Annotated in this window: 87 protein-coding genes, 4 tRNA genes and 1 pseudogene (1 of these 92 running past the window's edge); 57 read left to right on the forward strand and 35 right to left on the reverse strand. The window is 68.2% G+C overall.

Annotation, left to right across the window (positions count from 1 at the left end; genetic code table 11):
• A protein-coding gene (locus ACFOWZ_RS33145; RefSeq protein WP_382377893.1) for a methionyl-tRNA formyltransferase crosses the window boundary here: on the reverse strand, positions 1-73 show its 5' portion. The gene continues 875 nt to the left of window position 1, outside the view; the window shows 73 of its 948 coding nt (coding positions 1-73); its start codon is at positions 71-73; the stop codon falls past the left edge of the window.
• Between the two features lie 93 nt (positions 74-166).
• Here ACFOWZ_RS33145 and ACFOWZ_RS33150 point away from each other — a divergent pair, with 93 nt between their 5' ends.
• Complete coding sequence (locus ACFOWZ_RS33150) at positions 167-1,417, forward strand: lysine N(6)-hydroxylase/L-ornithine N(5)-oxygenase family protein (RefSeq protein WP_382377894.1); 1,251 nt, start codon at positions 167-169, stop codon at positions 1,415-1,417.
• A 10-nt stretch (positions 1,418-1,427) separates the two neighbouring features.
• Positions 1,428-2,963: an amidohydrolase gene (locus tag ACFOWZ_RS33155; protein WP_382377895.1), complete on the forward strand. Its 1,536-nt coding sequence runs from the start codon at positions 1,428-1,430 to the stop codon at positions 2,961-2,963.
• A 73-nt stretch (positions 2,964-3,036) separates the two neighbouring features.
• Here the strand turns inward: ACFOWZ_RS33155 and ACFOWZ_RS33160 are convergent, their stop codons facing one another.
• Positions 3,037-3,987 (reverse strand): helix-turn-helix transcriptional regulator, encoded by a 951-nt coding sequence (locus ACFOWZ_RS33160; protein WP_382377896.1) that lies wholly within the window; start codon positions 3,985-3,987, stop codon positions 3,037-3,039.
• Between the two features lie 102 nt (positions 3,988-4,089).
• Between ACFOWZ_RS33160 and ACFOWZ_RS33165 the strand changes: the two genes are divergently transcribed.
• Positions 4,090-4,854: an alpha/beta hydrolase gene (locus ACFOWZ_RS33165; RefSeq protein WP_382377897.1), complete on the forward strand. Its 765-nt coding sequence runs from the start codon at positions 4,090-4,092 to the stop codon at positions 4,852-4,854.
• Positions 4,855-5,057: 203 nt separating this feature from the next.
• Here ACFOWZ_RS33165 and ACFOWZ_RS33170 read toward each other — a convergent pair whose 3' ends face one another.
• Genes ACFOWZ_RS33170 through ACFOWZ_RS33180 form a run of 3 tightly spaced genes read right to left on the reverse strand, consistent with a single transcriptional unit; the run spans position 5,058 to position 6,461 of the window.
• Positions 5,058-5,213, reverse strand: coding sequence for a hypothetical protein (locus ACFOWZ_RS33170; protein WP_382377898.1), 156 nt, complete (start codon positions 5,211-5,213; stop codon positions 5,058-5,060).
• A 52-nt stretch (positions 5,214-5,265) separates the two neighbouring features.
• Positions 5,266-5,616, reverse strand: coding sequence for an SRPBCC domain-containing protein (locus tag ACFOWZ_RS33175; protein WP_382377899.1), 351 nt, complete (start codon positions 5,614-5,616; stop codon positions 5,266-5,268).
• A 35-nt stretch (positions 5,617-5,651) separates the two neighbouring features.
• Positions 5,652-6,461 (reverse strand): hypothetical protein, encoded by an 810-nt coding sequence (locus ACFOWZ_RS33180; RefSeq protein WP_382377900.1) that lies wholly within the window; start codon positions 6,459-6,461, stop codon positions 5,652-5,654.
• 153 nt (positions 6,462-6,614) lie between these two features.
• Here ACFOWZ_RS33180 and ACFOWZ_RS33185 point away from each other — a divergent pair, with 153 nt between their 5' ends.
• Both ACFOWZ_RS33185 and ACFOWZ_RS33190 read left to right on the forward strand, forming a co-directional pair.
• Entirely contained in the window at positions 6,615-8,087 is a 1,473-nt protein-coding gene (locus ACFOWZ_RS33185) for a CYTH and CHAD domain-containing protein (protein WP_382377901.1), read from the forward strand.
• Positions 8,088-8,531: 444 nt separating this feature from the next.
• Entirely contained in the window at positions 8,532-10,031 is a 1,500-nt protein-coding gene (locus ACFOWZ_RS33190) for a beta-N-acetylhexosaminidase (protein WP_382378080.1), read from the forward strand.
• A gap of 3 nt (positions 10,032-10,034) precedes the next feature.
• Here ACFOWZ_RS33190 and ACFOWZ_RS33195 read toward each other — a convergent pair whose 3' ends face one another.
• Positions 10,035-11,372, reverse strand: coding sequence for an aldehyde dehydrogenase family protein (locus tag ACFOWZ_RS33195; protein WP_382377902.1), 1,338 nt, complete (start codon positions 11,370-11,372; stop codon positions 10,035-10,037).
• 196 nt (positions 11,373-11,568) lie between these two features.
• On the opposite strand from ACFOWZ_RS33195, the gene ACFOWZ_RS33200 reads away from it, so the two are divergent.
• From ACFOWZ_RS33200 to ACFOWZ_RS33240, 9 genes are all read left to right on the forward strand, one after another.
• Entirely contained in the window at positions 11,569-12,927 is a 1,359-nt protein-coding gene (locus tag ACFOWZ_RS33200) for a GAF domain-containing protein (RefSeq protein WP_382377903.1), read from the forward strand.
• Between the two features lie 85 nt (positions 12,928-13,012).
• The gene (locus ACFOWZ_RS33205) at positions 13,013-13,669 is read left to right on the forward strand and encodes a hypothetical protein (RefSeq protein WP_382377904.1); all 657 of its coding nucleotides are present in this window, start codon (positions 13,013-13,015) and stop codon (positions 13,667-13,669) included.
• Between the two features lie 68 nt (positions 13,670-13,737).
• Entirely contained in the window at positions 13,738-15,012 is a 1,275-nt protein-coding gene (locus ACFOWZ_RS33210) for an FAD-dependent oxidoreductase (protein WP_382377905.1), read from the forward strand.
• Positions 14,990-15,532 carry a DUF402 domain-containing protein gene (locus ACFOWZ_RS33215; RefSeq protein WP_382377906.1) on the forward strand — a complete coding sequence of 181 codons (543 nt, stop codon included), beginning with the start codon at positions 14,990-14,992 and terminating at the stop codon, positions 15,530-15,532. Before ACFOWZ_RS33210 ends, ACFOWZ_RS33215 begins: the two co-directional genes overlap by 23 nt.
• A complete protein-coding gene (locus tag ACFOWZ_RS33220) occupies positions 15,529-16,116 on the forward strand; it encodes a uridine kinase (RefSeq protein WP_382377907.1) in 588 nt (195 codons plus the stop codon). Before ACFOWZ_RS33215 ends, ACFOWZ_RS33220 begins: the two co-directional genes overlap by 4 nt.
• A gap of 46 nt (positions 16,117-16,162) precedes the next feature.
• Complete coding sequence (locus ACFOWZ_RS33225) at positions 16,163-16,708, forward strand: RNA polymerase sigma factor (RefSeq protein WP_382377908.1); 546 nt, start codon at positions 16,163-16,165, stop codon at positions 16,706-16,708.
• Positions 16,705-17,418 carry a hypothetical protein gene (locus tag ACFOWZ_RS33230; protein ID WP_382377909.1) on the forward strand — a complete coding sequence of 238 codons (714 nt, stop codon included), beginning with the start codon at positions 16,705-16,707 and terminating at the stop codon, positions 17,416-17,418. Before ACFOWZ_RS33225 ends, ACFOWZ_RS33230 begins: the two co-directional genes overlap by 4 nt.
• 10 nt (positions 17,419-17,428) lie before the next feature.
• Entirely contained in the window at positions 17,429-17,725 is a 297-nt protein-coding gene (locus ACFOWZ_RS33235) for a DUF6412 domain-containing protein (protein ID WP_382377910.1), read from the forward strand.
• A 39-nt stretch (positions 17,726-17,764) separates the two neighbouring features.
• Entirely contained in the window at positions 17,765-18,382 is a 618-nt protein-coding gene (locus tag ACFOWZ_RS33240) for a YidC/Oxa1 family membrane protein insertase (protein WP_382377911.1), read from the forward strand.
• Here the strand turns inward: ACFOWZ_RS33240 and ACFOWZ_RS33245 are convergent.
• Entirely contained in the window at positions 18,364-19,872 is a 1,509-nt protein-coding gene (locus ACFOWZ_RS33245; protein ID WP_382377912.1) for a PucR family transcriptional regulator, read from the reverse strand. The two genes, ACFOWZ_RS33240 and ACFOWZ_RS33245, sit on opposite strands and share 19 nt — an antisense overlap.
• Before the next feature lie 186 nt (positions 19,873-20,058).
• Between ACFOWZ_RS33245 and pruA the strand changes: the two genes are divergently transcribed.
• Entirely contained in the window at positions 20,059-21,687 is a 1,629-nt protein-coding gene (pruA, locus tag ACFOWZ_RS33250; RefSeq protein WP_382377913.1) for an L-glutamate gamma-semialdehyde dehydrogenase, read from the forward strand.
• Positions 21,687-22,610 (forward strand): proline dehydrogenase family protein, encoded by a 924-nt coding sequence (locus ACFOWZ_RS33255; protein WP_382377914.1) that lies wholly within the window; start codon positions 21,687-21,689, stop codon positions 22,608-22,610. Before pruA ends, ACFOWZ_RS33255 begins: the two co-directional genes overlap by 1 nt.
• On the opposite strand, the gene ACFOWZ_RS33260 is transcribed toward ACFOWZ_RS33255, so the two are convergent.
• The gene (locus ACFOWZ_RS33260; protein ID WP_382377915.1) at positions 22,597-24,996 is read right to left on the reverse strand and encodes a hypothetical protein; all 2,400 of its coding nucleotides are present in this window, start codon (positions 24,994-24,996) and stop codon (positions 22,597-22,599) included. The two genes, ACFOWZ_RS33255 and ACFOWZ_RS33260, sit on opposite strands and share 14 nt — an antisense overlap.
• 176 nt (positions 24,997-25,172) lie before the next feature.
• Here ACFOWZ_RS33260 and ACFOWZ_RS33265 point away from each other — a divergent pair, with 176 nt between their 5' ends.
• The 3 genes from ACFOWZ_RS33265 to ACFOWZ_RS33275 all read left to right on the forward strand — a co-directional run bounded on the left by ACFOWZ_RS33265 (position 25,173) and on the right by ACFOWZ_RS33275 (position 28,592).
• Complete coding sequence (locus ACFOWZ_RS33265; protein ID WP_382378081.1) at positions 25,173-26,813, forward strand: bifunctional 3'-5' exonuclease/DNA polymerase; 1,641 nt, start codon at positions 25,173-25,175, stop codon at positions 26,811-26,813.
• Between the two features lie 276 nt (positions 26,814-27,089).
• Complete coding sequence (locus tag ACFOWZ_RS33270; RefSeq protein ID WP_382377916.1) at positions 27,090-28,469, forward strand: carbohydrate-binding protein; 1,380 nt, start codon at positions 27,090-27,092, stop codon at positions 28,467-28,469.
• Between the two features lie 51 nt (positions 28,470-28,520).
• A tRNA-Val gene (locus ACFOWZ_RS33275) sits at positions 28,521-28,592 on the forward strand.
• A 53-nt stretch (positions 28,593-28,645) separates the two neighbouring features.
• On the opposite strand, the gene ACFOWZ_RS33280 is transcribed toward ACFOWZ_RS33275, so the two are convergent.
• Positions 28,646-28,882, reverse strand: a complete 237-nt coding sequence (locus ACFOWZ_RS33280) for a hypothetical protein (RefSeq protein ID WP_382377917.1) — start codon at positions 28,880-28,882, stop codon at positions 28,646-28,648.
• Positions 28,883-28,924: 42 nt separating this feature from the next.
• On the opposite strand from ACFOWZ_RS33280, the gene ACFOWZ_RS33285 reads away from it, so the two are divergent.
• Complete coding sequence (locus tag ACFOWZ_RS33285) at positions 28,925-29,581, forward strand: helix-turn-helix domain-containing protein (protein WP_382377918.1); 657 nt, start codon at positions 28,925-28,927, stop codon at positions 29,579-29,581.
• On the opposite strand, the gene ACFOWZ_RS33290 is transcribed toward ACFOWZ_RS33285, so the two are convergent.
• Complete coding sequence (locus tag ACFOWZ_RS33290; protein ID WP_382377919.1) at positions 29,563-30,390, reverse strand: hypothetical protein; 828 nt, start codon at positions 30,388-30,390, stop codon at positions 29,563-29,565. The genes ACFOWZ_RS33285 and ACFOWZ_RS33290 overlap by 19 nt on opposite strands.
• A gap of 150 nt (positions 30,391-30,540) precedes the next feature.
• Between ACFOWZ_RS33290 and ACFOWZ_RS33295 the strand changes: the two genes are divergently transcribed.
• Genes ACFOWZ_RS33295 through ACFOWZ_RS33310 form a run of 4 tightly spaced genes read left to right on the forward strand, consistent with a single transcriptional unit; the run spans position 30,541 to position 33,605 of the window.
• On the forward strand, positions 30,541-30,933 hold the full coding sequence (locus tag ACFOWZ_RS33295; RefSeq protein ID WP_382377920.1) for a hypothetical protein: 393 nt from the start codon (positions 30,541-30,543) through the stop codon (positions 30,931-30,933).
• 16 nt (positions 30,934-30,949) lie between these two features.
• Entirely contained in the window at positions 30,950-31,525 is a 576-nt protein-coding gene (locus ACFOWZ_RS33300; protein ID WP_382377921.1) for a DUF3558 domain-containing protein, read from the forward strand.
• A gap of 4 nt (positions 31,526-31,529) precedes the next feature.
• Positions 31,530-32,816, forward strand: a complete 1,287-nt coding sequence (locus tag ACFOWZ_RS33305; protein ID WP_382377922.1) for a PPE domain-containing protein — start codon at positions 31,530-31,532, stop codon at positions 32,814-32,816.
• A gap of 9 nt (positions 32,817-32,825) precedes the next feature.
• Positions 32,826-33,605: an ESX secretion-associated protein EspG gene (locus tag ACFOWZ_RS33310; RefSeq protein WP_382377923.1), complete on the forward strand. Its 780-nt coding sequence runs from the start codon at positions 32,826-32,828 to the stop codon at positions 33,603-33,605.
• A 10-nt stretch (positions 33,606-33,615) separates the two neighbouring features.
• Here ACFOWZ_RS33310 and ACFOWZ_RS33315 read toward each other — a convergent pair whose 3' ends face one another.
• The 6 genes from ACFOWZ_RS33315 to rox form a co-directional block, all read right to left on the reverse strand.
• On the reverse strand, positions 33,616-34,776 hold the full coding sequence (locus ACFOWZ_RS33315; protein ID WP_382377924.1) for a lactate 2-monooxygenase: 1,161 nt from the start codon (positions 34,774-34,776) through the stop codon (positions 33,616-33,618).
• A 13-nt stretch (positions 34,777-34,789) separates the two neighbouring features.
• On the reverse strand, positions 34,790-35,161 hold the full coding sequence (locus ACFOWZ_RS33320; RefSeq protein WP_382377925.1) for a VOC family protein: 372 nt from the start codon (positions 35,159-35,161) through the stop codon (positions 34,790-34,792).
• Positions 35,162-35,170: 9 nt separating this feature from the next.
• Positions 35,171-37,294, reverse strand: coding sequence for a protein translocase subunit SecD (gene secD / locus ACFOWZ_RS33325; RefSeq protein WP_382377926.1), 2,124 nt, complete (start codon positions 37,292-37,294; stop codon positions 35,171-35,173).
• Between the two features lie 74 nt (positions 37,295-37,368).
• Entirely contained in the window at positions 37,369-37,695 is a 327-nt protein-coding gene (locus tag ACFOWZ_RS33330) for a hypothetical protein (RefSeq protein WP_382377927.1), read from the reverse strand.
• Positions 37,695-38,645, reverse strand: coding sequence for a tetratricopeptide repeat protein (locus tag ACFOWZ_RS33335; RefSeq protein WP_382377928.1), 951 nt, complete (start codon positions 38,643-38,645; stop codon positions 37,695-37,697). The genes ACFOWZ_RS33330 and ACFOWZ_RS33335 overlap by 1 nt, the downstream gene beginning before the upstream one ends.
• 66 nt (positions 38,646-38,711) lie before the next feature.
• Positions 38,712-40,133, reverse strand: a complete 1,422-nt coding sequence (gene rox / locus ACFOWZ_RS33340; RefSeq protein ID WP_382377929.1) for a rifampin monooxygenase — start codon at positions 40,131-40,133, stop codon at positions 38,712-38,714.
• A 149-nt stretch (positions 40,134-40,282) separates the two neighbouring features.
• Between rox and ACFOWZ_RS33345 the strand changes: the two genes are divergently transcribed.
• Positions 40,283-41,404, forward strand: a complete 1,122-nt coding sequence (locus tag ACFOWZ_RS33345; RefSeq protein WP_382377930.1) for an MFS transporter — start codon at positions 40,283-40,285, stop codon at positions 41,402-41,404.
• A gap of 43 nt (positions 41,405-41,447) precedes the next feature.
• Here the strand turns inward: ACFOWZ_RS33345 and ACFOWZ_RS33350 are convergent, their stop codons facing one another.
• Together ACFOWZ_RS33350 and ACFOWZ_RS33355 are read right to left on the reverse strand one after the other, a co-directional pair.
• Positions 41,448-41,840 carry an NUDIX hydrolase gene (locus ACFOWZ_RS33350; protein ID WP_382377931.1) on the reverse strand — a complete coding sequence of 131 codons (393 nt, stop codon included), beginning with the start codon at positions 41,838-41,840 and terminating at the stop codon, positions 41,448-41,450.
• 10 nt (positions 41,841-41,850) lie between these two features.
• Positions 41,851-42,432 carry an FMN-dependent NADH-azoreductase gene (locus ACFOWZ_RS33355; RefSeq protein WP_382377932.1) on the reverse strand — a complete coding sequence of 194 codons (582 nt, stop codon included), beginning with the start codon at positions 42,430-42,432 and terminating at the stop codon, positions 41,851-41,853.
• Positions 42,433-42,514: 82 nt separating this feature from the next.
• Here ACFOWZ_RS33355 and ACFOWZ_RS33360 point away from each other — a divergent pair, with 82 nt between their 5' ends.
• A complete protein-coding gene (locus tag ACFOWZ_RS33360; RefSeq protein ID WP_382377933.1) occupies positions 42,515-42,988 on the forward strand; it encodes a MarR family winged helix-turn-helix transcriptional regulator in 474 nt (157 codons plus the stop codon).
• Between the two features lie 201 nt (positions 42,989-43,189).
• Here ACFOWZ_RS33360 and ACFOWZ_RS33365 read toward each other — a convergent pair whose 3' ends face one another.
• Complete coding sequence (locus tag ACFOWZ_RS33365; RefSeq protein WP_382377934.1) at positions 43,190-44,377, reverse strand: NAD(P)/FAD-dependent oxidoreductase; 1,188 nt, start codon at positions 44,375-44,377, stop codon at positions 43,190-43,192.
• Between the two features lie 188 nt (positions 44,378-44,565).
• On the opposite strand from ACFOWZ_RS33365, the gene ACFOWZ_RS33370 reads away from it, so the two are divergent.
• From ACFOWZ_RS33370 to ACFOWZ_RS33380, 3 genes are read left to right on the forward strand one after another with little or no spacing between them, the layout of a single operon-like run.
• Positions 44,566-44,766, forward strand: coding sequence for a hypothetical protein (locus ACFOWZ_RS33370; RefSeq protein ID WP_030468277.1), 201 nt, complete (start codon positions 44,566-44,568; stop codon positions 44,764-44,766).
• 53 nt (positions 44,767-44,819) lie between these two features.
• Positions 44,820-46,319, forward strand: coding sequence for an AMP-binding protein (locus ACFOWZ_RS33375; RefSeq protein WP_382377935.1), 1,500 nt, complete (start codon positions 44,820-44,822; stop codon positions 46,317-46,319).
• A 28-nt stretch (positions 46,320-46,347) separates the two neighbouring features.
• The gene (locus tag ACFOWZ_RS33380; RefSeq protein ID WP_382377936.1) at positions 46,348-47,676 is read left to right on the forward strand and encodes a response regulator transcription factor; all 1,329 of its coding nucleotides are present in this window, start codon (positions 46,348-46,350) and stop codon (positions 47,674-47,676) included.
• 222 nt (positions 47,677-47,898) lie between these two features.
• Here the strand turns inward: ACFOWZ_RS33380 and ACFOWZ_RS33385 are convergent, their stop codons facing one another.
• Entirely contained in the window at positions 47,899-49,137 is a 1,239-nt protein-coding gene (locus ACFOWZ_RS33385; RefSeq protein WP_382377937.1) for a helix-turn-helix domain-containing protein, read from the reverse strand.
• A gap of 29 nt (positions 49,138-49,166) precedes the next feature.
• Between ACFOWZ_RS33385 and ACFOWZ_RS33390 the strand changes: the two genes are divergently transcribed.
• The 3 genes from ACFOWZ_RS33390 (at position 49,167) to ACFOWZ_RS33400 (ending at position 51,439) form a co-directional block, all read left to right on the forward strand.
• Positions 49,167-49,298 (forward strand): hypothetical protein, encoded by a 132-nt coding sequence (locus ACFOWZ_RS33390; RefSeq protein WP_382377938.1) that lies wholly within the window; start codon positions 49,167-49,169, stop codon positions 49,296-49,298.
• A 117-nt stretch (positions 49,299-49,415) separates the two neighbouring features.
• Positions 49,416-49,904: a PH domain-containing protein gene (locus ACFOWZ_RS33395; protein WP_382377939.1), complete on the forward strand. Its 489-nt coding sequence runs from the start codon at positions 49,416-49,418 to the stop codon at positions 49,902-49,904.
• Positions 49,901-51,439 carry a PH domain-containing protein gene (locus tag ACFOWZ_RS33400; protein WP_382377940.1) on the forward strand — a complete coding sequence of 513 codons (1,539 nt, stop codon included), beginning with the start codon at positions 49,901-49,903 and terminating at the stop codon, positions 51,437-51,439. Before ACFOWZ_RS33395 ends, ACFOWZ_RS33400 begins: the two co-directional genes overlap by 4 nt.
• A 2-nt stretch (positions 51,440-51,441) precedes the next feature.
• Here ACFOWZ_RS33400 and ACFOWZ_RS33405 read toward each other — a convergent pair whose 3' ends face one another.
• The gene (locus ACFOWZ_RS33405; protein WP_382377941.1) at positions 51,442-52,377 is read right to left on the reverse strand and encodes a GlxA family transcriptional regulator; all 936 of its coding nucleotides are present in this window, start codon (positions 52,375-52,377) and stop codon (positions 51,442-51,444) included.
• A 71-nt stretch (positions 52,378-52,448) separates the two neighbouring features.
• On the opposite strand from ACFOWZ_RS33405, the gene ACFOWZ_RS33410 reads away from it, so the two are divergent.
• Entirely contained in the window at positions 52,449-53,714 is a 1,266-nt protein-coding gene (locus ACFOWZ_RS33410) for an MFS transporter (protein ID WP_382377942.1), read from the forward strand.
• Here the strand turns inward: ACFOWZ_RS33410 and ACFOWZ_RS33415 are convergent.
• On the reverse strand, positions 53,646-55,166 hold the full coding sequence (locus tag ACFOWZ_RS33415; protein ID WP_382377943.1) for a helicase HerA-like domain-containing protein: 1,521 nt from the start codon (positions 55,164-55,166) through the stop codon (positions 53,646-53,648). The genes ACFOWZ_RS33410 and ACFOWZ_RS33415 overlap by 69 nt on opposite strands.
• Positions 55,167-55,238: 72 nt before the next feature.
• Here ACFOWZ_RS33415 and orn point away from each other — a divergent pair, with 72 nt between their 5' ends.
• From orn to ACFOWZ_RS33430, 3 genes are all read left to right on the forward strand, one after another.
• Positions 55,239-55,844 (forward strand): oligoribonuclease, encoded by a 606-nt coding sequence (gene orn, locus ACFOWZ_RS33420; protein ID WP_382377944.1) that lies wholly within the window; start codon positions 55,239-55,241, stop codon positions 55,842-55,844.
• Positions 55,845-55,909: 65 nt separating this feature from the next.
• Positions 55,910-55,982 (forward strand) — tRNA-His (locus ACFOWZ_RS33425).
• Positions 55,983-56,145: 163 nt separating this feature from the next.
• Positions 56,146-57,771 (forward strand): ABC-F family ATP-binding cassette domain-containing protein, encoded by a 1,626-nt coding sequence (locus tag ACFOWZ_RS33430; RefSeq protein ID WP_382377945.1) that lies wholly within the window; start codon positions 56,146-56,148, stop codon positions 57,769-57,771.
• 4 nt (positions 57,772-57,775) lie between these two features.
• On the opposite strand, the gene ACFOWZ_RS33435 is transcribed toward ACFOWZ_RS33430, so the two are convergent.
• Complete coding sequence (locus ACFOWZ_RS33435) at positions 57,776-58,906, reverse strand: L,D-transpeptidase (RefSeq protein ID WP_382377946.1); 1,131 nt, start codon at positions 58,904-58,906, stop codon at positions 57,776-57,778.
• A 282-nt stretch (positions 58,907-59,188) separates the two neighbouring features.
• On the opposite strand from ACFOWZ_RS33435, the gene ACFOWZ_RS33440 reads away from it, so the two are divergent.
• Positions 59,189-59,262 (forward strand) — tRNA-Lys (locus ACFOWZ_RS33440).
• A 308-nt stretch (positions 59,263-59,570) separates the two neighbouring features.
• Here ACFOWZ_RS33440 and ACFOWZ_RS33445 read toward each other — a convergent pair.
• The 4 genes from ACFOWZ_RS33445 to ACFOWZ_RS33460 form a co-directional block, all read right to left on the reverse strand.
• Positions 59,571-60,080, reverse strand: a complete 510-nt coding sequence (locus tag ACFOWZ_RS33445; RefSeq protein WP_382377947.1) for a hypothetical protein — start codon at positions 60,078-60,080, stop codon at positions 59,571-59,573.
• On the reverse strand, positions 60,067-60,504 hold the full coding sequence (locus ACFOWZ_RS33450; RefSeq protein ID WP_382377948.1) for a MarR family winged helix-turn-helix transcriptional regulator: 438 nt from the start codon (positions 60,502-60,504) through the stop codon (positions 60,067-60,069). The genes ACFOWZ_RS33445 and ACFOWZ_RS33450 overlap by 14 nt, the downstream gene beginning before the upstream one ends.
• A 298-nt stretch (positions 60,505-60,802) precedes the next feature.
• A complete protein-coding gene (locus ACFOWZ_RS33455) occupies positions 60,803-61,591 on the reverse strand; it encodes a hypothetical protein (protein ID WP_382377949.1) in 789 nt (262 codons plus the stop codon).
• Positions 61,588-62,079 (reverse strand): SigE family RNA polymerase sigma factor, encoded by a 492-nt coding sequence (locus ACFOWZ_RS33460; protein WP_382377950.1) that lies wholly within the window; start codon positions 62,077-62,079, stop codon positions 61,588-61,590. The genes ACFOWZ_RS33455 and ACFOWZ_RS33460 overlap by 4 nt, the downstream gene beginning before the upstream one ends.
• 99 nt (positions 62,080-62,178) lie before the next feature.
• Here ACFOWZ_RS33460 and ACFOWZ_RS33465 point away from each other — a divergent pair, with 99 nt between their 5' ends.
• A complete protein-coding gene (locus ACFOWZ_RS33465) occupies positions 62,179-63,177 on the forward strand; it encodes a BtrH N-terminal domain-containing protein (protein ID WP_382377951.1) in 999 nt (332 codons plus the stop codon).
• A gap of 636 nt (positions 63,178-63,813) precedes the next feature.
• Here the strand turns inward: ACFOWZ_RS33465 and ACFOWZ_RS33470 are convergent.
• From ACFOWZ_RS33470 to ACFOWZ_RS33480, 3 genes are read right to left on the reverse strand one after another with little or no spacing between them, the layout of a single operon-like run.
• The gene (locus tag ACFOWZ_RS33470; RefSeq protein ID WP_382377952.1) at positions 63,814-64,305 is read right to left on the reverse strand and encodes a hypothetical protein; all 492 of its coding nucleotides are present in this window, start codon (positions 64,303-64,305) and stop codon (positions 63,814-63,816) included.
• A gap of 7 nt (positions 64,306-64,312) precedes the next feature.
• Entirely contained in the window at positions 64,313-70,987 is a 6,675-nt protein-coding gene (locus tag ACFOWZ_RS33475) for an RHS repeat-associated core domain-containing protein (RefSeq protein WP_382377953.1), read from the reverse strand.
• A gap of 30 nt (positions 70,988-71,017) precedes the next feature.
• Positions 71,018-74,296 carry a LamG-like jellyroll fold domain-containing protein gene (locus ACFOWZ_RS33480; protein ID WP_382377954.1) on the reverse strand — a complete coding sequence of 1,093 codons (3,279 nt, stop codon included), beginning with the start codon at positions 74,294-74,296 and terminating at the stop codon, positions 71,018-71,020.
• A gap of 583 nt (positions 74,297-74,879) precedes the next feature.
• Between ACFOWZ_RS33480 and ACFOWZ_RS33485 the strand changes: the two genes are divergently transcribed.
• Both ACFOWZ_RS33485 and ACFOWZ_RS33490 read left to right on the forward strand, forming a co-directional pair.
• Positions 74,880-75,668, forward strand: a complete 789-nt coding sequence (locus ACFOWZ_RS33485) for a hypothetical protein (RefSeq protein WP_382377955.1) — start codon at positions 74,880-74,882, stop codon at positions 75,666-75,668.
• A gap of 82 nt (positions 75,669-75,750) precedes the next feature.
• Positions 75,751-76,941, forward strand: a complete 1,191-nt coding sequence (locus ACFOWZ_RS33490) for an amidohydrolase (RefSeq protein WP_382377956.1) — start codon at positions 75,751-75,753, stop codon at positions 76,939-76,941.
• On the opposite strand, the gene ACFOWZ_RS33495 is transcribed toward ACFOWZ_RS33490, so the two are convergent.
• Positions 76,938-77,567: a TetR/AcrR family transcriptional regulator gene (locus tag ACFOWZ_RS33495; RefSeq protein ID WP_382377957.1), complete on the reverse strand. Its 630-nt coding sequence runs from the start codon at positions 77,565-77,567 to the stop codon at positions 76,938-76,940. The two genes, ACFOWZ_RS33490 and ACFOWZ_RS33495, sit on opposite strands and share 4 nt — an antisense overlap.
• Before the next feature lie 92 nt (positions 77,568-77,659).
• On the opposite strand from ACFOWZ_RS33495, the gene ACFOWZ_RS33500 reads away from it, so the two are divergent.
• The 3 genes and pseudogenes from ACFOWZ_RS33500 to ACFOWZ_RS33510 all read left to right on the forward strand — a co-directional run bounded on the left by ACFOWZ_RS33500 (position 77,660) and on the right by ACFOWZ_RS33510 (position 79,768).
• Complete coding sequence (locus ACFOWZ_RS33500) at positions 77,660-79,153, forward strand: flavin-containing monooxygenase (protein WP_382377958.1); 1,494 nt, start codon at positions 77,660-77,662, stop codon at positions 79,151-79,153.
• Positions 79,150-79,443 (forward strand): annotated as a pseudogene (locus ACFOWZ_RS33505) (patatin-like phospholipase family protein); the annotation flags it as partial. The gene ACFOWZ_RS33500 and the pseudogene ACFOWZ_RS33505, both read left to right, overlap by 4 nt.
• A gap of 79 nt (positions 79,444-79,522) precedes the next feature.
• Entirely contained in the window at positions 79,523-79,768 is a 246-nt protein-coding gene (locus ACFOWZ_RS33510; RefSeq protein WP_382378088.1) for a hypothetical protein, read from the forward strand.
• Here the strand turns inward: ACFOWZ_RS33510 and ACFOWZ_RS33515 are convergent.
• On the reverse strand, positions 79,746-80,144 hold the full coding sequence (locus ACFOWZ_RS33515; protein ID WP_382377959.1) for an SRPBCC family protein: 399 nt from the start codon (positions 80,142-80,144) through the stop codon (positions 79,746-79,748). The genes ACFOWZ_RS33510 and ACFOWZ_RS33515 overlap by 23 nt on opposite strands.
• Complete coding sequence (locus tag ACFOWZ_RS33520; protein WP_382377960.1) at positions 80,144-80,497, reverse strand: VOC family protein; 354 nt, start codon at positions 80,495-80,497, stop codon at positions 80,144-80,146. The genes ACFOWZ_RS33515 and ACFOWZ_RS33520 overlap by 1 nt, the downstream gene beginning before the upstream one ends.
• A 108-nt stretch (positions 80,498-80,605) precedes the next feature.
• On the opposite strand from ACFOWZ_RS33520, the gene ACFOWZ_RS33525 reads away from it, so the two are divergent.
• The 13 genes from ACFOWZ_RS33525 (at position 80,606) to ACFOWZ_RS33585 (ending at position 89,571) form a co-directional block, all read left to right on the forward strand.
• Positions 80,606-81,454, forward strand: a complete 849-nt coding sequence (locus ACFOWZ_RS33525; RefSeq protein ID WP_382377961.1) for a helix-turn-helix transcriptional regulator — start codon at positions 80,606-80,608, stop codon at positions 81,452-81,454.
• A gap of 119 nt (positions 81,455-81,573) precedes the next feature.
• Complete coding sequence (locus ACFOWZ_RS33530; RefSeq protein WP_382377962.1) at positions 81,574-81,741, forward strand: hypothetical protein; 168 nt, start codon at positions 81,574-81,576, stop codon at positions 81,739-81,741.
• Positions 81,742-81,776: 35 nt separating this feature from the next.
• The gene (locus ACFOWZ_RS33535) at positions 81,777-82,397 is read left to right on the forward strand and encodes a lysoplasmalogenase (protein WP_382377963.1); all 621 of its coding nucleotides are present in this window, start codon (positions 81,777-81,779) and stop codon (positions 82,395-82,397) included.
• Between the two features lie 58 nt (positions 82,398-82,455).
• Positions 82,456-82,529 (forward strand) — tRNA-Lys (locus ACFOWZ_RS33540).
• Between the two features lie 791 nt (positions 82,530-83,320).
• Positions 83,321-83,776 carry a DUF6292 family protein gene (locus tag ACFOWZ_RS33545; protein WP_382377964.1) on the forward strand — a complete coding sequence of 152 codons (456 nt, stop codon included), beginning with the start codon at positions 83,321-83,323 and terminating at the stop codon, positions 83,774-83,776.
• A 173-nt stretch (positions 83,777-83,949) separates the two neighbouring features.
• Positions 83,950-84,459 carry a DUF5994 family protein gene (locus ACFOWZ_RS33550; protein WP_382377965.1) on the forward strand — a complete coding sequence of 170 codons (510 nt, stop codon included), beginning with the start codon at positions 83,950-83,952 and terminating at the stop codon, positions 84,457-84,459.
• Positions 84,456-84,611, forward strand: a complete 156-nt coding sequence (locus ACFOWZ_RS33555) for a DUF6307 family protein (protein WP_382377966.1) — start codon at positions 84,456-84,458, stop codon at positions 84,609-84,611. The genes ACFOWZ_RS33550 and ACFOWZ_RS33555 overlap by 4 nt, the downstream gene beginning before the upstream one ends.
• A complete protein-coding gene (locus ACFOWZ_RS33560; RefSeq protein WP_382377967.1) occupies positions 84,608-85,477 on the forward strand; it encodes a transglutaminase-like domain-containing protein in 870 nt (289 codons plus the stop codon). Before ACFOWZ_RS33555 ends, ACFOWZ_RS33560 begins: the two co-directional genes overlap by 4 nt.
• 330 nt (positions 85,478-85,807) lie before the next feature.
• Positions 85,808-86,404 carry a GNAT family N-acetyltransferase gene (locus ACFOWZ_RS33565; RefSeq protein WP_382377968.1) on the forward strand — a complete coding sequence of 199 codons (597 nt, stop codon included), beginning with the start codon at positions 85,808-85,810 and terminating at the stop codon, positions 86,402-86,404.
• A gap of 410 nt (positions 86,405-86,814) precedes the next feature.
• Positions 86,815-87,018, forward strand: a complete 204-nt coding sequence (locus ACFOWZ_RS33570; protein WP_382377969.1) for a cold-shock protein — start codon at positions 86,815-86,817, stop codon at positions 87,016-87,018.
• Positions 87,019-87,252: 234 nt separating this feature from the next.
• Entirely contained in the window at positions 87,253-88,167 is a 915-nt protein-coding gene (locus ACFOWZ_RS33575) for an acyl-CoA desaturase (RefSeq protein ID WP_382378082.1), read from the forward strand.
• Positions 88,164-88,805, forward strand: coding sequence for a GAF and ANTAR domain-containing protein (locus tag ACFOWZ_RS33580; RefSeq protein WP_382377970.1), 642 nt, complete (start codon positions 88,164-88,166; stop codon positions 88,803-88,805). The genes ACFOWZ_RS33575 and ACFOWZ_RS33580 overlap by 4 nt, the downstream gene beginning before the upstream one ends.
• 31 nt (positions 88,806-88,836) lie before the next feature.
• Positions 88,837-89,571, forward strand: coding sequence for a GAF and ANTAR domain-containing protein (locus ACFOWZ_RS33585; protein ID WP_382377971.1), 735 nt, complete (start codon positions 88,837-88,839; stop codon positions 89,569-89,571).
• A 357-nt stretch (positions 89,572-89,928) separates the two neighbouring features.
• On the opposite strand, the gene ACFOWZ_RS33590 is transcribed toward ACFOWZ_RS33585, so the two are convergent.
• Positions 89,929-90,159, reverse strand: a complete 231-nt coding sequence (locus ACFOWZ_RS33590; protein ID WP_382377972.1) for a hypothetical protein — start codon at positions 90,157-90,159, stop codon at positions 89,929-89,931.
• Positions 90,160-90,200: 41 nt separating this feature from the next.
• Between ACFOWZ_RS33590 and ACFOWZ_RS33595 the strand changes: the two genes are divergently transcribed.
• Positions 90,201-90,701, forward strand: a complete 501-nt coding sequence (locus tag ACFOWZ_RS33595) for an ATP-binding protein (RefSeq protein WP_382378083.1) — start codon at positions 90,201-90,203, stop codon at positions 90,699-90,701.
• Here the strand turns inward: ACFOWZ_RS33595 and ACFOWZ_RS33600 are convergent.
• Positions 90,625-91,222 (reverse strand): ATP-binding protein (locus ACFOWZ_RS33600; protein WP_382377973.1); only part of this gene is annotated, 598 nt, incomplete at its 5' end. The genes ACFOWZ_RS33595 and ACFOWZ_RS33600 overlap by 77 nt on opposite strands.

The following is a 91,222-nucleotide window of genomic DNA, read 5'->3' on the forward strand; positions in this document are numbered from 1 at the left end:
CGTGCTCGGACGCCAAAAGTGCCTGCAGGGTGCGATGACCCCAGGTCTGGAACCCGAACATGACGACCCGCATGGGGGTGCCTCCCTCTACTCCGGTGCGATACGGTCAGGCTAACCTAACTGACGGCTTGCCAAGCAAGCTTAGGCTTCCCTAAGTTAAGTGCTCATGCATCCGATCTACGACATCGTCGGCATCGGGTTCGGTCCCTCGAACCTGGCGCTCGCCATCGCTCTCACCGAGCACAACGAGCAGGCCGAAACCCCTGTCACCGCGGTGTTCCTGGAACGTCAGCAGACGTTCGGCTGGCATCGGGGCATGCTGCTCGACGACGCCACCATGCAGGTGTCGTTCCTCAAGGACCTGGTCACGATGAGGAATCCGGCCAGCGGTTTCTCGTTCCTCTGCTACCTCAAGGACCGTGACCGGCTCATCGACTTCGTCAACCACAAGAACCTGTTCCCGCTGCGGGTCGAGTTCCACGACTACTTCGAGTGGGCCGCGGCACAGGTGGACGACCTGGTCGCCTACAACACCGAAGCCGTTGGCGTGGAAGCGATCCAGGACGACCTGTTCGAGGTGACCACGGCCACGGGTGACGTGTACCACGCACGCAACCTGGTCTTCGCCACCGGACTGCGCCCGGCTGTGCCCGAGGGCATCGCGTTGTCGGACCGCGTCTGGCACAACAGCCAGTTCCTGCACCGCATCGGCGAGCTCGACGACCCGAAGCGCTGCGTCGTCGTCGGCGCCGGCCAGAGCGCGGCCGAGGCCGTGGCGCACCTGCACCGCGAGTTCCCCGGTGCCGAGGTGTGCTCGGTGTTCTCCCGCTACGGCTACTCCCCCGCGGACGACAGCTCGTTCGCGAACCGGATCTTCGACCCCGAGGCCGTCGACCACTACTACGACGCCCCGGACGCCGTGAAGCAGCGGTTGATGGACTACCACCGCAACACGAACTACTCGGTCGTCGACGTCGACCTGATCGCGCAGCTCTACCGCACCGCGTACCAGGAGAAGGTCCTCGGCACCGAGCGCCTGAAGATGATGAACATGACGAGGCTCGTCGCGGTCGAGGAGTCCGCGGACGGCGCCCGCGCGGTGATCCAGTCGCTCGTCACCGGTGAGCAGGAGTTCGTCGACACCGATCTCGTGCTGCTCGCGACCGGCTACGACGAGGCCGCGCCCGCACTGGGCTCACTCGACGTGACGTGTGCACGCGACGATGCGGGCCGTCTGGTCGTGGGCCGCGACTACCGCGTGCAGTCGACATTGCGCGGTGGCATCTACCTGCAGGGCGGCACCGAACACTCGCACGGCATCACGTCGTCGCTGCTGTCCAACGTCGCGGTGCGTTCGGGCGAGATCCTGGCTTCCGTGCTGACCAACACTCCCGTGCCGGTCCTCGCGACTGCATGAGAATCATCGGGTGAGGCTGGATCTGAAACTGACGGGCTGCCGGGCCCTCACGATGGACCCGGCACGCCCCGCCGCGCACACGATCGGCATCTGGCAGGGCCGCATCGCCGGGCTGGACGAGCAGGTCGAGGACCTGCCGGCCACCGAGACCGTCGACCTCGGCAACGCCGTGGTGCTGCCCGGCTTCATCGACGCCCACACGCACCTCGCGTGGAACGGCCGCCGCACCATCGACGTGACGGGCCTGACGACCGTGGCCCAGGTGCTCGCCCGTCTCGCCGGCGCGCCCGGCGAGGGCTGGATCGAGGCGTCCGGCTACGACCGCCGGCTCATGGACTCCCCGCTCACCGCCGCCGACCTCGACCGGGTCAGCGGCGGCAGGCCGGTCTACGTCGCCGACATCTCCGGACACGCGTGCGTCGTGAACTCACCGGTGCTCGACCAGCTTCCCGGCATCACCAGCGACGGCTGGCTGACCGAGAACGAGCAGCTGACCGCCCGTTCGTTGCGACTGCCGTACTCGCTCGACGAGATCACCGCCGAGCTGCACACCAGTGCGCGGCAGGTCCTGTCCGAGGGCGTCACGATGTGCGCGGAGGCGGGCATCGGCGCGGGCCTGATCGCCAGCAGCCCGCTGGAAGCGGCCGCGTACCAACGTGCGCGGCTGCCGATCCGCGTGCAGCTCATGGTCTCCGCGCACGTCCTGCACGAGGTTGCAGCCGATCCTGCGGACGGCATTCCCCGCGCGATCGACCTGGGCCTGCACACCGGGTTCGGCGACGACATGCTGTCGCTGGGCGCCATGAAGCTGTGGACCGACGGCGGCATGATCGCGCGCACGGCCGCGTTGACCGAGCCCTACGCAGGCACCGCGAACACCGGTCAGCTCGCCGAGTCCGAGGAGTTCATGCGGGCGGCGATCGTCGACGGGCACCACGCCGGGTGGCAGCTCGCGATCCACGCGATCGGCGACCGCGCGATCGACTTCACGCTGGACGCGGTGGCGGAAGCCCAGCGGCAACGACCGCGCGCCGACGCCCGGCACCGCATCGAGCACTGCGGCCTGGTGCGCCCAGACCAGCTCGACCGGATCGCCGCGCTCGGCCTGATCCCCGTCGTCCAGCCGACGTTCCTCTGGTCGTACGGCGACGACTACAGCGAGATCATGGGCGAGGAACGCGCGCCGTGGATGTACCGCGGACGGTCGTTCCTGGACCGCGGGATCACCGTCGCGGGCAGCTCGGACCGACCGGTCGCTGACGGTGCCCCGTTGCGCGCCATCGAGTTCATGGTGCGACGCCGCTCGTCGGGCGGCCGCGCGGTCGGGCCGGACGAGGCGATCACCGTCGAGGAGGCGATCCGCGCGTACACACTCGGCAGCGCCCACGCGTGCCGCAAGGAGCACGTGCTGGGCAGCCTCACGCCGGGCAAGCTCGCGGACCTCGTGGTGCTCGGCGACGATCCCCGCACGAGCGGGTCGATCGCGGAGATCCCGGTGCTGGCCACGATGGTGGGCGGTAGCTTCACCTTTCAGCGATCTTCTTGATGGCCGCCAGCCGTGCGTCCCACTGGGGTGAGGTACCGCGACAAGGGGCATGGGCACTCTCGGAGGTTTGGCGTCACGGCCGTCGTTCATCCGGTTCGCGCTGTGCGGCTTCGGCGAGTTGGTTGGCCAGTGTCCTGAGGGCTTGCCGTAGTTCATCGGGGTGGTGGATGGTGAAGGGCCATTCCAGGGAGGCGAGCAGGTGGGCCATGCCATCGAGGCGTTCTGCCCGTGCTCGCATGAGGACGCCTGTGGTCGTGGCGGTGAGTGTTGCCGCCGAGCGGGGTAGCCGGCGGGCGATCGCGTCGACAGGTCCGTGGATGGTCACCTCGACTTGCCAGCGGTAGGGAACCTGCGACAGGGCCGCGGTCAGGTGTGTGACGGGGTCGAAGTCGTCGGGGACGGTGAAGTCGCGGGCTTGAGGGGTGGCGGATTCGATGCGGTCGACGCGGAAGGTTCGCGGGGTGTCTCGGAGGTGGTCGTGGCCGACGAGGTACCACCGGCCGTTGTGGAAGACCACACCGTATGGGTCGACGTCGCGTTGTGTGTGCTGCTGGCGCCACGATTGATAGTTGATGCTCACCGTCCTGCTACCGCGGGTGGCTTGGGCCAGGGTGAGCAGGATGCCCGCGCCTGGCGCTTGCCCGATCACGGCGGTGGATGTGAATTCGAGGGATTCGCGGATGGCGGTGAGCGGTTCGCGCAGCGCTTGCGGCAGGACCCGCTCGATCTTCGCCAGGGCACCTGAGGTGGCCGTCGTGGTGCCCATACCGACACGTTCTGCGGCGACCAAGCCCAGGACAACGGCCAGTGCCTCGTCGTTGGTGAGGACCAGAGGTGGCATTCGGTATCCGCGGGCCAGTCGATAGCCGCCGTAGCGGCCGCGTTCTGCTTCCACGGGGATACCGAGATCTCGCAGGTGGGCGGCGTAACGGCGCACGGTGCGGACGTCGGTGCCGAGGCGGTCGGCCAGTTCGGCTCCGGTGAGCGTGACGTGGGACTGGAGGAGCTCCAGCAGCGTCAACACACGGGTGAGGGGATGCGACATGGATCACCCAACATTTCAGGGCCGATTCTGTCCTGTATTGAGCTTACGGTCCCGGCAGACATCGAAGCTCAGGGAGATCACATGGCTACCTTCGTTTTGGTTCCCGGCGCCTGGCTCGGGGCATGGGCTTGGGAAGAGACCGCTCGCGCTCTGCGGGGGCGCGGCCACACCGCCGTCGCGGTGACACTGACGGGCCTGGCGGAGCGGGCCGATCTGGGCGGTCCCCAGACGGACGTGAACACCCACATCGGCGACATCACCGGTCTTGTCGAGGCCCAGGACCTGCGCGGCGTCACGTTGGTGGCCCACAGCTACGCGGCCGCTCCGGTCACCGGAGCCGCAGGACGTCTCGGTGATCGGCTGGAGCGCGTGGTCTACGTGGACAGCGCCCCGTTCGCGGCGGGTATGTGCATGCTCGACCTCATGCCGCCGCAGATCGCCGACCAGCTACGTGAACAGGTCACCGCCTTCGGGGACGGCTGGCAGCTCGCGATGCCGCCGATCGACGTCCTCGGCACGTCCAGCAGCCTCGACGGGCTCGACGAGGCTCAGCGGGAGCGTCTGCTTGCGCACGCCACTCCTCAGCCGTTCGGCACCTACACCCAGCCTCTCACCGACGCTGTCGACCCTGGTCCCGAGGTGGACCGCGTCCTGATCGCCTGCCACGACGTCAAGGCCCTGCTCGAAGCCGGGATTCCGATGCTGGCACACCTGACCCAGCCGCCGTGGCGGCGCTTCGACCTGCCCACAGGGCACTGGCCGATGCTTTCCGCACCCGCCGAACTCGCTGGCACTCTCGACGCGGTCGCGTCCTGGGCCCGCCAAATCAGCGCAGCCCGTGCTTGACCAAGAACACGTACGAATGTTGCGGTGAGGTTCCAGTGTCCAGACAGGGCGATGGCGCCGGTTCGGGCTGGACCCACTCGGCTGGTTGCGCAGGCGCTGAACTCCTTGATGCCGCGCCATTTGGGCGGTTTCCGTGGTGGTGTTGGCCGAGATCTCGAGCGCCGAGGCGAACGGCTCCGTCTTGCGGGACCAGTCGCGGATGATCACGGGTTGAGGGTGCGGTGGTGCAGCATGGGGCCGCCGCCGCGGCGGTCCTTGCGGGCGAACCAGCAGGCGGCCTGGCGGCAAGGTTCGGCCGGACAGAACACCCACTGCGGGGTTGGCACGGGCAGGTGCTTCACGATCGCCTGCCGACTCACCGGCAGTGTGCAGCGGGTCCGCGAGCGCGGTCAGCACGTCGTCGACCTGAACTCACTTCTCCAGGTGCTCCCGCAGCTCGTCCAGTTCGCGCCCCCAGCCGCCGACGTTGCCGGCCGCGTACCGCTCCTGCTCCTCCGGCGGCAGGTCGAGCTGCGTGAACCCGCTCTCCACGACCTGCAACAACGTGCCGCCGTCCGCGGGCGTGAGCGTGAACTCGACCAGCGTCGCGTTGCCGGGCACCGGGTCGGGCCCCAGCGGACCCGGCCGGCGCCACGAGAAGAACGACTCGGGCTCGACCTTCTCGACGATCGCGCGTCCGGTGCCGTGCTCGGCCGAGGTCAGCGCGTCCCAGACGCGCTGCTGCGACGCGTTGATCAGCACATCGCGTTCGATCCGGTCCACTCGCACCTCCCGCAACCGCGCGGTTGCAGCGGAGGTTACTGCAGGTGGAACGTGGCGGCGAGCGTCGTGAGCCGGTCGGTGATGTCGGCGTGGACGTTCGTGCGGCGAACCCAGTTCTGGCACCCGGACGACGCCGACGGCGGCGTCCCGAGCGGCGACACGGCGTCCGTGACCCCGTACTCCAGCCGGTACGCGAGCACCGCGATCGCCGACTCCAGCCAGAACGACGGGTCCGGCGTCGGGATCTCACCCAGCCCGACCCGGAACCACACGGGCATCCGCGAGTACTGCCCGAGCGCCTCGGAAATGCGTCGCGCGGCCGCGTCCTTGATCTCACCGCGAGCTTTGTCCCCGGCGAGCACGGCCTCGGTGCGCCACTCCTCTGCAGCCGCGTCCTCGTCGGCCTCGAGCCGCTCCGCCGCCCGCTGGGCACTGGCCTCGTTGGCGTTGATCAGCCACTCCATCTGGCGAACCTCGTGCGACAACGCGTCCCGCTCGAACCGCGGCACGCGCCCACCGTCCAACTTGGACCGAGCCTCGTCCCGCCGAGCCTTGAGCCCGTCGAACTCCAGCACTTCCTGCTTCAGCTCGACCCGAGCCGGATCGGCCAGAATCTCCTGCTCGGCGTCCCACGCCTTCCGCAACGCCAGGACCAGCGGCGCGATCTCCCCCTCCACCGCGTCGAGGTCGGCCAGCGGCCCGTCCCCCGCACCGGACAGCCGCCGCTCCAACACGGTCAACCGAGCCGAAACACGTTCGAGCTCGGCCGCGAGCTGACCGACGTGACTGATCAACGTGGCGACCTGCGGCTCAACAACGTCGAGCCGTTCCTTCTCCGTGGGCACCCACCCAGCGAACCGGACACCACACCCCCACGAAAGGTACCGACCACCGAATACACGCATTCGAGTTCACGTTTCCGCCCAGCCGTGGCAACCACCCCTCACGCACGGTCACCACAGTGGGTGAACTGCGACAAAACGAGGTATTACTAGTAAATGGCGACCTCTGTTACTGAGACCGAACGCAAGTACGAGGCACCATCGGACGCGAGCCTGCCAGACCTCACAGAGATCACCGGCGTGGCAACGGGCCCGGAGGAGTTCGACCTGGAAGCCACGTACTTCGACACCACGGACTACCGCCTGGCCCGAGCAGGCGTGACGCTGCGCCGCCGAGTGGGCGGCGACGACGAAGGCTGGCACCTCAAACTCCCCGCAGGCGAAGACTCCCGCCAGGAAGTCCGAGTCCCCTTGGGCCGAGGCACCAAGAACCCCCCGAAGGACCTCTCCTCCCTGGTCCGAGCCCACACCCGCGGCCAAGGCCTGGCCCCCATCGCCGAAATCCACACCAACCGCCGCCGCTGGCAACTCACCAACGGCAACGGCGAACTGCTGGCCGAGGTCGTCGACGACGTCGTCACCGCCCAAACCATGGGCTCCTCAACCACCACGACGTCCTGGCGCGAGATCGAGGTGGAACTGGGCGAAAGCGGCGACCGCGCCCTCCTGGACACCGTCGAACGCCACCTGGGCGACGCAGGCATCCACCCCTCGCCCTCGAAGTCCAAGCTCTCCCAGGTGATCGGCGTGAAACGAGACGCCATCCCCACCCTCACCAAGAAGTCCACAGCGGGCGACGTCGTCCTCGCCTACCTCCACGAACAACGCGCCGCCCTCCAGAACCAGGACCCCCGAGTCCGCCGCAACGAGCCAGACGCCATCCACCAGATGCGAGTGGCCACTCGCCGAATGCGCTCGGCCCTACAAGCCTTCAGCAAGGTCATCCCCCGCGACGCCACCCGAGAGCTGACCGACGAACTCAAGTGGCTGGCAGGCGTCCTGGGCGCCTCCCGAGACCTGGAAGTACTCCGCGCCCGCTTCGAAGACGGCCTCCACGCCCTCCCCCCAGAGGTGGTCCTGGGCGACGTGGCAGCCCGCCTCACCCGACACTTCGCCCCACTGGAAGCCAAGGCGCACAAGGACTCCATCGCAGCCCTGGACAGCAAGCGTTACTTCACCCTCCTGAACGCCATCGACACGCTCCTCTCCGCCCCACCTTTGACCAAGCAAGCCTCAGGCAAGGCAAAAGACGTCCTCCCCGCCCTGGTGGAAAAGGCCCGCCACCGCCTGGACGAGCGCGTACGAGCAGCCCTCTCCACCCAAGACAGCGACGAGCCCCTCCACGAGGCCCGCAAGGCAGCCAAACGCCTGCGCTACAGCGCAGAAGTAGCCGAGCCCGCCCTGGGCAAGCACGCGAAGGCCCTGCGCAAACGCGCAAAGGACGTCCAAACCCTCCTGGGCGAGCACCAGGACTCGGTCGTAGCCCGCCCCGTCCTGCTAGAACTGGGCAGGGGCGACGAGAACGGCTTCACCTTCGGCCTGCTGTACGGCAAGGAAGTGGAGCTGGCCCACCGGACAGAGGCAGACCTGCCGACCCTGTGGCGAAAGCTGAGCAAGGAACACCTCTAGCACGCGACGCCCAGGCGAGCCCAAGCCGATGCCGCAGGCGAGGCACGCGATGGCGAAGCCGAGCAGTCCTGGCTTGAAACCGCAAGGTTCCGGCGGTGTGGTCCCGCCGCCCGAACCGCACCACCCGCGGCGCTGGACTGGTCTTTGATCAGATTGGCGGGGTCTGGGGCCGGAGTTCCCAGAAATCTTGAAACAGGCACAGAACCCGCCCAACCCCAACCACCCATCGGACACGAAACCGGCAGCCGCCCACGCACCAGGGAGACGACCAACAAAACCAGCGCGCACCCCAATTGGTCTAAACCTTGACACCCCCACCACCACCTGAAACCGTGACCCTGACGCCGCCACCCCAGGTCCCCCCGTGCCCGGAGGATTGGCGTGACAAGAAGACAACTGCAGGCCGCCCTGGCAGCCCTGGCGATCACCGCATCAGGAGCCCTGATGACCGGAACAGCAGAGGCAGCGACCCCGCTCCAGGAACTGGTCCCTCAGCCCGTACAGGTCCAGCCCCGCACGGACATCACCTTCACCCTGACAGCATCCGCCAAAATCCAGCTGACCACCCCAGAAGCCCGCAAACCAGCAGAACGCCTGGCAGAAATCCTCCGCCCCTCAACAGGCTTCCAACTCCCGATCACCGACGGCACAACCGGCGAAGGAATCGTCCTGACATCAGGCGCAGACCCGAAAACCGGCCAAGAGGGTTACCAACTGGACGTAACCCCGAACCAGGTGATCATCCGAGCCAACACCACAGCCGGCCACTTCAACGGCACAGCAACGCTGCGCCAACTCCTACCTCCCAAAGCGGAGGCCAAGACCAAGCAGCCAGGCCCGTGGCCGGTCCCAGGCGCCAGCATCCTCGACCACCCGAGGTACCACCACCGAGGCGCCATGCTCGACGTGAGCAGGCACTTCTTCACAACAGACCAGGTAAAGCGCTACATAGACCAAATCGCGGCGTTCAAAATCAACTACTTCCACCTCCACCTCAGCGACGACCAGGGCTGGCGACTGGAGATCAAGGCCTGGCCAGACCTGACCAAGATCGGTGGCAGCACCGAGGTGGGCGGCAGAACGGGCAAGCTCTACTACACCCAGGACCAGTACAGGGACCTCGTCACCTACGCCCAGAACCGCGGCATCACGGTGATCCCCGAGTTCGACATGCCCGGCCACACGAACGCCGCCCAGGCGAGCTACGCCGAACTGAACTGCGACGGCAAGAAGCGCCCGCTCTACACCGGCACGGACGTCGGATTCTCCAGCCTGTGCATCAGCAAGGAGATCACCTACAAGTTCATCGAGGACGTCGTCAGGGAGGTCTCCGCGATCACGCCCGGCCCGTACTTCCACATCGGCGGCGACGAGGCGCTGAGCACGCCCGACGCGGACTACGTGACGTTCATGAACCGGGTCCTGCCGATCGTGAAGAAGTACGGCAAGACCACGACGGGCTGGCACGAGTTCATCAAGACCACCACGGACACCGCGCTCGTCCCGCAGTTCTGGGGCACGACGAGGTCCGACGCGAACGTCGCCGCGGCGGCCCAGCGCGGCAACAAGGTCCTGATGTCGCCGGCGAACCGCATCTACCTCGACATGAAGTACAACAAGAACACCAAGCTCGGCCTGGACTGGGCCGGACTGGTCGAGGTCAGGGACGCCTACAGCTGGAACCCCGGCGCGTACCTCAACGGTGTCACCGAAACCAGCGTCCGCGGCGTTGAGGCTCCACTGTGGACGGAGACCATCAGGACCTCCGCCGACATCGAGTACATGGCGTTCCCGCGCCTGCCGGTGGCCGCCGAGCTCGGCTGGTCGAGCGCCGCCACCCACAACTGGGACCGCTTCGCGCCACGGCTGGGCGCGCAGGGACCGCGCTGGAAGGTCCAGGGCATCAACTACTACGCGTCCACGCAGGTGCCGTGGAAGAAGTAGACCTCAGAAGTAGCCCTGCGCGCGGTCGGAGTAGCTGACCAGCAGGTGCTTCGGACGGCGGTACTCGGCGAGCGCGGCGGTGTTCGCCGGGTACGCGTGGTAGTTGTTGACCCACACCCGCTCGGCGCGCAGTTCCTGGCCGACGTTGTGCGCCAGCGTCACGTCGCGGCACCAGACGCCGGCGCCGAGCTGGGCAGTGGACTCGTTGGCGATCTTCAGCGCGTCGTCGCGGTCGTCGAACCTCGTCACCGACACGACCGGGCCGAGCACGTCGTCGGAGAACACCGCGGAACGGTGGTCGCCCTCGAAGATCGTGGGCTGGACGTAGTGGCCGTCCGCCTCGCCACCGGTCACCAGGCGCGCGCCCTCGGACTTGCCGCGCTCGACGTAGGCCATGACCCGGTCGCGCTGGGCAAGACTGACGACAGCGCCGACCATCGTGTCGGTGTCGAGCGGGTCGCCCAGCCGGAGCTGCCGCGTGCGCTCGGTCGCGAGGGTGAGCAGTTCCTCGTAGATCGAGGTCTGGATGAGCGCGCGCGACGGGGCGGTGGAGATCTCGCCCTGGTTGGCGGCGAACATCGCGAAGCCTTCCAGCGCCTTGTCCAGGAAGTTGTCGCGGTGCGCGGGCACGTCCGCGAAGAAGATGTTCGGGCACCGAGCGGACACGACCGGGTGGTCATCCGATCCAGTGACAACGTTCACCACACCGGGCGGCAGCAGGTCCGCGATCACGCCGAGCAACACGTGGATCGACGCCGGCGTCTGCAGCGCGGGCTCCAGCACCACGGCGTTGCCCGCGGCCAGCGCCGGGGCGAGGACGCGGCCCGCGTTCATCAGCGGGAACGTCCAGGACAGCCGTTCGTGCACGACGCCGAGCGGCTGGTACGAGCGGTAGTCGCAGGTGTCGCGGCCGACCTGCTCGACCTGACCCACCTCGGTGCGGATGGCCGCGGCGAACTGGCGGAACTGCTCGATCAGCAACGGCACGTCGGCGACCAGGGCCTCGCGCACCGGCTTGCCGTTGTCCCACGTCTCGGCGACGGCGAGCTCGGTCGCGTGTTCCTCCACCCGGTCCGCGATCTCGCACAGGACCGTGGCGCGCTCTCGTGCCGTGGTGCTCCCCCACGCCCGTGCGGCGCCACTGGCCGCGTGCAGGGCACGTGCGCGGTCGGCGTCGGTGCCGCGTGCGACCTCCGTGAACACCTCGCCGGTCACCGGCGTGACGTTCCCGACGTACTCACCGGACACGGGGGCCACGTAGTCGCCGCCGATGAAGTGGTCGTACCTCTGCCGGTACGCGACCACGCTGCCGGGCCGACCCGGTGCCGCGTAGTGCGTCATTCTCGCTCCTGCTGAACAAAGGCCCGCTGAAGGACATCGCTGGGGGAAGTGAGAAAGTAAGCAGCAGAACGTTGCATGCTCGTTGCAAGCCGTGGATGGATCAGTGACCCACGACCCCGGGCAACACGCGCTGTTGCTGAGTCGCGTCAGAGAAGCCGTGTTGAGTGGCACTCGCACGGCTGATTCGCCACGCTCGGTGATTTCCGCGTCGTGGCAACGGTCACTCGCCGCCAACGTCGATCCCGACCTGCACACCGCGCCGACCGTGTTCGCCGCCGACGAGCTCCCCGACCTGCGCGAACGGCACCCGCTGCACTCGAGCCTGCCGGTGCTGCGCGAGACCCTGCTGGGCTTCGCGGAAGAGGCCCGGCACATCATGATCGTCGCCGACGCGCAGGGCCACATCCTGTGGTGCGAGGGCGCCAAGGACACCCGCGGCAGTGCGGAGGACGTCGGCCTGGCCGAGGGAACGTGCTGGTCGGAGGACGCCGCGGGCACGAACGGCATGGGCACCGCGCTCGCGACGAACTCGCCGGTGACGGTCCACTCCGCCGAGCACCTCGTGCGGACCTACCACCGCTGGACGTGCGCGGCGAGCCCGATCCGCGATCCCGACACCGGCACGACGATCGGCGTCGTCGACCTCAGCGGCCCGATCGAGACGGTCCACCCGTCGATGGTGGCGCTGGTGTCCGCCTCGGCCCGCCTCGCCGAGTCCGCGATGCTCGCCAGGATGCACGCGCAGGACGAAGAGCTGCGGGCGCGCAACATGCGGCACCTCATCGCGTTGCGCGGCGAACCCGGCGCGCTGCTCAGCCAGACCGGCCGCGTCGTCGCGGTCGAGCCGTACGGGCTGCTGCCGTCACGCATCGACGTCTCCACCGACCGGGTGCGCCTGCCCGACGGCCGTGAGGCGGTGCTGGAGCCGCTCGCCCAGGGCTACCTGCTGCGCGTGCCCAGGCAACGCCACGTGCGGCGCAGCGTGCTGTCGCTGTCGTTCCTGCTGCCCGAGCCCAAGGTCGTGCTGGACGGGCGTGAAGTGCCGATCTCCTCACGGCACGCCGAGATCCTGTGCGCGCTGACGTTGCACGGCAGGCTGTCGGCAGACCAGCTCGCACTGCGGCTCTACGGCGAACGCGGCAACCCCACGACCGTGCGCGCCGAGCTGCACCGCCTGCGCGCCCAGCTCGGCGCCGACGTGCTCGCGACCAGGCCCTACCGGCTCACCGCGGACGTCGAGGCGGACTTCCTCGCCGTCCGTGCCGCGCTCAAGGACGGCGACGTCCCGCTGGCCGCCTCCCGCTACCGCGGCTCCCTGCTGCGCCGCTCCGAGGCACCGTTCGTGCTGGCCGAACGGGACGACCTCGCGACCGGCGTGCGCAAGGCCGTGCTCTCGCGCGGGGACGCGAACGCGCTGTGGACGTTCACGCAGACCGACTCGGGCGAGCACGACGTCGAGGCGCTGGAACAGCTGGTCAGGCTGCTGCCGGCGGACGACGTGCGGCGTTCGATCGGGTCGGCGCGGCTGAAGCGGCTCGGCAGCGACGACTTCTGAAGGCCGGACAATCGGGTGATTTGAGTCCATTCAACCCCGTCTGCCGCATCGCGTGCGGTCTCCTCGTCGCTCGAGGAGGCGACTGATGGCACGACGAATCGGCGGCGCGGGAGGCGGATCGGATCCCGGCGCGGGCAAGGCGGGCGCAGTGGTGGCGGCAGGTGTGCTGGCGCTGTCGGTCGCCGCGGGCAGCGGAGGGCTGTCCCTCGGCGGCGCGGGCTCGACCACCGCCGTCGACGCCCCGAGCGTCAACCTCACCAAAGCGAGGTCGGAGGGCAGGAAGTCCGCCCGCAGAGGTGATGCGGACGGTGCCTGGCGTCAGCTGAACATGCGCACGCTCAAGCGCACGGCCAAGCCCGCACTGGAGTGCGTTTCGCACTCCTTCGGCCAGGTGCGGGACCACTTCGTGCGCCACCCGTGCAGGTCGCTCGACCGGATCCTGTTCGCCGTGGGCGACGACCGCGGCAACGTCGCGGTCGTGTCCGTGGCGCGGGTCGGCTTCCGGAACCGGCGCGACGCGGGCGAGTTCAAGAAGTTGATCGACGTGCACGGCACCGGTGACATCACCCCGCTCGCCACCCCTCTGCTCGACCTGGCGGACATCCGCTTCACCGGCCTGCACTACCAGTCGCGGCCGGACGGCAACGCGATCGTCATCGCCGAGACCGAACCCGCGTCCGGCCAGGTGAGCAGCGAAGTGCTGGACGCACTGGCCGACGTGGCGAGCTGGCTGCCGCACTAGAAGCGTTTGACAAGAGTCTCACCAACTGAATATCTTCCTTGCTAAGAGACTTAGCAGGGGAGGCTGTCATGCGGGTGCTCATCATCGGAGCGGGGACCGGTGGCCTGTGCCTGGCGCACGGGCTGAAGAAGGCCGGCGTGGAGGTGGCGCTGTTCGAACGCGACCGCACGCCGCGCAGCATGTTGATCGGGTTCCGGGTAGGGATCAGCCCGGACGGCAGCAAGGCGTTGCAGAGCTGCTTGCCGCCGGACGTGTTCGCCGAGTTCGTCCGCACCACCGCGCGACCGGCCGTGCGGATCAACATGCGGACCGAGAAGTACGGGGAGCTGCTGGTCGGCGAGATCCCTCAGGCCAAGGACCCCGCTCACCGGGAGAACTCGGTCAGCCGGATCGCGATGCGGACGGCGTTGCTGAACGGCCTGGACGACGTCGTCCGGTTCGACAAGACGTTCACGCACTTCAGCCGCAACGACGACGGCTCGGTCACGGCGTTCTTCGACGACGGCACGTCCGAGACCGGCGACGTGCTGGTCGGCGCGGACGGGGCGCAGTCCAAGGTACGCAGGCAGTACCTGCCGCACGCGAAGATCGTGGACACCGGCATCACGTCGATCGCGGCCAAGCTGCCGCTCACGCCGGAGAACGCGAAGCTGCTGCCGCCGCAGGCCGACGGTGGCGTGACGCTCCTCTACGGCCCCAAGGGCGCGTTCGTGATCATCCACGTCATGCGGTTCGATGGAAAGGGAGTCGAGGACGACTACATCATGTGGGGCTACGCGGCCTCGCACGACAAGTTCCCCGACCTCAAGGGCCTGAGCCAGGAGCAGCTCCGGCAGGTCGTGCTGGACATGACGCCGAAGTTCCACCCGAACCTGCGCAAGCTCTTCGCGCTGGCCGACCCGAAGACGCTGTTCCCGATCAAGGTCCGCACGTCCGAACCGCTGGAACCGTGGGAGCCGAGCAACGTCACGATGATCGGCGACTCGATCCACCTCATGACGCCCGGCCGCGGCATCGGCGCGAACACGGCGTTGCGGGACGCGGAACTGCTCTGCCGCAAGCTCACGGAGGCCCACCACGGCAAGGACGTCGTCCAGGCGATCTCCGAGTACGAGCGGGAGATGATCGAGTACGGGTTCGAGGCGGTGCTGGCCTCGCGCGAGCAGATGGACGGCAACGGCGCGATCCACAAGCCCGTCATCGGACGGATCGTGCTCGCGTTCATGCGGACGTTCCTGCGCGTGACCAACGCCGTTCCCGCGCTGAAGCGGAAGATGATGGCCCAGGACGCGGCGCGGCGTGATCACGTAAGTTCAGCCCATGAGGTGGTTCACACCGGGTGAGGTCGTGGTGCGGCGTGAGGTGCTGCACGGCAAGGTCTGGTCGGAGATGCCGACGAGGGTGATCGTCGACGAGCCGGGACTGCTCGCGGTGTTCGTGGAGCCGGGCACCCGGCTCACCTACCCCGACCACCACCACCCGCACCCGTGGGACAAGCCCGACCGCGGCTTCTGGCGCGGCCACGGCAAACTCATGCTGCACCGGCCGGGCGACGCCTACTCCGTCGACCTGTTCTGGAAGGGCGACGACCGGGTCTTCGGCAACTACTACCTGAACCTCCAGGCGCCCTACCGGCGCGTCGAGGACGGGTTCGAGACGCTCGACCACGCGCTGGACTACACCCTCGCCCCCGACGGCACGTGGCAGCAGCGCGACCTCGACGAGTTCGAGGAGCAGGTCGCCTCCGGCAAGTACTCCGCCGAGGAGGCCGAGTCGATCCGGGCGGAGGGCATCAAGATCGAGAAGATGCTGGCGTCCGGTGACATCTGGTGGGACACGGCCTGGGCGGACTGGCAGCCGTGAAGGTTCGCCCTCTCACGTTCGACACGCTCGTGAAGGAGATCGCCGACCGCATCAGCGAGATGAACGGCCGGGTGCGGGTGCTGATCGACGCAGCACCCGCCGCCGAGCCGGGGAGGCTCGCGGACGCCGTCGTGGAACCGTTGCGCTCCTTGGGCCGCACGGTTCAACGAGTGTCCATTCAGGACTTCCTGCGCCCGGCGTCGGTGCGGCTGGAACACGGCCGCACCGACCCGTACTCCTACCGGCACGACTGGTTCGACTACAAGGGCCTCCAGCGCGAGGTGCTCGACCCCGCGCCGGCCGGCAAGGTGCTGCCGTCGCTGTGGAACGCGGCCACCGACCGGGCGAGCCGCGCCGAGTACGTCGACCTGCCGGAGAACGGTGTCGTGCTCGTCGACGGCACCCTGATGCTCGACCGCCGGCTGCCCGCCGAGCTCACCGTCCACCTGTGGCTCTCCCCCGGCGCGCTCAGGCGCAAGACCACCGAGGAGTGGACGCTGCCCGCGTTCGACGACTACGACCCGGTGGCCGACCTCTTCGTGCGCTACGACCACCCGGAACGGCCGGGCCTCGTCGAGTCGTGAACCGGCCCTCCCCCTGCGGACATGAACGGAGCAGAGAGGAGGGTCCGTGACCGACGAAGAACTCTGGGGGCAGGTCCGGGCCGGCGGGAGCGAGGCGTTCGGGCAGCTGTTCGAACGCCACGCCCAAGCCGTGTTCGCCTACTGCCTGCGCCGCACCGGCACGTGGGCGGTGGCCGAGGACCTGGTGTCCGTGGTGTTCATGGAGACGTGGCGCAAACGCACTTCAGTCGTGGTTGAGGGGTCACTGCTGCCGTGGTTGTACACAGTCGCGCTCGGAGCCACCCGCAACCACCAGCGCTCCCGCACGCGGTACAGGGCAGCGCTTGGCAAGGTTCCGCGGCACGACACCGACGGCGACCACGCCGACGACGTGGCGCGGCGGGTGGACGCGGAGACCAGGACCAGAGCGGTGATCGCCGAGCTGGAGAAGCTGCCCGCCGGGGACCGCGAGGTGCTGGAGATGTCCGCGTGGTCGGACCTGAGCCAGGCGCAGATCGCCCAGGTGCTCGGCATCCCGGTCGGCACGGTGAAGTCCCGACTCTCTCGTGCGCAACGGACGGTCCGCGGCGCATTCGTGGAGGAGGCACTGTGATCACCCCTGACATCCCGCAGCTCGACCCGTTGCGCGTGCAGGTCCGCAAACACGCGCTGCTCAACGAGATCAGCGCGAAACCGTCCCGTCGCTGGTGGCGCTTCGCCGTGCCCGCGACCGCACTCGTGGCCGCCGTCGCCGTGACGCTGCTGCTCTGGACGCCGACGAACCCGAACGCCTCGGCGTCGTGGACGGCAGAGCCCAGGGCGCCCGGCGCGGACACCGAGGCCGCGCTCGCGGAGTGCCGGGAGATGATCGAGGCGAGCGACCGGCGCGAGAAGCCGCCGAACTTCCCCGAAGCTCCCACCGAGGTGTCGGTCGTGGACCAGCGCGGGATCATGACGCTGGCGCTGTTCACCGGCCCGCAGAGCGAGTTGCTGTGCCGGCACGTCCAGGGCGGCCACGCCAGCCTCACCGGCAGCGGACGAGCCGAAGGTCTCGAAGAACTCGGGTCGAGGCTGTTCCTCTCGTACGGAGCCAGCCTTCATTCGGAGCGTGACGGCCGCAACCCCATGCGCTTCTTCAGCGGCAGGGTGAGCCCGAAGGTCGGCAAGGCCCTCATCCAGACCAAGGACGGGCTGAAGGTGACGGCGACCATCGGCAAGGACTGGCTGCTCGCGTGGTGGCCCAGCAAGGAGGACGCGACGCTCATCACGTTGTACGACCACGAGGGCAAGGAACTCGGCACCCAACCGGCCATGATTCGGTAGTCTGCAAGGCATGTGGCGGCCGGAGACCAGGAATCGAGCCCTCTTGATGCTCGCGGTCTTCCTGCCTGCCCTCTACGCCTTCACGTTGTTCTCCTCGCCGACCGAGGTCGCTGCAGCCGTGACGGCGCTCGCCCTCGCGTTGATCGTGGTCGTCTCGCTGGTGCCCCAGCTGATTTCACAGGCGGTGGCACCAGCGAGGTCGCTCTCGATCCGGGAACGAGCACAACGCACAGCACAACTGCGGCTGCGCAATCCTGACGCCGCAGGCAGGGCCCGTCCTCGAGCACCGGGATGCGGGACGTTCTGACGTCCCCCGAAATCCCAACTCGATACGGAGAACCAACCCTTGTTCGCTGACCTGGGCGCTGCCCTGGCGAGCTTCGGCATGCCCGCGCTCGCCATCATCCTGTTCACCGTGGCCGTGCGGCTGATGCTGCACCCGCTGTACCGCGCCGCCGTGCGCGGCGAGAAGGCCAAGGCCAAGCTCGCCCCCGAGATCCAGAAGCTGCAGAAGAAGTACGGCAAGGATCTCGTGCGGCTCTCCGAGGAGTCGCAGAAGATCTACAAGAAGAACGGCGTCTCGATGTTCGCCGGCTTGCTGCCGATGCTCGCCACGTTGCCGTTCTTCATGGTCATGTACCAGGTCGTCACGACCCCCAACCCCCTCCTGGACGGGACTGTTTTCGGGGTTTCGCTAAGTGCTCATTTCATGAGCAGTTTCGCGTGGGTCTTCTTCGTGCTGTTCGGCCTGCTCGCCGTGGTCGCCTATGTGACCGTGCGCTGGCAACAGTCACGGATGACGACGACTCCCACTCCGGGGTTCATGACCGGGCTGATCAAGGTGCTGCCGTACGGCACGATCCTGGTGGCGGCCTACCTGCCACTCGCGGCCGGGCTGTACCTGCTCACCACGACGACGTGGACGATCGCGGAACGGGCGCTGCTCTACCGCATCCTGAGCTGAAGCTGGGCGACGAGCCGGACGAGCGGGTCGTCCAGGTCCAGGTCGATCCGCTTCAACCGGTATCGCAACGTGTTCGGGTGGACGTGCAGACGGTCTGCCGCCGCGCGCACGTCACCCAACGCGTCGAGGTACGCCAGCAGTGACTTCGCGAGCTCGGGGTCGAGCGCGTCGATCCGGGGATCACGGATCCGCGGGTTGTCCTGGAGCAGCGCCAGGATCTCGCTGACGAGGACCTGCGACCGGACGTCGGCCAGTGTCGCCACCTCGTCGTCGAGGTCGCGGGCCATCGCGTCGAGCACGCGTTCGGCCTCCTGCCGGGAGATCTGCGCCTCGTCCAAAGTGGACACCGTCGAGCCGACGGCCGCCTGCACGGCCGTGTGCAGGTGCCGTCGTGCGGTGGTGACGATCTCCTTGGTCAGGTTGAGGAGCTGAGCGTTCGGGGCGAGGTCCGGGAGCAGCACGTAGGTGCGGCCGCCGGACTCGCTCACCAACGCGCTGCGCCGGTACGCCGCCGCGTGCACGGAGATCAGGCCGGTCATCTCGGCACGCCGGAGCTCGTGCTCGCTGCGGTCGCCTTCGCCACCTCGCAGCGCGAAGACCACCACGGCGGCGGGCTTGCGCGGGTCGGCGCCGATCTGGCCGGCGACCGTGGCGGCGTCCATCCGGCCGGTCAGCAGCGCGGCGAGGAGGTTCTCGCGGAACCTCGACGCGGGCTGGTTGCGCTGGTGGATCAGGTGCGGGGCGGTGACGCGGGCGGCGCCGAGCAACGCCCGTTCCGCCTGCTGGGTCAACGGCTGGTCCCCCTCCTGCACCCAGATCGCGCCGAGGGGCTGCCGTCCCGCGTGGATGCCGACGGCGATGCGGCGCCGGATGCCGAGCTCGGGACGTTCGTCGATCCGCACGACCTCTTCCGACGACCGCAGCAGGTTGTAGACACCCCACTCGCGCAGCATCTTCAAGTACGGCTCGGGGCCTTGGCGGCCGAGGATGGACAGCCGCCGCAGTTCGTCGACCTCGTCGGACGACCGGGAGTAGGCCAGCACGCGGCTCGCGGTGTCCTCGATGCTGACGATGCCGCCGGTCAGGGTCGCAATCGTTTGCGCCAACGCGAACAGGTCGCCGAGGACCTCGCCGTCGTCAGTGGTGGTCGTGAGCACGCCCTTGGCCAACGACTCCAGGTGTCCCCAGCGCACCTCGGGCCGGACTTCGAGCAACGCCACGCCCGCGTCCGTGGCCGCCTGTTCGAGCGCCGGAGACGACTCCTTGACCGCGACGGCCGCTGCTTTCGCCCGTCCCGCGGCCCTGATCAGCGGCAACGCGGCCCGGCCACGTGCCCCGATGAGCAGCGCGAGGTCTCCGGCAGCCACGTCCGGCGGGTCGTCCGGATCCATGATCACGACGTCGCGCACGTCGACCTCCAGGCCGTTGGGCGCGACCTGCAGTTCGACGAGCGGATCTCCCAGCGCGATCAGGATGTGACGCAGGCTCATCCCCGCCCTGCCCTTCCGGCACGCGGGGGCCCCGCGTTTCCTTTTACGACACGAAAGCTCCCCGCGTGTCCTTCAACGTTGGCCGATTCTACATCTGACCTGGTGAATCTTGGCCGGTTGCACAAAGAGGAGGAGAGGGTGCGGTCTTACGGTTTGGGCACCCACATCTCAAAGAGGAGTTGACGAGTGGACGCTGTCACCCAGGTTCCCGCCCCGGTCAACGAGCCGGTCCTGCAGTACGCCCCCGGCACCCCGGAGCGCGCCGAACTGCAGGCCAAGCTGGCCGAGCTGCAGAAGGAGCCGCTCGAGCTGACGATGACCATCGGTGGCGAGCAGCGCATGGGTGGCGGCGCGCGTTTCGACGTCGTCCAGCCGCACAACCACCGTTCGGTCCTCGGCACGCTGGCCGGCGCGACCCAGCAGGACACCCAGGACGCCCTGCGCGCCGCTCGTGAGGCCGCTCCGGCGTGGCGCGCGATGTCGTTCGACGACCGCGCCGCGATCCTGCTGCGCGCCGCCGACCTGCTCGCCGGCCCGTGGCGGCAGACGCTCAACGCCGCGACGATGCTCGGCCAGTCGAAGACCGCGATCCAGGCCGAGATCGACTCCGCGTGCGAGCTGATCGACTTCTGGCGCTTCAACGTGCAGTTCGCCCGCAACCTGCTGGCCGAGCAGCCGATCTCCTCCCCCGGCGTGTGGAACCGCACGGACCACCGCCCGCTCGAGGGCTTCGTCTACGCGATCACGCCGTTCAACTTCACCGCCATCGCCGGCAACCTGCCGACCGCGCCCGCGCTGATGGGCAACGTGGTGCTGTGGAAGCCGTCGCCGACCCAGTCGTTCGCCGCGCACCTCACCATGCGGCTGCTGGAAGAGGCGGGCATGCCGCCCGGCGTCATCAACCTGCTGCCCGGTGACGGCCTCGCGGTGTCCGAGGTGGCTTTGAGCTCGCCCGACCTCGCTGGCATCCACTTCACCGGCTCCACCGCGACGTTCCAGAAGCTGTGGGCGCAGGTCGGCGCGAACATCGCCAACTACCGCTCCTACCCGCGGATCGTCGGCGAGACCGGCGGCAAGGACTTCATCCTGGCGCACCCGTCGGCCGACCCGGACGTGCTGCGCGTCGCCATGATCCGCGGTGCTTTCGAGTACCAGGGCCAGAAGTGCTCCGCCGCGTCGCGCGCCTACGTGCCGCGGTCGGTGTGGAACAAGATCTCCGACCAGTTCCTGGCCGAGGTCGAGGCGCTGACCTACGGCGACGTCACCGACTTCTCCAACTTCGGTGGCGCGGTGATCGACCGCCGTTCGTTCGACAAGCTGTCGGGCGTGCTGCAGGCCGCTCGCGCCGACTCGTCGCTGGAGATCGCCGCCGGTGGCACCGCGGACGACTCGGACGGCTTCTTCGTCCGCCCGACCGTGCTCGTCGGTTCCGACCCGACGAACTCCGTGTTCACCACCGAGTTCTTCGGCCCGGTGCTCGCGGTCCACGTCTTCGAGGACGCGGACTACCTGAAGGTTTTGCAGCAGATGGAGAGCGCGGCGCCGTACGGGCTGACCGGTTCGATCATCGCTCGTGACCGTTCCGCCGTGGCGCACGCGCAGGAGGAGCTGCGGTTCGCCGCCGGCAACTTCTACGTCAACGACAAGCCGACCGGTGCCGTCGTGGGTCAGCAGCCGTTCGGCGGCGGCCGCGCGTCCGGCACGAACGACAAGGCGGGGTCGGTCCACAACCTGCTCCGCTGGGTCAGCCCGCGTTCCATCAAGGAGACCTTCGCGGCGCCCACCAACCACCTCCACCCGCACCAGGGGCTCTGATGTTGCGCAACAGCCTTCTTCTGGCGTCCCGCAGCGCGGGCACGCGCAAGCTCGTCGAGTCGACGCCGCTGACCCGGCCGGTCGTCGAGCGGTTCGTCGCCGGTGCGGACGTCTTGTCGGCGATCCGCGCGACGGCCGAGGTGCTCGCCGACGGACGGCTGGTCACGCTGGACCACCTCGGTGAGGACACTGTCGAGGAGTCGCAGGCCAACGACACGGTCGAGGCGTACCTGACGCTGCTCGCGCGGTTGGAGGCGCACGGACTCACCGAGGGCGCCGAGGTGTCGGTGAAGCTGTCCGCCGTCGGCCAGTCGCTGCCGGTGGACGGCGAGAAGATCGCGCTGGAGAACGCGCGGCGGATCTGTGCCGCCGCCGCTGTCGTCGGCACGACCGTGACGCTGGACATGGAGGACCACACCACCACGGACTCCACGCTGGGCATCCTGCGTGAGCTCCGGGTGGACTTCCCGTGGGTCGGCGCGGTGCTGCAGGCGTACTTGCGGCGCACCGAGCAGGACTGCCGGGATCTCGCGTACTCCGGTTCGCGCGTGCGCCTGTGCAAGGGTGCGTACCAGGAGCCTGCTTCCGTTGCGTACCAGGACAAGCACGACGTCGACCTGTCGTACGTTCGGTGCCTGAAGGTGCTCATGGAGGGTCAGGGCTACCCGATGGTGGCCTCGCACGACCCGCGTCTGATCGCGATCGCCGCCGACCTGGCCTCGGTGCGGCCGAAGGACTCCTACGAGTTCCAGATGCTGTACGGCATCCGGCCCGAGGAGCAACGCCGCATCGCCGCCGAGGGCAACCGCATGCGCGTGTACGTGCCGTACGGCGACGAGTGGTACGGCTACTTCATGCGTCGTCTGGCGGAGCGTCCGGCCAACGTGGCGTTCTTCGTGCGGTCGTTGCTCACCAAGAGCTGAGCGCCTCGACCGTTTCGAGGGCGAACTCCAGCTTCACCGGCTCACCCGCCTCGCGGAGGATCTCGACCGCGCGGTGGGTGAGCCGGAGTGCTTTGTCCGTCTCGTAGTTCGTCTCCGCGCAGAGCCGTCCGTAGATCGTCAACGCGTCGGCGTAGCCGGGTTGCCGGTCGAGGTCCAGCCCGCTGAGGTGCCACATCACGAGGGCCGTGTGCGCGGTGTTGCGCGCCTCGTCCCTGCGTTCCGCGCCACGGAGCCGGCACGCGTGCTGCTGGACCGCCGCGGGGTAGACGGCGGGTGACGTCTTCGGAATGAGCACACAGCAGACCTCGACCGCGAACTCGGAAGCCTGCAGCGCGCGGACGTGGTGGTCCGAATCGGACAGTGCGCGAGCCGCGGACTGCAGGGCGGGAGCCAGTTTCGCGCCGAAGAAGTCGACGAGCTGCGACGGCAGGCGGTGGCAGATGTCGAGGCACTCGTCGGCGGTGAGCAACGCCTGCTCGTCCCGGTCGTGGTGGAGCTGCTGCTCGACGAGGGCCGCGAGGGCGACCACGAGGTCGACCTGGTTCCAGACGAGGTCTTCGGCCACCAGTTCCCGGTACACCTCAACGGCTTCCACCGCCGCGCCGAGGTCGCGGCCGATCTGGGCGACGTTGAGCAGTGCCGCGCCGAGGCCCTTCCTGTCGCCGGTCTCGCGCCACGCCATCACGGCTTCCCGTGCGGTGAGCTCGGCGTCCAGGCCCTCGCCCAGCGCCTGGCTGTGCCGCACCAGCGCACCGGCGAGCTCGGCGCGGAACGTCTCGGGGTTGACGACGGCGAGCCTGCGGAAGAGGTCGACGGCCTCCTTCACCGCCTCGCGCGCCGCTTCGGCCCTGCTCAGGTCGATGAGCATGGTGGCGGCGACGACGAGGTTGCGGGCGAGTTCCGGTTCGTAGCGCGGGTCCTCCTGGGCGAGCACCCGCCAGTTCGCGATGGAGAGCTGCATCGAGTCGGCCGCGTGCTGCTTCTGACCCTCGACGTGGAAGCGGCGGGCCATGGCGGCCGCGACCCGTGCGAAGTCGGAGCGGAACAGGGCGGGGTGGTTCTTCGCCAGTTCCTGGAAGAGCAGGGTGGCGCGGCTGATGGCGGTCATCGCGGCCTCGTCCTGGCCGAGCGCCTGGTAGCGGTAGCTGATCTGTTCGAGGGCGGAGGCGAGCTGCGGGGTGGTTTCCGGGTCGTCGAGCGCGATCTCGTGCCAGAGCGCGATCGCCTCCTCGGAGACCGCCAGCACCTCGTCGCGCCGCCCGGCGTTGATGAGCCTCAGCCCCAGGTCTCCGAGCGCGTCCGCGAGCAACGGCCGGTTCTCGGGGTCCTGCCGCACGAGCTCGCGGTAGCACTCGACCTCGTTCTGGGAGGCCTCGACGGACTCCTGGCGCAGGCCGCAGAGCATCGTGCGGGCGCTGAGCATCCCGTACATCTCGGCGCGTTCGAGGGTGGAGCTGGCGCGCTCGATCAACCTGCGGGTGAGCAGGGATCCGATGGCGTCGACGGCGAACCGTTCGGAGCGGAAGACCTGGCGGGCGAGGTGGTCGAGCGTGGCCTGGGAGCCGATCTCGGCGGCGGTGCGGAGGCTGTCCGGGGCGAGGACGAGCGCGATCGCCGGGTTCGTGGCGACGACCTCGTCGAGCTTCGGGCGCAGCTGGGGCCAGCGCAGGGCCGCGCGGGCGAGCAGGTCGGGGTCCGGGGTGTCCGGCGTGGCGACCGCGAGGAAGTCCTCGGCCAGGCGGCCGGTGGCCGGGCCGTGGTCGAGGAGCTGACGGACGAGCTGGGTGCGGTTCACGTCGCACGGGTCGCCGTGGACCGCGGTCAGCGCGGCGAGGTGCAGGTCGAGGACCGTTTCGTGGGCGATGTTCGGCGGTGGCTCGTCCGGTGCGGTGACGCTGAGCTGCTTGGCGAAGTGCTGGCAGGCCAGGGTGAACGACTCCGTGCGGTCGTCGAGCGTCGGGGCGAGTTCGAGGTCGGTGACCTCGTGGTCGAAGTCCGCGATGCGCTGGCGGGTGGAGGACCACCACCAGCCCGTGGTCCTCGCCGCCAGCAGCACGCGGGTGCGCGCCGGTCCGTGCCGCAGCGTGTCCTGCAGTTTTCGGAAGACGTCCTGCCACGCCAGGCGGTCGGCGTCGTCGATCAGCAGCAGCCTGCCGTGCTCGTCGTCGTCCCAGTGCTCCTGCTGGAAGTGCTGCAGGAGCCTGGTCTTGCCCGCGCCGGCCGGTGCGTGCAGCAGCAGGGACGCCTGTGACGCGGGGCTGTCGCGCCAGTGCGTGAGGGTCTGCAGCTCGGTTTCTCTGCCGTGAAAGGGGACCACCTGGTGGGTGGGATCCAGCAATGCGGCGACGCTGAGTGCTCGGTCCACGGCTTCATAGTCGGCTGGGGTGTGGGCGAGGGGTAGGAAGACCACACCATCGTGGTCTTTTCCCGTTTTTCCTTCACTCCTTTGCTGACTGGCTTGGAGAAGCTCCAACGACTAGCGGGCCCTGGTTTCAGCCTGAACTGAAATTGTCGGACCCCCGCTGCACAATCTGAGGTGTGCTGGTCGCCCTCGTCCCGGAAGCGGACGGTGCGGGCCGGTGGCAGAAGCTGCACGACGACGGGACGCCCGCCGGTCCCGTGATGACGGCTTCGTCGCTGGCCTCCGCCGTCACGTCGCTGGAGCGCGCCCACAGACCGAGGTGGGTGTGGGCGGACACCGGCGAGATCTACCCGGCGTTGCTGACAGCAGGGGTGCGGGTCGACCGGTGCTGGGACCTCCACCTGACAGAGGCGTTGCTGCTCGGAGCCGAGGGCAGGCACCGCGAACCGCGGGAGCTCCCCGCGGCGCTGGCGCGCGAGCTGGGGCTGCCCGCACCGGCGGATCTGGGGCCGCGCAAGAAGGACGTCGAGCTGACGTTGTTCGAGCCGGAGCCGGTGGTGCTGCCGGGCGGCACGGACGCGGTGGCGGCGTTGTCGCTGGTTTTCCGGGCGCAGCAACGCAATCCGGCGCTGGGGTTGCTCATCGCGGCGGAGTCGGCGTCGGCGCTGGTGGCCGCGGAGATGACGCACCACGGACTGCCGTGGCGGGAGGACGTGCACAACGAGATCCTGGAGGAGATGCTCGGCCCGCGGACCGCGCCGGGCGTGCGGCCGAAGGTGTTGCAGGCGCTCGCGGAGGAGATCCGGGAGGCGTTCGGCGGCAAGGAGGTCAACCCGGACGCGCCCGCGAGCATCGTGCGCGCGTTCGCGCGTGAGGGCATCGACGTGCCGTCCGCGCGGCGGTGGGTGCTGAAGAAGATCGACCATCCCGCCGTGGAACCGTTGCTGGAGTACAAGGAGCGCGCACGGCTGTGGGTGGCGCACGGTTGGACGTGGCTCGACGCGTGGGTGCGAGACGGGCGGTTCCGGCCTGATTACGTTGTGGGAGGAGTGGTTTCCGGCCGGTGGGCGTCGCGGGGCGGTGCGGCGCTGCAGATCCCGCGGCTGATGCGCAAGGCCGTGATCGCGGACGAGGGCTGGTGCCTGGTGGCGGCGGACGCGTCACAGCTCGAACCGCGCATTCTCGCCGCGCTGTCGGGAGACGAGCGGTTGATCGAGGTGTGCGGGGACGACGACCTGTACTCCGCGCTGGCCGCCGACTCGTTCAAGGGCGAGAGACCGCGCGCGAAGATCGCGATGCTGTCGGCGATGTACGGCGGCACGTCCGGTGAGGCCGGACCGCTGCTCGCCGTGCTGCGCAAGAGGTTTCCCGTAGCGGTCGGCTACGTGGAAGCGGCGGCGCAGGCCGGTGAACAGGGCCGGATGGTGCGCACGCGGCTCGGCCGGACCTCCCCCGCCCCCTCGGAGGCGTGGCGCGAGCTGACCGGCGGCGCCGACGACGCGGGCGAGGTGTCGAGCTCGTCGCGGCAGGCGGCCCGGAACTGGGGCAGGTTCACCCGCAACTTCGTCGTGCAGGGCAGTGCGGCGGACTGGACGGCGGCGTTGCTCGGCGTGCTGCGCAACCGGTTGCCCGCTGATGCGCATCTCGTGTTCTTCCAGCACGACGAGGTGCTCGTGCACTGCCCGCGTGAGGACGCGGACGCGGTGATCGAGGCGATCGCGGACGCCGGGCGGGAGGCGACGCGGTTGCTGTTCGGCGAGACGGCGGTGCGGTTCCCGATGAACGCGGTGCCGGTGACGTGCTACGCCGACGCCAAGTGATCGTTTCACGATGAAGTTCGGCTTTGCTTGTGGCGCAGGGCGTTTCAGATCACGGCGGTTGACCGAGACGCACGAGGCGGCGTCTGGCAGCAACTGCACGCACCTGAACCGCGCCGCTGGATCGGCCCGCCACCCTCGAACTGATCTGACAAGTCCAAACGAGACGCGGCGCAACCTGGCGCGTTGACGAGCGTTGGTCCGAACGGGCGCTTGTTCTTACCCCGTGAGAGCGCTCTCATAAATGGACTGCACCCGTGACGAGGAGGTCACTCGCGCATGAAGCCACGCCGCCGCATCCTCGCGGCCACGACAGCTCTTCTTGCCGCAGTACCCCTGGCGATCGCCGCCATGTCCGCCAACGCTTCGATCCCACCCCCTGCCGCGGGATGGACGCAGGTGTGGGGTGACGACTTCAACGGCCCGAACGGTTCGCTGCCGTCGAGCTCCAACTGGATCTTCGACCTCGGTCACGCCTACCCCGGCGGTCCTGCCAACTGGGGCACGGGCGAGATCCAGAACTACACGAACAGCACGCAGAACATCAAACTCGACGGCGCGGGCAACCTGCGCATCACCGCGCTGAAGGACGGCGCGGGCAACTGGACGTCGTCGCGCATCGAGACCCAGCGCGCGAACTTCAAGCCGGCGGTGGGCGGGAAGCTCGCGATCGAGGGTCGCATCCAGATGCCGAACGTCACCGGCCAGGCCGCTCTCGGCTACTGGCCCGCGTTCTGGGCGCTGGGCTCGCCGTTCCGCGGCAACTACTGGAACTGGCCGGGCATCGGCGAGTTCGACATCATGGAGAACGTCAACGGCATCAATTCCGTCTGGGGCGTTCTGCACTGCGACGTCGCGCCCGGTGGTGCCTGCGGCGAGTTCACCGGCATCGGCAACTCGCGGACGTGCCCCGGCCCGTCCTGCCAGTCCGCCTTCCACACGTACCGCTTCGAGTGGGACGACGCCGCGAAGACGTTCACGTGGTTCGTCGACGGCCAGTCGTACCACCAGGTGACGAGGGACCGCGTCGGCGCCGGCGTGTGGGACCAGATGACGTCGCACGCGGGCTACTTCATCCTGCTGAATCTCGCGATGGGCGGCGCGTTCCCGAACGCGCTGAACAACAACCAGCCGACCCCTGTCGCGGCCACTCAGTCCGGGCACTCGCTGGTCGTGGACTACGTGGCCGTCTACACGGCTGGCGGTACTCCCCCGACGACCACCACCACCACGACCACTCCTCCCCCTGGTGGCGGTGGAAGCGCGTACTCCGAACTCCAGGCGGAGAACGCGTCCGAGCGTTCCGGCGGCTCGATCGCCCCGGCCGAGGGCGGTTCGGGCGTGCACCAGATCGCGAACGGCGGCTACCTGAAGTTCTCCGGCGTCGACTTCGGTTCCGGTCCGGCCCGTCAGTTCTACGCGCGGGTCGCCTCCGGTGCCGGTGGTGGCGTGAGCGGTCTGGTCGAGGTGCGGCTGGGTTCGCGGACGGCGGCTCCCGTCGGAACGTTCGCGGTCGGCAACACCGGTGGCTGGGACGCGTGGAGAACCGTTCCGGCCAACATCTCGAACATCAGCGGGGTGCACGACGTCTACGTGACGTTCACTTCGGGGCAGCCCGCGCCGTACGTGAGCGTGAACTGGGTGAAGTTCGGAACCTGACCCCTGGGTGAGCGTGTCCGGACGCCTCTGGGCTAGAATCTCGTCCTGCACGGACGATTAGCTCAGCGGGAGAGCACTACCTTGACACGGTAGGGGTCACTGGTTCAATCCCAGTATCGTCCACAGGAAACCGGAAGCCCTGCTCCTCAGCGCGAGGAGCAGGGCTTCCGGTCGTTTCACCTGGGGAGCAGGTAGAGCCAGTACTTCTGGCTGGCGGGGCTCGCGGAGTGCGGCCCGGTGCAGTCCCAGCGCACCGTCTTGCCGCTCGCGTAGTACTGGAAGCCCGCCGTCTCGCACGCGGACTTCGTCGGGTACTTGCGGTAGGGCTCCTGCGCGGACGCCGTGCCCGCACCGGCGAGGATCACGCCCAGAGCGACCGAAGCCGCTGCTGCCGTGGACAGGATTCGCTTCATTGACATTCCTCCCAGTCGATGTCGTTGATCATCCTGCCACGGGTGGATGATGGACCTGTGTACGCGGAACGTCCCGCCCCCGCCGGCCTTGCCTGCCTGTGGACGCGCACGGTCTCCACGCCGACCGTGCAGCGCGTGGTGCCGGACGGCTGCACCGATCTGATGTGGACACCCGCTCCCGGCGCGTTGTTCGTGGCAGGGCCGGACACACAGGCGCAGCTCGCTCAGGTTGCGCCGGGAACGTTGTACGGCGTTCGGTTGCCACCGGGGGCGTTTCCGTCGGTGTTCGGTGTGCCCGCGCACGCGGTGCGGGATCTGCGGGTTCCGTTGTCGGAACTGGTGCCTTCCGCGCGGCTCGAGTCCTTCTCGGACATGGTGGCGTTCTGCGCCTCGCGAGTGGTGGTGGATCCCGTGCTGAGCGGCACGGCCTCGTTGCTGCGGACCGTCGACGTTTCCGCGGCGGCGTGGGAGATCGGCCTGAGCTCACGGCAGCTGCGGCGCCGGTGCCTGGACGCGTTCGGCTATCCGCCCAAGGTGTTGCAGCGCGTGCTGCGGTTCGACGCGGCGATGCGCCTCGCGTGGAGCGGGCTGCCGTTCGCCTCGGTGGCTGTCGAAGCCGGCTACGCGGACCAGGCGCACCTGGCCCGCGAGGTCCGCGCGTTGGCCGGAGTGCCGCTGGGTCAGCTGATCCGGCCGTAGCGGCGCAGCGTCAGCAGGGCGTCGATCGTGGCGATGGAACGCCATTCGAAGTGGGTGATCGGGGTGAAGGCGGGGAAGCCGAAGTTCCAGCCACCGTCTTCCTGCTGCCCGTTCTGCAGCTCGTCGAGGTCGTTCTCGAGTTCCTGCTCGGAGAACCAGGCCCTGGCGACGCTGGAGGGCTTCCGCGCGTACTCGTGCAGCGGGAGGGATTCGCCCTCCGCGTAGCCCTCGGTGCTCGGTTTGAGGTGCTTGATCCTCTCGGCGGCGAGCTCGGCGCGCGCCCGGTCAGGCACCTCGTCCAGGAACATCACCGCCCCGCGCAGCTCGTACGGGTGGGTGTGGTCGAGCCGCTCGATCTCCTGCCAGCAGTAGTCGGTGGCCCGGTCGAGCCAGGGGTGGTTCAGCTCCAGGGCGTGCAGCGCGGCGGCGATCTGGGAGGTCAGCAGCAGTCCGCCCTGGTCGTCGGCGGTGACCCACGGCGCCATCGGATGCCCCTTCGACGTGGACATGCCGAACGGGACGCTCCCGTCGGGACAGGTCGCCTCGAGCCAGGCCAGCACCGGTTCGGCGTGCTCGGGGGCGTTGACCTCGCCGAACATCTGGAGGGCGCGCAGGACGTGCAGCGGCTGGCTGGTGGGCCCGCGGTGGTCGGGTTCGAGGGCGTGACCATAACCACCGTCGTCGTTGCGGAAGGCCAGCACGGCCTGGACGACGGCGTGCGCCGCGCCACCGTCGAAGGCGTGCTCGAACCAGCGTTGTTCCAGCGTGCGGGCGTTCAGCCAGATGAAGTTCCTCGCTCGTTCGATCATGTCCTCGACCGTAGGCCGGTGACTCCGCGGAGTCTTGAACGAATCGGCCATGTGACCTGATCAGCTGATTCGATCGACTCCAAGGGGAACCTCGCCTGTGTAAAAATCCTCTAACCGGGGTGTGGAGAGTTCTGAGGGGAGCTGGCTGAGATGCTGATGTTCGATGCGCTCGTACCCGTGAGAGCCGGCGCGGCCGCTGGAGCGGCGGCAGGCGCGGCCGCGGGTGGCGGAGTCACGAAGTTCAGCGTCGATCCTGACCAGGCGCAGAAGATGATCGACGGTCTCAGGCTCGCCATCGAGAAGCTGGTGGCGTTGGACACGCAGGCCCGCGATCTCCAGCAGTCGGGTGCTCCCGGCCCCGACCCGGTCAGCGAGCAGGTGAAGAACTCCGTGGTCAGGGCGGCCGGTGTGGATCACGGTGGCTATCTGTGGGCGAACAGAGAAGCGCAGAAGGCCCTCGAGCAGACCGTCAAGAACATCGAGAAGGCTCTGGCCGAGTACCGGGGCACCGACGAGGCGGCCGAGGCCGCGGTGAAGGGCTGACACGATCTTGAAGCGCATGACCGCTTTGCTGGCCGCAGTGTTCACCTTCGGTGCGCTCGCGGGGTGCACGCCTGGCCAGACAGGCGGGAACCCCACGACTCCACCTGCGACCGGCGGCCAGACGGCAAGCAGCGAGCCCACCAGCAACGGGTCGGGCACTGACCTGAGCATCGCCAAGTACGTGTCCGCTCCGTGCAGCATCCTCAAGCCGGACCAGGTGGCCACGCTCGGCACTCTGCGTCCCGCCGCCCCCGGCACGGGTCCACTCGGCCCCAAGTGCACTTGGCAGGGCCAGGACGTCATCAAGAACTCGACCTATGCGATCTCGGTGACCGAGGGCCGGGACTTCGAGGACATGGTCAGCAACGTCAAGAACAACGCTGTCTTCACGGACAAGAAGATCGATGGCGTGCGGGTGATCTCCACTGACCCGGTTGATGGCGAACTGGCGTGCTCGACCTTCCTTCAGGCCTCCAAGACCGACTCGATTTCGATATCGGTCAGCGCCGCCGCGGACGAACGGGCCACCAAGAAGCCCTGCGCCGAGGGCGAGAGAGTCGCGCAGTTGATCATCACGAACCTGAAGGGGTAGGGAGATGGCTGGGGACGCGTCGAGTACTGCCGGCTTCGCGCTGATTCCCTGCGCGGACGGCGAGACTGTCTACAAGTGGTTCGAGAAGGGCAAGGGGCCGAACCAGAGCACCACACCGGCCGCGCAGGCCTGGGCGGAACTCTCCAACGGCCACGTCGACGTGGCGGCTCTGATCAACAAGGCGGTGAGCGACTCCGGCGCCAGCTGGGAGGGCGCGGCGGGTGACGCGGCCCGTGGTGCGACGTCGCCGCTCGCGACCTGGGCCGACGTCACCGGCGAGTCCGCGGGTACCGCGGGCAAGAACACCGAAGCCCTCGGTGAGGCGTACGTCAACGCCAAGAACGCGATGTCGGAGCCGCCGAAGGTGCCGGACAAGCCGTACTTCAACGACCTGGCGTGGTGGGAGACCGACTACGACGAGGCGGTCAAGAAGAACCAGCAGTCCAACGAGCAGAACATCCGGGCGTACAACCAGTACCGGGACGCCGCCGCGGCGACCGTCAGCACCATGCCGACCTTCATCTCGCCGACCGCCGGCGACGCGGGGATGGAGCAGCAGGGCGGCGGCGACAAGAACATCAACCAGGTCGACCGCTACGGCACGGGAGACCCGTACACGCCGCCCGGCACCGGTCAGCCGCCCGGCACGGGCGGGCCCGGTGACGACACCAACCAGTCGGGGTGGAAGCCGCCGGGCGGCGGCGACACGACCAACCCGTCGTGGCAGAACGACCCCAACGACCCGCGCAACCGGCCGCCCGGTGTCAGCGACCCGAACGACCCGCGCACCCGGCCTCCCGGCTCTGACCAGGGCATTCCGCCCGGCGGCAGGTGGGATCCGAACAACCCGAACGATCCGCGCAACCGCGGCCGGTTCGACCCCAACGACCCGCGCAACCGCCCCGGCGGTCCGGGTGGCCCCGGCGGTAAAGGGCTTGGTGGGCCCGGCGGTGGCGGCGGTGGTCGTGGTGGCGGCGGTGGTGGCCTCGGTGGTGCCGCGGCGGCCCGTGGTCTCGGTGGCCCCGGTGGCATGGGCAGCGGCTTCGGTGGTGCTGCCGGTGTCGCCGGTGAGCAGGGGCGTGGTGCCGGCGGCTTCGGGCCTGCCGGGGCCGGTGCCGCTGGCGCGGCCGGTCGTGGTGGCGCGGCGGGCATGGGCGGCGGTATGGGCGCCGGTGCCGGTCGTGGTGAGGGAGACGAGGACAAGGAGCACAAGTCCGCGTCGTACCTGCAGGAGACCGAGGACATCTTCGGTGACGGAACGATGGTGGCTCCGCCGGTCATCGGCGGATAAGGAGAAGTCGTGCTGAGAAGCAGGGTCGCCATTCCAGTCACCGCGCTCTACCAGGCGTGGCAGGCGGCGGGCCTGCCGTCGTTGCACCGTGCGCTGCTCGCCCAGGTCGACTACGACGAGGAACGCCTCGAGTCGGGCGATCTGAGCGAGCTCGAACAGTTGCAGCGCACGGCGTGGGCGCAACTCGAGCAGTACGGGCTGGCGCGCGGCAGCCAGGTCCACCCGGACCTGGCCGGCGCGCTGCGGCTCGTGGTAGAGGCAGGCGTCGAGTACTGGGCGTACTTCAGCGTGAAGGACGGCCCGCAGCAGAGCGCTCTGGTCGTGTCGAACGGCCAGGACGCGCTGCGCATCGTGCTGACGCCGGACCAGCAGTTCGTGCTGGAGCCCGTCCGCCCGGAGGAGGCACCGCAGGCGCTGGTCGGCGCGCTGCCGCCCACGCCGGCGGGCAAGGGCAACCCGATCACGGTGCCGGAGGACGCGCTGAAGCAGAAGCGTCAGCCGTCCTATGAGGACACCGGCTCGTTCATGCAGCAGAGCCGTCCGACGAGCACGCCGAACGACCAGCTGGTGGCGCAGCTCAAGGAGATCATGGGCCAGCCGCGCACCGGTGCCGGTCAGGTCTACTCGGCCAAGCGCGACCACCGGGGCCGCAAGCAGCGTTGCCTCGCCCCGCTCTCGTACATCGACACGCCGAGCGGGCGGTACCTCGCGGCGAAGAGCGAGGGCTGGCTGCGGGTGCAGCCAGCCGACTTCGGCACGCTCGCCCGGATGACCGCGACGATGCCGTAGTACTCGTTCGTCAGGTGAACCGCAGCGCGTCCGGGCCAAGCTCGGCCGGGCTGCGGTGACCCGACAGCCCGAGCGTCAGGTCGAAGTCCGCGAGCAGGCTCCGCAGCACGTGCTTCACACCGACCTGCCCGCCGTGCGCCAATCCGTAGGCGAACGGCCGCCCGACCATCACGGCCTTGGCGCCCAGCGCCAGGGCCTTCACGATGTCGGCACCGGAGCGGATCCCGGAGTCGAACAGCACGTCGACCTGCTCCCCCACCGCCTCGACGATCGACGGCAGCACGTCCAGCGACCCTACCGCGCCGTCGACCTGCCGCCCGCCGTGGTTCGACACGACGACACCGTCCATTCCGGACTCGACTGCCTTGCGCGCGTCGTCCGGGTGCTGGATTCCTTTGAGGACGGTCGGCCCGTCCCAGTGCTCGCGCAGGAACGCGAGCTGGTCCCACGACTTGTCGGTGCCGGTGAAGAGCTGCACCCACCGCAGGATCGCCATCGGCAGATCCTCCTCGGGCGACTTCTGCAGCCCGGCGCGGAAAACCGGGTCGCTGAACGGGATCGCCGTGCCCACCCCGCGCAGGAACGGCAGGTACGCCTGGTCGAGGTCGTGCGGCCGCCACGCCAACGTCCACGTGTCGAGCGTGACGACCAACGCCGTGTACCCGGCCTTGCGCGCCCGCTCCAACAGCGAAGCGCACACGTCCGGGTCGTTCGGCCAGTACAGCTGGTACCAGCGCGGCCCGTCGCCGGACGCCTCGGCGACCTCCTCGATGGTGTGCGAGGACGCCGTCGACAGCACCATCGGCACCCCCAGCTCGGCCGCGGCACGGGCGGTGGCCAGTTCGCCGTCCGGGTGCAGGATCGACTGCACGCCAACGGGTGCGAGCATCACCGGCGCAGGCAGCGCCGTGCCCAACACCGAGACACCGAGGTGACGCTCGGTCGCGTTGGTGAGCATCCGCGGCACGATCTGCACGCGCTCGAACGCGGCCCGGTTCGCCCGCACGGTGGCGCCGGCGCCCGCACCTCCCGCCACGTACCAGAACGGACCCGGCCCCAGCCGCTCGCGCGCGGACTGCTCCAGCGCGTTCGGGTCGGTGGTGAACGGCGGCACCGCGCCGCCGAGCCCTTGCAGGTAAATCTCGTTCTGGTACGCGGCGAAGGAGGTCATGCCGCCCACTCTGCTACGAAGCGGGCTGAACGAGGAAGAACTCGTTGCCGAACGGGTCGCTGAACCAGGTCGCCCGATCACCCCACGGCATGGTCTCCGGCGCCGCCTTCACCCGCACCCCCTCCCGCTCGAGCAGCACGACGTCGGCGTCGATGTCGTCGGTGATCAGCGAGATCCCGCAGCCCATCGAGAACGACACGTTGGGCGTGTCCGAAACCGTCAGCGCGAACGCCGTCTGGGCGCCGGGAGGAGCGACGGTCAGCCAGCGCATACCGGCCTCGTTGGTGTCCTGCCGCTTCTCCCAGCCCAGCACGTCAACGTAGAACCGCAGGCCCTCGTCAAGGTCCGGGACGTTGATGGTCATCGAGTGCGCGTGAGTGATCATGCGCAAACGCTAGGCCCGCACCTCCGTTGATCGCTTCTTCGAAACTGCTCGGCGGCGCGGCCAGCGGGACTCCAGCCAGAGGGCGACCGGGGCGGCGGTGACCACGGTGGACGCGGTGCCGGCGATCAGGCCGATCAGCAGCGCCGTCGCGAAGTTGGCCAGTGAGCCGTCGCCGAGCACCAGCAACGCCGACAGCACGAAGAGCACGCCGATGCCCGTGTTCACGGTGCGGGGCACGGTCTGCACGACCGCGTCCGAGACCACGTCCGGGTAAGGCGCCTTCAACCGGGAGCCGCGCAACGAGCGGAGACGGTCGAAGACCACCACCGAGTCGTTCACCGAGTAGCCGATGACGGTCAGCAGGGCCGCGAGAAACACGCCGTCGGCCGTCTTGCCCAGCCACGCGAACACGCCGATCAGGACCAGCACGTCGCTGAGCAGGGCGGCGACCGTGGCGAGGCCCAGGCGCCAGTCGAAGCGGACGGCCAGGTAGCCGAGCTGGGCGATGACGGCGATGGCCAGGCCGATCACGGCGTTGCGGCGCAGTTCGGACGACAGCGACGGGCCGATCAGCTCGTTGCTCGACTGGCGGGCGCCGCCGTCCACCGCCGACGAGACGACCTGGCCGATGCGGGACGACTGCGCGTCGTCGATCGGGCCGGTCCGCAGCGAGACCTCGGAACCCGAGGACGAGACGACCACGTCCGGGAAACCCGCGTCGGACAAGGCGGTGCGCACCGCGCCGGCGTCGACAGGGCCGCCCGCGGTGAAGTCGAGCATGCGGCCGCCGGTGAACTCCACCCCCAGGTTCAGGCCGCGCACGAACAGGCCCGCAACAGCCACCAGCACCACGGCACCGGCGCTGATCAGCCACAACGACGGACGGCGGTACAGCACGACGGACAGCCGCCGGCGCACCCAGCCCAACGTGTGCAGGCCGCTCAACCTCGGGCGCTTCGCCACGAACCGGGTGCCGAACAACCACAGCACCAGCACGCGCGACAGCACGAGGGCGCTGAACATCGACGCCAGCACACCGATGGTCAACGTGACGCCGAAGCCGCGCACCGGGCCCGTGGCCAGCCAGAACAGCAGACCGGCCGCCAGCAGGGTCGTCACGTTCGAGTCGGCGATCGCGCTCAGCGCACCGCGGAAACCTCCTTCCGCGGCGCGCCGCAGGTTCGGTTTGCGGGCGTACTCCTCCCGCGCCCGTTCGAAGATCAGGACGTTCGCGTCGACCGCCATGCCGATCGCGAGCACGAAACCGGCCAGACCGGGCAACGTCAACGTCGCCCCCACGGCCAGAAGCCCCGCGTACGCGACGGCCGCGTAGCCGGCCAGAGCCACCACGGCCAACAGGCCCGCCAACCGGTAGGCGAAGATCAGGAACACCGAGGTGAGCGCGATGCCGATGATCGCGGCCTGAGCGCTGGCCTCGATCGCTTCAGCACCGAGCGTCGCCCCGACGGTGCGTTGTTCGATCACCTCGACCGGCACGGGCAGCGCGCCGGAACGGATGACCAGGGCCAGTTCCTTGGCCTCCTCCTGGGAGAACCGGCCGGTGATCGACGTGGCGCCACCCGCCTGGCCTGCGCCGCACGGCGTGTCGAGGCTGACCTCCGGCGACGAGATCGGCTTGCCGTCCAGCACGAACGCGATCTGGCGGCCGGGCGTGCCGGACGGTTCGCAGGCCGCCTCGCCGGTGACCTTCTGCCACTGCGACGGCGCGTCGCCGCGGAACTGGATGTTGACGAGGAAGCCCGCGCCCTGCGGGTTGCGCACGGACGTGGCGTCCGAGATGCCCTCGCCGGTCATGACGGTCTGGCCGTTGCGCTGCACCAGGAGCTGCGCGGTGCGGCCGAGGACCTTCACGGCCTCCTCGGGGTCCTGGACGCCGGGCAGCTCGACGACGATGCGGTTCTCGCCGGAGCGGGCGATCACCGGTTCGGCGACGCCCAGAGCGTCGACTCGCCGCCTCAACACCTCCAGTGAGCGGTCGGCGGCGTCGGCGTCGCCCTTGGCCTCGAGGACGATCTGGGTTCCGCCGCGCAGGTCGAGGCCGAGGCGGGGATCTGTGGTGAGCAGCAGGAAAGTGGATGCGACGAGGACCCCGAGCGCTGCCAGTGCGCGCACGAGGAGACCCCGTCGCGCGTTGTCGCGCGACATGGTTGGGAAAGCCTTCCGGAATTGGTTGCTGGAAACGGGTTTCAGCGACCGGAAGGCGGAGAGCGGTCCCGCTGCGGGGTCCAGCGGATGCCGTCGGGCGTGCGGTGCACGCGCCGCACGAAGGAGACGATGAAGCGGACGGGCAGCGAGGGCTTCGCGACGGGCGGGGAGTCCATCGGCAGCTGGGACTGCGGGACCTGCGCCGCGTTGTGGTTGTGCGGCTTGGGCGCGGCGCCGGGCAGGTTCGCGAAGTCGTGGCCGTGCCGGACGACGGAACCGGAGGCGGGCGCGGGCTCCGCGGGCGCGGCGACGATGAACAGCTGTCCGAGGAACAGCAGGAACGCGAGCGCGACCGCGTTGCGACGCATCACCGCTTCCTGCCTCCTCCGACGTAGACGAGCGCTCCCCCCACGACAGCGCACAACCAGGAAAGCACAAGCGGCTGCATCGTGGTTGCGCCGAACAGCAACGCGACCGTCCACGCCGTCAGGATGAGAGCCGACGCGGCGAGCAGCGACACCGTCACGGCGAGCTTGCGCAGGCCGAACAGCATCTTGAACGGCCGCAGCCGCAGGGCCACGACCAGGCAGCACAGCACCAGGGCACCGGTGAAGAACCCGAGGTAGGGCGTGGGCCGGGGCATGCCGGCGATCAACGCGAGTAAACCGCCGCCGACGAGCAGCAACGACAGCATGCGCAGCGCACGCCACACCTGGAGCTTGTTCAACTGCACCGGCGCGGGCTTGGCCGAACGCCGCCGTTGCACGGTCGCGAGGTTCGCCTTGGAGTCGGCGTCGGACGGGTCGAGCTTGATCGCCGTGCGGTACGCGTGCTCTGCGGTGCCCCAGTCGCGCAGGCGCAGGGCCGCGTCGCCGAGCACCTGGAACGCCCGCGCCTCGCTCGGCGCGAGCTGTGAGGCGTGCAGGGCCGAGTCGAACGCCTCCACTGCGCCGTCCGGGGAGTCGGCGAGCACCTCGGCCAGCACGACGTAGCACCGCCAGTCGCCGGGCTTGCGGCGCACGGACTCGCGTGCCGCGACCGCCGCCTCCTGGTGCCGGCCGAGGTCGCTCAACGCGAGCGCCGCCAGCCGCTGCGGCCAGGCGGGCTCACCGTCGAGGGTCATCGCCCGCTTGGCCGAGTCGAGCGCCTGGTCCGCCTCACCGAGGTCGAGGTGGGCGGCCGCGAGCCGGCACCACGCCTCGGCGTGCCGAGGGTTCGCCGCCACGAGGGGCCGCAGCAGGTCGATGGCCTGCCGAGGTTTCCCCGAGGCGGTGAGCTCGGCTGCGCGGAGCAGCACGGCGTTCGTCGGCTCGGACACGCCGCACAGTGTGACAGCGCGCCCCCGGCCCCCGAACGGGTGACCTCAGCCTGACGATTGGAGTGGCTACAAGGCGGCACCGAACCAGCGCGCGAGCTCCGCCTCCAGCTCCTGGTGGTCGGAACCCGCCCACACCACGTGCCCGTCCGGTCGCAGCAGCACGGCGGGCGCGTCCAGTTCCTCGCTGACGTCGACGAGGTGGTCGACCCGGTCCGCCCAGCCCCCGACCGTGAGCGTTCCGGTCTGGTCGAGCAGGATCGCGCGACCGGCGTGCATGTGGTCGTAGAGCCCGCCCCGCTTCAGCGCGAGGTCCCCGATCCGCCTGCCGACCAGGTCGTCGCCGGAACCGAGGTCGTACCGCACCGACACCGCGATGATCTTCTCGACCAGGTACCGGTTGACCTGTTCGAACCCGACGAGCTCCGTCAGCAGCCGCCGCACCGACTGCGGCCCCGGCTCGACCTTCATCAACTCGATCTGCGCGCGCGTGTTGTTCAGCACCTCCTCGGCCACCGGGTGCCGTTCGGCCTCGTAGGTGTCCAGCAGGTCCGCGGGTGCCCAGCCGTGGACCGCCGCGGCGAGCTTCCAGCCCAGGTTGAACGCGTCCTGCAGGCCGAGGTTGAGCCCCTGCCCACCGGTCGGCGGGTGGATGTGCGCCGCGTCGCCGGCGAGGAACACCCGCCCCGCCCGGTAGCGCTCGGCCTGCCGCGTGGCGTCGCCGAAGCGGGACATCCACCGCGGCGAGTGCACGCCGAAGTCGGTGCCGGCGACCCGCCGCAACTGCTCCTTGAAGTCGTCGAGCGTCGGCATGACCGCCCGGTCCTCCGAGACCCCCTCGGCGGGCACGACGACCCGGTACGCCCCGCCCATCGGACCGATGCCGAACCGCTTCTGCGTCTTGCGGACCTCCAGCATCAACGGCATCGCCTCCTCCCACGGGACGCCGATCTCCATCTCACCGAGCAGCGTCTCCACCCGCGTGGGCTCACCGGGGAAGTCGATGCCGGCCAGCTTCCGCACGGTGCTGCGCCCGCCGTCGCACCCGACCAGGTAGCGCGCCCGCAACGACGTGCCGTCGGCCAGCTCGACGGTCACCCCCTCGTCGTCCTGCGAGAGCCCGGTGACCGTGCATCCACGCCGGACCTCCGCGCCGGCCTCGACGGCGTGCTCGGTGAGCTGCCGCTCGATGATCGGCTGCGGCAGGCCGAGGACGTGGGGGTACTTGGTGTCGAGCCGCTCCGGCGCGGGCTTGTCGATGCCCGCGAAGAAGCCGGCGAGCGGGTGCTTCGTGCCCAGTGACAGGAACCGGTCGACCAGGCCGCGTTGGTCCAGGATCTCGATGCTGCGCGCGTGCAGGCCGAGCGCTCGGACGACCTTCGTCGGCTCCAGGTCCCTCTCGAGCAGCACCACCCGCACCCCGTGCAGCCGCAGCTCGCCGGCCAGCATCATGCCGGTCGGCCCGCCGCCGGCGATGATGACGTCGATCATGGAATCCCCATTTCCCCAGGTAGAGCACGTTGGCCGGGCAATGATGAAGCACGCTGGGGGTCTTGCCGCAAGAGCGGGGGTGCGCTATATGTTGAAGTGGGAGGAGAGCAGTGCTCGCCTCCTTTCGTCGTTTCTGGGGGGGCTGCGACGTGGTGCGGTGGTACTTCGCGGGTCTCGCGCTGTCGTTCTTCGGAACGAGCGCGATGTACCTGGTCGCCGGAATCTGGGTGAAGACGCTGACGGGCAGCGACGCCCTCGCGACCGTCGCGCTGCTGTGCGTGTACGCGCCGAGCGTGCTCTCGCCGTGGCTCGGCAGGTTCGTGGACGCGCGCCGCAAGAAGCCCCTGCTCGTCTGGACCGACCTCGCGATCGTCCCGGTGCTGGCCGTGCTGTTCTTCACCGACGAGATCTGGGCGGTCTTCGCGGTGCTGCTGGTCTACGGCACGAAGGCCGTGCTGGTGAGCGCCGCCGAACCGGCGTTGCTCGTGGCGTTGCTGCCACCGGACCGGCTGGCGAGAGTCAACGGCCTGCGGATGTCGTTGCAGGAAGGCATGAAGCTCGTCGCACCACTGGCGGGCGCGGCCCTGTTCGCGGCGTACGGCGCGTGGCCGGTGGTGGCGATCGACGCGTTGTCGTTCCTGTTCGCCGCAGCGGCCACCAGCATGATCCGCGTCGACGAACCACCGCCCGCACCGCACGAGTCACCCAGCTGGCCGCACCTGAGGGCCCTGGCCTGGCCGATCGCGGGTGCGGCAACGGCGTTGTTCGCGGGTTCACTGCACACCGCCGCCGCGTTCTCGCTGGTGGAAAAGGGTCTGCACCACGGACCGGAGTTCCTCGGCGTGCTGACCGCTGCGCAGGGCGCCGGATCGGTCGTCGCGGGCCTGATGGGACGACGCGCGAACGTCGCGGTGGGACTCGTCCTGATCGCGGTCGCGGCGCTGGCCCGCACGACGGCCTGGCTGCCCGCGGTCCTCGCAGCAGGGTTCGTGCACGGCGCGGGTCTCGCCTGGGCCGTGATCGCGGTGGCCACTCTCGTCCAGCAGCGCACGCCGCCCGCGGTGATCGGCCGGGTCAGCGCCACCGCGATCAGCATCGTGTTCACCGCGGGACCACTGGGCCTCGCGGTGGGCGCGGTGCTCGTCGCGCACCTCGGCTTCGCGGCGATCTACGTGATCATCGCCGTGATCAGCACGGCCGCCGCCTTCTGGGCGCACGGGGGCCGGACACGCCGCTTCACAGCGCGTCGAGCCCCCGCGCGAAGCGGCTGACCAGATGGAGTGGCCACCCGCTGCCCGAAAAGCGCTTACCAGCCTAAGCCAGCAGTCCGTTCTCGTGCAGATGAGCGAAGATGATCCGATCGACCGGTGAGATCCGGTCCGCGTCGGCGGTCGTGAGCCAGGCGAGCTCCTCGATCTCGCTCGCCGCCGCCAGTTCCCCCGTGAACGACGCGGTGTAGCAGGTCATCCGCACGGTCACCCCCGACGAGTGGCCGTGCGCCTGCGCTTCGAACGTCCCGACGTGCGCGGCCGATGCCGCGTCGATCTCGACGGTCAGCTCCTCGCGGATCTCGCGGACGAGCGTCTCGACGTCGGACTCGCCCGGTTCCCGCTTGCCGCCGGGCAGGTAGTACGTGTCCTTGCCGGCCGACCGGGTGCCGAGCACCCTGCCGCCTTCCAGATGAATCCAGGCAACCTTGTCGATCACGCGCCCGAGACTAGGCGGACGCGAGTTCCTTCACCACGCGGTGCGCGTCGGCCAGCGACTCGACCGCCAGCTCGCGGAACTCGTGCAGCTGCGGGTTCACCTCGGCCATGGTCAGCTCGGCGTGGACGAACTCCAGGCGCTGGTCCAGCCCGATCATCGACAGCACGGCCCGCAGGTACGGCTCCTGGAAGTCGAAGCCCTCGCGCGGCGTGCCCGGCTTGTACGAGCCACCGCGAGCCGTCACGACGACCACGCGCTTGCCGCCGAGCTCGAAGGTGCCGTCCTCGCGCGGGAAGAACTCCGGGCTCGCGATCTGGTCGATCCACGCCTTGAGCGTCGACGGGATCGAGAAGTTGTACATCGGTGCGCCGATGAGGATCACGTCCGCGGCCCTGACCTCGGCGACCAGATCGGCCTTGATGTCCTGCGCCGTGCCGTCCACGTGCGGGATCGGCGCCGCGGCCAGGTCCCGGTGGGTGTAGCCGCCCTCGGGGTTGGCGGACCTCCAGACGTCGGCGAACGCGCCGGTGATCTCGCGGGTCACGGAGCCCTCGTGGCGGATGCTCGAGTCGATGTGCAGCAGATTGGTCATACCCAGAACATACGAGTGGAGAAGTTCCGAGTCAAGATGTTCTCAACCAAGAAGATCTTCCCCGGGATGTAGGATGGACCACATGGAGGTGCAGCAACCGATCGCCGCGTGCGTGGAGAAGTGGGACTTCAACTGGCTGCTGCACCGCGCCGCCCAGCGGGTCGGGTCCGCGTTCGCCGAGGAGATCGCGAAGTTCGGCATCTCCCTGCGCGGGCAGCTGGTGCTCCAGGCGCTCGCGAGCGACGAGGAGTCCGCGCGCACCCAGCTCAAGCTCGGGGCGATGCTCGGCCTGGACAAGACCACGCTGATGAGCGAGCTCGACAAGCTCGAGCGGACCGGCCTGATCATGCGGGTGCCCGACCCGAAGGACCGCCGGGTGCGCACGCCGGTGATCACCGACAAGGGTCGCGAGCTGCAGAAGGAGGCGGGCGACGCGCTGGCCGACGTCGAGCGCTCCTTCCGCACCCGCTTCACCCATCAGGAGATGGCGGTTCTCCGCAAGGCCCTCGGCGAACTGGCCGAGGGCGAGAGCCCCGTGCACGGGTCGTGCATCTAGTGTCCTGCACCGGAAATCCGTGATCTAAGTCATGTTTGGCGCGAAAAGCACGTTCGGGCGATCTAGCGGCCCCGACGTCCCGTTCGCGCCATACGGCTCCCCTGAGCGAACGAGGAGCCAAGGCCATCTAGCGGCCCGAACGTGCTTTTCGCGCCAAAACAACAGGACACCACTTTGGCGGTTGATATACGACGCGGGACACTAGGCCAGCGAACCCAGCTCCGCCTCGCGCAGCTGATCCGGCGTCACGGTCGCCTGCGCGTCCACCAACGCCTTCAACGCCGCACCGTCGTCCCAGACGTTGACGTTCATGGCGGCCCGCACCCGTCCGTCCCGCAGCCAGAACGCGATGAACTGCCGCGCAGCCAGGTCGCCGCGCACCACCACCTCGTCGTCGGGACCGGCGAGACCGCGGTACTCCATGCCGAGGTCGTACTGGTCGGTGAAGAAGTACGGCGACTTCTCGTACGGCTCGCCCTCCCCGAGCAGCGGACCGGCGACGTAGGTGCCCTGCTCCTTCGCGTTGGCCCAGTGCTCGACCCGGACCCGCCCGTCGTAGCGGGGGTGGTCGTGCGCCGCGATGTCACCGGCCGCGAACACGTCCGGCGCGGAGGTGCGCAACGTGGCGTCGACAGCCACGCCCCCGTCGGCGAGTTCCAGTCCGGCGGCCTCGGCCAGTTCGAGTCGTGGTGTCGCGCCCACCGCCAGCACCGTCACGTCCGGGATCAGCTCGGTGCCGTCGCCGAGGCGCAGGCCGGACGGGGTGAAGCCCTGCACTCCGGTGCCGAGCTTGAACTCGACGCCGTGCTCGGCGTGCAGGCCGCGGAACATCGCGCCCATCTCGGTGCCGAGCACGCGCACCAGCGGTTCGGACAGCGGATCGACCACCGTGACGCGGCAGCCGTGCGTGCGGGCGGCGGACGCCACCTCGCAGCCGATCCAGCCCGCGCCGATGATCACGACGTGCCTGCCCTCGCGCAACACCGACTTCAACGCCAGCGAGTCGTCCAGCGTGCGCAGCACATGTCCTTGCGCGCCAGGCAGAACGCGGGGGCGCGATCCGGTCGCGAGCAAGAGCCGATCGTAGGAACGCACTGCTCCATCGGAGTCAACGACCGCGTGATCACCGGGCCGCACCTCCAGCACCGAGACGCCGAGCTGGAGGTCGATCTCGTTGTCGGCGTAGAAACTCGGCTCGTGCACCCACGTGGGCTCGGAGGCCTTGCCCAGCAGCAGGTCCTTGGACAGCGCGGGCAGTTCGTAGGGCCGGTGGTGCTCGGTGCCGAACACGGTGATCTTGCCGCCGTAGCCGCGCTCCCGGAGCGCGCCCGCCGCGGAGGCACCGGCGAGGCCCGTTCCCACGATCACGATGCGTTGCGGTTCCGCCATTTTCACCCCTCCTGGTGACCAGAACTCGTCCCACGTGCGACGCTATCCGCAGCTCGGCGCGGTCGCGCGGCGAAGACGTTTCCCTCGAACGGGAAACCTTCGTCATGACCCCCGGTGGCGCGCGTCTCACCGACGCGAGCGCCGGGACGACCGAGCCGGCGCGCCGAGTGAGCTGGAGGAAGAAACCCGTGGGAGCCAAAGAGGAGTGGCAGGTGAGCTGCCGCGACATCGCTTCGCGCCGACGGGACTTGACGGTGTTCGTCAGCCAGGGGCACATCGTGATCAACGTGCCACCGGGAGAGGCCGCCGTTCTGACACCGCTGGAAGTCGGCCGTTTGCGGGCAGCGCTGCGGGAAGCCGTCGTCGCCGCGTCCGACACTGAGATGTGACCGCAGTCACAGCGTTACCTACTCACAAGTAGGTTAGTGGCAGAGTGTGGTTCATGCTGACCCGCGTGCTGCTGACCCTGGTCAAAGCCGGAGTGATCCGGCCGTTGGGCCCGCGAGGGCTTTCCGGCACCGTGCGCGGCTACGTGCAGTGGGACATCACGCTCGCCTGGGGTTACCAGACGGGCGCGGGACGACATCCCGACCGCGCGGCGATCGTCGACGACGACGGCACTCTCACCTACGCCGAGGTCCACGAGCGCACCAGCCGGCTCGCGCACGCCTTCCGCGCTGAGGAACGCATCGGCCTGCTGTGCCGCAACCACCGCGGGTTCATCGAGACGATGACCGCCTGCACCAAGATCGGCGCCGACGCCGTCCTACTCAACACCGGCCTGAGCAAAGGACAACTGGCCCAGGTCGCACAGGACCAGAAGATCGACAGGATCGTCGCCGACCGCGAGTTCGCCGACCTCCTCCCCGACGTCCCCACCTTCTTCAGCGACGAGCTCGAGTTGCTCATCCTCAACGGGCCCACGACACCGCTGCCCCGCAGGCCTCCGCGCGGCCGGTTGATCATCCTCACCTCCGGCACCACCGGCGCGCCCAAGGGCGCCAAACGCCCGGAACCCGCGAGCCTCGCCCCCGCCGCCGCACTGCTGTCGCGGATCCCGCTCAGGCACGGTGACGTCATCTCGATCACCTCCCCGCTCTTCCACGCCTGGGGCCTCGCCGCGTTCCAGCTCGGGCTCGTGCTCGGCGCCACGCTGGTGCTGCGCCGGAAGTTCGACCCCGCGCAGGCGCTGAAGGACGCGGAGCAGTGCACCGCGATGTTCGTCGTTCCCGTGATGCTGCAACGCATGCTGGAGACCCCGCACCGGCCGAAGCTGCGGATCATCGCGTCCAGCGGGTCCGCCCTGCCCCCGCGCGTGGCCACCCGCACGCTGGAGGAGTTCGGGCCGGTGCTCTACAACCTCTACGGCTCAACGGAAGTGAGCTGGGCGAGCATCGCGACGCCGGAGGAGATGCTCCGGGAGCCCGGCACGGCGGGACAACCACCGCTCGGCACCCGTCTGGCCATTGTGGACGACAAGGGCAACCCGGTCGCGCCAGGCGAGACCGGGCGGATCTTCGTCGGCAACGAGATGCTCTTCGACGGCTACACCAACGGCACCAGCAAGGAGTCGTTGAACGGCCTGATGTCGACCGGCGATCTCGGCTACGTCCGCGACGGCCTGCTGTTCGTGGCGGGCCGCGACGACGAGATGATCATCTCCGGCGGCGAGAACGTCTACCCGCGCGAGGTGGAGGACCTCCTCTCGAACCTCGACGGCGTCACCGAGGTCGCGGTGCTCGGCGTGCCGGACGACGAGTTCGGGCAGCGCCTCGCCGCGTTCGTTGTCGGCGCAAAAACACTGACGGCGGAACAGGTGCGGGAACACGTGAGGGCGAACCTCGCGCGGTTCTCCGTTCCCCGGGACGTTTTCTTCCTCGACGAGCTGCCGCGCAACGCGGCCGGAAAAGTGTTGAAACGTCAACTGCGGGAACAGCAGTAGGCTCGCCTCCGAGTGAGGGGGCTCGACCATGACGGTTCCCGGCAGGACTGCGGATCCGCGGTCCAACGCCGTGCACAACCTGCGCGAGGCGCGCATCGCGCTGGACGAGGGCAGGCCAGGCGATGCGTTGGAGTACGCGGAGAAAGCGGTTGCAGCGTTCACGTGGCTGGACGACGTAGAGGGCGTCGCGGAGGGCGTGCTGACGCAGTCCGTGGCGCTCGGCAAACGCGGGTTGTGGCCCAGCGCGCTCGACACGATCGACAAGGTGCAGGAGATCGCGGCGGCGAACCGCCACATCGGACTGCAGGCACGGTGCAGCTTTTCCCGTGCCGTGGTGGAACTCCGGCTCGACTCGCGGGAGCGGAGCTTTCACTCGTTCGCCCGCGCGCTGGGCCTCGCGGAGCTCACCGGCGACAGCGAGCTGATCGGCTCGGTGCTGTTCGAGCAGGCGAAGGTGCTGCGCGTGCAGTACCACGAGCACTGCATGATCCGGACCGCGGAGAACCGCTGCAGCCTCGACGGCGAGCCGTGCGTGCGCAAGCTCCGGCGCGCGGAAGCGTTGTGCGCACAGGTGCGCGACCGGTGGAAGCAGGTCGGCGACCCGGTGCGGATGGCGATGGTCAACGTGCTGCTGACACACGTGCGCATCGATCTGGGTGAACTTGACCGCGCGCACCGCAGCTGGCAGCGCGCTGACCAGTTGCTTGCCGGAAGGACCCGCCCGGTCGCGAGGGCGGAGGCGTTGATGGCGCGCGCCAGGCTGAGCGGGGCGCGGGGGCGCTACCCGGAGCAGATCACCCAGCTGACCCAGGCCGCCGAGCTCGCGATGAGCTGCCTGGCACGGGAAGTCGCGGTGCACGCGCACCAACAGCTCAGCGAGGCGCACGAACGGTCCGGCGACCTCGAACGCGCGCTGCGGCACGCACGCCTGCAGCTGGAGCAGTACCGGTTGTGGGAGCTGCAGGAAGGCCGCGACCTGCTCAGGATGCGCGAGCACGACCTGTCGTCACGACTCGTGGAACAGTTGGCGCACAGGCGTTTCGAGCCCAAGCGCGAGGACGCCGTGATGCGCGTCCCTCAGCCGGGAGAGCTGCACGACGCCGGTACCGCCGAGCACACGAACACCCGGATCGCCCGCGCGCTGCGGGCTGGGCTCACCAAGCGCGGCATCGAGGTGCTGCGACTCGTGGCCGCCGGCGCGAGCACCGCGATGATCGCGGAGACGCTCGGTCTGTCCCCCAAGACGGTGCAGAACCACCTCCAGCGCATCTACACGACCCTTGACGTCAAGGGTCGCGCTGGAGCCGTCGTGTGGTGGATGAGCTTGACCTCCACCGAGGCATCTATTGTCAAGTAATTGACAACTGCTCCGAGCAGACTGTCGATCAATCGCCCGTTCGGCCGCTTGCCGCCTACCGGATACTGCCGGTTCTTGGGTGTTTTACCCACGCTCACAGGGTGGAATTGGGTGATGTGAGGGGTATCCGGTGTGTGTCATGCTCCGTTAACAAGGTGTCCAGTTAACGAGCGAGGGGCGGTCATGACCGGGCAACGTCGCCCAGCCGCAGAGCTTGCGCCCTCAGTGCTTGCGCAGCGCGATGCGAGCCACGTCGCGCCACAGGAGCGGGTCGACGCCCTCGGGGTTGATGTGCTCCAGCAGCGCGGCCAGTGCCGTGCGCGCGGAGGCGCTGCCGTCCGGGTCGACCTCGTCCGCCGCCCGCACGAGCAGCAGGTGGCACCGCAGCTGCTGCTCGGCGTCGAGCTGTCCGGTGGAAAGCGCGCTCTCCGCGAGCTCACGCGCCCTGTCGACCTCGCCGTCGCGCAACGCGAGTTCCGCCCGCAACGCGCGGGCGTGCGCGAGCAGGCCGCCCTGCCGGCGCATCGCCGCGACGGTCGTCTCCACCTTGTCCAGCAACGCAACCACTTCGTCGAGGTTCGCGCCGGGCGTGCGCAATCCGATGGACGCGCCGGCCAGGCGAACCCGGCACCGGTACTCGGGATCGCCGTCGTAGTCGTCGAGCATCGCGACGGCCTCGCGGATGCAGTGCGCGGCCTGCGTGCGGTCGCCCAGCCGGTCGGCGACCTTGGCCCGCGCCCACCACGTGGAGATCGCGAGCCGGTCGCGCCCGAGTTCGGGCAGCCGCGCGGAAAGCTGGTCCACGACCTGTTCGGCGTCGGCGAGACGTCCGGCCGCCGTCAGCTCCGCGCACAACGAGATGAGCGCGCGCGTGTTGACCCGGCGCACCCGTTCGCCGTCACCGCTGGCCAGCTCTACGGCCTCCGTCGCGGCTTTCACGGATTCGGCCGTCCGGGCGAGGCGCCGCAACGAGGATGCGCGCAGGATCTCCACCAGCGCGTCCACCGCCGGACCGGGAGACCACGACTTGCGCAGCTTCGCCGCCGCCAGCAGCAGACCCTCGTGGTCGCGCTGCCTCGCCAGCATCACCAGGCGAGTCCACCGCACGCACCAGCCGAACATCTCCTCGTCCGACCGCTTTCCCAGCGTTTCCAGCAGGTCGACGGCCATCACCAGGTCGCCGTCGTGGTAGGCGAGCAGCGCCTCGCACCACGCCAGCGCCTCGTCCTGCATGGCGGTGCGGTCCTCGTCGACCATCAGCTCGGACGGGTCGACGCCGAGCACCTCCGCGAGCCTGCGCACGACGGCGGGCGACGGCACCCGTTCGCCGGACTCCAGCCGCGACACGTAGCTCATGGAGACACCGGGGCACGCGAGGTCCTTTTGCGACAGGCCGCGTTGCAGCCGGACCGCCCGCAACCGCGCACCGAACCTCGTCAACGACTTCCTGCCCTCATCCACGGCCGCCACCTATCGAACGGAGCACCTCAATGAAGTTGAACACTATCGCTCGAACCATCGCCGCGGTGATCCTCAGTTTGGGGGCGCTCGTGACGGTGGCGGGTGCGGCAACCGCCGACACCCCTGACACCTTCACACCCCCGTACTGCGCCAAGCCCTGATCGAACCGGCCGGTCGAGGTGGTCTTGCCTCCCTCGCAAGCAAGACCACCTCGCCGTCACCACCCGAATTGACCCACCTGGCCACACCACCAGGTGCGGGTGAGGCACCCTTGTGGGGTGACTCTGCAACTGCGCACGCCTCGTCACCAGGTGAGCCCGAAGTCCGTCCTGTTGTGGACGATGCAGGCAGCCTTCTTCTGGCTCGTGCTCCTCGTGCCACAGCTCGTCGTGTTCCTGCTGGTGAACGAACCGCCGACGTGGGAGCTCGCGCTCCTGATCGCCACGCTGGTCGTCGGAGTCGTGCACACCGCGGTCGAACCGACCTGGCGCTACCGCGTGCACCGCTGGGAGACGACGCCGGACGCGGTGTACACGCTCTCCGGCTGGCTGAACCAGGAGTGGCGCGTCGCCCCGGTCTCGCGGATCCAGACGATCGACACCAAACGCGGGCCGTTCCAGCAGTTGCTCGGCCTCGCGACGGTCACGGTGACGACGGCGTCGGCCGCGGGTCCCGTGGAGATCGAGGGCCTGGACCACGTGACGGCGCAGCAGCTCGTGGTGGAGCTGACGAACACCACGCAGGCCACGCCGGGTGATGCCACGTGAGCACTCCAGCCGAGCTGCCCGCCGCGCCGGAGTTCACCGAGCCGCTGGCCGAGTGGCACCGCCTGCACGTGCGGATGCTGGTCGTGCGTCCGCTCAACGAGGGCATCGCGATGCTGGTGCCGATCCTCGTGCTGCTGTTCACCGGCAACGGCGAGAAGTGGCGGCTGATCGCCAGCGGTGTCACCGTCGCGGCGATCCTCGCGTTCAGCTACTTCATCTGGCGCACCACGAAGTACCGCATCACCGACGACCAGGTCGAGCTGCACACCGGGTTGCTGACCCGCAAGCAGCTCGCGGTGCCGCGTGATCGCATCAGGACGGTCGACCTCACCTCGAAGCCGGGTCACCGCATCTTCGGGCTTTCGGCCGTGCGGATCGGCACGGGCCAGCAGGACACCCCCGGCACCGACGGCCTCACGCTCGACGCGGTGACGCAGGAGGAGGCCGAACGGCTGCGGGTCCTGTTGCTGCAGAAGACGGTCGCGCCGAGGACCGCGCCGGCGGGCGAGCCGCACGCGGTGCCGGTGCTGCCGGAGTCCGAGGTCATCTCGCAGCTCGACCTGAAGTGGCTGAAGTTCGCGCCGCTGTCGCTGTCGGGCCTGGTCGCGATCGGTGCCCTGTTCGGCGTGCTGTCGAACTACGCCGACGACCTCGGCCTGCACCCGGTGCAGGACCTGTGGGAGTGGCTGTTCGAGCACCCGAGCCTGACGTTGTTCGGCGCGTTCGCGGTGGCGCTCGTCGTGGCCGGGCTCGTGCTGTCGGTGCCGCTCTACGTCCTGCAGTTCTGGAACTACCGGCTGACCCGTGAGCCGGACGGAACCCTGCGGGTGCAACGAGGTCTGCTCACCACGAGGTCGGTTTCCGTGGAGGAGCAACGGCTGCGCGGCGTCGACATCCAGGAACCGCTGCTGGTCCGCGCAGGCAGGGGCGCCAAGCTGGCCGCGGTGACGACCGGACTGGGTTCGAAGGGCGAGAGCAACCTGCTGCTGCCGCCCGCGCCGTTGTCCGTCGCGCACCAGGTCGCCAGGGACGTGCTGAAGGTCGAGGACGACCCGACGTTGCGGAAGCTGCGCAAGCACCCGTTCGCCGCGTTGCGCCGCAGCATGGTCCGGCACGTGGTGCCGTGGATCGTGATCGCGGCAGGCCTCGCGATCTGGGCACCGTCGTGGGCGTGGCCGATCCCCGTCGCGATCATCCCGTTCGCCGCGCTGGTCGGCTGGGACAACTACCGCTCGCTCGGCAACGCCCTCGACGAGCGTTACCTGGTGACGCGCAACAACTCTCTCGTCCGCAGCACGGTCGCGTTGCAGCGCACCGGCATCATCGGCTGGCGCATCCGGAGGTCGTTCTTCCAGCGCCGCAGCGGTTTGATGACGATCGGCGCGACGACCGCGGCGGGTGCGGGCGTGTACCACGTGACGGACGTCGGCGAGTCCGACGGGCTGGCGTTGGCCGACGCGGCCGTTCCGGACCTGCTGCGCCCGTTCCTGGTCAAGACGTCCTCAGAGGAGTCCACTGTGGAGGATCAGGCCTAGCTTCAGGCCGAACGGAACGTCTGACGGTAGGCGCTCGGCGACACCCCGATCGACGCCGCCAGCTGCTGCCGCAACGCCGCTCCCGTCCCGAACCCCGCGTGCCTCGCGACCTGGTCGATCGGCAGGTCGGTGGACTCGAGCAGGTGCCGGGCGCGGTCGACGCGCTGCTGCGTCAGCCACTGGCCCGGTGACATGCCGGTCTCCGCGCGGAACCGGCGGGTGAACGTGCGCACGCTCATCCGCACCTGGCCGGCCATCGCGGCGAGGTCGAGCGGTTCTTGGAGGCGTTCCAAGGCCCACTCGCGGGCGAGCGCGGTGGACGTGTCCGGGTAGCTCGGCACCGGGCGGTCGACGAACTGGGACTGGCCGCCCTGCCGCCACGCGGGGACGACGCAGTAGCGGGCGATCCAGTTCGCCACCTCGCTGCCGTGGTCGGACCTGATGACGTGCAGGCACAGGTCGATGCCCGCGGCGACGCCGGCCGAGGTGAGGATGTCGCCGTCGTCGATGAACAGCACGTCCGGGTTGAGGCGCACCTTCGGGTACAGCGCGCGGAACTGGTCGGTGGTGCCCCAGTGCGTGGTCGCGGGCCTGCCGTCGAGCAGCCCGGCCGCGGCGAGCACGAACGCGCCGGTGCAGATCGACATGATCCGGGACGCGTTCGTCGTCGTGAGCGCCTCCCGGACGGCGGGTTCGAGCCTGCCTTCGCGCGCCGGCGGGTAGTGGGTGCCCGGCACGAGCACCGTGTCCGCGTCTTGGAGGACCTCCAAGCCGTGCTCGGGCGCGATGGTGAAGCCGCCGGTCGTGGGGATCGGGCGGCGGTCCGGCGAGCAGACGACGACCTCGTAGCGGTCCGCGAGCCGGGCGAACATGTGCGTCGAGCTGCCGATGTCGAACGCCACCGACTGCTCGAGCGCGAGAACGGCGATCCGGTGCATGGCCGGATTCTTTCACATGTTGGCCATCGGGCCACTGGTCGCAGGGTCGGCCATCACCGAACCTTGTCGGCGTGAGACTCCATTGGGCCTGGGTTGTCGCAGGTGTGTCCTTCATCGCCTTGGTGGGTGCCGCGTCGTTCCGCGCGGCACCCGGTGCGTTGATCGAGCCGTTGCGGGCGGAGTTCGGCTGGACGACCGGCACGATCTCGCTCGCCATCTCGATCAACCTGTTGCTGTACGGGTTGACCGCGCCGTTCGCGGCCGCGCTGATGGACCGGTTCGGCGTGCGGGTCGTGGTGACCTGCGCGTTGACCATGGTCGCCATCGGCAGCGGGCTGACGGTGTTCATGACGGCGTCGTGGCAGCTGGTCCTGCTCTGGGGTGTCGTGGTCGGGCTCGGCACGGGCTCGATGGCGCTCGCGTTCGTCGCGACGATCACCGGGCGCTGGTTCGTGCGGCACCGCGGCCTGGTCACGGGCGTGCTGACGGCGGGTGGTGCGGCCGGGCAGCTGGTGTTCCTGCCGACCGTGGCGTGGCTGTCCGAGAGCTACGGCTGGCGGCCCGCGTCGCTGGTGATCTGCATCGCCGCGCTGGCCGTGGTGCCGCTGGCGGCGTTCTTCCTGCGCGAGTACCCGCGGGACGTGGGGCTGTTGCCGCTCGGCGCGACCGAGGACACTCCCCCGCCGCCGTCCGGTGGTGCGGCTCGTCGTGCTCTGACCGCGTTGGGTTCGGCTGCTCGCACACGGCCGTTCTGGTTGCTGGCCGGTGGGTTCGCCATCTGCGGTGCGTCCACTAACGGTCTGGTGGGCACGCACTTCATTCCCGCTGCGCACGACCACGGCATGCCGACGACGACTGCGGCCGGACTGCTCGCATTGGTCGGTGTGTTCGACATCGTGGGCACTATCGCGTCCGGATGGCTGACGGACCGTGTCGACTCACGGCTGCTGCTCGCCGCCTACTACGCGTTGCGCGGCCTCTCGCTGATGCTGCTTCCTCAGCTGTTCGGCGCATCAGCGCACCCGTCGATGCTGGTGTTCATCATCTTCTACGGCCTGGACTGGGTCGCGACGGTGCCGCCGACCGTCGCGTTGTGCCGTCAGTACTTCGGCATGTCCGGGCCGGTGGTGTTCGGCTGGGTGTTCGCGTCGCACCAGCTCGGCGCGGCGCTGGCGGCGTCCGCGGCCGGGCTCACCCGCGACCACCTGGGCAGCTACGACCTGGCCTGGTACGTCGCGGGCGCCCTCTGCCTCGGCGCGGCCGTGCTGTCAGCGTCGCTTGCGCGAGGTGCCGAAGATGCCCCGCGTGATCTCGCGCGCCAGGGCGCTGCCGGCTGACCGCAGGAACGACTTGACGGCGCTGTTGCCGAGCACCTTCTCGACGAGTCCCGGTTCCTCCTTCTCGTGCCTTTGCGGAGGGGGTTCCGGGGCTTGCTGTTCTTGTTGGGGCGGCGCGACTTTCTGCATGAGCTGCTCATAGGCCGACTCGCGGTCCACGGTCTCGGAGTACTTGCCGTGGAGGTCGCTCTGCTGGGCCGCCTGCTTGATCGCGTCGTTGCCGATGGTGTCCATCAACGAGCGCGGCGCCCGCAGCCGAGTCCACGCGACCGGGGTCGGGGCGCCCTTCTCGCTCAGCACGGTGATGATCGCCTCGCCGATGCCGAGCGACGTAAGAGCCTTCTCCAGGTCGTAGTGCGGTGTGTTCGGGTACGTCTTCACCGTGCGCGACAACGCCTTCTGGTCGTCCGGCGTGAAGGCCCGCAGTGCGTGCTGCACACGCGCGCCGAGCTGTGACAGCACGTCGTTTGGAATGTCGGTCGGCAGCTGCGTGCAGAAGAAGACGCCGATTCCCTTGGACCGGATGAGCTTCACGGTCTGGGTGATCTGGTCGAGGAACGCCTTCGACGCGTTCGAGAACAGCAAGTGCGCCTCGTCGAAGAAGAAGACGAGCTTGGGCTTCTCGACGTCACCTTCTTCCGGCAGCGTCTCGAACAGTTCCGCGAGCAGCCACATCAGGAACGTCGAGAACAACGCGGGGTTGCCCTGCAGCTCGGCCAGTTCGAGCAGGCTGACGACCCCCTTGCCGTCGCGCTGCCGCATCAGGTCTGCCGGGTCCAGCTCCGGTTCGCCGAAGAACCTGTCGCCGCCCTGCGCCTCCAGGTTGACCAGGGCTCGCAGGATCACGCCCGCCGTCGAGCTCGACACGCCACCGATGCCCTTGAGGTCCTCCTTGCCCTCGTCGCTCGTGAGGTGCTGGATGACGCTGCGCAGGTCCTTGGTGTCGAGCAGCGGCAGCCCCTTCGAGTCCGCCCAGTGGAAGATCAGTCCCAGGGTCGACTCCTGGGTGTCGTTCAGGCCCAGCACCTTCGACAGCAGGATCGGCCCGAAGCTCGTGACCGTCGCCCGCAACGGCACCCCGATGCCGCCCGTGCCGATCGACAGGAACTGGATCGGGTACGACTGCGGCTGCCAGTCGTCACCGGTGTCCTTGGCGCGGGTGTCCGTCCGGTCGCTGCGCTCGCCTTCCCGCGACAGACCGGACAAGTCGCCCTTGACGTCCGCCATCAACACCGGCACGCCGTTGTTCGACAGCTGTTCGGCGAGCAGCTGCAACGTCTTCGTCTTGCCCGTTCCCGTTGCGCCCGCGACAAGTCCGTGGCGGTTGACCATGGACAACGGGATGCGGACGTGTGCGGTCGATTCGACTGCTCCGTCGACCAGCACAGCGCCGAGTTCGATGGCCGCGCTCTCGGACGCGTATCCAGCAGCGATCTCAGCTTGAGCCGTCATGCACGAGGAGCGTAACCAGGTTGCTGCACGCCGCCACTCGAAGTTGAGCCCCGGCGCAGTAATGTTCGAGGCGTGATGGATCGTCTGGTGTGGATCGACTGCGAGATGACCGGACTCGACCTGGGCAAGGACGCCCTGATCGAGATCGCGGCACTGGTCACGGACGCCGAGCTGAACGTGCTCGGCGACGGCGTGGACATAGTGATCCACGCGGATGACGACGTGCTCGCCTCGATGCCGGACGTCGTCATGGAGATGCACGCCAAGTCAGGCCTGACGGAGGAGGTGCGCGCCTCCGCGGTCTCGATGGAGGAGGCCGAGGCCGCAGTCCTGGCCTACATCAAGGAGTGGGTCCCGGACCCGCGGACCGCTCCGCTGGCCGGCAACTCCATCGCCACCGACCGCGGCTTCATCGCCCGCGACATGCCGGCGCTGGACGCCCACCTGCACTACCGCATGGTCGACGTGTCGTCGATCAAGGAGCTGTGCCGGCGCTGGTACCCGCGCATCTACTACGCGCAGCCGGGCAAGGGCCTCGCGCACCGGGCGCTCGCGGACATCGTCGAGTCGATCCGGGAGCTCGCGTACTACCGGCGGACGGCGTTCGTGCCGCAGCCCGGTCCGACGACGGAGCAGGCGCAGGCCGTGGCCGCTGAGCTGCTGAAAAACGCCGACTGACCCCCGATTTCAATATCGGTAGCTGTCGTTGCTATGCTTTCCCCGCCGGTGAACGCCGGTACGTGGTGGGTGTAGCTCAGCTGGCAGAGCACTGGGTTGTGATCCCAGGTGTCGCGGGTTCAAGTCCCGTCACTCACCCTGATAGCCGGATTATGTCTGCGGAATGCGCAGACATAATCCGGCTTCGTTGTGTTTTCTGGGGGCCAAGCCCCCAGACCCCAGCCGGGGGCTCCGCCCCCGGACCCCCAGCCCGGCTCGGCGCTTCGCGCCATCGCGGGCCATTTCATGCGCTGGAGTCGGTATGACCACGCTCGTCGCCAAGGATCTCGCCGCAGGTCACGGTGACCGAGTCCTGTTCTCCGGCCTCGACCTCGTGGTCGCCCCCGGTGACGTGATCGGCCTCGTCGGCGTGAACGGCGCTGGCAAGTCGACGCTGCTCCGCACGCTGGCCGGCCTCATCCCCGCCGAGTCCGGGCGCGTCTCGCTGAACCCGCCCTCGGCGAACGTGGGCCACCTCGCACAGGAGCCGGAACGTCTCGAAGGCGAGACCGTGCGGGAGTTCCTGGCCCGCCGCACCGGTGTCGCCGCGGCTCAGACGGCGCTGGACGTCGCCACCGAGGCGCTGACGGCGGGCAACGACGAGGGCTACTCCGAGGCGTTGGACCAGTGGCTCGCCCTGGGCGGCGCCGACCTGGAGGAACGGTCGCTGGAGGTCGTCGACGACCTCGGGCTGACCGTGGGCCTGGACGCGTTGATGACCTCGCTGTCCGGTGGCCAGGCCGCACGGGCGGGCATGGCGTCGTTGCTGCTGAGCCGGTACGACATCTTCCTGCTCGACGAACCGACCAACGACCTCGACCTCGACGGCCTGGAGCAGTTGGAGAAGTTCGTCACAGGACTGCGCGCCGGCACGGTCCTGGTGTCGCACGACCGCGAGTTCCTCGCCCGCACGGTGACGAGCGTGCTGGAGCTCGACCTGCACCAGAACCAGGTGAGGTTGTACGGCGGCGGCTACGAGTCGTATCTCGACGAGCGCGCGCGTGCCCGTCAGCACGCACGGGACGACTACGAGGAGTACGCCGACACCAAGGCCTCGCTGGAGACCCGCGCCCGCATGCAGCGGTCGTGGATGGAGAAGGGCGTGAAGAACGCCCGGCGCAAGGCGGGCGACAACGACAAGAACGCCCGCAAGTTCCGCGCCGACGCCACCGAGAAGCAGGCCTCGAAGGCCCGCCAGACCGACCGCATGATCGAACGCCTGGACGTCGTCGAGGAGCCCCGCAAGGAGTGGGAGCTGCGGATGGAGATCGCCTCCGCCCCGCGCTCCGGCGCCGTGGTGGCCTCCCTGCGCGCGGCGGTCGTCTCCCGCGGCTCGTTCACGCTCGGCCCGGTCGACCTGCAGATCGACTGGGCCGAGCGCGTCGCGATCACCGGCGCGAACGGCGCGGGCAAGTCGACGTTGCTCGCGGCGCTGCTCGGAAGGGCAGAACTGACGTCGGGCTACGCGACCCTGGGCTCCGGCGTCGTGGTCGGCGAGGTGGACCAGGCACGCGGCCTGTTCCTCGGCGACCTGCCGCTCGTGGACGCGTTCCAGGAGGCCGTGCCGGAGATGAACCCGGCCGACGTGCGGACGTTGCTGGCGAAGTTCGGCCTGAAGGCGGCCCACGTGCTGCGGACCGCTTCGTCTTTGTCGCCGGGCGAACGGACGCGGGCCGCGCTGGCGTTGCTGCAGGGCCGCGGGGTGAACCTGCTGGTGCTCGACGAGCCGACGAACCACCTCGACCTGCCGGCGATCGAGCAGCTGGAGGCGGCGCTGGAGAACTACCCCGGCACGCTGCTGCTGGTGACGCACGACCGGCGGATGCTGGAGGCGGTGCGGGTGAACCGTCACCTGACCGTGTCGAACGGCCAGGTGACGGTTTCCTAGGCTGCTAGCGGTTGCCCTGGACCCACGTGGCCCACGGCACCTGCCAGTCGCCGAAGCCGTCCCACGACTCCAGCACCGGACCGCCGGAGTTCTTGACGATCACGACGTCGCCCTGCTTGCTGTTGTCGAACACCCACTTGGCGTTCTCCGGCGAGAGGTTGAGGCAGCCGTGGCTCACGTTCCGGCGCCCCTGGTCCCCGATGGACCACGGCGCGCTGTGGAAGAAGATGCCGCTGTTGGACATCCGGTACGCCCAGTCGACCGGCGTGCGGTAGCCGCCGTTCTCCAGCGCCAGGCCGTACGTGGTCGAGTCCATGATCATGTGGCTGTGCTTCTCCATCAGCACGTACGTGCCGGTGGGGGTCGCGTCGGCCGGCTTGCCCATGGAGGTCGGCATGGTGCGCACGACCTGGCCGTTGACCTTGGTGACCACCTGGTGCGACTGGCCGTCGGCCTCGTGGATGACCTCGTCGCCGACCGTCGTGGTGATCGTGCGGTCTTCCTGGCCGTAGATGCCGTCACCGACGTGCTTGCCGTAGACCTTGATGTGCATGGTGATCTTGGTGCCCGACTTCCAGAACTTCTCCGGACGCCAGTGCACCTCCTTCTTGTTGAACCAGTAGAAGGCGCCCTCGACCTTGGGCTCGGTGGTGATCTCCAGCATCTTCTCGGCCGCGACCTTGTCGGCCACCGGCTCGTCGAAGTAGAAGGCGAGCGGCTGGCCCACGCCGATGGTGGTGCCGTCCTGCGGGTTCGTCGACACGTAGGTGAGCGTGCGCGGCTTCACCGTGGTGAAGGACGACTCCTTGGTCTGCGGCTTGCCGTCCTCGCCGGTCGCCGTGGCGACCAGCTTGTAGGTCTTCGCGTACCCGAGCGGCTCGGTGTTGGTCCACTGCGTCGACTCGGGGTTCATCTTCCCCTCGACGACCTTGCCCTCGGGGTTGGTCAGCTTGACGTCGGTCAGCTTCCCGTCGGCCGCGGTCGCGATGACCGGCAGGCCGGGTGACACGTCGGCCGCGCCGTTGTTCAACGCCAGCGTCAGGGTGACGGGCTTCGGCGGCGGAGGGGGAGCCGACGACTCACCCGCAGCGCCCTTGGCCCCCTCGTCTCCACCTGAACAGCCTGCGATCAGCATCACAGCGATTCCCGCTGCGACCACCCCACGACCGCGCCTGCCCCACATCCCCATCGACGTACTTCCGATCTACTTGTCGCCACTCCCGAGACTGCCTGCACGAAGTCGTTTCAGCGTCCCCCGATTAGGGGACGACAGGGGGTGGCCCGAAGTTGCGCGAGTGGCCGGATCGTTACGCTCCCGATGCACCCAAACCGGTGCTGACCAGCCGATTGGGAGCGTGCGTTCGGCGTGTGCTAACGTTCTCCACGTCGGAACGGCAAGTGACCGACACACAAACAAGCGCCGCTAGCTCAGTTGGTTAGAGCAGCTGACTCTTAATCAGCGGGTCCGGGGTTCGAGTCCCTGGCGGCGTACTCCGGAGAAGCAGGTAGAGATTCGTCTCTACCTGCTTCTCTGCATTCCTGCGATCTCATCTTCATTCTCCGGTTCCACCTTGTGGATCATGGTTTGCGAGCCCGAGGTGAGCTCGCGTCGGCACGAACCTTCGAGATGCGAAGACCGTCCAGTCAGTCCTAAGTAGACTTACTTGTGCCGGTCCTTTCGCCGCTTCGACTTTGACCGACTCGCCAGCCCGGCCGCTGCCGCGGCCGCCGGCTTCGAGCTCAGGCCCGCCGTCGCTGGGTACACCTCGACCGGGGGTGTTCGGCTCGCGCGATGCAGTTCAGCTGGTGGCATGCGAACCGTGATCACTGACCTGGGCGTCGAACCAGGCGTGGAGGGCGTCGCGGAGCTCGGCGTCAGTGGTGGTGTAGGTGGCGCGTGCGCCGTCCGTGGTGTTCTGGTACTCGATGGCGATTCGCCCGTCGTGAGCTCGAAGCGCTGCCAGCCCTGGCATTTCCTTGCCGTGGATGCGGGCAGGATCAGTGAAGTCGCCGCGGCGGAAGCGGTCCGCCTCCGCCGTCAGGTGTTCCCGGATGAGGGTGATCTGGGCGGTGTCCTGCGGGTCGTCGGCGACCACGGTTTGCACTCCACCAGTATCGGTCTTGGTGAAGTGGTGGGTGGTGCGTTCCAGGTCGAACGGCATGACAGACGCGCCCCGTTCGGCGACCTCGGCCTGCCGGTCGGCAGGCGCCGCCACCGGCGGCGAGTTGCCCGCGCAGCCGGTGCTCAGCACGGCCACAGCGGCAGCGGCCACCAGGAGCCGGGCCTTGGGGCGGTCAAGACGGTTCAACAGTGGCCTCCGCGAGGATCTGGAGCGCGCGCACCACGGCGGCGCGTTCGTCGACAGGTACGCGATCGAGCAGAGCGGCGAGCCGGTCCCGGCGGGCGTCGGCCTGAAGAGCGGCGGCTGTGGCACCTGCGTCGGTGAGCACCAGCAGCACGCCGCGGCCATCGCCGTCAGCCGCTTCACGGTGCACCCAACCCCGGCCGGCCAGGTTGGTGACCAGGCGACTGACCGTGCTCTTCTCCAACCGCAACCGGCGAGCCAGTTCCACCTGACGGATCTGCCCTTCCCGGGCGATCTCCACCATGGCGTGCGCCTCCGAAACTGGCAGCGGTTGCCCGCACGGTGTGCGGTCGGGCTGGTGGAGGCCGAAGTTGCGGACGAATCGCATCAGCGCCTCCTGCGCCGCGTCCGTCTCCCCGCTCTGCATGGTTCGAACGTACAACCAGATGGTTCGAGGATGCAACCATCTCTCTGCAGAAGGCTGCGGCAGCCTCCTTTTCGACGAAGAGGCCGGAGTTCTCGGTCTCCACCCACACAAGTGGCTCGTACTCCGGGAACCGCAACTGGGGTGAAGGGGCCGGCGATACCCGCGTGCGCACCAGCCGCTGCAGGCACGACCAAGCGTGGCTTCTTCACGCGTAGCCGGCACCTGAAGGGAACCTTCATCCAGAAGGAAGCTGCATTTCGACGAATGGCCGGCCACCGAGGTGGCCAGCCATCACGGATCACCACTTGTCGGACGTGGCGATCGCCTTCATCTGCTCGAGGGTCAGCGGCGGCTGCGGCGCGTGGAACTTGCCGCCCGGCGCGCCGATCACAGTGCCCGCGGGGTCCTCCTGGTTGCTGACCTGCACGCGGATCATCGTCCCGTCGGGCCGCTTGATGCACGCCATGTACGACAGTGCGCCGGGAGCCATCCGCGCTGTCTCGGTCGCCAGCTCGGAGCCGTCGGGCAGCGTGCTGACCACGCAGTCCACCGGGTGGTAGGTCCTGCACGACGAGCGGGGTGCGGTGTCGCCGGCGGGGTGGACCACCAGGCTGAAGCTCCCGGTGACGCCTGCCGAGGTCAGAGTCCCGCCGATGAGCGCGTAGGTGGGGTAGTTCGGGTCCAACGTCTCCGGGATGAGCTGCACCGTCCCAGGAGGTGCGTTGTGCCCAGAGGTCACGGGTGCCGTTGAGAAGGTGTGTTTCTGGGTCACGTCGACCGTCGCAGTGTCGCCGAGCACCACCTTGAACCGGGCGGCCAGGTCGTCCGGTGTGGCGGGGACCGGGTTGCGCGCCGTGGTCGTGGCCGGTGCCGGGGTCGGTGGGCCGGCGGCTGGTGTGCCGGAGTTGGCGGGCACGAGCCACACCGCGCCCGCGAACAGGGCCGCCACCGCGACGACGGTGGCTGCCACGGGGACCAGCCGCACGGCTCGCCGCGGCCGCACGACCGGCGCCACGCCCGCGGCTGCGGCGTCGACGCGTCGTTCCAACTCCGCGAAGGCGTCGTGGAGGGTGCGAAGGTCGCTCATGAGGTCTCCTGGAGGTTGGGTGCGGTGGCCGTGAGGTCGATGCGCAGAACGGTGAGCGCCCGGTGGATCTGGCTGCGCACTGTCGGCTCCCGGCACCCCAGCTGTGTGGCGATCTCCCTGTCGGACAGGCCGGCGTAGTAGCGCAGGACCACGGCCGCGCGTTGCTTCTTCGGCAGGCCGGCGAGGCGGTTGATCATCGCGTCCCGCTCGGCCCGCTCGTCCGCGCCGTCGGAGATCACCGACGGCTCGACCTCGGCGCGCGGGAACGTGCGGCTCAGCATCCTGCGCCAGGACAGGTACTCGTTGACGATCATCCGCCGCACGTAGGCGTTCGGCTCCTCCATCACCGAGATCCGTTCCCAGCGCTCGAACGCCCGGCCCAGCACGTCACTCACCAGGTCCTCGGCCAGCCACGTCCGGCAGGTCAGGACCATGGCGAACCGCATCAGCGCAGGACGCTGCCTCGCCACGTACTCAGCAAACTCCACCGGCCACTCCCGATCGTCGCTCGACCTCGATTTCGCACCCCTAATGGAGAAGTGGCCCCCAACGTTGCATCCGATCTCCCAGGAGTTGACCCTCACACCGTGAGAGGGTCGAACATGGACCGCGTGATCATCGAGAACGTCTCGTTCCCCGGCGGCCTGCACTGCGAGACCACCACGCTCGGCGCCCTGTTGCGCCACGAGGGTCTCGAACTGTCCGAGCCGATGCTGTTCGGCCTCGGCGAGGGGCTGGGCTTCGTGTACTGGGACGCGAAGAACATGGACTTCCCGTTCCTCGGCGGTCGGGTCAAACCGATGGCGCTCACCCGGACCGCCGCGGGCCGGTTGGGCCTGACGCTGGACGTCCAGGAGACCGCCTCACCTCGCAAGGCCTGGCAGAACGTGACCACCGCGCTCGCCGCAGGACGGCCGGTCGGCCTCCAGCTGGACTGCTACCACCTGGAGTACTTCGGCACGAAAGTGCACTTCGGGGGCCACTTCGTCGCGATGTGCGGCTACGACGACACCCACGCCCACCTGATCGACACCGCACAGCAGGGCGGCGCCGTGACGACCACGCTGGCGAGCCTGGCACGGGCACGCGGCGAACGAGGGCCGATGACCGCCCGCAACCTCTCGTTCACGATCACCGGCTCCCCCACCCTCGACCTGGGCGACGCCGCCCGGAAAGCGATTGCCGGCAACGCGCGTGCCTTCCTCAACCCGCCCATCGCGAACCTCGGCCACCGCGGCATCGGCAAGGCGGCCCGGCAGGTGACGAAGTGGCTCGACCGCTCCCGCGACCCGGCGCACGACCTGCCGCTGGCCGCGACGCTGATGGAACGCGGCGGCACCGGCGGCTCGCTGTTCCGCGCGCTGTACCGCGACTTCCTCGCCGAAGCCGCCGAGATCACCGGCGACGACAACATCCGCCTCGGGCACCGGCTGTACGCCGAGATTGCTCCGTTGTGGACCGAAGTAGCCGACCTCGTGGCGGCCGCGGGAAAGACGGGTGACCCTGCTCACCTGGCCCGCGCCTCGGAGCTTCTCCGGGAGCTCGCGGAGAGGGAGCGCCACGCGATGCAGATGCTGGTCGGCTGACCGAAGTCGGCGCACCGTCCGGAGCGTGATCTGGGCCCCGGTTGTCCCAGTTCTCCGAGTGCTGCGCCGCCTCCGGTCTGCCCGAGCTGGAACGTCTGGCCACCCACGGTGTCGGCCTGGTGCGCTGAGATCCTCGCCTTCATCGACACCGACACCGGATCTAAGGGCACCAGCCACGTCATCAAGACCGTCGCTCGCGACGCCTACAGCTTCCGCAACCCCCGTCAACCAACGAACCCGATGAGCCACCACCCGACGAGGATTCGGATGCCTCAACCGCGCTCAACTTCGATGAGCTGTGATCGCTCGCTGCACAGACTTAGGGCCAGACACGTTCACCGTGTCTGGCCCTAAGCTCACCACCCGCTGGCCTACAGGATCAGACTCTAACCGTCTCGGCTGGCGGTGTTACCGCCATTTAGGGTTGCGATCGGGACCAAAAGAACCGAACAAGGTCTGTAGCGCAGCCGGATGAACGACCAGACGTCGCCGCCTGCCACTAGCTCCAGCTTGGGCATTGCTATCACCACAAGCCGTGATCACCTCCTATCAGACTGCGACCGAACACGGTAAACGCGTCCGGTCGCAGTTTCTGGTGACACAGGTGCACAATGCTAAAACACGACGAACCGGACGTTAATCGCGACGGTCAGTCGTGCGCACGCCGTCAAAGTCGGCAGCCACCTCACGTATGTCCACATCAGACGACATCGAAGCAGCGTTCACCAAATAATCCAGGAGCTCCCAATCCTTCATTATTACAAGTAGCTCCGCAATCCTTCGATAAGCCTCATAATCACTCTGCCGATCAGCGGTCAGACGCTCGACATGGACGGCAATTTGGGGCTTCAACAACTCACCTGGAACACGGAGAATGCATTTTCTGACCTCTCCGATGAGCGAGTGCGAAACACTGGCCAATTCAAACAGCTCCGGCAACAACTGCGAACTGATTTCCGGACCGCTCGACCCCAGCACCGCAAGAGCTGGCCGCCGCCACGGCAAGCGATTCAGCCCTTCACGAAGGACTTCCACCAGGTCGACTTTTCGGAGATCCGCCATTGCCGTGCGATAAATATTCTCCGCCTGCACAAATGCGAGCCAAACAACCTCATCCCGCCCATCCATGCTCCACCTACTTCTTCTTGCCCGCACGAGCCCATGGCAACCCTCTGAATCCTTCAATGAACTCCATGGGCTTCATTGGCCGAGTCGGAAATACTGTGTGGTGCGTCGGCGGCTGCAAGGAGCCAGGCAAAACATCACTACCATCAGCAACAACGCCGAACCCATCAGGCAGCCGGGTCCCCTGCGGAATCACGTGATAGAGTCCAGTCAACGGAGCCTGCGCTGGGTCACCAAACGTCGAAGCCCCCAAAGGCGACGGCCCCGATTGTGGAATAACCATGCCATCCGCGCCAACTTCGAAATCAATCCCTTCTCGCGGATCCCTTGGACCCGATGCGTTCCCGAACGCATGAAGATCGACTGGTGTCTCTCCACAGTTGTGAGCGAGGACGGATGTCGTGCCCGCCGCCACATAGTAGGTGTGTTCGCCGCTGACGGTCAGGTTGTGCACCCGCTGCACCGCGGTCCGCTGCCGCACCTGGACGACCTGCACCCAGGTACCGGAGGAAGTCTGCAGCCAGACCCCGGCAACGAGCTTGTCCGCTCGCACCCAGTCCTTGAGCTCCGGCAACCAGAACCGGTGCCCGTCGGTGGCGACGATCTTCTCGGCCTGACCAGCGACAGTCAGCTCCACGAGGTTCTTGGAGCCATCACCGACGATGGTCCGCACCACATCCTGACCCCGGCTTTGGCCAGTTTCGGGATCTGTGGCAAGAAGCTTGTCGCCTAGCTTGATCTGCTCGATCGGTTTCGACGAGCCGTCTGCCATCAACACCCGCGTACCTGGCACAAAACTGTTGACCAGACACGCGGTCGCAGTCTCAGCGACCTCCTCGGCCTTGTCCTCGATCTTCCGAAGCCGAGCCCACGAGTCCTTGATCTTGTCGATGATCCGGTTGGCCTTCATGATCGCCTTGGCGATCCGCTCCCCGGCCTGCACCAGCTTGAACGCCTTCGCCCACGGCACCAGACTGACGCACGCCAGGATGTCGAACTGCGTGAAGCAGTTCTTGACATCGTTGATGCCCGTCAGATCCATCAACAGCTCAGGAAGCTCCGCGACGACGACGTCCCACCACGACTGCGAGCTGTTCGCCTCGCGCAAATACTCCTCGTACTTGTCCTTACCACCCGCAGCGTCATAACGAGCCTGCTGCTGAGCGTGGTACGCGGCGTGAGCCTTCTTGCGCTTGTTGTAGGCCGTCGGGTAGGCGGCCGCGTATGACTCGTCACCTGCGGGGTCATTGCCGATGATGATGTTGCGTTCGGTGTCGATGCCGTAGTCGTGGCCGTCGGGGCCGGTGCCGCCCACCAGGTACATGCCTGACGGGTCGCTGAAGGTCACCGGGTTGTTGTTGCTGTAGGAGTAACCGTTGACCTGCTGCGGGTTCGCCGTGTTCATGATCGGGTCATCCGACAGGAACCGGCCGGTCGCCGGGTCGTACTCGCGAGCACCGAGGTGAGTCAGGCCCGAGGTGTCACGGGTACCGCCGACGAAGCCCTTGTCGTCGGGCCAGCCTCCGCCGTTTGGGCCGCGGGCCTTGCCGAACGGATCGAAGTACTGACGCTGGTACGTCAGGTCCCCGGCCTTGACCGAGAGCGTCGGCGTGCCCTGGTGGTCACTGACCTCGTAGGACAGCCGGCCGTTCGAGTGGCGTACCGCCACCACGGTGCCGCCATGCGCGTAGTACCGCTTGCCGGACACCTGGTTGGTCGCATCATCCTTGACCAACTCCATGCCCTCAGGCAGGTAGAGCGTGGTGCGGCCCGGTTCGCGCTTGATCAGACGGCCGCCGTCGGCGTCGTACAGGTACGAGGACTCCTTTCCAGAAGCCTCGACCACCTTGGCGGTGCGACCCTCGACGTCGTAGGAGATCGTCTGGGTATTACCCGCGACCTTGCGAGTGCGGGTGTTGCCCGTCTTGTCGTAGCCGAACTCGTCACGGGCGGTACCGGACGGTCCGATCTCGTCGATCGAGCGGACCACGTGCGGCTGGTTCGCCGGATCGTAGTTGTACTTGCGGCTGACCACGCCCGACGTCGTGGTCGTGCGCTCCAGCGTCCGGTTGCCGATCCTGTCGTACTGGTACTCCTGCTCGTACGGGGCCACACCACCGACAGCAGTCGTTGCGCAGTCACCGGAGCTGGGCGTGAACGCCTTGGTCAACCTGCGCAGGTTGTCGTAGCGGAAGCACTGGGTGTCCCACGCCGACTTGTTGCTCGGCTCGTCCGCGATCCTCGTGACGTTCCCACCGGTGTCGTAAGAGTACTTCCGGTTGGAGATCCGGTAGTCGGTGTCTCGCGAACGGTCCACGATGGACTGTTCGAGCCGGCGGCTGCCCTCCTCGAAGTAGTTCGTCAGCCACAGCTGGTCGGGGCTCTGGTCGGCACCGAGGGTCAGGCGCAGCGTCTCGCCGAACTTCGAGTAGATGTGCTCGTTCACATAGGTGTTCAGGCCGCCCGTCTTGATCGGCGCGCCTTGGTCGTTGTAGGCCGTGGAAACCCTTTCCGCAGCCAACCCGCCGGCGGCTGGTGACTGCGTGAAGAGGAGTGCACCGCTGACCGGCGTGTAGTCGCGCTCGAACCTGTAGGTCCGGCCGCCCAGGGCCCCTTCGGACGCAGGGATCTCGACCTCGGACTGGAGGATGCGGCTGTAGTCGTCGTACTGGGTGATCCGCTGGACGTACGCCTGTCCTCCGGAGAACCGGGTGGCCGAGTCGAGCAGCCCCTTCTTCTGTCCGTCGTACGTCCACTCCGCAAGCTTCGTCCCGCCGGAGAGCATCTGGGTCTTGCGGCCGAGCTGGTCGTACTTGAACGACACCGACCGGCCTTCGCTGTCGGTCGTCTTCACAACCTGGTCGAGATTGTTGTACTCGACAGTGGTGGTACCGCGGTCCGGGTCGGTTTCCTTCCACTTGCGGCCCAGCAGGTCGTACTCGTACGACCACTTGTTGCCTGCGGGATCGGTGACCTGCTCCAGCTGGCCCTTGAAGTTGAACTTCGACTTCGTGCTGTCGGCGCCGAGGCCGTCGTGTTGGAGCCGTTCGATCTCGCGGCCGTGTGCGTCGGTCACGACGGTCGTCGGGACCTGCCCCGGCGGCGGCGTCACGTGGACACGGTCGCCCGCGTAGACCGTGGTCGTGCTCCACTGGGGCGTGCCGAACTTGTGGTACGCCACGCTGACAGGGCGGGACAGTTTGTCGTACTTGGTGACCTCCTGGTTGGGGACCTGCGCGTCCAGCACCACGAGCAACTTGCCGTCCGGCGGCTGGTTGTTGAAGAACGCGTTGTTGGTCTTGGTGACGAGACCGCGCGAGTCGTAGAAGGAGTCGGTGATGACCCGTCCGAGCTCGCCGGCCTTCTGCTCACCGTCTGGAGTCTGGGTCTGCCGGGGACGCAGCAGGCCGTCGAAGATCTTGTACGAGACGTTGTACCCCTCGTCCCGCTCGCGCAACGACTTCGAGACCTCCACGACGGTCGCGGTCGATTCGTCGTAGATGTACTCGTACATCGCACTCGGGCTCAGATCACGTTCGCGGTGCGGCAACCAGGTGTGGGTCAGCCTGCCGAGCGCGTCGTACTTCGCGTCGATCCGTTCACCGTTGGCGCCGATCTGGGCGACCGGCAGTCCGAGCGCCGGGTCGTACTCGACGACCGAGACGTGGCCCTTGGCGTTGGTGGTGGTCACCTTGCGCACCGGGAAGCCGAACGCGGGCTCGCTCACCGTGTTGATCTCACCGAGTCCGGGATCGGTCGTCTTCTTGACCCGGCCGTAGATGTCGTACTCAGTGGTCGTGACCGCTTGGTACGCGCGAGGGCTCGTACGCTCGCCGTTCCACCGCGACGCGGTGGTCACGAGGCCTTTGGTCGGCGCCTCCCCGAACGACTTGCCATCATAGGCGGAAACCGTGTCACTGATGGTGTTGTCATCCGTTGCGGCAACGTCGCATTTCGCGGCGTAGGTGAGGATCCGGCTGGCGTAGTTCCACATCCACGCGGCCTCGTTGGCCACATAGCCGGTGATCGTGCACCGTTCGTCACCGGTGACGTCGATGTCACCCTCGTCCTGGACGGTGAGGGCGCGGCCGTGAACATCATCGAACGTCGTGCTCGCCCGTTTGGTCCGCCACCGGTCAGCACCGAGGTGGTTCGCGGTCGTCACGGTCTTGGTGTTGAGCAGCAACGCCCTGTCGTCACCGTTGAGCGCGGTGGGCGGTGACATCCACGGTTCGCTCGTGGTCTTCGAGTGCACCGCGTTGCCGTTCTTGACGATCGTCTTCCACTCGAAGCCCTTGAGACGCTCGACGTCCTCGATCCGCTCACCGTCGTACTCGACCCAAGCATCGCGCTTGCCGTCCGGCTCCGTGTCGCCGTCCATGCCGCGCAAGTAGATCTTTTCGGTCACCGGCCGATCCGGCTCGTTGACGTCACCGGAGATCGTGCGGACCTTGTTGTAGCCGCGCCACTGCGACCACGTCCGGTACTTCGCATCGGCGAAGTCGTTCTCGTCGTAGTGCCACAGCGGAGCATTCGCGATGCTCTCGTACTCGTAGTAGACCTTGGTCTGCTCGCTGAGCTCACGAACCCGGTCGTCCGCGATCACCGCGCGCACCACGTACTTGTGGAACCAGTGCAGCTGTGGCTCCAGGGCGCCTTCCGGAGTCCAGTACGACGGGAAGCACCGCAGCGTGTTGAGGTGCGCACTCTCCTTGGTGGGCATGCGCTGGCCGGGAATGCAGTCCTTGTCGGTGTACTCGACCTCGGTGATGCCACCTGCCTCGTGCTGGACACGCTTGATCCGGCCGCGCAACAGTGGCGGGTACTCGTCGCCATCCACCCGGTTCGCCAGCGTGATGCGCTCGAACTTCGTCGGAGGCAACGACTTCTGCTCACCCACCAGGCCGGTGTGCTTGATGCTGTCCAGCCACAGCGCCGGGTCGAGACCGTCGTTGGACGGCGGGAAGCTCTGGCCCAGCTCCCACTGATCGACATCGCGCCACTCCGCCGCAACGCTCTCCCTGCGCACCTGGGTGCTGATCTTCGTCAGACGCAACTGCGAAAAGAACGTCGGCGAATACTGGTTCTCGCACCTCGCACCAGGCGCGCAGATCTGGTCGAACGGCAGGTCCGGCCACTGCTTCGCGTTGTCCTTGTTCAACTTGCTCGGGTTGCAGTCGAAACCACTCGACGGGACACACCGCTCCGAGTAGTGGAACTGGACCCGTCCCGGTGCAGGCGCGTTCTCATCCGAGCTGTGCAGGCCGTAGTCGATCCGGTGCAGTCGTCCGGCACGGTCGTACTCGACGCCGTCGGCAGCGTCCAGGTTGCGGCCGTACCGGTTCTTCTCGGTCTGGTAGTAGAACCGGCTGACGTTGCCCTTGGGGTCCACCACGTAGTCGACGTTCCACCGCCATGCCTGGCGGCACGACAGCTCCTTGAACGGCTTGCCCCGCACCCAGCACGGCTCACCGGGGTGGTTGCCGAACACCGGCACGGTCCACGTCGACTCGGCTTCACGGGAGCCCAGGAAGTACTGGGTGCCATTCGGCGTCGTGACCTTCCAGAACTCGCCGTTGTCGTCGCCGCCCGCCACCGGCGCGCGGTTGAGGCGCTCGATCATGGAACCGTCGTCGTTCTTGGCCCGCCACTGGTTCGTGCCGGGGATGTTCACCAGTTCCGAGGAGATGCCGGCGAGCTGGATGGTGGCGTTGTCCGTCGCCCAGCACAGGTCGGCCGTTTTCTGCTGGCCGATCGTGGTGTTCACATCCTCGCCGCAGCCCTTGTACCGGCGCTCGATGAACCCGCCCGCGCTGAGATCCCACCCGTCACCGACGGATGACGCCTGGTTGTTCGTCGCGCTGGTGCGCCCGTCGACACCGCTGGACGAGTAGCCCAGCGCCACCTGTGGTGCGTTTCCACCGACGGAACCCGGCAGTTTGATCGGGTAGTTGTAGGTGAAGTCACCGCTTGAACCACCTGCTGACCAGCTGCCCGCAGGAGACAGAGTGGTCGCCTGGAACGAGCCACCCGCACCACCCGCAGCAGGCTCGGCCGCCAGCACCATCGGCCCCGAGGTGGCAGTGACGTCCGTTGCGGTCAGTATCTTGGCTTTGACGTCGTTGCGTGACGCCAATGGCGTCCGGGTCCTGCACTCTGCCTTGTCCGGTGTGGACAGAGCACACTCCGGCAGCTGCACGAGCCGCAGCCGCGAGCCGTAGTCGCCGCCGTAGGCGTTGTCGAAGCCGGTGTAGTCGAGCTGAACCGACGTCTTGCCGGGCGACTTGCCTGCCTTGTCGGACACCTTCAGCACTACACCGGCCACACCGACCTTCGCCGACGTGTCCTGGCTGAACGTTTCGACCCGCACCGGGGTCGCATCCGCCTTGCTGACCTTGATCGGGGAAATGCCCGCCTGCCGGAATTCACCGGGGGCGGCGACGTCCGACTTGCTCGGCACAGGCCAGGTGACCTTCGCGACCGGCTCGTTGGTCGCCGTGATCTGGTTGACCGGCCGCAGCTTCGCGGGCTCGCCAGGAACGTTCTTCTCGGTCTGGGTGGCGGGTTTGCGCACGTCTCTGCCCGTGGTCTGGGCAAGCGCCGGCGTCGGGGTGACGACACCAGCGATCATGACCCAGCCCAGAGACAGGGCTAGTGCGCGTGACCACTTCGCGTGAGCACGCATGAATATCCTCTGTTAGGCGAAAGTGCCGGATCAGCTGCGAACGGCCTGGGCAAGGATCTCTTCATCCGACAGCGCGCCGACGTAGACCCGCACGTCGTCGATGCCGCCCTTCCAGAACGCACCCACGGCGGTGGTAGGTGTGAGCCTGCCCATTTCCAAAGTGGACTCCGTCAACGCCGACCCGCCGGTGAACGGCGCCCTGGTGATGTACACACCGTTGAGGTACAGCCGCATCTCGGAGTTCGTCGTGTCGTGCACGGCGGTCAGATAGACCCATTTCTTCAGACCCGCACGGTAGGCGGTCTCCACAGTGGTGCCGCCCATCACGAACTCCCACTTCTTCGATGCACCGCTGTAGCGAAGATCGAGCTGGGAGGCGCCGTCCTGCACCAAACTCACGATCGTCCTGGGCTTGTCCTCGTGAGCCTCCAGATCCAGCCTCGCCCAAGCGGACACCGTGTAGGAACGGTCCGTGCGGATTCCTGGGCTCGGGGTCGACACGTATGCCTCGAGATCCTGCGGATCACCGTCCGCGCCAGGTCCGTTGAGGAGCAGCGAAGTGTAGCTGCCGCCCTGCTCCCAACTGGTCTTGCCACCGAAGGTGGCATTCCTGCCCGTTACCTCGTCCCTGGTCGAGGTACCGACGCCCTCAGCGATCTTGTAGTGGGCGCGAATGCCTGCCTGTTTGGCCAGCACCTTGATCTCAGCGTCGTTCAGCGTCCGGTTGTACATCTTGATCTCGTCGATCGTGCCGACGAAACCACTGGAGTCCTGGCCGTTCCAGCGGTTCCGCCCCACGAGCAACTGCGAAGCCTGCCAACTTTCCAGCCCCGCGACCTCACCCTGCTTCATGCCATCGACGTGAAGGGTGAGCGTCTTGGTGGTGGCTTCGTAAGTGCCAGCGAGGTGGGTCCAGACACCGATTTGCGCCTCGTCTCTTGCGCGCACCACCTTGAGGTCGGCCTTGTTAGCCGCGGCCGTCATGCCGAACGTCCAGCGCTTGGCCCCTTGGTCGTAGTACAGACCTGAGCTGAACACAGAGGAATCCGCCGTCGCCAGAACAGCGCGGCCGAAGTCACCGCTGTCCACCTTCGCCCACGCCGCCAACGTGAAGTTCTTCGACGTGTCCACCACCGCGCCACCGGTGAAGTAGTCCTGCGTGCCGTTCAACCCTGCACCCTTGCCCGCGTAACCAGCCGCGGCCAGGTTCGGGTTGCCTCCGGGCGTCAACGCATTGCCACCGTTGGTGTCAGTCAGCGTTCCGTCCAGCGGCCAGTGCGCGACTGGGTGCCCACCAGCCAGCACGATGAACTCGTAGCGTTGAAGGTCGGAAAGGTTGCCCGCGCGGTCCACCGTCTTGACGAACAGCGTCTGCGTACCCGCCGTCTTCGGCGTCCACCGGATCGTCGCTCGTCCATCAGAGTTGGCAGGCATCTCCTTGTTGAGAGAGTCACCACCGTCCGAGGTGAAGGAGTAGATGAACTTCGCCACGTCGCCGCTCGCAGACTTCACCGAGTCCAGCTCGAACGTGCCGGTCACGCCGACACCACCACCAGGCTGCGAGGAGGGGTACTCGACCGAACTCAGTTGCGGGGCAACCGGCTTGACCGTGTCGACGATGAACTCGCACGAAGTGCCCAGTCCTCCGGCCACGGTCTCGAGCTCACCATCACCGGTGCCCACGGTCCAGAAGTAGTGACCGTCTTGGGTGATCGTGTCCGGCTGTATCTCAGCCTCCGAATAGGATCCTGACGGCGTGTCCTGGTTCTGGTAAGCCGCGATCCGCTGGGGAACTCGGTCGACCCACTTGTACAGCTGAAAGTACGACCACAACGAACCACCATCCGGGTCCTGCAGCTTGGCGCGCATGCGAGGCGTCCTGGTCGGCACGTAGACCAGGTTGGCGGCCCCGCCTTCGCGGCAGGGCAGCAGGCCGCGCTCCAGGCTGCGGTCAGACGCCGGGAGCGGGTACGAGTTGTATTCGACACGCAGCACGGGGTTGAGGTCGAACCGGCGCCACGCCTTGTCGTTCACCGCGTAGTTGTCGCTTGACAGTCCGACGGTCATGCTCGTGTACCCGTTGTCGACCTGGTATCGCATCTGTCCGAGCACGTCGAACTCTGTCAGTCCGTCAGTCGGACAGTACTTGGCGTTGTTCTTCTTGTTGATAGTCGACTGCTTGGTGTACCACTGGGGTCCGGTGCGCCACGTGGTGCCAGGACCGATCGGCCCGGTGTGCCACGCGGCAGTTGGTTCGACCAGATCGCAGTTCGCAGAGTTGATCACAGTCATCGCAAGCTTCGCCGAGTGGATCTTCTTGCCGACCATCTGCGCGATGTCCATCTCGACGTACGAGACCGAGAAACCAGTCGCGGGATGCCAACCCACTTTGAGATCCCCCAGCTCGCCGTCGGTACGGTCGTAGTTCGGCGCATCCGGAGCCAATTCCTGCGCCACCGCGTGGTGGTTCTTGTAGCCGGCCCACCTGTAGCTCGGATCAATCGACACCGGGAACTTCGTCTCAGGTGAGGCCAAGAACGCCTGATCGGGCAGCACGGAGATCGTGTCGCCTGTGATCTCGACACCCATCTTTGCCGGGCGACCGGTGGCGTCCCACATCTGTGAGGCGTCACCGGTGAACCGGATCCGTCCTTTGTCGTCCTTTACCTGCAGCGAGCCGTTGACCTGGCTCAGCACTCCGCCCTTGACGTGCGAGCCATAAGTGATCTTGCGCAACTTCTCCGACTTCGCTGCCTCGGAGGTCTTCACCACAAGCACCTGACTGAACCCGGTTGCGGACGCGACGACCTTAAGATCAACGCCGGGCCACACTTCCGAGTACTTCGTCGTTGCACCCTCGACCGTCGGCTCCGGCAGCGCCTCGGGCCAGCTCAACCCGACCTCAAAGCCGTCTTTGGCCACCACGGCGAGTGGCGTGCCCATGCCCTTTCCGGCGAGCGTGAGGTCGACCAAGGTCGCCTCCGAGCGGATCAGACCGTCCGCATGCTTGCGCAGGTTGGTATCGACCGGCACCCACTTGCCACCACGTTTGGCCCGCTCCGGCCTGAGCGTCTGGACGAACGTCATCGTGCCGTTCGGGTTCGCCACAGTCTCCGACGCTTCCGTCGTGAGCCCGGAAACCTTCACCGGCTTGTCGAACTTCCGCGCCGCTGCCAGGGCAGACGCCCCGTCCGGCAACTCGTTCGGTGCCGGAGCGGCGTTCGCAACTGGCGTGATGGATCCAGCTGACACAGCCAGCACAAGTGCGAATGCGCGCATGCAAAAAGCGCGCGCCGGTCTGCGGCGCATCAAAAAATCCCCCCAAAGTCGAACACATCCCCCTCAGCGACAGCCAGCTTCGACCAGCGTTCTCTTCGGAACAATCGGCCGACCGGTCTACAGGCGCTACCCTTGGGACACGGTGAGTAACATCCGTGGTGCCCGTCACACCGAATAGTGGCGAGCGGTGGAGTCGTCAGGATCCGCCTGTCAACGGGTTCCACCGCGTGCCGAACACGAGGTCAAGCGTCATGCATCGACCGCCGCGATGACCAAGGCGATCGCTCACGTCACGTCCTTGCGCCGGCATCAGCTGGCAGGACCGGCGGGGAGGCTCAGCCGAGGCTCTTGATCAGAGGGATTGAGTTCGAGCCCTCGGTTGAGGTCGCTGGAGAAGCTGGTTCGGATTCGTCTCGACCCGCTTACGCGTCTCAAAGCTCGACCACCCGCACGCGTGTGCCCAGTGCTGCACAGACTCCCTCGCACCCCTTCCATCGCTCTCGGTGTCACGCACGTTTCACATAGCACACAAATGTGTTGTGACCTGCGCGTTCTCAGGCCAAGATGGCCTGCGTCTAGTACACGACTGATTGTTTATGGGGGCAGTCGAATCATGCGTTTCAAGCGCGCAATGGCAGCTGTGCTCGGCATCGCGGCGATGGTCACCATCGTCAGCGCGAACCCGAGCCTCGCGCAGGGGGACAAGACGTTCAAGGGCGTTGAGCGTGAGCGGAGCATGTCCACCGCCACGACCAACGGCCAGTCCTTCCTCGAGATCAACGGGGCGGGTGAGCTCGTCCACTGGCAGCGGTCGGGCGAGTCCTACGCCAAGCACGTCCGCGGTTGGGGCTGGCAGGGGACCCGCACCATCACGACCCTCGACGAGCAGACGTTCCTCGAGATCAAGGGCGACGGCCGCCTGTCCAAGTGGACCTGGAACGGCGGTGCCTACAACGAGGCCGTCGTCGGCTGGGGCTGGAACAACGCCCGCCTGATCACGGGTGTCAGCGGCAACCAGTTCATCGAGATCAACAACCAGGGCGAGCTGGCCTACTGGACGTTCGACGGCTCGAACGTCCTCTCCAAGGTCATCAAGGGCTGGGGCTGGGGCGGCACGAAGAGCATCACGGGTCTCGACCCGTACCTGTTCATCGAGATCAAGGGTGACGCCCTCAACTCCCTCTCCTGGTGGGTCAACGGTTCGACCGGCCTGCAGGAGTTCCACGAGGGTGGCGACAGGCGCTGGATCCGCCTGATCGCGGGCGGCGACGCCGACCACTTCACGATCATCCGGACCGACGGCGTCCTGATGGAGTACGCGTGGGTCCAGACCGGCGAGACCGGTGAGTGGGTCGGCACCGAGCGCGGCTGGGGCTGGGGCGGCACGCGTCTGATCGGCTGATCTACCTGATGTGAGAGGGCCCCGACCGGTTCGCCGGTCGGGGCCTTTTGCATTGCCCGCCCGCACTCGTCAGGATCTGGCCATGACCGACCTGCACGAGCTCTACCGCGACCTGCACCGCCATCCCGAACTGTCGCTGCAGGAGTTCCGCACGGCGGGCGTGCTCGCCGATGTCTTGCGCCCCTTGGGTTGCGACGTCACGACCGGGGTCGGCGGCACCGGTGTCGTCGGAGTGCTGCGCAACGGGGACGGCCCGCTCGTCATGCTCAGGGCGGACATCGACGCGTTGCCCGTGCAGGAGAAGACCGGGTTGCCGTACGCGTCGACCGTCCGTGCGACCAACGCCGACGGTGAGGACGTGCCGGTGGCGCACGCGTGCGGGCACGACATGCACGCCACGTGCCTGGTCGGGGCGGCCGCGGAGCTCGCGCGGACCCGTGCGGAGTGGTCGGGCACGCTGCTCGTGGTCTTCCAGCCGGCGGAGGAACTGGGCTGCGGCGCGCGGAACATGGTCGAGGACGGGCTGTTCGACAGGTTCGGCAAGCCGGAAGTCGTGCTGGCGCAGCACGTCAGCCCGTTGCCCGCCGGAATGATCGCGCACGGCAGCGGCCCGTTGATGGCGGCCTCCGACTCCGTTCGCGTCACGTTGTTCGGGCGCGGCGGCCACGGATCGGCTCCCGAGACGGCCGTCGATCCGGTGTTGATGGCCGCGCACACCGTGGTGCGGTTGCAGGGGATCGTCGCGCGCGAGATCGCACCCAGCGACCGTGCCGTCGTCACGGTGGGACGGTTGCAGGCCGGCACGAAGGAGAACGTGATCCCGGAGACGGCCGAGATCGGGATCAACATCCGGACGTTCGACGAGCACGTCCGCGGCATCGTCCGCGGCGCCGTCGAACGGATCGTCCGCGCCGAGGCCACCGCGTCCGGGGCGCCGCGCGAGCCCGAGTTCGACTGGTACGACGGCACTCCGGTGCTCGTGTCCGATCCGGACGCGACCGCGAGGACGGTGGAGGCCTTCGCCGAGCACTTCGGGAAGCACAACCTGATCCCCGGCGCCGTGGTCAACGCCAGCGAGGACGTCGGCGTGTTCGGCACGGCGGCGGGAGTGCCGACGGTGTTCTGGTTCTTCGGCGGCACCGACTTCAGCACGCGCGAACCCGGTCAGCCCGTCGCCATGAACCACTCCCCCGAGTTCGCGCCGGACATCGAGCCGACGCTGTCCACCGGGGTCGACGCGCTGGTCGTGGCCGCTCGGGCCTGGCTCGGCTAGTCCCGCGCGGCGATCCCGTCGTACATCACGCGCCGCAGCGCCTCGCTCTGCGCCGCCTGGGCGTCCGGCGTGCGCAGCGACGAGATCGCCGTGCCGAGGATCATGCCGTTGATGGCCCTGGCGGTGTTGTCGACGTCGAGGTCCGCGCGCAGGTAGCCCAGCTCGACGCCGTGCGAGAGGTAGGCGGCGGTCAGCGCGGCGGCCAGGTCGAACAGGTCGAGGATCCGTTCGGACATCGCCCTGTCGATGCCGGGCGCCTCGAACAGCAGCAGGCGGGGCACGCGGGGGTCCTCGCCGAAGATGCGGCCCAGCGCCTCGCCGATGCGCGCGGACTGCTCGCGGTACTCGGCGAGCGTCGACACCGCGTCCGGCGCGTTCTCCGCCGTGAGCGCGCCGGTGATGCGTGCGACCAGGTCGTCGACGACGTGGTCGACGATGTCCCGCTTGTTCTGGAAGTACCGGTAGAACGTGCCGTGGCCGATGCCGAGCCGCGTGGCGACGTCGGCGATTCCGGTGGCGTGGTAGCCGCGTTCGGCGAAGCAGTCGAACGCCGCGTCGATGATCTCGCGGCGCAGCTCCTGCTTCTTGCGCTCGCCACGGCTGACGGGTTCGGCACTGGACGTCATGGGGCCAAGTCTATGACCTGCGGACTCTTGTGATCACCCGAAAACTGACATACGGTTCCGGAACTGACATGCGATTCCGCCAGGAGGTCCGGATGGCTCCGCAGCACGACGCGATCGTCGTCGGCGCCGGGTTCGGCGGCATGGGGGCGGCGATCGAGCTCAGGCGGCTCGGGTTCGAGAACCTGCTGATTCTGGAGCGGGAGGACGACCTCGGCGGCACCTGGCACGTCAACCGCTATCCGGGACTGGCCGTGGACATCCCGTCCTCGACGTACTCCTACTCGTTCGAGCCGAACCCGCACTGGTCACGGCTGTTCGCGCCGGGCGAGGAGCTCAAGCGGTACGCCGAGCACGTGGCGCGCAAGTACGACCTGCGCCGGTTCATGCGGTTCGGCACGGTCGTCACCGGCGCGACCTGGAAGGACGACCACTGGGAGGTCGTCACCGACGGCGAGACCTTCACCGCGCGCTACCTGGTCACCGCCACCGGCTTCCTGTCGATGCCGAAGACTCCCGACATCGAGGGCATCGAGTCGTTCCGGGGCCAGGTCGTCCACACCGCGGCCTGGGAGCCGGCCGATCTGACGGGCAAGCGGGTGGCGATCATCGGCACCGGTGCCACCGCCGTGCAGCTGATTCCCGAGCTCGCGAAGACCGCGTCGGCGCTGACGGTGTACCAGCGCACACCGATCTGGGTCAGCCCCAAACCCGACTACCCGATCCCACCGGCGGTGCGGAAACTGTTCGCGCGCCTGCCTTTCGTGCAACGAGCCGTGCGGTGGCTGGGCAGCTCGGTCCTCGAACTGATGATGATCTCGGGAGTCGTGCACTACAAGCAGCTGCGCGTCGCGAACCGAGTGGCCGAGTGGTGGTGTCGCAGGCATCTGCACCGCCAGGTCCGCGATCCGGAGCTGCGCCGCAAGCTCACGCCTGACTACTCCTTCGGGTGCAAGCGGCCCACGTTCTCCAACGACTACCTCCGCACCTTCACGCGACCGCACGTGCACCTCGATACGGCGACCATCGAACGGATCGACGCCACCGGTGTGGTCACCGCCGACGGCCGCACCGACATCGACGTTCTCGTGCTGGCCACGGGATTCAACCTGTGGGACACCAACTTCCCCGCGTTCGAGGTGGTCGGTCGCGACGGCAGGGACCTCGGCGCGTGGTGGCGGCAGAACCGGTTCCAGGCCTACGAGGGCGTGACCGTGCCGGGCTTCCCGAACTACCTGTCGCTCAACAGTCCGTACTCCTACAGCGGTCTGTCGTACTTCACGACCATCGAGTGCCAGATGAAGCACATCCGGCGGCTGTTCACCGCCATGCGCTCCCGCGGCGCCTCGATCTTCGAGATCACCCAGCGCGCCAACGACGAGTTCCTCGGCCGCATGCGCACGAGGGTCGCCCAGAACTCGGTGTTCTCGCTCGGGCAGTGCGCCACCGCGCACAGCTACTACTTCAACCAGCACGGCGAAGCGACCCTGCTGCGGCCGACGTCGACGATCAGCGCGCACCGGGCCGCGAGCCGTTTCCCGGTGGAGCACTACAGCTTCTCGCCCGTCCTCGCGGCGACGCCGGCATGACCCGCCGCGGACTCGCGATCGGCTGCGGCGGCACGCTCGGGTTCGCCTGGACCGCCATCGCCCTGCAGGCCGTCGAACGCCGGCTCGACTGGGACGCGCGCACCGCCGAGGTGCTCGTCGGCACCTCGGCGGGCTCGGAAGTGGTGGCACTGCTGGGTTCCGGGCGTTCGGTCGCGGAGATCGTCGCCACCCTCGACTCGTTCGTCGACGGCGCCGGAACGAGGCCACCGCTGCCGCGGCTGAGGTGGCCCGCCCTCGGGCTGGTCGGCCGGCACGACCTGATGGCGTCGCTGGCCGGTCTGCTGCCGGTGTACAACGCGGGCAAGTTCGCCGTCCGCTGTGAGCACCGCGCCGGCGTCCGGCCTGGACATGAAGCCGATACCGAAGGTGACACCGGAGGCCATCGCCGACGCCGTGGTCCGTTCGGTGTCCAGCCACAGGGCCGAGATCGCGGTGCCGCGGTACGTCGGCACCCTGGCCACCGTCGCGGCGCTCACCCCGGAACCCGTCCTCAACGCGGTCCGCAGGCTCGTTCGCGACGACCGCGCGCTGCGGCCGGACAACGAGGACCGCGCTGCCTACCGCGCCCCGCTCACCGGTCGAGAGTCTGCTTGATGACGCTCAGACCGCGCGACATCGCGTCGGCGATCGGGGCGGCGAGCTCCTCCGGCAGCACGTCGCGCGTCCACACCACGCGGCACCGCCGTTCACCGTCGGCCACGACCTGGAAGACCGCGTTGTCGTGCTCCGGCTGGACCGTGCCTCCGACGACCGAGTAGGCGAGGCGGCGCAGATCGTCGTCGAGGCTGATGAACCGCTCCACGGCCACAGAGCCGTTGCCGAAGGTGACGACCCGGCGGTCGCCCTCGGGCTTCGTGTCGACCACGAACCCCGGTGCCATGCGCGAGGGACCCGTGGCGAAGTCGCCGACCACCTTCCACACGTCGTCCGCGCTCGACTCGATGACGACTTCCTTGATGATCGACGCCATCACGCGACCAGGCACAGGAGGTGGCCCTGCGGGTCGGCGAGCACCGTCCACTCGTCCCCGCCGGGCTGGAAGTCGGGCTTGGTGGCGCCGAGCTCGAGCAGTTGCTTGACCGCGAGGTCGACGTCGGTGACCTGGAAGTCGAGGTGGGCCTGCTTGTCGGGGCCCGGCCACGAGGGCGGCCGGTAGTCGGGGACGCGCACGAGGGCGAGCTGGACGCCGTCGGAGCCCAGGTAGACGTACTCGTCACCGCTGGAGGTCACCTCCCACCCCGTGACGGCGCGGTAGAACTCGGCCAGCGGTCCGGGGTCCGCGCAGTCGAGGACGATCGTGGTGAGCTGGGCCAATGCGGGCATGTCTGCTCCTTACGAGGTTGTGCTGCGCACCAGCCTGCGTCGTGCCCGCCCGCGGGTCTTGAAGATCCTTGCGCCGAAATTGTCAGACCCCCGGCCTAGCCTGGAACCGTGCTCTCCTTCGTCGACCTCGCAGCGCGTCCGGAGTTCAGCGTGTCCGTCGTGGACTGCCTGGACGACCACCGGGGCTGGAAGGGCGAGCAGCCGAGGGAGGACGTGCGGCTGGTGCTCGTGCAACGCGGCGGGTTCCGGCGGCGCGCCCGCGGTGAGGTCGCGGACCTCGACCGCACCGTCGGCTACCTGGGCCTGCCCGGTGAGGAGGAGCACTTCGCCCATCCCGCCGGTGGCGACGTGTGCACGTCGATCGGCCTGACGCCCCGCCTGTGGCACGCCGTGGCCGGTGAGGCACCGCGCCTGGCCCGCTCGTCGCTGTACGTGGACGGCAGGCTCGACCTCGCCCACCGGCGGCTCCTGGCAGCGACCCGCACCGCGGACGACGTGGCCGAGGAGGTGGCCGGTCTGGTGGCGGAGGTCGTGGGGCAGGTCGTCACGACGACGGTCCCGGACGGCACCGGCGACAGGGCGCTGGTGGCGAGGGCGCGCGGTGTGATCGGCGACGACCACCCGGCCGCGGCGGGCCTGATCCCCCTCGCCGAGCTGCTCGGCGTCTCGCCGTACCGGTTGAGCCGGGCGTTCACCCGCGAGCTCGGGGTGTCGCTGACCCGCTACCGCAACAGGGTTCGGGTCGGCCGCGCGCTGGACCGGCTGGAACGAGGGGAATCCCGCCTGGCCGTGCTGGCCGCTGACCTCGGCTTCTCCGACCAGGCGCACCTGTGCCGGACCGTGCGCGAACACCTCGGCCACACCCCAACCGCACTGCGCAGACTTCTCGGGGCAAATCGTTCAACAACCCCAACACAGGAATGTGCGGCATCAATCCCTACATATATGCACGAATAGTTGTGTGCAAATAAGTTAGTATTTGTTAACGATCGGTCGAGAACCGGTCCTTTCCCTGCTCCGCCACCACATTCACCTCGACGAACCACCGGCTCCCCCGGCGAACGAGCTCCCAGTCGGTGACGATCCCCGCCGGCTGCAAGGCGACGCTGACGGTCACGGCGGGCAGCACCACGCTCGGCACGCTGTCGAACACGAACGCGGCCTCGGGCTACGCGCTCAAGACGTTCGACGTGTCGCTGCAGACGTCGTTCGTGATCGACGACACAGCGCTGACGCTGAGCTGAGCCTAAGGTGAGCACCTCGAAGACGAGGGGTGCTCATGAAGAACAAGCTGTACGCGGCTGCCGCGATCGTGGACTCGATCGCGGCAGCCGTGCGCTCCGCGAAGCCCGCGCGCTTCGTCACGAAGACGGCTCTGATGCCCGCTTTGACAGTCGCCAACCCTCCCCGCGACCCCGGAATGGCCGTGGGCCTGGCCGGCTCGTGGGCGGGCGACGTGGCGCTGCTGGGCGACTCCGACCGAGCGTTCCGAACAGGACTCTTCAGCTTCCTGGTCGCCCACGTCGGCTACACCGCAGCCCTGGCCCGCCGCTCGACACCGGGCGCCCGCAAGGCGGTGGTGCCCATCGTCGCAGCGTCCGCCGCCGGCGCCTACGCGTTCGCCCGCGCAGCAGGTCCGATGGGCAAGCCGGTGGGCCTCTACGCCCTGACCTTGGGCACGATGGTGGCCGCCGCGTCGACCGTCCGAGGCGCGGGCTCACGACGAGTTTTCGGTGGTGCGGCCCTGTTCGCGGCGTCGGACGCCCTGCTCGGCGCGAGTCGGTTCGTCCTCAAAGGACGTGCGGCACGGGTGGCGACGGCCGGCGTGATGCCGACGTACGCGGCAGCGCAGTGGCTGATCCACACGGGGTTCGAACAGGGGGAGCGACCCCCCGCGTGAAAACCCGTTGGATGCCCTGTGCTAACGTTCTTCTCGTCGGAAACGGCACCGTGAACAAGCGCCGCTAGCTCAGTTGGTTAGAGCAGCTGACTCTTAATCAGCGGGTCCGGGGTTCGAGTCCCTGGCGGCGTACTTCAGAGAAGCAGGTAGAGATTCGTCTCTACCTGCTTCTTTGCATTCTCCGTTTCTTCGCTGTGGATCATGGTTTGCGAGCCCGAGGACATCCCTGGGATTACGGGGTCAGGCCGCTGCCGTCGCGGCGTGGTGGCCCCAGGCGGTGGCCTCGTCACAGGTCGTGCGGGTGGCAAGGCAGCCATGAAGGGTGCCGACGAGGCGATTGCCGACGTGCCGTAGTGCTGCGTCGTGTGACTGATCCATGATCTCGATGTCGTGATGACCTTCAGGTCAAGTGCTCGGCGCACCACGGTGGACGCTTCTGTGCGCCGCCCGCAGGTGAACTCGAACGCGTGAACCGCAAACGTTCCGTGCAGCTCACCCGAAATGGTGCCGTCGACACCTGCAACTCCCGGCCGATGAGGCGCGGACGGTTGAGGTCCAGCTGAACGGGCATCCGGAGGCAGAAGTCGCGTCTGAGATCCGGGTGTCGGGAACGACACATGGGCACCGACGACAAGGGCTTGGAAACCGAGGGCAAGGTCGACCAGGCGAAGGGTCACCTGAGTGAGTCGGCCGAGAAGGTCAAGGACGCCTCCAAGAAGGACTGAACGGCTCACTGCTCTCCCCGGGAGCGCGCACCGCTGCGGTGCGCGCTCCCAGGTGTCGTGAGCGCTTCATCCCGGCTCCGAGCAGCTACAGTGAAGGCGCAGGGCCGTCGATCGGCTCATCCACTCGCTTCGTCACCTCCGCGGTCTGTGAGCCCGCCCGCCGTGGCTCCGCAGCGATCTGAGGAAGGCGGGGTCCGCATGGCAGTGACCGCCCCCATCGGTGATGATCGGGTCCTGCGCGGCCGGAACGCCACGTCCGAGGGCACGTACCTGCTGGCGGGCGCCCTCGAACGGTATGTGGGGAAGGTCGCCGAGGCTCTCGGCGTGCCGCGCGACGGCATCAGCTTCGAGGTCACCGACACCGCTACGGCCTACATCGCACTCGGCGGCCGCGCCGCGGCTCACCCGGATCGTGACGTCATGCTCGTCTGGAGCGCGACGCAGGGCTGGGCGGTGTCGATCGAGACCGATCCCGCCGAGCCTCGGATCGTGCTCGCCCGCTCGGCCGGGGACATCGTGCAGGCGCCGGAGGCCGTGGCAGCTCTGGTGGCCGAGTCCATGGGACGCCTCGGTGCCCCGGAGACCCCGGTGGCAGGCCCGCCGCTGATGGGGTGGTCGGACCTCGCCGAGTGCATGGAACGTTACGCGCCCTGAAGTGGTGGACGCCGTTTCGGTCGATCAGGCCGGAAAGCGTGTAGTGTCGGTTTTGCCGAGAGCATCTCGCACCTGAGCAGTCAAGCTCACGTCGCACTCGGCGAAACCTGAACCGGCCCTTTTTCAGGGCCGGAGACGGGAGTCCCGGCATGACGTCGGCTCCTCACCATTCCATGGCCCCTCCGGCTGTCACGGCCAACGAGCAGCCTCGGTATCCGCTGCGATTGCGGTTGCGGCCGAAGGCGCTCACCGCGGGGTATGTCGACGGTGCCTGGTGGCCGCGTTCCCGGGACCTCGCCGCCGAACTGCCCGCGCTGCTCGCGGTGCTGGCAGTTCGGCTGGGCGAGATACCGCGGGTGAGCTACAACCTGACCGAGTGGGAGACCGCGCCATCGGAGGTCGCCGCCGGCGGCGTGCGGGTCCGGCTCAGCGGGTTCTGGTCGAGGCCGCCGCACACCGTGGACGTCGTCGCGGGAGACCGGCGTCGCCTCACCCTGCTCCTCGTTCCGCCCGACACCAGCCCTTCCGCCGCCCACCACGCCATGATGCGCGCCGCCCGCCGCGAAAACACCGACACCGTCGAAGCTCTGCTGCACGACAGCGAGGCCGATGAGTCCATTGTAGACGCCCTCGGTGCCGGCAGCGCCTGCATACCCGAACAAACAACGCAAGGACTTGGATGACGACATCGACCCACACATCCGCATATGAGCGCAGGCTCAAGATGGTGGAGGACGTGCTGACCGGCCGAACCGAACTCGACGGCAAGGCCGCACGGGATCTCGCGGTGCACGTGTTGCGCGCGCTGGACCACATCCCCGAGCGGGTGCGTTGAACTCGCGCCACTACGGCACTGGCGCGACGCAACTGACGTGGGGCACCCGACTGCTCCGCGTCGGTTGTGCGTTCACCTACCGCGCCGAAGTGCCCACGCCGGCGGTGTTCCTCGTGCGCCCGCTGTGGAGCGCGGACGTGCGGCTGAGCCAAGAGCACCTGGACGTGAAGCCGGACGTCCCGATGCGGCACCATCTCGACCTGTACGGCAACCGCAACACCCGAGTGGTGCTGCCTCCTGGTCTGTCCACAGTGCACTACAGCGCGTGGGTCGACGTCCCGGACAGGACGGAGGACGTGGACGACACGGTGCCGGAGACACTGCCCGACGGTCTTCCGGACAACGTGCTGCTGTACACGTTGCCCAGCAGATACTGCGTGTCCGACGTGCTGGGCGACGAGGCGTGGTCGAGGTTCGGTGCTCATCCGCCCGGTTACGGCCGGGTGCGCGAGATCTGCCGGCACGTCCACGAGTCGCTGAGCTTCGGCTACGGCACCTCCACCGCGTTGTCCACCGCGGCCGACGTCAACGCCGCGGGTTTCGGTGTCTGCCGTGACTTCACGCATCTGGCGATCTCGTTCTGCCGCGCCCTCAACATTCCAGCCCGGTACGTCTTCGGCTACCTGCCGGACCTGGACGTGCCTCCCGACGGCGCTCCGATGGACTTCGCGGCGTGGATGGAGGTCTGGCTGGGTGACCGCTGGTGGACCTTCGACCCGCGCAACAACGAGCCCCGCAAGGGACGCGTGGTCATCGGCAGAGGCCGTGACGCCGCCGATGTCGCGATGGTCACCACGTTCGGCGGGCCGGTGCTCGAGTCGATGGTCGTTCAGGCGGAAGAGGATCTGGCCCCGTCATGGCGCTGAGCGGGTTCTGCCCACAGCGGAGTACGGTGGGATTACCGAGGGCACGTCGTGCAGCAGCGCTCAAGCTGGTGCCGCCTTGGGCGCATCAGGAAGCCCGGCCGGTTCGGCTGGAGGCGGGAGCGCCGAGATGAACTCGGAGCAGCTCTGCACCACTGCGGCTTTGGCCGCATCACGCGGTCACAGACTGACGCGGAATCCGCATTTCGCCGGGGGCTGGCGGCCGTTGTCGACGGATCCGGCCGTCACGACGCCTGTGCTCGTTCCGCCTGCCAGGCGTACGCGCTGACACGCGCGTCCTCTCGTTCCGGCACCGATCATCGGAGTATCCGCATGCCAGAGTCACGAACCGCCTTCGCCGCAGCCGACGTGTTGACGACGCGCCGGTTGATGTTGCGCCCGTGGCGCGTCGACGACGCACCCGCCGCGCTGGACGTCTACGGCCACGCCGAGGTGACCCGCTGGCTGAGCCCCGAAATGGACCAGGTCCCGGACGAGGCCGCCATGAGGTTGTTGCTGCAGCAGTGGAACGCGGAAAGCGCCCGTCTTCCGGCCCCGGCCGGCCGCTGGGCGGTCGAACGCACCTCCGACGGTCAGTTGATCGGCGGCGCTCTCCTGCTCCCGCTGCCACCTGGCCGGGAGGATCTGGAGGTCGGCTGGCAACTACGTCCGGACACCTGGGGCAACGGCTATGCCACCGAGGTGACCCACGCCCTCGCCGCGTGGGCGTTCAGCCAGGACGTGTACGAGGTGTTCGCCGTTGTCCGGGCTGGCAACACCCGCGCTTCGTCCACCTTGCGGAACAACGGGATGCAGTGGGTCGGTGAGACGGCGAAGTACTTCGGCCTCGACCTGCAGGTGTTCCGCCTTCGCGTGGCGGACCTCGACCCGGCCGCACCCGCGACGCTCGGCCCGCCCGGTCGCGACTGACCCACGGCATGCGACATTCGGCTACTGTGGGACGTGTTGGGGTCCAGCCGACGGCATCCGGCCGACGCGGTCCCCGATCCCGTCCGGTCCGGTGGTTCTCCGGCCGGAGACAGGAGCACCGGCTTGTTGCCGGACAGCCAGCCTCCCCCTTCCAGATCCCGCGCAGCCGTCGACTTCGCCGAAGCGCGACTGTCCGCGGAACGAGCGGAAGTCGTCCAACAACACCAGGCCGCAAGACGAGTGGCGGAACACGCTCGCGATGCGGGCGACTGCCGTGAACTGCTGTCCATGCTCGGCCTGGCAAAACTGCCACACGGCTCCCGTGGCGCGGTCCCGCGACACGACCAGCACACCACCCCGACTTTCCCGGAGGCGTTCGACGTGTTCCGGCCTGTGGAAGGAGCACGTGCATGAACCGAGGCACCGTCAAGTGGTTCAGCGGCAGCAAGGGTTTCGGCTTCATCGCGCCCGAGAACGGTGGGCCGGACCTGTTCCTGCACCACTCCGAGGTGAACGGCTACGCCTTCGGGGGCATCCCGGACAACCAGCCGGTGGAGTTCGAGATCGGCGAGGGCGACAAGGGACCGCGAGCGGTCTCCGTGCGCGTTCTCTGACCGGCTGACGAACCGGCGGCCGGTTCTCGCGCAACCGGCCGCCGACCTCGCCCAGAACCGTCCACTGTGGAAGAGGTGACGTGAGGTTTCGTCACCACCACGACCGGGGTAGCCATTACTTCCGAGTGACCTACCCCGATCGCCCCAGACCCCGGCGGCGGAGATGCAGCTGCCGTTCTGGAGGTTCGTGGCGTGAGCACATCAGTTCCCCGAGTTCAGGTTGGGCCACAACCGATGTTCTCGGGCGAGAAGACCCCGTTCGAGATGTTCCTGGTGAAGCTCTTCGCGGTCGTTCCGGCAGTGGCCCTCGTTGCAGCCGTGCCGCTGGCGTGGGGCTGGGGACTCGGCTGGGCAGACATCGGGCTCGCCATCTTCTTCTACACCTTCACCTGCCTTGGCGTGACGGTCGGTTTCCACCGCTACTTCACCCACGGCGCCTTCAAAGCCAACCGCGCCCTGCGGATCGCGCTCGCGATGACCGGCAGCATGGCGATGCAGGGCCAGATCATCGGCTGGGTCGCCGATCACCGCAGGCACCACGCCTACGCCGACCGCGATGGCGATCCACACTCGCCCTGGTTGTACGGCACGTCGGCCGTCGCACTCGCCAAAGGTTTCTGGCACGCCCACATGGGCTGGATGTTCCGGCGGGAGCTGACCAACGCAGCACGCTTCGCCCCCGACCTGCTCGCCGATCCTGACATCCAGCGGGTCAACCGCTGGTTCCCGGCGTTGACCGCGGTGACGCTGATCGCTCCCGCGGTGCTCGGCGGGCTGATCACGTGGAGCTGGTGGGGTGCGCTGACGGCGTTCTTCTGGGCCGGCCTCGTCCGGGTCGCGGCACTGCACCACGTGACCTGGTCGGTCAACTCGATCTGCCACATGATCGGCGATCGCCCGTTCGAGGCACGCGACAAGTCGGCCAACTTCTGGCCGCTGGCGATCCTGTCGATGGGAGAGTCGTGGCACAACTCCCACCACGCCGACCCCACCTGTGCCCGCCACGGAGTTCGCCGCGGCCAGATCGACGTCTCCGCGCGTCTGATCCGGATCTTCGAACAACTCGGCTGGGTCACCGACGTGCGCTGGCCGAGGCCGGAGCGCCTGGCCCGCAAGCTGAGGGACACCGCGGTCCGAGCAACGGAGTGAGCGGTGAGCGGCTGGTCGAAGCCGCCTGCGAGGTGTGCGTTCACCTGGCGGGCGTGAGCGGGGCCCAGCTGACACTCGTGAACGGCACCGGGCGGGGCGAGTCGCGATACGCCACGAACGCGACGGGTGGGCGCCTCGAGAACCTGAGGTTCGTCCTGGGCGAAGGCCCCGGTGAGGACGCGTTGAGCTCCGGAACGCCGGTCCTGGTGGCGGAGCTGGACTCTCGGGAGAACCGGCTGCGGTGGCCGCTGTTCGTGCCGGCCGCCTGCGCAGCCGGAGCGTCCGCGATCTTCGTGTTCCCGTTGTGCAGTGGCGTCGTCCGGATCGGAGCGCTCGCTCTGCACCGGTACCGGCCCGGTCCGCTCACCACGACACAGATTCTGGACGTCCACGTCCTGACCGAGGTCGTCCTCTCGTTGGCACTGGACGAACTGACCCGGCTGCACTCCGACAGCCGTGCCGAGGTCCACCAGGCGACCGGGATGCTGTCGGTCCAGTTGGGTGTGAGCATGGAGGAAGCCCTCGCGCGACTGCGGGGGCACGCGTTCGCCCACGACCAGCCGGTGGTCGAGGTCGCCCACGAAGTCGTTGCCCGGCGTTTGCGGCTGAGTCCGGGCAGCGCGTCGGGACTCGCGTGATCCCATCCGGCGAACTACCAGAGGTGGCCGCATGTCGATGGAGAACCTGGCAGAGACGTTCGTCGAGCTGGCCGACACGCTGGTCGCCGACTTCGACCCGGTCGAGTTCATGCACCTGTTGGCCAACCGCTGCGTCGACACGCTGGCGGTGGACGCCGCGGGCATCCTGCTCGCGGACGATCGCCGCGAGCTCCAGGTCGTGGGCGCGTCCAGCGACGCGGCGCGGCTGGTCGAGCTGTTCGAACTCCAGGACCGGCGGGGACCGTGCATGGAGTGCTACCTCACCAGCGCACCGGTGACGGTGGCCAGCTTTGCCGAGCAGCCACAGCGATGGCCCGAGTTCTCGTCGGCCGCCCTCGACGCGGGGTTCGGTGCGGTGCACGCCTTGCCTTTGCGGCTGCGAGCGCAGACCATCGGCGCGTTGAACCTGTTCACCGTCAAGGCGGGTGCGCTGGGTGAGTCGACCATCAGGGTCGCCCAGGCCATGGCGGACGTGGCCACCATCGGACTGCTGCAGGCTCAGATCATCACGCGGCGAGACCTGCTGGCCGGCCAGCTGCAGCACGCGTTGCAGAGCAGAGTGCTCATCGAACAGGCGAAAGGCGTTCTCTCAGAACGGCTGAGCATCGGCATGAGCCAGGCGTTCGAGGCGCTGCGCCGCTACTCGAGAAGCCGGCACCAGCACCTCAGCGCCGTCGCCGAAGCGGTTGTCGCCGGAAGGATCGATGTGGACGCGCTGGGCGCAGAACGCAGAGAGCCCACGTGAGAAAGGTCGCGAACGTGCTCTCAGCCCTCTGAGGAAGCTCGCTGGGCCGGCACCGGTTCCTGGAACAGGTTCGTCCAGGACGGCTGTTCGGGATCAGGCGAACTGGATGTCGCGACTGGGTCGTGCGTCTCGGGATGGCTGAACAGGTGGTTCGCCGGGGGCAGGGTCACTGGGTGCTTTCCGTTCGGGGACAAGGCAAAGAAGAATTTCTCATCGTTGCAGCTTTCTTCGCGTCTCGTGCGTGGTCGAGTGGTGCGGAACCGAGTGACTGCACGGCGCGTGGATGACTGGGGATGCGAAACGCATCGACCCAACCTCGACAGTACACCTCTTCGCGATGGTGGGTGTCGGCGAGCCTCAGCGGTTGGACGAGGGAAACTGCCCACCCGCGCTGCCGAGTGCGATGAGTTCGGTGTACTGGTCCTGCCACGAGCGCTCGGTGGCGAGCAGGTCAGCGAGCCGCTGGACCCACTGCGCGTCAACGGGTGGCGTGGCACCTGCGGCCAGATGGTGCGCTGTCTCCTCGCGGGCTTTGAGCCACTCGGACAGCGTCGGCTGGAGAGAAGGGCCGCCCTGTTCATCGGTCATCACCTGACAGTACTGCGCGCCATCACGGACGACAGCTCGTGATGCGTGTTGACCGGCCGCAGTCGGGTACACGACAGAGAGCCCGTGCATGCACCGAAACCCTGGAGGGACTTGTGACAGCCTCTTTCAACGGGCATCGCGGGTTTGTCTTGACCGTGGACCTGAGCAGCGATGCGACACCATCGCTCGGCGATCTGCGGCGATCCGTGCGACAGTCACTGTCCCATCTGGACACCGATTGTGTGGAAGATGCTGAGCTGCTTGTCACAGAACTGGTCAGCAACGCCAACGATCACGGTCGGCCACCCGTCAAGCTCCGGTTGTGCCAGCTGCCGAATTCGTTGCTGCACATCGACGTCGAGGACAGCGACCGGACGCATCTCCCCCGACTGCGGGCTTCGGCGCCTGGCGGGGAACGTGGCCGCGGCTTGGTTCTCGTGGATCAGCTGTCTCACGGGTGGGGCTTCAACGTGACCGCGACGAACAAGGTCGTGTGGGCGGAGATGAACTGCCGCGAGTCGAGTCCGGCCGGGCAAAGCTGATCCGGTCGAGCCCGTCGCAGCCCACCGCCGCGAACACGGTTTTACCGCCGTCGAACAGAGACCTCGTACCCCATTCGCGGGCGACGTTGTCGACCACCACGATGCCGCGGCCTCGCATACCGCCGAGCCGAGAGCGCCCGTGCACAGGCCGCAGCGCCGAGGTGTCGTCGACCTCGATGGTGATCTCGCAGGGAGCTTCGCACCGGAAGACACGAAGCCGGCCGATGCCCGCCGCGTGGTCCAGAACGTTGCTCACCAGCTCGGTCATGACGAGCAACACGTCATAGCGGTGGTCCTCACCGAGATCGTCCAGCATGGTCGTCAGGTGGACGCGCAACTCCGCCACCGTGCTCGTCGGCTCGATGGGCAGGTCCAGGACCACGGATGCCGAGTCTTCGCCGACAGTCGTCACGGGCGCCTCCGGGTGGACACGCGCGGGTCCGCTGGACAGGGCTCCGTCGACGCTACTGGCGACCGGCGACTGGCCGGACCAACTCAGGCTAGCGCCTGTATCGAAGTCC

The organism is Lentzea rhizosphaerae, from assembly GCF_042649515.1.
In the GTDB taxonomy this organism is placed as follows: Bacteria; Actinomycetota; Actinomycetes; order Mycobacteriales; family Pseudonocardiaceae; genus Lentzea; species Lentzea aerocolonigenes.

Excerpts from the sequence above, each read along its gene's own strand:
- rox (WP_382377929.1), bottom strand. The coding sequence starts at position 40,133 with ATGATCGACGTCATCATCGCCGGCGGCGGGCCGACCGGCATGATGCTG.
- ACFOWZ_RS33595 (WP_382378083.1), top strand. The coding sequence starts at position 90,201 with ATGCGTGTTGACCGGCCGCAGTCGGGTACACGACAGAGAGCCCGTGCA.
- ACFOWZ_RS33280 (WP_382377917.1), bottom strand. The coding sequence starts at position 28,882 with ATGAAGCGAATCCTGTCCACGGCAGCAGCGGCTTCGGTCGCTCTGGGC.
- ACFOWZ_RS33255 (WP_382377914.1), top strand. The coding sequence starts at position 21,687 with ATGTTGCGCAACAGCCTTCTTCTGGCGTCCCGCAGCGCGGGCACGCGC.
- ACFOWZ_RS33570 (WP_382377969.1), top strand. The coding sequence starts at position 86,815 with ATGAACCGAGGCACCGTCAAGTGGTTCAGCGGCAGCAAGGGTTTCGGC.
- ACFOWZ_RS33320 (WP_382377925.1), bottom strand. The coding sequence starts at position 35,161 with ATGATCACTCACGCGCACTCGATGACCATCAACGTCCCGGACCTTGAC.
- ACFOWZ_RS33485 (WP_382377955.1), top strand. The coding sequence starts at position 74,880 with ATGCGTTTCAAGCGCGCAATGGCAGCTGTGCTCGGCATCGCGGCGATG.
- ACFOWZ_RS33270 (WP_382377916.1), top strand. The coding sequence starts at position 27,090 with ATGAAGCCACGCCGCCGCATCCTCGCGGCCACGACAGCTCTTCTTGCC.
- ACFOWZ_RS33450 (WP_382377948.1), bottom strand. The coding sequence starts at position 60,504 with ATGCAGAGCGGGGAGACGGACGCGGCGCAGGAGGCGCTGATGCGATTC.
- ACFOWZ_RS33365 (WP_382377934.1), bottom strand. The coding sequence starts at position 44,377 with ATGGCGGAACCGCAACGCATCGTGATCGTGGGAACGGGCCTCGCCGGT.
- ACFOWZ_RS33355 (WP_382377932.1), bottom strand. The coding sequence starts at position 42,432 with ATGACCAATCTGCTGCACATCGACTCGAGCATCCGCCACGAGGGCTCC.
- ACFOWZ_RS33470 (WP_382377952.1), bottom strand. The coding sequence starts at position 64,305 with ATGGATGGGCGGGATGAGGTTGTTTGGCTCGCATTTGTGCAGGCGGAG.
- ACFOWZ_RS33555 (WP_382377966.1), top strand. The coding sequence starts at position 84,456 with ATGACGACATCGACCCACACATCCGCATATGAGCGCAGGCTCAAGATG.
- ACFOWZ_RS33550 (WP_382377965.1), top strand. The coding sequence starts at position 83,950 with ATGGCCCCTCCGGCTGTCACGGCCAACGAGCAGCCTCGGTATCCGCTG.
- ACFOWZ_RS33590 (WP_382377972.1), bottom strand. The coding sequence starts at position 90,159 with ATGACCGATGAACAGGGCGGCCCTTCTCTCCAGCCGACGCTGTCCGAG.
- ACFOWZ_RS33490 (WP_382377956.1), top strand. The coding sequence starts at position 75,751 with ATGACCGACCTGCACGAGCTCTACCGCGACCTGCACCGCCATCCCGAA.
- ACFOWZ_RS33475 (WP_382377953.1), bottom strand. The coding sequence starts at position 70,987 with ATGCGTGCTCACGCGAAGTGGTCACGCGCACTAGCCCTGTCTCTGGGC.
- ACFOWZ_RS33515 (WP_382377959.1), bottom strand. The coding sequence starts at position 80,144 with ATGGCGTCGATCATCAAGGAAGTCGTCATCGAGTCGAGCGCGGACGAC.
- ACFOWZ_RS33185 (WP_382377901.1), top strand. The coding sequence starts at position 6,615 with ATGGCGACCTCTGTTACTGAGACCGAACGCAAGTACGAGGCACCATCG.
- ACFOWZ_RS33390 (WP_382377938.1), top strand. The coding sequence starts at position 49,167 with ATGAAGTTGAACACTATCGCTCGAACCATCGCCGCGGTGATCCTCAGT.
- ACFOWZ_RS33375 (WP_382377935.1), top strand. The coding sequence starts at position 44,820 with ATGCTGACCCGCGTGCTGCTGACCCTGGTCAAAGCCGGAGTGATCCGG.
- ACFOWZ_RS33510 (WP_382378088.1), top strand. The coding sequence starts at position 79,523 with ATGAAGCCGATACCGAAGGTGACACCGGAGGCCATCGCCGACGCCGTG.
- ACFOWZ_RS33245 (WP_382377912.1), bottom strand. The coding sequence starts at position 19,872 with ATGAGCCTGCGTCACATCCTGATCGCGCTGGGAGATCCGCTCGTCGAA.
- ACFOWZ_RS33520 (WP_382377960.1), bottom strand. The coding sequence starts at position 80,497 with ATGCCCGCATTGGCCCAGCTCACCACGATCGTCCTCGACTGCGCGGAC.
- ACFOWZ_RS33290 (WP_382377919.1), bottom strand. The coding sequence starts at position 30,390 with ATGATCGAACGAGCGAGGAACTTCATCTGGCTGAACGCCCGCACGCTG.
- ACFOWZ_RS33300 (WP_382377921.1), top strand. The coding sequence starts at position 30,950 with ATGACCGCTTTGCTGGCCGCAGTGTTCACCTTCGGTGCGCTCGCGGGG.
- ACFOWZ_RS33195 (WP_382377902.1), bottom strand. The coding sequence starts at position 11,372 with ATGACGCACTACGCGGCACCGGGTCGGCCCGGCAGCGTGGTCGCGTAC.
- ACFOWZ_RS33585 (WP_382377971.1), top strand. The coding sequence starts at position 88,837 with ATGTCGATGGAGAACCTGGCAGAGACGTTCGTCGAGCTGGCCGACACG.
- ACFOWZ_RS33380 (WP_382377936.1), top strand. The coding sequence starts at position 46,348 with ATGACGGTTCCCGGCAGGACTGCGGATCCGCGGTCCAACGCCGTGCAC.
- ACFOWZ_RS33235 (WP_382377910.1), top strand. The coding sequence starts at position 17,429 with ATGTGGCGGCCGGAGACCAGGAATCGAGCCCTCTTGATGCTCGCGGTC.
- ACFOWZ_RS33565 (WP_382377968.1), top strand. The coding sequence starts at position 85,808 with ATGCCAGAGTCACGAACCGCCTTCGCCGCAGCCGACGTGTTGACGACG.
- ACFOWZ_RS33210 (WP_382377905.1), top strand. The coding sequence starts at position 13,738 with ATGCGGGTGCTCATCATCGGAGCGGGGACCGGTGGCCTGTGCCTGGCG.
- ACFOWZ_RS33415 (WP_382377943.1), bottom strand. The coding sequence starts at position 55,166 with ATGACGGCTCAAGCTGAGATCGCTGCTGGATACGCGTCCGAGAGCGCG.
- ACFOWZ_RS33315 (WP_382377924.1), bottom strand. The coding sequence starts at position 34,776 with ATGACCTCCTTCGCCGCGTACCAGAACGAGATTTACCTGCAAGGGCTC.
- ACFOWZ_RS33435 (WP_382377946.1), bottom strand. The coding sequence starts at position 58,906 with ATGCTGATCGCAGGCTGTTCAGGTGGAGACGAGGGGGCCAAGGGCGCT.
- ACFOWZ_RS33545 (WP_382377964.1), top strand. The coding sequence starts at position 83,321 with ATGGCAGTGACCGCCCCCATCGGTGATGATCGGGTCCTGCGCGGCCGG.
- ACFOWZ_RS33150 (WP_382377894.1), top strand. The coding sequence starts at position 167 with ATGCATCCGATCTACGACATCGTCGGCATCGGGTTCGGTCCCTCGAAC.
- ACFOWZ_RS33500 (WP_382377958.1), top strand. The coding sequence starts at position 77,660 with ATGGCTCCGCAGCACGACGCGATCGTCGTCGGCGCCGGGTTCGGCGGC.
- ACFOWZ_RS33305 (WP_382377922.1), top strand. The coding sequence starts at position 31,530 with ATGGCTGGGGACGCGTCGAGTACTGCCGGCTTCGCGCTGATTCCCTGC.
- ACFOWZ_RS33190 (WP_382378080.1), top strand. The coding sequence starts at position 8,532 with ATGACCGGAACAGCAGAGGCAGCGACCCCGCTCCAGGAACTGGTCCCT.
- ACFOWZ_RS33405 (WP_382377941.1), bottom strand. The coding sequence starts at position 52,377 with ATGCACCGGATCGCCGTTCTCGCGCTCGAGCAGTCGGTGGCGTTCGAC.
- ACFOWZ_RS33165 (WP_382377897.1), top strand. The coding sequence starts at position 4,090 with ATGGCTACCTTCGTTTTGGTTCCCGGCGCCTGGCTCGGGGCATGGGCT.
- ACFOWZ_RS33215 (WP_382377906.1), top strand. The coding sequence starts at position 14,990 with ATGAGGTGGTTCACACCGGGTGAGGTCGTGGTGCGGCGTGAGGTGCTG.
- ACFOWZ_RS33430 (WP_382377945.1), top strand. The coding sequence starts at position 56,146 with ATGACCACGCTCGTCGCCAAGGATCTCGCCGCAGGTCACGGTGACCGA.
- ACFOWZ_RS33295 (WP_382377920.1), top strand. The coding sequence starts at position 30,541 with ATGCTGATGTTCGATGCGCTCGTACCCGTGAGAGCCGGCGCGGCCGCT.
- ACFOWZ_RS33205 (WP_382377904.1), top strand. The coding sequence starts at position 13,013 with ATGGCACGACGAATCGGCGGCGCGGGAGGCGGATCGGATCCCGGCGCG.
- ACFOWZ_RS33495 (WP_382377957.1), bottom strand. The coding sequence starts at position 77,567 with ATGACGTCCAGTGCCGAACCCGTCAGCCGTGGCGAGCGCAAGAAGCAG.
- ACFOWZ_RS33535 (WP_382377963.1), top strand. The coding sequence starts at position 81,777 with ATGAAGAACAAGCTGTACGCGGCTGCCGCGATCGTGGACTCGATCGCG.
- ACFOWZ_RS33330 (WP_382377927.1), bottom strand. The coding sequence starts at position 37,695 with ATGCGTCGCAACGCGGTCGCGCTCGCGTTCCTGCTGTTCCTCGGACAG.
- ACFOWZ_RS33575 (WP_382378082.1), top strand. The coding sequence starts at position 87,253 with ATGTTCTCGGGCGAGAAGACCCCGTTCGAGATGTTCCTGGTGAAGCTC.
- ACFOWZ_RS33480 (WP_382377954.1), bottom strand. The coding sequence starts at position 74,296 with ATGCGCCGCAGACCGGCGCGCGCTTTTTGCATGCGCGCATTCGCACTT.
- ACFOWZ_RS33455 (WP_382377949.1), bottom strand. The coding sequence starts at position 61,591 with ATGAGCGACCTTCGCACCCTCCACGACGCCTTCGCGGAGTTGGAACGA.
- ACFOWZ_RS33360 (WP_382377933.1), top strand. The coding sequence starts at position 42,515 with ATGGAGGTGCAGCAACCGATCGCCGCGTGCGTGGAGAAGTGGGACTTC.